At 59.4% G+C, this 114552-nt stretch carries 95 protein-coding genes and 9 tRNA genes (2 of these 104 running past the window's edge); 48 read left to right on the top strand and 56 right to left on the bottom strand.

Annotated elements, in window-relative coordinates:
- The 3 genes from GWQ31_RS02360 to mscM form a co-directional block, all read right to left on the bottom strand.
- Positions 1-1202 carry the 5' portion of a methyl-accepting chemotaxis protein gene (locus GWQ31_RS02360; RefSeq protein ID WP_099994083.1) on the bottom strand. 676 nt of this gene lie to the left of the window's left edge, so only the first 1202 of its 1878 coding nucleotides appear in the window; it begins with the start codon at positions 1200-1202; its stop codon lies beyond the left edge, outside the window.
- Positions 1203-1319: 117 nt separating this feature from the next.
- On the bottom strand, positions 1320-2045 hold the full coding sequence (locus GWQ31_RS02355; protein WP_275908566.1) for a glycerophosphodiester phosphodiesterase: 726 nt from the start codon (positions 2043-2045) through the stop codon (positions 1320-1322).
- Positions 2046-2068: 23 nt separating this feature from the next.
- The gene (gene mscM, locus GWQ31_RS02350) at positions 2069-5350 is read right to left on the bottom strand and encodes a miniconductance mechanosensitive channel MscM (protein WP_275908541.1); all 3282 of its coding nucleotides are present in this window, start codon (positions 5348-5350) and stop codon (positions 2069-2071) included.
- 155 nt (positions 5351-5505) lie between these two features.
- Between mscM and GWQ31_RS02345 the strand changes: the two genes are divergently transcribed.
- Positions 5506-6843 carry an MATE family efflux transporter gene (locus GWQ31_RS02345; protein WP_275908540.1) on the top strand — a complete coding sequence of 446 codons (1338 nt, stop codon included), beginning with the start codon at positions 5506-5508 and terminating at the stop codon, positions 6841-6843.
- A 97-nt stretch (positions 6844-6940) separates the two neighbouring features.
- Here the strand turns inward: GWQ31_RS02345 and GWQ31_RS02340 are convergent, their stop codons facing one another.
- Both GWQ31_RS02340 and GWQ31_RS02335 read right to left on the bottom strand, forming a co-directional pair.
- Positions 6941-7765, bottom strand: coding sequence for a peptidoglycan DD-metalloendopeptidase family protein (locus GWQ31_RS02340; protein ID WP_275908539.1), 825 nt, complete (start codon positions 7763-7765; stop codon positions 6941-6943).
- A 47-nt stretch (positions 7766-7812) separates the two neighbouring features.
- Positions 7813-8667 carry a hypothetical protein gene (locus tag GWQ31_RS02335; protein ID WP_275908538.1) on the bottom strand — a complete coding sequence of 285 codons (855 nt, stop codon included), beginning with the start codon at positions 8665-8667 and terminating at the stop codon, positions 7813-7815.
- A 176-nt stretch (positions 8668-8843) separates the two neighbouring features.
- Here GWQ31_RS02335 and GWQ31_RS02330 point away from each other — a divergent pair, with 176 nt between their 5' ends.
- Positions 8844-9620, top strand: a complete 777-nt coding sequence (locus GWQ31_RS02330; RefSeq protein WP_275908537.1) for a BPSS1780 family membrane protein — start codon at positions 8844-8846, stop codon at positions 9618-9620.
- Positions 9621-9687: 67 nt separating this feature from the next.
- Here the strand turns inward: GWQ31_RS02330 and GWQ31_RS02325 are convergent, their stop codons facing one another.
- Positions 9688-10587 carry a LysR family transcriptional regulator gene (locus tag GWQ31_RS02325; protein WP_059111480.1) on the bottom strand — a complete coding sequence of 300 codons (900 nt, stop codon included), beginning with the start codon at positions 10585-10587 and terminating at the stop codon, positions 9688-9690.
- 128 nt (positions 10588-10715) lie between these two features.
- Between GWQ31_RS02325 and GWQ31_RS02320 the strand changes: the two genes are divergently transcribed.
- The 4 genes from GWQ31_RS02320 to oxyR all read left to right on the top strand — a co-directional run bounded on the left by GWQ31_RS02320 (position 10716) and on the right by oxyR (position 15215).
- A complete protein-coding gene (locus tag GWQ31_RS02320; protein WP_159166972.1) occupies positions 10716-11576 on the top strand; it encodes a Vmh family MBL fold metallo-hydrolase in 861 nt (286 codons plus the stop codon).
- Positions 11577-11658: 82 nt separating this feature from the next.
- Positions 11659-12294: a DsbA family protein gene (locus tag GWQ31_RS02315; protein WP_275907765.1), complete on the top strand. Its 636-nt coding sequence runs from the start codon at positions 11659-11661 to the stop codon at positions 12292-12294.
- A gap of 224 nt (positions 12295-12518) precedes the next feature.
- The gene (locus GWQ31_RS02310; RefSeq protein WP_265433366.1) at positions 12519-14159 is read left to right on the top strand and encodes a methyl-accepting chemotaxis protein; all 1641 of its coding nucleotides are present in this window, start codon (positions 12519-12521) and stop codon (positions 14157-14159) included.
- A gap of 159 nt (positions 14160-14318) precedes the next feature.
- Positions 14319-15215: a DNA-binding transcriptional regulator OxyR gene (gene oxyR / locus GWQ31_RS02305; protein ID WP_234576462.1), complete on the top strand. Its 897-nt coding sequence runs from the start codon at positions 14319-14321 to the stop codon at positions 15213-15215.
- A 61-nt stretch (positions 15216-15276) separates the two neighbouring features.
- Here the strand turns inward: oxyR and GWQ31_RS02300 are convergent, their stop codons facing one another.
- Positions 15277-17763 carry a PBP1A family penicillin-binding protein gene (locus tag GWQ31_RS02300; protein ID WP_275908536.1) on the bottom strand — a complete coding sequence of 829 codons (2487 nt, stop codon included), beginning with the start codon at positions 17761-17763 and terminating at the stop codon, positions 15277-15279.
- A 285-nt stretch (positions 17764-18048) separates the two neighbouring features.
- On the opposite strand from GWQ31_RS02300, the gene tapM reads away from it, so the two are divergent.
- The 18 genes from tapM to GWQ31_RS02210 all read left to right on the top strand — a co-directional run bounded on the left by tapM (position 18049) and on the right by GWQ31_RS02210 (position 36016).
- The gene (tapM, locus tag GWQ31_RS02295) at positions 18049-19122 is read left to right on the top strand and encodes a PilM family type IVa pilus assembly protein TapM (protein WP_265462767.1); all 1074 of its coding nucleotides are present in this window, start codon (positions 18049-18051) and stop codon (positions 19120-19122) included.
- Entirely contained in the window at positions 19110-19688 is a 579-nt protein-coding gene (gene tapN, locus GWQ31_RS02290) for a PilN family type IV pilus biogenesis protein TapN (protein WP_275908535.1), read from the top strand. The genes tapM and tapN overlap by 13 nt, the downstream gene beginning before the upstream one ends.
- Positions 19685-20284, top strand: coding sequence for a PilO family type IV pilus biogenesis protein TapO (gene tapO, locus GWQ31_RS02285; RefSeq protein ID WP_059111487.1), 600 nt, complete (start codon positions 19685-19687; stop codon positions 20282-20284). Before tapN ends, tapO begins: the two co-directional genes overlap by 4 nt.
- The gene (locus GWQ31_RS02280) at positions 20281-20811 is read left to right on the top strand and encodes a pilus assembly protein PilP (protein WP_275908534.1); all 531 of its coding nucleotides are present in this window, start codon (positions 20281-20283) and stop codon (positions 20809-20811) included. Before tapO ends, GWQ31_RS02280 begins: the two co-directional genes overlap by 4 nt.
- Before the next feature lie 16 nt (positions 20812-20827).
- Positions 20828-23020 (top strand): type IV pilus secretin PilQ family protein, encoded by a 2193-nt coding sequence (locus tag GWQ31_RS02275; protein ID WP_275908533.1) that lies wholly within the window; start codon positions 20828-20830, stop codon positions 23018-23020.
- A gap of 191 nt (positions 23021-23211) precedes the next feature.
- Positions 23212-23730, top strand: coding sequence for a shikimate kinase AroK (aroK, locus tag GWQ31_RS02270; protein WP_005317117.1), 519 nt, complete (start codon positions 23212-23214; stop codon positions 23728-23730).
- Between the two features lie 14 nt (positions 23731-23744).
- On the top strand, positions 23745-24824 hold the full coding sequence (gene aroB / locus GWQ31_RS02265) for a 3-dehydroquinate synthase (protein ID WP_096118615.1): 1080 nt from the start codon (positions 23745-23747) through the stop codon (positions 24822-24824).
- On the top strand, positions 24817-26412 hold the full coding sequence (locus GWQ31_RS02260) for an SPOR domain-containing protein (RefSeq protein ID WP_275908532.1): 1596 nt from the start codon (positions 24817-24819) through the stop codon (positions 26410-26412). The genes aroB and GWQ31_RS02260 overlap by 8 nt, the downstream gene beginning before the upstream one ends.
- A gap of 70 nt (positions 26413-26482) precedes the next feature.
- The gene (locus GWQ31_RS02255) at positions 26483-27355 is read left to right on the top strand and encodes a Dam family site-specific DNA-(adenine-N6)-methyltransferase (RefSeq protein ID WP_275908531.1); all 873 of its coding nucleotides are present in this window, start codon (positions 26483-26485) and stop codon (positions 27353-27355) included.
- A 253-nt stretch (positions 27356-27608) separates the two neighbouring features.
- A complete protein-coding gene (rpe, locus tag GWQ31_RS02250) occupies positions 27609-28283 on the top strand; it encodes a ribulose-phosphate 3-epimerase (protein ID WP_005317108.1) in 675 nt (224 codons plus the stop codon).
- Positions 28270-28938 (top strand): phosphoglycolate phosphatase, encoded by a 669-nt coding sequence (locus GWQ31_RS02245; protein ID WP_021140400.1) that lies wholly within the window; start codon positions 28270-28272, stop codon positions 28936-28938. The genes rpe and GWQ31_RS02245 overlap by 14 nt, the downstream gene beginning before the upstream one ends.
- Before the next feature lie 38 nt (positions 28939-28976).
- Positions 28977-29981: a tryptophan--tRNA ligase gene (trpS, locus tag GWQ31_RS02240; protein ID WP_275908530.1), complete on the top strand. Its 1005-nt coding sequence runs from the start codon at positions 28977-28979 to the stop codon at positions 29979-29981.
- Positions 29982-30104: 123 nt separating this feature from the next.
- Positions 30105-30320: a hypothetical protein gene (locus GWQ31_RS02235; RefSeq protein WP_005317103.1), complete on the top strand. Its 216-nt coding sequence runs from the start codon at positions 30105-30107 to the stop codon at positions 30318-30320.
- Between the two features lie 21 nt (positions 30321-30341).
- Positions 30342-30923 (top strand): aminodeoxychorismate synthase component II, encoded by a 582-nt coding sequence (locus tag GWQ31_RS02230; RefSeq protein WP_021140398.1) that lies wholly within the window; start codon positions 30342-30344, stop codon positions 30921-30923.
- A 277-nt stretch (positions 30924-31200) separates the two neighbouring features.
- On the top strand, positions 31201-32418 hold the full coding sequence (locus GWQ31_RS02225; RefSeq protein WP_275908529.1) for an aspartate aminotransferase family protein: 1218 nt from the start codon (positions 31201-31203) through the stop codon (positions 32416-32418).
- Between the two features lie 75 nt (positions 32419-32493).
- A complete protein-coding gene (astA, locus tag GWQ31_RS02220) occupies positions 32494-33513 on the top strand; it encodes an arginine N-succinyltransferase (RefSeq protein WP_005317100.1) in 1020 nt (339 codons plus the stop codon).
- A gap of 84 nt (positions 33514-33597) precedes the next feature.
- On the top strand, positions 33598-35067 hold the full coding sequence (gene astD, locus GWQ31_RS02215; protein WP_275908528.1) for a succinylglutamate-semialdehyde dehydrogenase: 1470 nt from the start codon (positions 33598-33600) through the stop codon (positions 35065-35067).
- A gap of 151 nt (positions 35068-35218) precedes the next feature.
- Positions 35219-36016: a DUF1338 domain-containing protein gene (locus GWQ31_RS02210; protein WP_058393827.1), complete on the top strand. Its 798-nt coding sequence runs from the start codon at positions 35219-35221 to the stop codon at positions 36014-36016.
- A 177-nt stretch (positions 36017-36193) separates the two neighbouring features.
- On the opposite strand, the gene GWQ31_RS02205 is transcribed toward GWQ31_RS02210, so the two are convergent.
- Entirely contained in the window at positions 36194-36790 is a 597-nt protein-coding gene (locus tag GWQ31_RS02205) for a beta-phosphoglucomutase family hydrolase (RefSeq protein ID WP_275908527.1), read from the bottom strand.
- Between the two features lie 186 nt (positions 36791-36976).
- Between GWQ31_RS02205 and GWQ31_RS02200 the strand changes: the two genes are divergently transcribed.
- Positions 36977-38341: an MDR family MFS transporter gene (locus GWQ31_RS02200; protein ID WP_275908526.1), complete on the top strand. Its 1365-nt coding sequence runs from the start codon at positions 36977-36979 to the stop codon at positions 38339-38341.
- An 81-nt stretch (positions 38342-38422) separates the two neighbouring features.
- Here GWQ31_RS02200 and nifJ read toward each other — a convergent pair whose 3' ends face one another.
- The 10 genes from nifJ to pnuC all read right to left on the bottom strand — a co-directional run bounded on the left by nifJ (position 38423) and on the right by pnuC (position 52587).
- Entirely contained in the window at positions 38423-41965 is a 3543-nt protein-coding gene (gene nifJ, locus GWQ31_RS02195; RefSeq protein ID WP_275908525.1) for a pyruvate:ferredoxin (flavodoxin) oxidoreductase, read from the bottom strand.
- A gap of 383 nt (positions 41966-42348) precedes the next feature.
- Entirely contained in the window at positions 42349-43503 is a 1155-nt protein-coding gene (locus tag GWQ31_RS02190; protein ID WP_275908524.1) for an MFS transporter, read from the bottom strand.
- A gap of 10 nt (positions 43504-43513) precedes the next feature.
- Positions 43514-45073: an ABC-F family ATP-binding cassette domain-containing protein gene (locus GWQ31_RS02185; RefSeq protein WP_275908523.1), complete on the bottom strand. Its 1560-nt coding sequence runs from the start codon at positions 45071-45073 to the stop codon at positions 43514-43516.
- Between the two features lie 380 nt (positions 45074-45453).
- The gene (locus tag GWQ31_RS02180; protein WP_275908522.1) at positions 45454-47244 is read right to left on the bottom strand and encodes a hypothetical protein; all 1791 of its coding nucleotides are present in this window, start codon (positions 47242-47244) and stop codon (positions 45454-45456) included.
- 482 nt (positions 47245-47726) lie between these two features.
- Positions 47727-49334, bottom strand: coding sequence for an alpha-glucosidase (locus GWQ31_RS02175; RefSeq protein WP_275908521.1), 1608 nt, complete (start codon positions 49332-49334; stop codon positions 47727-47729).
- Positions 49335-49527: 193 nt separating this feature from the next.
- Positions 49528-49899 (bottom strand): DUF1622 domain-containing protein, encoded by a 372-nt coding sequence (locus GWQ31_RS02170; RefSeq protein WP_275908520.1) that lies wholly within the window; start codon positions 49897-49899, stop codon positions 49528-49530.
- 78 nt (positions 49900-49977) lie between these two features.
- Positions 49978-50301 carry a N(4)-acetylcytidine aminohydrolase gene (yqfB, locus tag GWQ31_RS02165; RefSeq protein ID WP_058393835.1) on the bottom strand — a complete coding sequence of 108 codons (324 nt, stop codon included), beginning with the start codon at positions 50299-50301 and terminating at the stop codon, positions 49978-49980.
- Positions 50302-50323: 22 nt separating this feature from the next.
- Entirely contained in the window at positions 50324-50995 is a 672-nt protein-coding gene (locus GWQ31_RS02160) for a cyclic nucleotide-binding domain-containing protein (RefSeq protein ID WP_275908519.1), read from the bottom strand.
- A gap of 147 nt (positions 50996-51142) precedes the next feature.
- Positions 51143-51868, bottom strand: coding sequence for a nucleoside phosphorylase (locus tag GWQ31_RS02155; protein WP_159166951.1), 726 nt, complete (start codon positions 51866-51868; stop codon positions 51143-51145).
- Positions 51865-52587, bottom strand: a complete 723-nt coding sequence (pnuC, locus tag GWQ31_RS02150) for a nicotinamide riboside transporter PnuC (protein ID WP_265422677.1) — start codon at positions 52585-52587, stop codon at positions 51865-51867. The genes GWQ31_RS02155 and pnuC overlap by 4 nt, the downstream gene beginning before the upstream one ends.
- Before the next feature lie 295 nt (positions 52588-52882).
- Between pnuC and GWQ31_RS02145 the strand changes: the two genes are divergently transcribed.
- On the top strand, positions 52883-54715 hold the full coding sequence (locus GWQ31_RS02145; RefSeq protein ID WP_275908518.1) for an SLC13 family permease: 1833 nt from the start codon (positions 52883-52885) through the stop codon (positions 54713-54715).
- 192 nt (positions 54716-54907) lie between these two features.
- Here the strand turns inward: GWQ31_RS02145 and GWQ31_RS02140 are convergent.
- From GWQ31_RS02140 to lolB, 15 genes are all read right to left on the bottom strand, one after another.
- Positions 54908-54992 (bottom strand) — tRNA-Leu (locus tag GWQ31_RS02140).
- Positions 54993-55000: 8 nt separating this feature from the next.
- Positions 55001-55077, bottom strand: a tRNA-Met gene (locus tag GWQ31_RS02135).
- A gap of 134 nt (positions 55078-55211) precedes the next feature.
- Positions 55212-55286: transfer RNA gene (locus GWQ31_RS02130), tRNA-Gln, on the bottom strand.
- A gap of 13 nt (positions 55287-55299) precedes the next feature.
- A tRNA-Met gene (locus tag GWQ31_RS02125) sits at positions 55300-55376 on the bottom strand.
- A 233-nt stretch (positions 55377-55609) separates the two neighbouring features.
- Positions 55610-55684, bottom strand: a tRNA-Gln gene (locus GWQ31_RS02120).
- 40 nt (positions 55685-55724) lie between these two features.
- Positions 55725-55799: transfer RNA gene (locus GWQ31_RS02115), tRNA-Gln, on the bottom strand.
- A gap of 40 nt (positions 55800-55839) precedes the next feature.
- Positions 55840-55914: transfer RNA gene (locus GWQ31_RS02110), tRNA-Gln, on the bottom strand.
- 13 nt (positions 55915-55927) lie between these two features.
- A tRNA-Met gene (locus GWQ31_RS02105) sits at positions 55928-56004 on the bottom strand.
- Between the two features lie 235 nt (positions 56005-56239).
- Entirely contained in the window at positions 56240-57331 is a 1092-nt protein-coding gene (ychF, locus tag GWQ31_RS02100; RefSeq protein WP_017412588.1) for a redox-regulated ATPase YchF, read from the bottom strand.
- Between the two features lie 171 nt (positions 57332-57502).
- Positions 57503-58099: an aminoacyl-tRNA hydrolase gene (gene pth / locus GWQ31_RS02095; RefSeq protein WP_021140052.1), complete on the bottom strand. Its 597-nt coding sequence runs from the start codon at positions 58097-58099 to the stop codon at positions 57503-57505.
- 195 nt (positions 58100-58294) lie between these two features.
- On the bottom strand, positions 58295-60283 hold the full coding sequence (locus GWQ31_RS02090) for a bifunctional metallophosphatase/5'-nucleotidase (protein WP_275908517.1): 1989 nt from the start codon (positions 60281-60283) through the stop codon (positions 58295-58297).
- A gap of 101 nt (positions 60284-60384) precedes the next feature.
- The gene (locus tag GWQ31_RS02085; RefSeq protein WP_005317019.1) at positions 60385-61332 is read right to left on the bottom strand and encodes a ribose-phosphate pyrophosphokinase; all 948 of its coding nucleotides are present in this window, start codon (positions 61330-61332) and stop codon (positions 60385-60387) included.
- 311 nt (positions 61333-61643) lie between these two features.
- A tRNA-Gln gene (locus GWQ31_RS02080) sits at positions 61644-61718 on the bottom strand.
- Entirely contained in the window at positions 61698-62567 is an 870-nt protein-coding gene (gene ispE, locus GWQ31_RS02075; RefSeq protein ID WP_111587389.1) for a 4-(cytidine 5'-diphospho)-2-C-methyl-D-erythritol kinase, read from the bottom strand. The genes GWQ31_RS02080 and ispE overlap by 21 nt, the downstream gene beginning before the upstream one ends.
- Positions 62568-62593: 26 nt before the next feature.
- Positions 62594-63178 carry a lipoprotein insertase outer membrane protein LolB gene (gene lolB, locus GWQ31_RS02070; protein WP_275908516.1) on the bottom strand — a complete coding sequence of 195 codons (585 nt, stop codon included), beginning with the start codon at positions 63176-63178 and terminating at the stop codon, positions 62594-62596.
- 120 nt (positions 63179-63298) lie between these two features.
- Between lolB and hemA the strand changes: the two genes are divergently transcribed.
- The 6 genes from hemA to kdsA all read left to right on the top strand — a co-directional run bounded on the left by hemA (position 63299) and on the right by kdsA (position 69272).
- Positions 63299-64555, top strand: coding sequence for a glutamyl-tRNA reductase (gene hemA / locus GWQ31_RS02065; protein WP_005317012.1), 1257 nt, complete (start codon positions 63299-63301; stop codon positions 64553-64555).
- Positions 64556-64608: 53 nt separating this feature from the next.
- The gene (prfA, locus tag GWQ31_RS02060; RefSeq protein WP_275908515.1) at positions 64609-65697 is read left to right on the top strand and encodes a peptide chain release factor 1; all 1089 of its coding nucleotides are present in this window, start codon (positions 64609-64611) and stop codon (positions 65695-65697) included.
- Positions 65698-65746: 49 nt separating this feature from the next.
- A complete protein-coding gene (gene prmC, locus GWQ31_RS02055; protein WP_275908565.1) occupies positions 65747-66640 on the top strand; it encodes a peptide chain release factor N(5)-glutamine methyltransferase in 894 nt (297 codons plus the stop codon).
- A 44-nt stretch (positions 66641-66684) separates the two neighbouring features.
- Positions 66685-67068, top strand: a complete 384-nt coding sequence (locus GWQ31_RS02050) for a SirB2 family protein (RefSeq protein ID WP_021140057.1) — start codon at positions 66685-66687, stop codon at positions 67066-67068.
- A gap of 11 nt (positions 67069-67079) precedes the next feature.
- Positions 67080-67880, top strand: coding sequence for a tetratricopeptide repeat protein (locus GWQ31_RS02045; RefSeq protein ID WP_021140058.1), 801 nt, complete (start codon positions 67080-67082; stop codon positions 67878-67880).
- Positions 67881-68417: 537 nt separating this feature from the next.
- Complete coding sequence (gene kdsA, locus GWQ31_RS02040; RefSeq protein WP_021140059.1) at positions 68418-69272, top strand: 3-deoxy-8-phosphooctulonate synthase; 855 nt, start codon at positions 68418-68420, stop codon at positions 69270-69272.
- 139 nt (positions 69273-69411) lie between these two features.
- Here the strand turns inward: kdsA and grcA are convergent, their stop codons facing one another.
- Positions 69412-69792 carry an autonomous glycyl radical cofactor GrcA gene (gene grcA, locus GWQ31_RS02035; RefSeq protein WP_275908514.1) on the bottom strand — a complete coding sequence of 127 codons (381 nt, stop codon included), beginning with the start codon at positions 69790-69792 and terminating at the stop codon, positions 69412-69414.
- Positions 69793-70423: 631 nt separating this feature from the next.
- Between grcA and ung the strand changes: the two genes are divergently transcribed.
- Both ung and GWQ31_RS02025 read left to right on the top strand, forming a co-directional pair.
- Positions 70424-71092, top strand: coding sequence for a uracil-DNA glycosylase (ung, locus tag GWQ31_RS02030; protein ID WP_005316980.1), 669 nt, complete (start codon positions 70424-70426; stop codon positions 71090-71092).
- Between the two features lie 246 nt (positions 71093-71338).
- Positions 71339-71887, top strand: a complete 549-nt coding sequence (locus GWQ31_RS02025; protein ID WP_021140060.1) for a hemerythrin domain-containing protein — start codon at positions 71339-71341, stop codon at positions 71885-71887.
- A 48-nt stretch (positions 71888-71935) separates the two neighbouring features.
- Here the strand turns inward: GWQ31_RS02025 and GWQ31_RS02020 are convergent, their stop codons facing one another.
- Both GWQ31_RS02020 and tal read right to left on the bottom strand, forming a co-directional pair.
- Positions 71936-72118 carry a DUF3545 family protein gene (locus tag GWQ31_RS02020; RefSeq protein ID WP_005316976.1) on the bottom strand — a complete coding sequence of 61 codons (183 nt, stop codon included), beginning with the start codon at positions 72116-72118 and terminating at the stop codon, positions 71936-71938.
- Between the two features lie 159 nt (positions 72119-72277).
- On the bottom strand, positions 72278-73228 hold the full coding sequence (gene tal / locus GWQ31_RS02015; protein WP_159166915.1) for a transaldolase: 951 nt from the start codon (positions 73226-73228) through the stop codon (positions 72278-72280).
- A gap of 742 nt (positions 73229-73970) precedes the next feature.
- On the opposite strand from tal, the gene GWQ31_RS02010 reads away from it, so the two are divergent.
- Positions 73971-75413, top strand: a complete 1443-nt coding sequence (locus GWQ31_RS02010) for a sodium:alanine symporter family protein (RefSeq protein WP_021140062.1) — start codon at positions 73971-73973, stop codon at positions 75411-75413.
- 101 nt (positions 75414-75514) lie between these two features.
- Here the strand turns inward: GWQ31_RS02010 and GWQ31_RS02005 are convergent, their stop codons facing one another.
- Genes GWQ31_RS02005 through GWQ31_RS01995 form a run of 3 tightly spaced genes read right to left on the bottom strand, consistent with a single transcriptional unit; the run spans position 75515 to position 79399 of the window.
- Complete coding sequence (locus tag GWQ31_RS02005) at positions 75515-77488, bottom strand: DUF3488 and transglutaminase-like domain-containing protein (RefSeq protein WP_275908513.1); 1974 nt, start codon at positions 77486-77488, stop codon at positions 75515-75517.
- Positions 77475-78479 carry a DUF58 domain-containing protein gene (locus GWQ31_RS02000; protein ID WP_275908512.1) on the bottom strand — a complete coding sequence of 335 codons (1005 nt, stop codon included), beginning with the start codon at positions 78477-78479 and terminating at the stop codon, positions 77475-77477. Before GWQ31_RS02000 ends, GWQ31_RS02005 begins: the two co-directional genes overlap by 14 nt.
- Positions 78479-79399: an AAA family ATPase gene (locus GWQ31_RS01995; protein ID WP_275908511.1), complete on the bottom strand. Its 921-nt coding sequence runs from the start codon at positions 79397-79399 to the stop codon at positions 78479-78481. Before GWQ31_RS01995 ends, GWQ31_RS02000 begins: the two co-directional genes overlap by 1 nt.
- A gap of 224 nt (positions 79400-79623) precedes the next feature.
- On the opposite strand from GWQ31_RS01995, the gene ampC reads away from it, so the two are divergent.
- Positions 79624-80775 (top strand): FOX/MOX family class C beta-lactamase, encoded by a 1152-nt coding sequence (gene ampC / locus GWQ31_RS01990; protein ID WP_275908510.1) that lies wholly within the window; start codon positions 79624-79626, stop codon positions 80773-80775.
- Positions 80776-81032: 257 nt separating this feature from the next.
- Here ampC and ruvX read toward each other — a convergent pair whose 3' ends face one another.
- Both ruvX and GWQ31_RS01980 read right to left on the bottom strand, forming a co-directional pair.
- On the bottom strand, positions 81033-81455 hold the full coding sequence (gene ruvX / locus GWQ31_RS01985) for a Holliday junction resolvase RuvX (protein ID WP_005316956.1): 423 nt from the start codon (positions 81453-81455) through the stop codon (positions 81033-81035).
- Between the two features lie 46 nt (positions 81456-81501).
- Entirely contained in the window at positions 81502-82056 is a 555-nt protein-coding gene (locus GWQ31_RS01980; protein WP_005316953.1) for a YqgE/AlgH family protein, read from the bottom strand.
- 117 nt (positions 82057-82173) lie between these two features.
- Here GWQ31_RS01980 and GWQ31_RS01975 point away from each other — a divergent pair, with 117 nt between their 5' ends.
- Complete coding sequence (locus GWQ31_RS01975; RefSeq protein WP_275908509.1) at positions 82174-83799, top strand: methyl-accepting chemotaxis protein; 1626 nt, start codon at positions 82174-82176, stop codon at positions 83797-83799.
- Positions 83800-83878: 79 nt separating this feature from the next.
- Here the strand turns inward: GWQ31_RS01975 and gshB are convergent, their stop codons facing one another.
- From gshB to metK, 5 genes are all read right to left on the bottom strand, one after another.
- Positions 83879-84832 carry a glutathione synthase gene (gene gshB / locus GWQ31_RS01970; RefSeq protein WP_021140068.1) on the bottom strand — a complete coding sequence of 318 codons (954 nt, stop codon included), beginning with the start codon at positions 84830-84832 and terminating at the stop codon, positions 83879-83881.
- A 51-nt stretch (positions 84833-84883) separates the two neighbouring features.
- Complete coding sequence (gene rsmE, locus GWQ31_RS01965) at positions 84884-85615, bottom strand: 16S rRNA (uracil(1498)-N(3))-methyltransferase (RefSeq protein WP_271774420.1); 732 nt, start codon at positions 85613-85615, stop codon at positions 84884-84886.
- A 130-nt stretch (positions 85616-85745) separates the two neighbouring features.
- Positions 85746-86435 carry an endonuclease gene (locus tag GWQ31_RS01960; RefSeq protein ID WP_271774421.1) on the bottom strand — a complete coding sequence of 230 codons (690 nt, stop codon included), beginning with the start codon at positions 86433-86435 and terminating at the stop codon, positions 85746-85748.
- A 73-nt stretch (positions 86436-86508) separates the two neighbouring features.
- A complete protein-coding gene (locus tag GWQ31_RS01955) occupies positions 86509-87042 on the bottom strand; it encodes a SprT family zinc-dependent metalloprotease (RefSeq protein WP_265461478.1) in 534 nt (177 codons plus the stop codon).
- Positions 87043-87110: 68 nt separating this feature from the next.
- Complete coding sequence (gene metK / locus GWQ31_RS01950) at positions 87111-88262, bottom strand: methionine adenosyltransferase (protein ID WP_075114976.1); 1152 nt, start codon at positions 88260-88262, stop codon at positions 87111-87113.
- 342 nt (positions 88263-88604) lie between these two features.
- On the opposite strand from metK, the gene tkt reads away from it, so the two are divergent.
- Positions 88605-90596 carry a transketolase gene (gene tkt, locus GWQ31_RS01945; RefSeq protein WP_096118073.1) on the top strand — a complete coding sequence of 664 codons (1992 nt, stop codon included), beginning with the start codon at positions 88605-88607 and terminating at the stop codon, positions 90594-90596.
- A gap of 370 nt (positions 90597-90966) precedes the next feature.
- Complete coding sequence (locus GWQ31_RS01940) at positions 90967-91368, top strand: hypothetical protein (protein WP_275908508.1); 402 nt, start codon at positions 90967-90969, stop codon at positions 91366-91368.
- 94 nt (positions 91369-91462) lie between these two features.
- Here the strand turns inward: GWQ31_RS01940 and GWQ31_RS01935 are convergent, their stop codons facing one another.
- The 3 genes from GWQ31_RS01935 to GWQ31_RS01925 all read right to left on the bottom strand — a co-directional run bounded on the left by GWQ31_RS01935 (position 91463) and on the right by GWQ31_RS01925 (position 96070).
- Positions 91463-92728 carry a RidA family protein gene (locus GWQ31_RS01935; protein WP_275908507.1) on the bottom strand — a complete coding sequence of 422 codons (1266 nt, stop codon included), beginning with the start codon at positions 92726-92728 and terminating at the stop codon, positions 91463-91465.
- Between the two features lie 827 nt (positions 92729-93555).
- Positions 93556-94659, bottom strand: coding sequence for an anhydro-N-acetylmuramic acid kinase (locus tag GWQ31_RS01930; RefSeq protein ID WP_169045628.1), 1104 nt, complete (start codon positions 94657-94659; stop codon positions 93556-93558).
- Between the two features lie 88 nt (positions 94660-94747).
- Complete coding sequence (locus GWQ31_RS01925; protein ID WP_275908506.1) at positions 94748-96070, bottom strand: peptidoglycan DD-metalloendopeptidase family protein; 1323 nt, start codon at positions 96068-96070, stop codon at positions 94748-94750.
- Between the two features lie 110 nt (positions 96071-96180).
- Between GWQ31_RS01925 and tyrS the strand changes: the two genes are divergently transcribed.
- Positions 96181-97380, top strand: a complete 1200-nt coding sequence (gene tyrS, locus GWQ31_RS01920) for a tyrosine--tRNA ligase (RefSeq protein WP_275908505.1) — start codon at positions 96181-96183, stop codon at positions 97378-97380.
- A gap of 361 nt (positions 97381-97741) precedes the next feature.
- On the opposite strand, the gene GWQ31_RS01915 is transcribed toward tyrS, so the two are convergent.
- Genes GWQ31_RS01915 through GWQ31_RS01900 form a run of 4 tightly spaced genes read right to left on the bottom strand, consistent with a single transcriptional unit; the run spans position 97742 to position 100920 of the window.
- Complete coding sequence (locus GWQ31_RS01915) at positions 97742-98917, bottom strand: hypothetical protein (RefSeq protein ID WP_096118077.1); 1176 nt, start codon at positions 98915-98917, stop codon at positions 97742-97744.
- On the bottom strand, positions 98917-99288 hold the full coding sequence (locus GWQ31_RS01910; RefSeq protein ID WP_005316930.1) for a GtrA family protein: 372 nt from the start codon (positions 99286-99288) through the stop codon (positions 98917-98919). Before GWQ31_RS01910 ends, GWQ31_RS01915 begins: the two co-directional genes overlap by 1 nt.
- Positions 99285-100319, bottom strand: a complete 1035-nt coding sequence (locus GWQ31_RS01905) for a glycosyltransferase family 2 protein (RefSeq protein ID WP_275908504.1) — start codon at positions 100317-100319, stop codon at positions 99285-99287. The genes GWQ31_RS01910 and GWQ31_RS01905 overlap by 4 nt, the downstream gene beginning before the upstream one ends.
- Positions 100320-100374: 55 nt before the next feature.
- The gene (locus GWQ31_RS01900) at positions 100375-100920 is read right to left on the bottom strand and encodes a hypothetical protein (protein ID WP_021141071.1); all 546 of its coding nucleotides are present in this window, start codon (positions 100918-100920) and stop codon (positions 100375-100377) included.
- A gap of 326 nt (positions 100921-101246) precedes the next feature.
- Between GWQ31_RS01900 and GWQ31_RS01895 the strand changes: the two genes are divergently transcribed.
- The 4 genes from GWQ31_RS01895 to GWQ31_RS01880 all read left to right on the top strand — a co-directional run bounded on the left by GWQ31_RS01895 (position 101247) and on the right by GWQ31_RS01880 (position 104646).
- Positions 101247-102017 carry a transporter substrate-binding domain-containing protein gene (locus GWQ31_RS01895; RefSeq protein ID WP_275908503.1) on the top strand — a complete coding sequence of 257 codons (771 nt, stop codon included), beginning with the start codon at positions 101247-101249 and terminating at the stop codon, positions 102015-102017.
- A gap of 80 nt (positions 102018-102097) precedes the next feature.
- Positions 102098-103582 (top strand): L,D-transpeptidase family protein, encoded by a 1485-nt coding sequence (locus GWQ31_RS01890; protein WP_159166903.1) that lies wholly within the window; start codon positions 102098-102100, stop codon positions 103580-103582.
- A 149-nt stretch (positions 103583-103731) separates the two neighbouring features.
- A complete protein-coding gene (locus GWQ31_RS01885) occupies positions 103732-104277 on the top strand; it encodes a DUF882 domain-containing protein (protein ID WP_005316921.1) in 546 nt (181 codons plus the stop codon).
- Between the two features lie 117 nt (positions 104278-104394).
- On the top strand, positions 104395-104646 hold the full coding sequence (locus GWQ31_RS01880; RefSeq protein ID WP_270689461.1) for a DUF3862 domain-containing protein: 252 nt from the start codon (positions 104395-104397) through the stop codon (positions 104644-104646).
- Positions 104647-104742: 96 nt separating this feature from the next.
- Here GWQ31_RS01880 and GWQ31_RS01875 read toward each other — a convergent pair whose 3' ends face one another.
- Together GWQ31_RS01875 and cysZ are read right to left on the bottom strand one after the other, a co-directional pair.
- A complete protein-coding gene (locus GWQ31_RS01875; protein ID WP_265422698.1) occupies positions 104743-105357 on the bottom strand; it encodes a trimeric intracellular cation channel family protein in 615 nt (204 codons plus the stop codon).
- Between the two features lie 141 nt (positions 105358-105498).
- A complete protein-coding gene (gene cysZ, locus GWQ31_RS01870) occupies positions 105499-106263 on the bottom strand; it encodes a sulfate transporter CysZ (protein WP_059111529.1) in 765 nt (254 codons plus the stop codon).
- Between the two features lie 108 nt (positions 106264-106371).
- On the opposite strand from cysZ, the gene GWQ31_RS01865 reads away from it, so the two are divergent.
- The 3 genes from GWQ31_RS01865 to ligA all read left to right on the top strand — a co-directional run bounded on the left by GWQ31_RS01865 (position 106372) and on the right by ligA (position 112996).
- Positions 106372-109746, top strand: coding sequence for an AAA family ATPase (locus GWQ31_RS01865; RefSeq protein WP_275908502.1), 3375 nt, complete (start codon positions 106372-106374; stop codon positions 109744-109746).
- Positions 109747-109761: 15 nt separating this feature from the next.
- Positions 109762-110889 carry a cell division protein ZipA gene (gene zipA / locus GWQ31_RS01860; protein WP_275908501.1) on the top strand — a complete coding sequence of 376 codons (1128 nt, stop codon included), beginning with the start codon at positions 109762-109764 and terminating at the stop codon, positions 110887-110889.
- A 100-nt stretch (positions 110890-110989) separates the two neighbouring features.
- Entirely contained in the window at positions 110990-112996 is a 2007-nt protein-coding gene (gene ligA, locus GWQ31_RS01855; protein WP_275908500.1) for an NAD-dependent DNA ligase LigA, read from the top strand.
- Positions 112997-113063: 67 nt separating this feature from the next.
- Here ligA and GWQ31_RS01850 read toward each other — a convergent pair whose 3' ends face one another.
- A complete protein-coding gene (locus tag GWQ31_RS01850; protein ID WP_275908499.1) occupies positions 113064-114035 on the bottom strand; it encodes an ABC transporter substrate binding protein in 972 nt (323 codons plus the stop codon).
- 443 nt (positions 114036-114478) lie between these two features.
- Here GWQ31_RS01850 and nrdD point away from each other — a divergent pair, with 443 nt between their 5' ends.
- On the top strand, positions 114479-114552 hold the beginning of the coding sequence (gene nrdD / locus GWQ31_RS01845) for an anaerobic ribonucleoside-triphosphate reductase (RefSeq protein WP_275908498.1). 2044 nt of this gene lie beyond the right edge of the window; 74 of the gene's 2118 nt are visible here — the first part of the coding sequence; it begins with the start codon at positions 114479-114481; its stop codon lies beyond the right edge, outside the window.

Below are 114552 nucleotides of genomic sequence, written 5' to 3'. Positions count from 1 at the left end.
TTGGCCACTTCCACCGCAGTAGCTGACATTTCGTGCACTGCCGTGGCGATCTGGGAGATCTCGTTTTGCTGACGTGCCAGACCCTGACTCGATTTCTCGGCCATGTTGTGGGAGGACTTGGCCTGGTGGTTAAGCTGACCGGAGGAGTTGGAAATATCCTGCACCATCACGTGGATGCGATCGATGAAGGTGTTGACGTGCTTGGCTACAGCACCCACCTCATCTTCTCGCTCAATCTTGATGCGGCGAGTCAGGTCACCGTTGCCACGGGAGAGGTCGGCAATGGCTTCCCCCAGGGTTTTCAGCGGAGCCAGTGAACCGTTGATGGCCACATAGGAGAAACCGGCCACGATGAGAATGGTCAGCAAGCCTTGCAGCAGGGCGGAGGTGACCATGCGGGAGACGGACTGATAGGCCACGGCTTCGTCCACCATCATGCCGTAATACCAGTTGGTATTCGGGATCGCGTTGAAGTCATAGACCTCTTTCTTGCCGCTGATCACCAGCTCATTGATCATGCCATCGTGAGCCACCTGGTTGATGTAAGCCGCTGTCAACTCAGGTGCCAGACTGGTGGCTGGCTTCAGACTCAAGGAGGCATCGGGATGGGCGATGATGGTGCCATTGCTGTCTACCAGAATGGCGTAGGTGCCTTCTGTGGTGACCGCCAGAATGTCAGAAACCAGCGAGCTGATGGAGAGGTCTCCGGCGATGACCCCCTGGGTATTGCCACGCTGGAAGGGTTCGGCAATGGTCACGATCAACTGGCCAGTGGTGACGTCTGCATAGGGTGAGGTGATGGCCAGTTTGCCCGCAGCCATTGCATCCTTGTACCAGGGGCGTTGGCGGGGATCGTAACCTGCCGGCAAGTCGGTCGGTTTACTCTGGATCATGCGCCCATCAGTGGTGCCGGCATAAACCAGGTCAAAGCCACCCGCGTTCATGGATTGAGCCAGATGGCTGATCGGCTCATCTTCTTTGGCGAAGGCCTCCTTGGTGGAGGTGACCATGTTGATCCTGGCATCGAGCCAGCGGGAGATCCCCTTGACGTTGGCCACCGAGCTTTCGTCAATGATATTCCATACCAGCCGTTGGGTTTCGCTGCGCAGTTGGGAGGTGTTGTACCAGACTTGCAGGCCTGTGATGACCAGGATAATGACCCCGATGGCGAGGACAAGTTTGTTCTTGATGGATAAGTTCATGTGTACATCCTTGTGAGCGTCAGTCTGCGATGTGAGGTGTTATTGTTATGAGCCAACTCTTATCGGCCAAAGTTGAACTTTTTGTATCCCGGTGCGCACTTAAATTTATAGCCTAAATCAGCGCTTAGGGATCTCCTGCCGAAGTAATGAGTCCCCTTGCTTCGGGGGCAGGAAGCGATCCGGCCGGTTGGTAAATATGCCGTCAACCCCCATGGCCGCCAGTGCGGTCAGATCGTCCCCATGATCGACCGTATAGACCAGCACTTTCAATCCGCGGTTGTGGGCATCCTGCACCAGTGCCTCATCGACGAAGTCCACATCACAGTTGAGAGACCAGGCGCCGAGCTCGGCAGCAAAGCGCGCCAGGGTGAGTGGTAGGGTAGCGGTCAGCGCCCCAAGCCGGATCTCGGGTCGCAAGGCAGCGAAACGGGCCAGTTCCGGGTGGTGGAAGGAGGAGACGACCCACTTAGCCGGTGTGAAACCCAGTTCGGCTTCGGCGCGCCGGGTCAGCAAGGCCACCTCGCTGGCAGTGTGCGCCCCTTTCAGCTCTATGTGCAGCTCGGCGCGACCGGCAATGGTTGTCATCACCTGCCACAAGGTTGGGATTGACTCCCCTTGTCCGGCATCCAGACTGGCCAGATAGGCGCAAGATTGGGCTGTCAGCACGCCACTTCCGTCAGTACAGCGCTCGAGCCGCCGGTCGTGGAATATCCACAGCTCGCCATCGGCCTGCTGCACGTCTATCTCGATGGCTTCAGCCCCCAGTTCCAGCGCCAGCCTGATGGCCTTGAGGGTATTTTCCGGCGCCAGGCCACTGGCCCCGCGATGGGCGATGATCTGCATCATATAACTCCTTTATGTCCTGATCAGGCGCGGCTCAGTCGAATATCGATCTGCTGGTGCGGCAGTCCCAGACCTTGTTGCTGCAGTTTCTCCAGCACCAGCGAGTGTACTTCGTGGGTGATGGGCATGCGGTGATCCATGCTGTTTACATAGAGCCGCATTTCGTAGATCAGCGCCGAATCGGTGAATTCGATCAGGAACACCTCGGGGGAGGGGGTCTCCAGCACCAGAGTGGAGGCCTTGATCGAATCTTCCAGAATCGTCTGTATTCGTTTGGGATCCTGAGTCAGGCCGATGCGGATGCGCAGTTTGACCCGGGTGATGGAATCAGAGAGCGACCAGTTGATGAACTGCTCCGTGATGAAGGCCTTGTTGGGAACAATGATCTCCTTGCGATCCCAGTCCACTATGGTGGTGGCGCGGGTTTTGATCTTGGTCACTGTGCCGGTCAGCTCGCGGATGGTGACAGTGTCGCCGAGCCGGATCGGCTTCTCGAACAGTATGATGAGGCCGGAGACGAAGTTGGCGAAGATCTCCTGCAGGCCGAAACCCAGGCCGACCGAGAGGGCTGCCACCATCCACTGCGCCTTGGACCAGTCGATACCAAGAATGGAGAAGCCGCTCAGCGCCCCCACGACCAGCACTATGTACTTGGTGACAGTGGTGATGGCAAACCCTGTGCCCGGCGACAGGCTCAGGTGCTGGAGCAGGGTCAGCTCCATCAGGCCCGGCAGGTTGCGGGCAGTGACCACCGTCAGTATGAAGGTGAATGCCGTCAGCATCAGATCCTGCAGTGTGATGGGTGAGAGCTGCTCTATGCCGCCAATCTTGCTGGTGACCTGCCACACTTCGATGCTGCGCAGGAAACTGAACGCCGAGTTGAGCTCAGACCACTGCACCACCAACAGCATGGTGAATCCCAGCATCAGCAGGGTGCGCACCAGCCCCAGCGACTGGGCACTGATGGTGTCCAGATCCAGCTCGGTATCTTCCACCACGTCCGGTATCTCGGAGCTGAGCTCGTCGTTCCCCTCTTCCCGGCCGCGTTGGGCCAGTATCTCGGCCCGTTTGCTTTTGGCCCGATCGAAGGCAAGACGGCGGCGCTGGATCAGCATCCAGCGGTGGGCCAGATAGTAGATGAGCAGGCAGCCGAGCCCCATCAGCAGGCTGAGCTCCAGCTGACGCAGCAGGATGCGGGAGGTGTAGAAGTAGCCGAGCAGGGAGCCGATCACCGCCAGCAGGGGGGCCAGCATCAGGCTGTTCCAGATGAAGTGGTGCAGCAGATGGGGCTTGCTCATGTCGGCCTGACCCCAGGTCAGCGGCAGTCGCTCCCGGTTGAGGCGGGCAAAGAACAGCAGCAACCAGAGGGCGCCAACGATGAACGCCATCCGGCCGAGGGAGTCATAGAAAGCGTGTTCCTGATAGCTGTTGGCCATGCCCTGCACGAAGAAGCTGGGAATGATCACCAGCAGCAGGGTGCGAAACTGGCTCCACACCTTCTGCACCCACTCTTTCTGCCAGCGAAAATGCAGGATCAGTATCCCTTTTTCCAGCGTCAGGTGGCGCGCCATCAAGAGTGCCAGCAGCAGGAACCAGATTTCACTCAGACCCCGGGCGACCGCCACCGCGAACGGGTATTGCCAGGCGCCGTCGAGCAGGCCATGCACCATCAGCACCATGGCGGGCAGGGGCAGGGAGGCAAGCAGAGAGCGCACCAGCAGGCGGCTGGTGAGGCTGAACTTGTCCTGGGTCACCTTGCCGATGCGCGGCGCTATGTGCTGACTGTAATGCGTCAGGTGGCGGGCGAGCTTGAACCAGCACCAGGCCAGCACCAGTATGCCGATACCGGCCAGGGTGAGGGTGATGGGATTGTTCTCGGCGATGGCTTGCGGCAGTTGCAGCCAGTTGGTCGGGTTGAAGGCAAGGCCGAGGGCCGCCGGAATGCCGAGCAGCACGGTCGGGGTGAGCGGACGCACATCCGGCATCCAGAACAGGTGGCTGGCGCTGAGGTCGCGGATCTCGTCGATCTTGCTGTTCTGGCGGCTGTAGAGCAGCTTGAGACGGGTCTGCTCCTGGATCAGGCTGTCGGACGCGTCATTGAGACGGGTCAGCAGTTGCCGTCTGGCTTTAAGCAGATTGTCGAGCACCGCCTGCTGGGAGCGATCGAGCGCCACCTCGTCGGTGGCCATCAGCCGCTCGCGCATCTGGCGCGGATCCTTGAGGGCATCCTGCTCGGTTTCGTACTGGTATTTGGCCATGCGGGCGTTGACGATGGCGGACTCCAGCTTGTCGAGCGGGAAGTAGGCGGGCAGGTCGGAGAGCTTGCTGCGCAGGTTCTCGCCGTAGGCGTTGCTGATCTGCAGCCATTCCAATTGCTCCCGTACCGAATTGACCAGATCGTTCAGGGCCGACAGGTTCTGGTCGACGGCCCTTTGATCGTCCTGTACCCGCTCTATCTGATCTTCCAGCGCACCCAGCTGGATGGAGAGGGCCTGGTTCTGCTGTTGCTGCTCCAGCAGCAGCGGCATGTCGGAGGTGAGCTGCTTGCGCAGCCGCTCGCTTTCGGCCAGCGCCTGCTCCGTCTTGTCGCGACGCAGCTGATTCTGCTGGTTGAGCAGGCTGGCCTGCCACTCGTCTTCATCCGTGATGGCCAGATTGAGCTCCTGCAACTTCAGTTTGCCGAGATCGTTGCGCTGCTGGGCGGAGAGCTGCTCCAGCTCCAGCATCTGGATCCGGTCGGCGAGGCTCTGCTCCTTGAGGCGGGTGGCCAGCCGCTGGGCTTCCTGCAGGCGATCCGACTCGCTGCTGAAGCTGAGTCGGTCGAGCAGAGTGCGGGTCTGCTGCAACTGCTTGCGCAGCTCGTCGACCCTCAGGTGGTACTCCTGGCCCGTGCTCTCCAACTGGTTGAGGCTGTCCATCACAGCCTGACGCTCCTTGCGCAGGTTGAGTTGACGGTTGCTGCTCAGGCCGATGGCCTGGCGCAGGGCTTCTTCTTTCAGGGAGGAGAGGGACGGGCGGGACTGGGGCTGGTAGTTGTGCAGGCTCTCCTTGAGGCGGGCCGACTCCTTGGGGTAATCAATCAGGATTTGCTGATAGGCCTTGGCCTGCTCACGATAGCGCTGGGCTTCCCGGGCAAACTGCAGCGCCTGTTGATAACTCTCCCGCAATTTCTGGTTTTCCGGCGTGTCCGTCTTGGGGACGCTCTGCAGCAACTCCTCTACCTGGGTGATGGCGTCATCGGCCTGGACGAGCAGGGGAAAGAGAGAGAGGGAGAGCAGCAGCAGAGAGAGCAGGCGTTGCAACATGGCGCACGTTTCCGTTCATGAGAGGTCGCCCTAGCCTAAAGCAGGGGCCGGAGCGGGTAAAGTTTTCCATATTAATGATTTGTAACATAAATAACGGGCGATCCTGGCCTTGTTTGGCTATGATTCTGGCCGTTTCTCCCTCCTTTGAGCATCTTATGTCTGCAGTCGATCTGGGCACGGCCCCACTCTCTCGCCTGTTTTTGCGCTACGTCACGCCGACCGTGGCCGCCATGCTGGTCACCGGCATCTATGTCACCATAGACGGCATCTTCGTCGGCCATATCCTGGGTCAGGACGGACTGGCGGGCATGATGCTGGCTTATCCCATCTGCGCCGTGCTCTATGCGGTGGGGGCGCTGATCGGCATGGGCTCCTCGTCGCTCGCCTCCTTCTACCTCGGCAAGGGGGAGCAGGCAACTGCGCGTCACATCGTCGGCAATGCGCTGGTGATGGTGCTGATGGCCTCGGCCGTGCTCACCTTTATCGGCATTCGCTATGGTGAGGCCATGCTCTCCTGGATGGGAGCCGAGGGGGAGATCTTCAACGCCGGCATGGCCTACCTGCGCTGGTATGCCTTGCTCGGGGTATTTGCCGTGCTCTCCATGGCATTTACCGCCTTGCTGCGCAACGACGGGCGACCGGGTCTCACCACCTGGATCCTGGTCGGCGGTGGCGTGCTCAACGTGCTGCTCGACTATCTGCTGATGGCAGTCATTCCCTGGGGACTGGCGGGGGCGGCCATTGCGACCATGCTCTCTCAAGCCGTGACCGGCGGACTCTGTCTGTGGCACTTTTTCACCCCTCGCAGCCAGTTGCGTATTCGCTGGGATACCCTGACGCCGAACTGGCGGCTGATGGGAGAGACACTGCGCCTCGGGGTATCGAGCTTTCTGATGTATCTCTACCTGTCGGTGGTGCTGGCGCTGCACAACAAGGCGCTGCTGGCGGTGGGCACCTCGCTGCACGTGGCAGCCTATGGCGTCATCAGCTATAGCGAAGCCTTCTTCTATCTCATCTTCGAGGGGATCGCCATGGGCATACAGCCCATCGCCAGCTTCAACGCGGGGGCGGGCAACTGGCAACGGGTGTTGCGGGTGCGCAACCTGGCGCTGGGGGTCACCCTGTTGGTGGCACTGTGTGGCGTGATCCCGCTCTATCTGTGGCCTGAGGGGGTCGTCTACCTGTTTGCCGGCGACAATGCAGCCCTCTTGCCGGTGGCGAGCCTCGGCATCTGGCTCTACTTCTGGGGCCTGCCGATGGAGGGCTTGCTGCTGGTGGGGGCAACCTACTTCCAGGCCATCAACCGGGCGCGCATCGCCTCCCTGCTCACCGGCGGCAAGCTGGTGCTGATCGGCGGCTTCCTGTGGGGCTTCTCCTCCCTGTGGGGGGTATCAGGTGTCTGGCTGGCGTTGCCGACTTGCAGCACTGTGCTGGTGCTGGTGATGTGGCGCGCCATGCGCAAAGAAGCGGGATTGCACATTTCCGCCCATTGAGCGGTATCCCCAAAACAGAAAAAGGCAGCCCTGGCTGCCTTTTCTGTTTTATCCGGTCTGCTCATCATGGCTGATGCGCTGGATTGGCTGTCTCGAGTCAGGGCTTGAAGGCCCCGATAAAGATGGCGGGATCGACCCTGGCATCGTTGAGGCTGACGTTCCAGTGCATATGGGGGCCGGTGGCACGGCCGGTTGCGCCGACTCGACCGACGATGCCGCCGCGGGGCAGGCTCTGGCCCAGCTTCACGTCCACCTTGGACATGTGACAGAACATGCTGATGAGCCCCTGGCCGTGATCGACGAACACCGTATTGCCGTTGAAGAAGTAGTTGCCAATCAGGATCACCTTGCCGGCGGCCGGTGCCTTGATGGGGGTACCGGCACCGACCGCGAAGTCGAGTCCTGAGTGGGGGTTGCGCTCCTCGCCATTGAAGAAGCGGCGCAGACCAAACGGGCTGGAGAGGGGCCCCTTGACCGGTTTGTCGAACAGCAAATTGCTGGGCTGGGTGGGACTGAAGGTCTGATAGGCCCGGGTCTGCTCGGCCAGTTCGCGGTTGATGCGCACCATGTCTTCGGCCAGCGGATTGACCTGGCGGCTGTTCTTGAGCTTGATGTGCTGCTCGCGATAGTGCTTGGGCGTGACAGTGAAGCTGAGGGTGCGGCCATCATTGACCGTCAGCTGCTGGGTTCCCTGCGGGGTTTTGAGGGGAATGCCGACGATGGCAATCCAGCGTTGGCCATCCTCTCGCACGACCAGCACAGGCTTGTCCTGATAGCGGACTGTGGGGGCCTGCAGCCCATTCCCGAGTGGTACCACGGCCACACCCCCGGGTACTGGGTGATTGAGCAGACGGCTGATAAATCCCTCGGCGAGGGCGGACTGGCTGGTCAATAGCAACAACAGACAACAAACGACTCTCATGACAGATCCACGCTATGGGTTGGGTCAAACGAACAAGGTTAAGGGCATCAGGAGCCTGGCTGGAAGTGCTGGTAGATGGCCTCCATCTGGACCGAGACCTCCTGGCGCACCAGATCCAGCTCCAGCATCTCTTGCAGCACTTTCAGCTGGCTCGGGTTCAGGAAGGCTCGGCTGCTCTCCAGCACGCGTTGGGTATAGGCCTTCTGGTTTTCCAGATAGGTACTGGCATCGCCACTCTCCTGCTGGGACAGTTGCTGGTTGGCATCACTGAGCAGACGCGTCAGGGATTGGCGCTGGTCGGGGGCCAGCAGCTCGCCGCGTTCCGCCAGCCGGCCCTGGATCTCCAGCAGCCGATTGATGTCACCCGAGTAGAGATCCTGCTCCAGCCGGGTGCGGGTATCCTCACCCAGCAGGTTGCTGATATTGCTCCAGAGCCGCTGGCTCTCCTGCTCATAGGCATCGGGGTGATCGAAGCCGAGGCGGTAGAGCTCGCGCAACAGCTCCTGCACCTGACCGCGCACATCCTCCACCACGTCCAGCCGGTCGAATACCGTGGTGAGATGGCGGCCCTGCTCTGCATCGTAGAGGCGCTCGATCAGCACAGAGCCATCGCTGGACTGGCTCCACTGGCTGATGGCGGCCTCCAGCTCCGGATTGGGGGGAATGGCTTCCTGAGTGGTAGCTGGCTCCCCTTGCGTTTTTTTGCCGGGCAGCTTGGCCATCAGGTTCTGGCCCGTGCTCTGGCTGGCGTTCGGGTTTGCAGCCCCATCGCACTGCGCCGTCCGGGGGCCGGTATCGGGCTCGGGTTGGGAATGGTCTGCGGTGGCAGGCTGGGCCTGCCATTGCCAGAGATTGAGCAGCAGTGAGGCCAGCAGGATCAGTGCCAGATGAAGTTTACGCATCTTGGATTCTCTTGAATAAGTGAATGCCCCTGGTGCGGGGGTCTCTCATGATAACCGTAACGCCTGATACAAGCAGCCATGACATGCGAAGTGCTCACCTATGGTCACCGCCATTGAGTCAGCCGGCCCATGGCTCTAGAATCGGCAGCCAGCCCGTTATCATCTGAGGAAACGTTATGAATGGATTGTCCCCCCTGCGAGCCGAACCCGTCCGTCACCCCATCGGGCGTGGCTGGGTCTGGGTACGATCCGGCTTCGATATTTTCAACAAGGGCATGGGTGTCAGCGTCGCCATGGTCCTGATCTGGTTTGCGGTCGGTCTGCTGCTGGATAGCCTGCCGGCGGGCGGCCTCATCTCCCAGTTGCTTTATATGGTGTGGGGTGCTGGCTGGGTGGTAGTGGCCCAGCGAGGTTACGAGGGTAATCAGCTCAAGTTTGCCGACTTCTTCGCCGGGTTTCGCAACAAGCTGACCCCGCTGATACTGGGGGGCCTGCTGGTGCTGGCCCTGTTCACCTTGATAGGTCTCATTTGCCTGGGACTGCTCTCCATGTGGGGGCTGACCTCCCTGCTGACCCAGGATCCCGAATCCATGGTGGTGAGCGTGGCTCAGGCGCAAGGGCTCTTGCTCTGTCTGTTGCTGGGACTGGCACTGCTGATCCCTGTATTGATGGCCATCACCTTCGCACCCGCCCTCATCTATTTCCACGATATGGGCATATTGCAGGCAGCCAGACTGAGTTTCAGGGGTTGTCTCACCAACATGTGGCCTTTCCTCTGGTGGGGCCTGATCACGGCTGGTCTGATGCTGTTTGGTGCCGCTCTGATGTTGATTGGCCTGCTGGTGGTGATACCGGCCCTCAACTACTCCATCTATGTGGCGTATCGGGAGATCTATCTGGATGTGGCTCAGGAGGCTCAGTCCGAGGCGCCATTGACTGGTTTTGAAGCCTGATCCGGCTACAACTGACCGGGATATACAGTGAAAAGGGGCCTGCGGGCCCCTTTTGCATGGCGTCGCTTTACTCCTGCCACATGGGGTCGGCCCCCATTCTGACCACCAGAAAATCGAGGAAGCTGCGCAGCAGGGGAGACATCTGTTTGCGGGTACCATACACACCGTAGACGCCGAGCCGCTTGGGTTGCCACTGGCTCAGCAGGGGCACCAGAGCACCGCTTTCCAGATAAGGTTGCGCCGAGTAGCGGGGCTGCATGCTGATGCCTGCCCCGCCCAGTGTGGCCTCCAGCAGCAGGTTGGAGATGTTGGCGCTGAGATTGCCGCTGACTGGCACAGATTCCGGTCCGGCCGGCCCCTGAAACTCCCACAGGCTCTTGCCAAAATAGGTGTAGGTGAGGCAGTTGTGCAGGGCGAGATCCTGCACTTTCTGTGGAGTCGGGTGTCTTGCCAGATAAGCCGGGCTGGCACAGACCACTGAGTGGCAGGTGCCGAGCCGGCGGGCCACCAGGTTGGGATCCAGATCATTGGTGATGCGAATGGCCAAGTCGATCCGCTCCTCCACCAGATTGACGGTGCGGTCCAGCAGCAGTATATCGATGGCGGTACCCGCATACTGGGCCAGGTAGTCATTGGCAGCCCCCACCAGCAGGGCTTCCGATAGGGAGTAGCTGCTGGTGATACGCAGTTGTCCCTTGGGAGCCTCATCGCCCCGGATGGCGATCTGCTCCATCTCTTCCCCCAGCGCCAGCATGGCTCTGGCCCGGTTCAGTGCTTCTTCCCCCGGGCCGGTCAGGCTCAGTCTGCGTGTGGTGCGATGCAGCAGACGAGCCCCCATCCACTGTTCCAGTTCCGCCAGATAGCGCGTCACCATGGCGCGCGACATCTCCAGCTTCTCCCCGGCGCCACTCAGGCTGCCCTGTTCGACTACGCTGACAAAGACCCGTAATGCGGTCAGTCGATCCATGTGCAGGTCCTCTATATGTTCGATTAATGCAATAGTGATGCGCTTATTATGCTGTATTTGTACCGTTAATGATCCAATAAACTGTGTCCATCTGATGAACCACCCGATGACTTGATAAGGAATACCCGATGAACAATACCCTGATCCGCAATCTGACCCTGGCTACCACCCTGTTGAGTGGCGCTGCCCTGGCGGGCCCCCTGACCGTGACTGTCTACAACCCGGGCGAGAAAGCGATCTTCCCGGTCTCTTCCTCCCTGGTGGCTGGCGACAAAGAGGCCATTCTGATCGACGCCCAGTTTGATGTGAAAAACGGTCAGGCCCTGGTCGACATGATCAAGAAAAGCGGCAAGCAGTTGACCACCGTTTATATCAGCGCGGGCGACCCCGATTTCTACTTTGGTCTGGAGCCCATCCTAGCTGCATTCCCTGGCGTCAAAGTGCTGGCAGACCAGCATGTGATCGACCACATCAACAAGACCAAAGATGACAAGCTGACCTATTGGGGACCTATTTTGGGCGACGGCTCACCCAAGAGCCTGACAGTACCTCAGGTACTGACGGCCAACCACCTGACCCTGGAAGGGGAAAAGATTGAAATCAAAGAGATGAACACCCCGACCGCTTACCTCTGGGCGCCGTCCATCAAGACCGCATTCGGTGGTGTACCGGTTTATCACGGTGTTCACGTGTGGATGGCGGACAGCCAGACCAAGGAAGCCCGTGCTCACTGGGTGAAGACCCTCAACGAATTGCAGGCGATGAAGCCCGAGCGCGTCGTACCGGGCCACTTCCTGGGCACTGAGCCCAAGGGAACCGAAGCCGTGACCTTTACCCGTGACTACGTACAGCGTTTCGAGCAGGAGCTGGCCACATCCAAGAATTCTGGCGAGTTGATTGAAAGCATGAAGAAAGCCTTCCCGTCCCTGCCGGTCGATGACGGCCTGGCCATCGGCGCCAAGGTCAACACCGGCGAAATGAAGTGGTAAGCCACTGAGCCTGCTTTCCCTGTGTTTTTTGCCGGGCCCTGGGGCCCGGTTTTTTTTAGCCAGACAATCGAGAGTGAATCACATGAAAGAGACAAGCCTGCATTACGTATATGACCCCCTCTGCGGCTGGTGCTATGGCGCAGCCCCCTTGCTGCAAGCGGCTGCCGGGATAGCGGGCCTTCGCATTGAACTCCATGCCGGCGGCCTCTGGCTTGGCGAGCGTCGCCAGCCCATGGGCCTGGCACTGCGCGATTACGTTCGCCCTCATGACGAGCGGATCCAGGCCCTTACCGGCCAGCCCTTCGGCGAGCGCTACTTCAACGACTTGCTGCTCAGTGATGGCCTCTTGCTCGATTCAGAACCGCCCATCCGTGCCATCCTGGCGATCACGGCGTTGGGTGGCAATGGCCTGGCCCTGCTTCATCGCATCCAGCAGTCCCATTATCGCGATGGCATCTGGGTCGGTTCCCTCGCGCACCTGAGCAGTCTGGCGGCAGAGCAGGGCATTGACTCAGCTGCATTTGCTGATGCCTATCAGAACGTGGATCTGACCACTCATCTGGCGGACAGCCAGGGCTGGATGCGCCGCCTCGGCGGTCAGGGCTATCCCACTCTGGGTCTGGTGCAGGGTGCCAAAGTGACACCTGTGTCGGCTTCGTCCTTCCTGGGGGAACCGGATGCATTTGCTCGCAAGCTCCGGGAGCTGATGGGACGTTGAATTCCTTACCCTGCTGTTGAGGCGCAGGATGAGCAGGGGGCTTGGTGGCGAGATGTCGCTTTTCATCTACCCGCCCTGCGCCGAGGCCTTGGCTGATATGACGATATATCGATTGACGGATAGTTTGAAAATCATCCGCTTGCACTCATCACGCTATGCTTTATGGGAAGTTGCTCGGGAGTGTGGCTCCACGGGTTTGCGTCCAGCTGCCAAGGATATCAATCATGTTCAAAAATATGTCTATCGGTCAGAAGTTGAGTACAGGGTTTGCGGTGCTGGCGCTGCTTGTGTTTGTGCTGGCTGGCTTCGGGATCTCCCGGCTCTCCTACCTGAACAACAATACCCAGCTCATTACCGATAATCTGGTACCTTCCATTCGGTATGCAAGTCAGATGCAGGTAGCCTTGCTGGATGCACGCAGAGCCCAGTTGGCCATGGTGATCGCCCGTGCCAACAATGACAGCGCCGACATCACAAGACGCAACGACAGCGTCACTGAAGCAAAAGGGCGCTTTGCCAAGGCTGTGGCTGACTATGGGCGCCTGACATTCAATGCGACCGATGAAGAGCAGACATATGCAGCCTTGCAGCCAGCAGGGGAGGCCTATTTCAGTGCCCATGATCAGCTCTATCAGGCTGTGATGCAGAACGACAGTGCCCGCATAGGGGATTATCGGGACGGCTTGACGCGCACAACCCTGGAGCAGGCGACCAAGCTCACCACGACTTTGCATGAGATTAATGATCGGATTGGGCGGACGATGGAGCGAAACGGCGATCAGACATACGAGTCCGCCAAGCAGCTCAGTATGGCCATCGGGCTGGTGACGCTGATCTTTGTGGTGCTGGTGGCCTGGTATCTGACCCAGCAGATCAAGCAACCGGTCAACAAATTGCTGGAGCTGGTGGGCAAGGTCGCAGCGGGGGACCTGGCTGCTCACCTCGACTTGAAGTGGTTCAATAACGACGAGTTGGGCAAGCTGGCCAAGGGGTTTGGCGAGATGCAGGGAAATTTGCGCAATCTGGTCAGCGAGGTGTCTGGCTCTGTGGTGCAACTCAGCTCAGCGGCGGAAGAGATAAGCGCCGTCGCCCGTCAATCCGCCAGCAATATGAACAATCAGCAGCATGAGCTGAACCAGCTGGCCACCGCCATGAACGAGATGCAGGCCACAGTGCAGGAGGTCTCCCGCAATACCAGTGACGCCGCCAGTGCAGCGACTCAGGTAAGCAGCTCCGCCGAGCTGGGAGCCAATACCGTCAACGACTCCATCAAGCGCATTGAGCAGGTGGCCGGTGCTATCGAGAGCACGGCAGTGGTGATCCGCCAGCTCGGCGATGACAGCCGCAATATCGGCATGGTACTGGAGGTCATTCGTGGCATAGCCGAGCAGACCAACCTGCTGGCGTTGAACGCCGCCATCGAAGCGGCACGGGCCGGTGAGCAGGGCCGTGGGTTTGCCGTGGTGGCCGATGAAGTGCGCACCCTGGCCAAACGCACTCAGGACTCCACTTCCCAGATCAACACCATCATCGCCGAGCTGCAGCAGCGGGCCGAGCAGGCTGGCACTACCATGCAGCAGAGCCAGGAGATGATGAACTCCACCGTGAGCACAGCCCGGGAGGCGGGACTGTCCATTTCGGAGATCAGCAATTCGGTAGAGAGCATCTCCCACATGAACATCCAGATTGCCACCGCAACCGAAGAGCAGGGGGCGGTGAGCGAAGAGCTCAACCGCAACGTGGTCAACATCAGCCACGCCTCGGAAGAGGTGGCGGCCGGTGCGACCCAGATGGCGCAAGCCTGTAACGACCTCAATCACCTGGCGAACCAGCTGCAGGAGATGGTGCGCCGCTTCCGGGTGTGATCATCGGGAGGCATCAATCCATAGAGCGGGTCCGGATCCCATATTCGGGCCCGCTCTGTTTTTAGTCAGGCCTGATTTCCTGCTCTGCCACCATCCCTTGTCCCTCTCGCCGTTCTTGGGCATGCTAATGGCCCATTTGGTTGGCAGGATTCTGGATGTATGAACCTTCGCGATCTCGAGTATTTGGTGGCACTTGAAGAGGAGAAACACTTTCGCAAGGCGGCGGAGCGCTGCTTTGTCAGCCAGCCTACCCTGAGCGGTCAGCTGCGCAAGCTGGAGGATGAGCTGGGGGTGATCCTGATTGAGCGTACCTCCCGCAAGGTGCTGTTTACCCCTGCCGGTGATGCCATGGCCCATCAGGCGCGCAAGGTGCTAAAAGAGGTGCGTGAACTCAAGAACATAGGCCAGCACTTTGCCGAGCCCATGTCTGGCGAGATCCATATCGGCTTCATTCCCACCGTTGGTCCCTATCTGTTGCCCCACATCATTCAGGATCTGCGCGAGCATTTTCCCAAGCTGGAGTTCTACCTCTATGAGGAGCAAACCCAGTTGCTGCTCAAACGGCTGGAGGAGGGAGAGCTGGATTGCCTCATCCTCGCCGAGCTGGACGGCATGGAAGGGTTTGGCTCCATCCCCCTCTATCAGGAGCCCATGTGGCTGGCGGTGCCGCAGCACCACCCGGAAGCCAAGGCCAGGGCTGTGCCGCTCAGCAATCTCAAGGGCAAGAAGTTGCTGATGCTGGCCGATGGTCACTGCTTGCGGGATCAGGCGATGGGATTCTGTTTTGCCGCCGGCATTGGTGAGGATCACCGCTTCAAGGGCACCAGTCTGGAGACGCTGCGCAACATGGTCGCTGCCGGCAGTGGCATGACCCTGGTGCCCAGGCTTGCCGTGCCTGCCAATGCCGAGGAAGGTGGCGTCAGCTATCGGCCTGTGGTCGACCCAGTGCCGGGACGTACCATCTCACTGCTCTATCGTCACTACTCGGTACGCAGGCCCTGCTTCAACGAGCTGGCCTCCCGCATTTCCAGCCTGATGAAGAGCCTGCTCGGCTGACATTGCAGGCGTAGAAAAAGAAAACCGGCGCCTTGGCGCCGGTTTTGTCATCTGGTGTTGCTTAGAAGATATCGTCGGTGGAGACGGGTCCGTCAGTGGGCGAGCCATCGCCGCCATACACCTGATTGCCGTCCGAGCTCTGGGTCGCAAAGCGGGTCGGTTCCGTGCCTTCCTTGAAGAACTCCTCGGTGCTGCCGTCTGCGCGGTTGGTCAGCAGACCGGTTTCACGGTCGATCCGCACCGTGATGATCCCCTCCGGTACCGGCATCTTGCGCTCGGGTACCTGTTTGAGCGCCGTCTTCATGAAGTCGATCCAGATGGGCTGCGCAGCTCCGCCGCCAAACTCGGCCCGGCCCAAACCACGCTGGTGGTTGTCAAAACCGATCCAGGAAGTGGCGACCAGATTCGGGGTATAGCCGGAGAACCAGGCATCACGAGATTCGTTGGTGGTACCCGTCTTGCCGGAGATATCGTGACGCTTGAGATCCCGCGCCGCGCGCCAGCCGGTACCGCGCCAGCCATTGCCACCCCAGATGGCGGTGGTCAGGGTATCTGTGACCAGGAAAGCGCTCTGGGCACTGATGGTCTGCGGCGCCATGTTGTTGGGCACGACAGGATCGATAGGGCACTGGGCCTTCCAGTCAGGAGCTGTATTGGCATAGGCATCGGCACTGTCGAGGCCTGCCGCCGCCAGTACGCCGCAATCACGGCAGGCTGCAGCCGGATTGGCCTGATAAACGGGGACGCCAAAGCTGTCGACTACTTCCGTGATGAAGTAGGGGGTCACCTGGAAGCCGCCATTGGCGAGGACTGAATAGCCACGCACCACTTCCAGTGGGGTGAATTCGGCGGCTCCCAGAGCCAGCGATTCGTTGGCGGAGATGGTATCGCGCGCGAATCCGAAGCGGGTCAGACCGTCGATATAGGTGTCCAGACCGATGGCGCGCATCAGCCGCACCGACATTACGTTCTTGGACTTGGCAAGGCCGAGACGCAGTGAGGTGGGACCTTCGTAGATGGCCGGGGAGTTCTTGGGCTGCCACATGGGGCCCTTGGAGGGATCCCACTGGTTGATGGGGGCATCGTTGATGAGGGAGGCCAGGGTATAGCCCTGCTCAAGCGCTGTGGCATAGAGGAAAGGCTTGATGTTGGAACCTATCTGGCGGCGTGCCTGATCGACCCGGTTGAATTTGGACAGCTCGAAGCTGAAACCGCCGACCAGTCCCTCTATGGCACCATCCTGCGGATTCATGGCCACCAGAGCAGCGTTGACCTCGGGGATCTGGGAGAGCAGCAAGGCTTCGCCCTTCTCTCGGACCCAGATCTGGGCGCCAACTTTCAGCACATCACGGGCGGAACGGGGGGCGTAGCCCTGGCGATCGTCCGTGATGAAGGCGCGAGCCCACTTGATGCCGTTCCAGCCAAGCTCAGCCTGCTTGCCATTTTTCAGCACCAGGGTCGCCCCCTTGTCATCCAGCTTGGTGACCACGGCCGCTATCAGGGGTTCATAAGTAGGTTGCTTGGCCAGATGGGCCATTATCTGCTCGTAATCCCAATCGGCTTCGCCTGATTTCCACAGCTGGGCTGTCACGCCACGGTAGCCGTGACGAGTGTCATAGTCGAACACCCCATCCAGCAAGGCCTGACGGGCGGCGCGCTGGCGCTTGGCACTGACAGTGGTATAGACGTGCAGGCCCATGGTGTAGGTATCTTCACCGAATTGCTGCACCATCTTCTGGCGCACCATCTCCCCGAGATAGGGAGCATTGAGGGTGATCTCGGCACCGTGATAACGGGCCTTGATGGGCATCTTGGACGCCTCGTCATACTGGGCCTGGGTGATCTTGCCGGTTTCCAGCATACGACCCAGCACCACGTTGCGGCGGGCAAAGGCACGTTCCGGTGAACGGATCGGGTTCAGCATGGACGGTGCCTTGGGCAAGCCGGCTATGATGGCGATCTCGTCCAGGGTCAAATCCTTGACCTCTTTGCCGAAGTAGACCTGAGCGGCTGCGCCGACCCCGAAGGCACGGTAACCGAGGGGGATCTTGTTCAGATAGAGCTGCAGAATTTCGTCTTTGGAGAGATTCTGCTCGATGCGCCAGGCCAGAAACACCTCCTTGACCTTGCGCACTATGGTTTTTTCGTTGCTCAGGAAGAAGTTGCGGGCGACCTGCTGGGTGATGGTACTGGCACCCTGGCGAGCCTGGCCGGAAACAGCCCAGACAGTGGCCGCCCGAACGATACCGATCGGGTCGATACCCGGATGCTCATAGAAGCGGGCATCCTCGGTCGCGAGCACGGCATCGATCATGGATTGGGGAATTTCGTTCAGATGCAGAGGGATGCGACGAATTTCGCCAAATTGGGAGATCAATTCCCCATCCCGGCTGTACACCTTCATCGGGGTGGCCAGCTTGACGTCGCGCAGAGCGGTCACATCCGGCAATTGGGGCTTGATGTAGAAGTAGATACCGATGAGGCTGGCAACACCCAGCACTGCACCCAGTATCATGACAATAAACAGGCGTACGAGCCATTTCAGCATGGAAGAACTACCAATCGTCTTAAAATTAGCCAACGGGCGCAGAGTATAGCCCTTTTGCCTCCGTAAATTCGAGGTTTTCCTGTTCGTAGTCAGGGTCCTCGACAAGAGGCGGGAGGTTAGCATTCTGTGGCTCAATAACCAAGGGGAGGTGGGGGCAGCCAGAAAGCGAGATGCATCACTTTTCGGTACAAACTTTATGACATTGATAGATAGAGCATTTAGGATGAGTTAAGCCATCACCTTGCCGTGAGCTGTCCTACAATCAATCCTAAAACCCAATAACGCATGGATGTGTATATGTTTGGGCTATTCAATAAAGGTTCCTTGCTTCCCTTGGCAGGCATTGATTTTGGGAGCCAGACCATCAAGGCCGTGACCATTACTGGTCGCCCCGGCAAACTGCATCTCGAATCGGTGGCGGAAGTCGTCACCCCCAAGGGCACCCTGGTCGATTACCAGTTGCAGGATATCGAACGGGTCAGCCAGTCTCTCAAGACACTCAAGCGCCTTATCAATGGCAACAGCCAGTATGCGGCCACTGCCGTTACTGGCTCCAATGTCATTACCAAGGTGATCCAGGTCGATGCTCGCCTCAGCGAAAATGAACTGGAAAATCAGGTGCAGCTGGAAGCCGAGCAGATCATCCCTTTCCCCCTCGATGAAGTGAGCCTGGATTTTGAGATCCTGAGCCTGGCCAGTGATCAGGACCGGCAGGAAGTGTTGTTGAGTGCGGCCCGTACCGAAAGCGTGAACGGGCGGGTCAGCGCCCTGGCAGAGGCGGGCATGACCACCAAGGTGGTGGATGTGGGAGCTCATGCCCTTGGGCGCGCCGTCCTCGCCTGCCAGCCCGAGCTGCTTGCCTGGGACAAACCGGTTGGAGTGATCGATATCGGGGCCAGTGCCATGACGTTTGCGGCCTTGGTCAAAGGCCAGACGATTTATTCCAGACTGCAGAATTTTGGCGGGGATCAATACAGTCAGGCACTCTCCTCTTTTTACAGCATGAGCCTGGAGGAAGCCGAGCAGGCCAAGATCAAAGGCACTCTGCCCGCTGACCATGAGCTGGATGTGCTGTTACCCCATATCAATGCCCTGTTGCAGCAAGTCAGGCGCAACGTTCAGCTGTTTTGCAGCTCCTCTGGCTATCGGGAGTTGTCAAAGCTTGTCCTGACCGGAGGCGGGAGCCTGCTGCCCGGGCTTGTCAGTCAACTGCAAGATGAACTCAATTGTGAGGTGTTGCATCCGGATCCTTTCAGCTTGTTCGGCAAGCCTAAAGGGGAGGGCGGTGTGGTCCATGGTGCCAGGTACATGACGGCGCTGGGACTGGCATTGAGGAGCTTCACACCATGTCAAATATAAACCTCCTTCCCTGGCGTGAAGCCCGCGCCCTGCGCCAGAAGAAACAGTTCGGGGTCATGCTCGGGATTTTCCTGGCGATCACCGCCTCTCTCGGCTTTGCCGCCGACTGGCTGGTGAAGCAGCAGATCAGCCATCAGCAGCAGCGCAATCAGCGTTTGCTGCAAGAGATGACCATACTCGATGCGCAACTTGGCGAGATCCGCTTGCTCAAGGAGCGACGCAAGGAGCTGATCGATCGCATGCAGTTGATTGAACAGCTGCAGATGCGTCGCAATCTGCCGGTTCGCCTGTTCAATCAGCTGCCTTCGCTGGTGCCCAATGGGATTTATCTGAACACGCTTGCTTTGCAAAGCAACCGGATCGACGTCAACGGCAAGACCGAAGCCTATGGCAGGGTCGCCAGCATGATGCGGCGCATCGATGGCTCCGGCTGGCTGAGCCAGTCACAGATCAGCACGATTTTTGCGGCAGATGTCGCACCTGTGTCGCTGAGTCAGTTCTCCATGATGTTTCTGGTCGCGACGACAGCCGGCGTCAACGTCGATGTGACTAAGGGACAACAATGAACCTGCAACAACTCAATGAACTGGATCTCAGCAGCATTGCCAGCTGGCCCAAGCTGGCCAAAGGGATTTTCATTCTGTTTTTCTGTGCGCTGCTGGGGGGGGCCATCTATTACTACGTGATAGCAAATTCGTTGACCTTGCTGACTCAGGAGACAAATAAAGAGGCGGAGCTGAAGGGGCAGTTTGAGAGCAAGGCGATGCTTGCGGCCAATCTGGGCGCATACAAGGCGCAAATGGTGCAGCTTGAACAACTGGTGGATGCCCAACTCAAGCAGTTACCCAACACCCATGAGGTGGCGGGTTTGCTGGACGATATCAGTTTCATCGCGACCGACAATGGCCTCAAATTGAATCGCATCAACTGGGAGCCGGAGATCAAGCACGAGTTTTCCACCGAACTGCCCATGCGTATCGAAGTGGTGGGCACCTACAATCAGATTGGCAAGTTCACGGCGGACATGGCGGCTTTGCCGCGCATCGTTATCCTTGAGTCGTTCAACCTTGGCCAGAGCAAGGGAGAAGATGAGCTGATCGCCATGTCGATGCTGGCCAAGACCTACAAGTACAACGGCAAGTCAGTGGGGCAGCAAAAATGAGAATGATCTGCGTGCTGTTGTCGGTGTGTTTGCTGACCGCCTGCAGTGGCCAGGATGACATGGATAACTATGTGGCTCAGACCAAGGCCAGGAAGCCGGTCCCCATTGAGCCATTGCCTGAAATCAAACCCTTTTCTCCCATGGCTTATCGCCTCAGTGAGCAGCGTAGCCCCTTTATTACTCCCCAGCCGGAGACCAGCAGTGCCAAGGTTGATGCCAAGGTAAAGCCTGATTGTGCCCAGATAGTGGCCAACCGGGAGAAGGAGGTACTGGAGAGGTACTCTCTGGCCAACCTCATCATGCAGGGCTCCCTTGGCCAGCAAGGGCAGCTGTGGGCTCTGGTCCGGACGCCGGATGGCCAATCCATACGGGTTGGTCTCAATCAGCACATGGGATTGGATCAGGGGCGGGTGATCAGGATCACTGACACTAGCGTGGATTTGATTGAGATTGTACCGGATGGCAAAGGATGTTGGGTCACCAGAGAAACCCAGTTGAGCATGGCCAATCTTGAAGCAAAACGATAATCAGGGATGAACTGCGATGAGAGCAACAATAGGTAGTGTCACCAGAGTAGTCCTGCTGTTTTGCGCCGGAGTATGTGGCCAGGCCTGGGCCGTGGCCACATTGCAAGAGGTCAGGGTCAATCCGCTGATGGCCGATCAGCTGCTGCTGGAGCTGAGCTTCAGTGAACCCGTCAGCGGATTTACCGACCGCCTCTCCTATCAGCCTAACCAGCTGCTGTTGCATGTGCCTGGGGCCGTGGGGGCGCTCAATGTCAATCCGCTGCCGATCAAGCAACAGGGGGTCGACAACCTCAAGGTAGAGGGTAAAGGGACGGGTCTCGACATCAAGATTGCCCTCGACCAATTGACCCCTTATCAGGTGCATCAGCAGGGCAACAAGCTGCTGGTGGCGCTGGGAGACAAGGCAAGCATGCCGTCCCCAGCCTCGTCCCTGTCATCCGGCATGGTATCGCCAGCGCCGTCTGCGCCTGTCAATACACAAGCCGTGACCCAGTCAGCCTTGATTAATACCCAGATAGTTGCCCAGTCAGCCCAGGCTGCAGCCCCTGTTGCCCGCAAACCGGTTTTGCCCGTATCCCGCACCGAGGCGAGCGGCGCCTATTTCAATTCCGTCAAGGGTGTGGACTTCAGACGGGGCAAGGATGGGCAGGGGGAGTTTCTGGTGATGCTGGACAACAGCTCTGCAGCGGTGGATGTCAGCAGCCGAGGGCAGACAGTGTTGGCCAAATTTCATGGCACCCGGATACCGGATGAGCTGCTCAACCTGATCAATGTGCAGGACTTCGCCACCCCCGTCTCCCAGGTGGAGGTGTTCCGTCAGGGCAATGACACCCTGTTCGAGCTCTCCGTCAACGGCCAGTTTGATTATCGTTACGATCAGGCTGACAAAATGTTCATCGTAGAGGTGAAGAAACGCATAGCGGCAACGGCTGGAAAACAGTATCAGGGCAAGCCTATCTCGCTTAACTTCCAGGATATCCCGGTGCGAACCGTGTTGCAGCTCATCGCTGATTTCAACAACCTCAATCTGGTCACCACGGACTCAGTGGCAGGCAACATTACCTTGCGACTCGATGGCGTGCCCTGGGAGCAGGCGCTGGACATCATCCTCAAGGTGAGGGGGCTGGATAAACGGCTTGATAACAATATCTTGCTGGTCGCGCCTGCCGAAGAGATTGCGCTGCGTGAGAAGCAGCAACTGGAGAGTCGCAACCAGGTGGCCGAGTTGGCCCCTCTCTACACCGAATACCTGCAGATCAACTATGCCAAGGCGACCGAGGTAGCCTCCCTGCTCTCCTCCGAGAACACCAAGCTGCTCTCTGCCAGAGGGGCGGTCAGCGTGGATGAGCGGACCAACGTGCTGGTGGTCAAGGACACTGCCGATGTGATCAGCAACATCAAGCGGATGCTGGATATCCTCGACATTCCGGTCAAGCAGGTGGTGATCGAAGCGCGCATGGTCACCATAGATGATGGTTTTGACGAGGCACTCGGGGTGCGCTGGGGGGTGACCAAGAACGACGGGCACGGTAACAGTACCTCAGGCAGCATCGAGGGCAACGATGGATCAGGCAACAACAACGGCGGTTCTGCCATCACTCGACCCGGGGTAGAAGACAGGATGAACGTCAACCTGCCGGTCACCAACGCCGCTGGCACCCTAGCATTCCAGGTTGCTCGTCTGGCGGATGGCACTCTACTGGATCTTGAACTGTCGGCGCTGGAAAAGGAGAGCAAGGCAGAGATTATCGCGAGTCCAAGAGTCACTACGGCCAACCAGAAACCCGCATTGATCGAGCAGGGGACCGAGATCCCCTATGTGGAGTCCTCCTCCAGTGGTGCTACCTCGGTTACCTTCAAGAAGGCTGTCCTCAGCCTCAAGGTTACCCCCCAGATCACACCGGACAACCGGGTTATTCTGGACTTGACCGTGACCCAGGATACCAAGGGTGAAACGGTGCCGACCGGTACCGGTGATGCGGTTTCCATCAACGCCCAGTCCATCACGACCCAGGTGCTGGTCAACAATGGCGAGACCCTGGTGCTCGGCGGCATCTATCAGCAAACCATCAAGAGCGACGTCAGCAAGGTGCCTCTGCTTGGTGATATCCCGGGCCTTGGCGTGTTGTTTCGCAAGACAACCAGCGAGAATAAAAAGCGGGAATTGCTGATTTTCGTGACACCCAAGATAGTTACCGACGCCTTCTGAATGCTTTACATGTGAGGGTAAAACACATATAACCTTACGCCCCAATGATGCTGGGGCGTAAGGGCTGCGGTTGCCAGTCCTGATTTCTATTGAGATAATCCCCCTCCTGATCCATCGCAAGATAAGGTTCATAGGTACCCCGATCGAGTGTTTGTCGGGGTCGTACAGTTTGTAATTACTAACGAAAAGACATGGCTGAGAAACGCAATATTTTCCTGATAGGTCCCATGGGTGCGGGCAAGAGCACCATAGGTAGACATCTGGCAGAACAACTGCATATGGAGTTTTTCGACTCAGATCATGAGATTGAGCGCCGCAGTGGTGCCGATATCGGCTGGGTGTTCGATGTTGAAGGCGAAGAGGGTTTCCGGATCCGCGAAGAGAAGGTCATAGGCGACCTTTCAGAACAGCAGGGTATCGTGCTGGCGACGGGTGGCGGTGCCATCAAGAGCCGAGAAACACGGAACAAGCTCTCTGCTCGCGGTATCGTGGTATACCTCGAAACAACGATTGAGAAGCAGCTGGCGCGCACACAAAGAGACAAGCGTCGCCCACTGCTGCAAACCGAAGAGCCGCCGCGCGAAGTGCTCGAGCGTCTGGCACAAGAGCGCAATGCGCTGTATGAAGAAGTGGCTGACTTTGTCATCCAGACTGATGATCAGAGCGCGAAAATCGTTGCCAATCAAATTGTTAAGTTGATCGGCATGTAATCTAGAGGACGTCCATGGAAAGGTTGAAGGTCGAACTGGGTGAACGCAGTTATCCCATCGAGATAGCGGCGGGTCTGTTGCAGCATGCAGAAGTGCTGACACAAACCATCAAGGGAAAACGGGTCATGATAGTGACCAATACCGTTGTCGCTCCCTTGTATCTTGAGCGGATTATCCAGTTGCTGTCCGGTTTTCAGGTTGAACACCTGATACTGCCGGACGGTGAGGCTTACAAGACCCTGGCAACCTTCGAGCGGATCATGTCTGCTCTGCTGGAAACCAATCATGGTCGGGACACAACACTGATCGCCCTGGGGGGCGGTGTGATAGGAGATGTTGTCGGCTTTGCTGCGGCAAGCTATCAACGTGGCATTCCTTTTATTCAAGTGCCTACCACACTGCTCTCCCAGGTTGATTCCTCCGTCGGCGGCAAGACCGCCGTCAACCATCCCCTTGGCAAGAACATGATTGGAGCCTTCTATCAGCCCAAGCATGTGGTCATTGATACCGAGTGCCTCAAGACCCTGCCTGCCCGCGAATTTGCTGCCGGCATGGCCGAGGTTATCAAGTACGGCATCATCTGGGACGCCGAATTTTTCTCCTGGCTCGAAACCAACATGTCCCGTCTGCAGGCGCTGGAACCGGCTGCCCTGGCGTATGCCATCCGCCGTTGCTGCGAAATCAAGGCCGATGTGGTGACGCAGGATGAGACGGAGCACGGGGTTCGCGCTCTGCTCAATCTCGGTCACACCTTTGGTCACGCCATCGAGGCTGAAAAAGGGTATGGCAACTGGCTGCACGGTGAAGCGGTCGCCGCAGGCATGATGATGGCTGCCTCCACGGCCGAAGCCCGGGGCGATCTGGATGCAAGGCAGCTTGCCCGCATTCGCGATCTGCTGCTGGCTGCCAATCTGCCCATTCAGGCACCTGCCGATATGGATTTCGCTGCCTTCATTCGCCATATGCGCCGAGACAAGAAGGTATTGGAAGGCAAGTTGCGACTGGTGCTGCCGGTCGGTATCGGTCACGCGCAGGTCGTAGCCGATGTCTCCGATGATGAATTGCTGGCGGTGATTGAGTCTGGTCGTGAGTAACAATAAGCTGCTTAAATTTCCTTCCCAGCGGCAGCTGGTTGATCGGCTGCTGCATCTGATTGAATTCAATCACCCTTTTATTTTTCTCTCCGGCAAACCCGGCAGTGGCCGCGGCACCCTGTGTGAATCCCTGCTCGGCAACTTGCCCGAAAAAGTGCGGGTAGTGAGCCTGATTGGCAGTGCAGCCATGAAGATGGCGGACGTGCGCCAGCTGCTGCTGCCCCAGGTGGTGGCAAGGCCGCTGTTCAATCCGCAGGATGCGCTGGCAGAGAGTTTCTTTCGCATGCTGGAGGGCAAGCCCTCCACCCTGTTACTGCTGATCGAGCGTGCTGACGAGCTGCCTGTCGAGCTGGTCGGCGAGCTGTGGAGTCTCTGTCGTCACAACGATACCCTGCCCATGCCACACCAGCTGGCGATCGTGCTCTCCGGGAGTGACGTCTGGTGTCGCACTCAGAAGAGCCTGCTAAAAGGGCGGGCCATGCCAGCTCTGGAGCTGGAGGTCGCGCCACTGAGCGCACCGGAGCAACGTATCTTCTTGTATGAGAAAGCCAAAGAGCTCAAGATCCCGACAGCCCTCTTGCCCAAGCTGAAAGTGGAAGAGATCCTGAACGTGGCGAATGGACATCCGTCCACCATCATGCAGTTACTGGAGGATATCATGACCGACAGAAGGCCCAAGAAACGTCAGGCCGAGTTGCCCGTTAAAAAGATTGCCATAGTGCTGGCGCTGGTTGCCGGCGGTCTGCTGGCCCTGAGCTATCTGTTGCCAGCCCTGTTCAGCGACGAAAGCAAGAGCACCGGGCTCGCCCCCTCACAAACCACTGCCTTGCCCATTCCCGTCTCAGGCGGAGATCCACTGACCGCAGGCGGTAGCAGCAATGACGGTCAGAATGGCGGTCAAAGCAGCCCGAATGCCAGCGGTGATAACCCGGGCGGTGTGGTGCGTGATTGGCAGCCTGATGCCAAGGTATTGCCCAAAGCCGTCGAGAGCGAAACGCTGACTACTGAATCGACCAACTATGAGGGGCGCCGTGTGGTGATCTCCGACGAGGTGGTCCAGAAGTTGATGAAACAACCCAATGTCAGCGGTGCCTTGCCCACTGGTGTGGTGGATGAGCTGACCGGTGTCAGTTCCCGGGCTGCTTCGACCGAGAACCCATCGACCCAGGGACTGACAGCGCAAGCTCCCCAATCGGCCACTGAGCCCAAGGCCCTGAACACGGCACTCGTTACCAAACCGGTCGCCAAGCCAGCCGTTGTCGAACCGGCGGCTGCACCTGCGCCCAAGGTCGCCCTGACGCCGACGGCGACCCTGAACAAGAAGCCCAGAAATCACTACAGCGTCCAGCTGATGGGGGCGAGCAACACAGCAGCGGTTGACAAGTTTGTGGCCGAACATGGTCTGACTGGCAATGTCTGGGTCTACAAAACCCAGTTCCGTGGCAGCCCCTGGTATGTGGTGCTGCAAGGGGATTACGCCAACACCACTCAGGCCAAGGCCGCCATTCGCAAGCTCTCGCCCGCCCTGCTCAAGGGGCAGCCCTGGCCCAAGTCGTTTGCTCAGGTACAAAAAGAGTTGAAGCAATAGCCATTCGGCCTGAGAAGGGGGTAGAATCGTCCCCCTTTTTGGGTCTATGCCTTCTTAACACCGGATTTCCATGAAAAAAACACGCGCTTTTTTAAAATGGGCCGGGGGAAAATACTCCCTGGTTGAAGAGATTGCCGAGCGTTTGCCTGCCGGGCGTGTGTTGTTGGAGCCCTTCGTCGGGGCCGGGTCTGTCTTTCTCAACACCGACTACGATGCCTATGTGCTCAACGATATCAATCCGGATCTGATCTGTCTGTACAACCATCTCAAGGTGATGCCGGATAATTTCATCACCGAAGCACGCAAGCTGTTCGTAGCGGAGCACAATCACAAGGCGGCCTACTACCGGCTGCGCACCCAGTTCAACCAGACTGAAGCCACCTTCGAGCGGGCGATGCTGTTCCTGTTTCTCAACCGCCACGGTTTCAATGGCTTGTGCCGTTACAACAAGAAGGGCGGCTTCAACGTGCCGTTCGGTTCCTACAAGAAGCCCTACTTCCCTGAAAAAGAGCTGTGGGCCTTTGCCGAGAAGGCGCAGAAGGCGACCTTCATCTGTGAAAGCTACGCCGATGCCATCAAGCGTGCCGAGGAAGACTGGGTGATCTACTGCGATCCCCCCTATGCGCCACTCTCCAACACGGCGAGCTTCACCACTTATTCAGCCGGCGGCTTTACCCTGGACGATCAGGCCATACTGGCGCGGCTGGCACGTCATACCGCTGCCCGCAAGGGGGTGCCGGTGCTAATCAGCAACCACGACATAGCGCTGACCCGTGAGCTCTATCGTGGCGCCCGACTGGACGAGATCCTGGTCAAGCGCACCATCAGTCGCAACGGTGGCAGCCGCAACAAGGTAGCCGAGCTGCTGGCGCTTTATCCGCCCGGTATAGAGCCGGAACAGGGCTACTACCCAAGCGACGCCGAACTTGTTTCGTTCGGCTGATCCTCTGGCGGCACTTTCGGGTGCCGCTGCTGTTTCTGCCTGCCGCCATCCTGGTGTTCGCCTCGTATTTGCTGGATATGGGCGATAAATCGGGTGACCCGCTTTTTCCTGCCTGTGTTCGGGTCGTTTTCGCCGGATATGGGCGGTAAATCGGGTGGCCCGCTTTTTCCTGCCTGTGTTCGGGTCGTTTTCATCTGATATTTGCGGTAAAATTGCGCCGCTTTTTCTGCCACGCTGCCAATGGATGACGCTGATGAAAGACTTTCTGATTGCCCCCTCAATCCTCTCCGCCGATTTCGCTCGTCTGGGTGACGATGTTGCCAGGGTGCTGACCGCCGGTGCCGACGTGGTGCATTTCGATGTGATGGACAACCACTATGTTCCCAACCTGACCATAGGCCCCATGGTCTGTCAGGCCCTGCGCGACTATGGCATCAAGGCGCTCATCGATGTGCACCTGATGGTCAAGCCGGTGGATCGCATCGTTCCGGACTTCGCCAAGGCGGGGGCCAACCTGATCACCTTCCACCCGGAAGCGTCCGATCACGTGGATCGTACCCTGGGTCTCATCAAAGAGCAGGGCTGTCAGGCCGGTCTGGTGCTGAATCCTGCGACCTCGCTCTCCTGCCTGGAGTACGTGATGGACAAGCTGGACGTGATCCTGCTGATGTCGGTCAACCCTGGCTTCGGTGGCCAGAGCTTCATCCCCGGTACACTCGACAAGCTGCGTCAGGTGCGTCGCCTGATTGACGAGAGCGGCCGTGACATTCGCCTCGAGATCGATGGCGGCGTCAAGGTAGACAATATCCGTGCCATCGCCGAAGCCGGTGCCGACATGTTCGTGGCGGGCTCTGCCATCTTCAGCCAGCCGGACTACAAGGCGGTGATCGACCAGATGCGTGCGGAGCTGAGCCATGTCCAGCGCTGAGCGTGATTTTGATCTGGTGCTGTTCGATCTGGATGGCACCCTGATCGACAGTGCCCCCCAGCTGGCGTTGGCGGTCAACCGTACCCTCACTGAACTGGGTCTGGCCGAGGCTGATGAAGCTGTGGTGCGTACCTGGGTCGGCAATGGCGCCGACAAGCTGATCCAGCGCGCCCTGGATTATCGTGAGGCTCCTGAACTGTTTGCCAGGGCCCGCCCCCTGTTCGATCAGCACTATCAGGCCTGCCTGCTGGAAGGACTTGAAATGTATGACGGTGTGGAACAGAGCCTGCGCCGCCTACAAAAGCTGGGTTACAAACAGGCCGTGGTGACCAACAAGCCGAGTCACTTCGTGCAGCCAATCCTGGATGCTCTGGGCATCAGCGACTGTTTCGCGCTCTGGCTGGGTGGCAACTGTGTGCCGGTCAAGAAGCCGAGCCCCGAGCCCCTGCTGCATGCCTGCCATGAGCTGGGCGTCAGTCCGTCCCGCACCCTGATGGTGGGCGACTCCGAAAATGACGTGCTGGCCGCCCAGGCTGCCGGCATGAAAGTAGCGGGGCTCACCTACGGCTACAACTATGGCCGTCCCATTGCAGATTCCCGCCCGGACTGGGTATATGAGCAGTTTGCCCAGCTCGATGCCCTGTTAGCCGAGTAAGGTGTCGGGTTGGCCGAATAACAAGGATTAACACTCTCATGACTAAACCAATCGTACTGAGCGGGGCCCAGCCGTCGGGTCAGCTGACCATAGGCAACTATATGGGAGCCCTGCGTCAGTGGGTCAACATGCAGGATAACTTCGACTGCCTCTACTGCATCGTCGATCTGCATGCCATCACCACCCGTCAGGAGCCAGCTGCACTGCGCAAGGCGTGTCTCGATGCTGCCGCCCTCTATCTGGCGGTGGGGATCGATCCGGCCAAGAGCACTGTTTTCATCCAGTCCCACGTGCCGCAGCACGCCGAGCTGGGCTGGATCCTGAACTGCTACACCCAGATGGGCGAGCTGTCGCGCATGACCCAGTTCAAGGACAAGTCCGCCCGTTTCGAGAACAACGTCAACGTCGGCCTGTTCGGTTATCCGGTGCTGATGGCGGCAGATATCCTGCTCTATCAGGCCAACCAGGTACCGGTCGGCAACGATCAGAAACAGCATCTGGAGCTGACTCGCGACATCTGCACCCGTTTCAACAACCTGTACGGCGAAGTGTTCACCCTGCCGGAACCCTTCATTCCGACCGAAGGTGCGCGGGTGATGAGTCTGCAGGATCCGACCAAGAAGATGTCCAAATCTGACGACAACGAGGCCAACTTCATCGGCCTGCTGGAAGATCCCAAGCAGATCGTCAAGAAGATCAAGCGTGCCGTGACCGACTCCGACGAGCCGGCAGTGGTGCGTTTTGATCCGGAGAACAAGCCGGGTGTCTCCAACCTGCTGACCCTGATGTCCGGGGTGACAGGCCGTTCCATCCCCGAATTGGAGCAGCACTTCGAAGGCAAGATGTATGGTCACCTCAAGACCGAGACTGCCGAGGCGGTCGTTGCCTTGCTGGAGCCCATTCAGGCGCGCTTCCGCGAGTTGCGTCAGGATGAGGCTCATCTGCAAACAATTTTGGCGGCAGGCGCACAAAAGGCGCGTGAAAGGGCTGAAAAAACACTGACCAGCGTATATGATGTAGTCGGCTTCGTTCCTCGAGCCTGACATACTGGGAAGGTGTAGTAGAAGAGAGCTGGGTCTTTGCCTGGCTTTCTTTGTTTTACCCGACCTGCTATTCGTTAATTCATCTTCCAATTTCAAACGCGGGCTTCTGCCCCAAGAGTGAGCATGTCTGTCGAATTAAACACCACGATTGAAGAGTTGGGTGACAAGGGTCACTGGCTGCGTAAATTCCGCAAGGCCAAGAACCTCAATACCCTGCAACTGATGGTCTCCAACGCCATCGACAAATATCACAACACCCCCGCCATTGCCGCCGCCATCTATCTGGCAGAATGCCAGCGCGAGCGCGAAATGGAGCAGGGCCGCTATCTGGATCGTTGATTCTCTGCCTCTGGTTGCCCCATGCTGTTGTTGATCGATAACTACGACTCCTTTACCTGGAACCTGGTGCAGTATTTTGGCGCTCTGGGGCAAGAGGTGGTGGTAAAGCGCAATGACGAGCTGACGCTGGATACCATAGCGCAGCTAGCTCCCCGTTATCTGGTGATCTCTCCCGGCCCCTGCACGCCCAATGAGGCGGGTATCTCCCTGTCGGCCATCAGCCGTTTTGCGGGCCAGCTCCCCATCCTTGGCGTCTGTCTCGGTCACCAATCCCTGGCTCAGGCTTTCGGTGCCAGAGTGGTGCGCGCGCGTCAGGTAATGCACGGCAAGACTTCCCTTATTCGCCATCAGGGCGGGGGAGTATTCAAGGCGCTCAACAACCCGCTGCGGGTCACCCGCTACCATTCGCTCATCGTGGAACGGGAAACCCTGCCCGACTGCTTCGAGGTTACCGCTTGGAGTGAACACGCCGATGGCTCTTTTGACGAGATCATGGGTCTGCGCCATAAGCAGTTGAATATAGAGGGAGTTCAGTTCCATCCGGAGAGCATTCTGAGCGAGCAGGGTCACCAATTGCTGGCCAATTTTCTGACAAGTTCCTGAATGGTTGTGATTGGCCTCACAGAATCGAGATGAGGCCAAAAATATTTTCCCTGACACTTTATTCACCCCCCTCCCTGTCCAAATTATCTCTTGCCAACACCCCCTGAGCCGTTATGCAATGCGGTTGCCTAAAATCTCACAGGCAATCGAACATTGTTCCCTGTAACTTGCTTTGTTGCAGACTTTTAGCTTTTTTTCTGTGACAATGCCGATGTGTTTACATGGATTTAACTTTTGGGCGGTGGATTATTCTGTCGCCAGATCGAAGGAGAGCAATATGTCAGAGTTGTTGGCAGTGACACGTGAAGTGTTTGATGAAGTGATGGTTCCCAACTATGCGCCCGCCAAGATAATCCCGGTGCGTGGTGAAGGGTCACGTGTCTGGGATCAGGAAGGCCGTGAGTATGTCGACTTTGCCGGCGGGATCGCCGTCAATGGCCTGGGTCATTGCCATCCCAAGCTGGTCGAAGCCCTGAAAACCCAGGGCGAGAAGCTGTGGCACCTCTCCAACGTGATGACCAACGAGCCGGCTCTGCGTCTGGCCAAGAAGCTGGTTGCCGCCACCTTCGCCGACAAGGTCTATTTCTGCAACTCGGGCGCCGAAGCCAACGAAGCGGCCCTCAAGCTGGCCCGTCGTTATGCCATCGAGAAATTCGGTGAGCACAAGACCCAGATCATCGCTTTCCATCAGGGTTTCCACGGTCGTACCTTCTTTACTGTCAGCGTGGGTGGCCAGGCTGCCTACTCGGATGGTTTCGGTCCCAAGCCGGCTGATATCACCCATGTGACTTACAACAATCTGGCGGAGCTGGCTGCCGTCATCTCCGACAATACCTGCGCCGTGGTGATGGAGCCGCTGCAAGGGGAGGGTGGCATCATTCGTCCGACCGACGAGTTTGCCAAAGGGGTGCGTGCACTCTGTACTAAGCACAATGCCCTGCTGGTCTATGACGAAGTGCAATCCGGGGTTGGCCGTACCGGCGATCTGTTTGCCTACATGGGTCTTGGCGTCACGCCTGACATCCTCACCAGTGCCAAGGCGCTCGGCGGCGGCTTCCCCATCGGCGCCATGCTGACCACCAATGAAATCGCGGCTCACCTGAAAGTGGGCACTCACGGTTCCACCTACGGCGGCAACCCGCTGGCGTGCGCGGTGGCCGAGGCGGTGATCGACGTGGTCAACACCCCGGAAGTGCTGAGCGGTATCAAGCAGCGTGAACAGCTGTTCCGTGCAGGGCTCGACGCCATCAATGCCAAGTACCACTGCTTCAGTGAAGTGCGTGGCAAGGGCCTGTTGCTCGGCGCCGTGCTGAACGATGACTACAAGGGCCGCTCCCGTGATTTCTTGCTGGCCTCCATCGATCAGGGGCTGATGGCACTGGTAGCAGGCACTAACGTGGTGCGCTTCGCACCGTCACTGGTTATTCCGGAAGCGGATATCAAGGAAGGGTTGGCACGGTTCGAGAAAGCGGTTGCCCAGGTGGTTAACGCCTGATCCTAATTGAGGTGGGGAGCCCTCCCGGCAGGAGCCGGGACCCCACCTGTCGTCAATGAAAGGGAGTTGTCATTTATGTTGGTTATCCGTCCTATCGAGCAAAAAGATTTTGCCGGTCTCAAGACCTGTGCCATTGAATCCGGCACCGGCATGACATCATTGCCTGTCAACGATGAACTGCTGCAGCGCAAGATAGATGCCTCGACCCAGACCTTCTCGGACAAACCGGCAGGTAAGGGTGATTGCCTCTACTTCTTCGTGGCTGAGGATCTGGAGACCGGCGAAATGGTCGGTACCTGCGCCATCGATGCGGCCGTGGGCCTGTCCCAGCCGTTCTACAACTATCACATCGGCAAGGTGGTGCACTCTTCCCCCAAGCTCGGCATCTACAACGTGGTCGAGACGCTCACTTTGTCGAATGACTACACCGGCAATTCCGAGCTGTGCACCCTGTTTTTGCGCGAATGCGCCCGCGAGGGGCTCAATGGCCGCCTGCTCTCCAAGCACCGTTTCCTGTTCATGGCCGAGCACCCCGAGCTGTTTGACAAGACCGTCTTTGCCGAGATGCGTGGCGTCTCCGATGAAAAAGGTCACAGCCCCTTCTATGAGTGGTTGCAAAAGCATTTCTTCTCGATGGATTTTCCTACCGTCGATTATCTCACCGGCATCGGCAAGAAGCGCTTCATCGCCGAGTTGATGCCCAAGTACCCCATCTACGTCAACCTGCTGAGCAACGAGGCGCGCGCCGTCATCGGCCAGACCCACGAGAAGACCCGCCCGGCCATCAAGATGCTGCAGGATGAGGGGTTCGTGAACCGTGGCTACGTTGACATCTTCGATGCCGGCCCCACCGTCGAGTGCGACGTAAAGAACATTCGCAGCGTGCGCCGCAGCCAGAAGCTGCGAGTGCTGATCGGCGAGCCCATAGGTGGCAAGACCCATCTGATCTGCAACACCCGCTACGAACAGTATCGCGCCTGCCACGGCAATATCCGGGTCGATCTGGACAAGCACGAAGCCATCATTCCGCCCAAGATGGCGGCGGCACTCAAGGTGCAGGATGGCGACATGGTGCGTGTCGTCGATCTCGACTGAGCCGCCTTGTCTGGTGTTGAAGGCAGCAGAACCGCATATGAAACAGGCAGCCAAGGCTGCTTGTGAAACACAGGGAGTGAATTGATGAGCCATTTAGTACAACTTATCGACGGCCAGTGGCTGGCCGGTGAAGGCAAGCCGTTCGAGTCAATGGATCCGGCCAAGAACGAGGTTATCTGGCAAGGGGGCGCCGCCAGTGCCAGTCAGGTGGATGCAGCCGTCAAGGCGGCCCGCGCTGCCTTCTACCATTGGTCCGATCTGGCCCTCGAGGATCGTCTGGCCATAGTGTGCCGCTACGCCGATCTGCTCGGCGAGCACAAGGAGGCGCTGGCGCTCACCATTGCCCGGGAAACTGGCAAGCCCCTGTGGGAAACCCGCACCGAAGTGGCCGCCATGCAGGGCAAGATTGCCATCTCCATTCGCGCTCATGACGAGCGCACCGGCACTGTCGAGAACCCCATGCCGGGTGCCAAGGCATTCGTGCGCCACAAGCCCCACGGCGTGGTCGCCGTGTTCGGCCCCTACAATTTCCCTGGTCATCTGCCCAACGGTCACATAGTACCGGCACTGATCGCGGGCAATACAGTGGTGTTCAAGCCCTCCGAGCTGACCCCCATGGTGGCTGAAGCCATGCTGAAGATCTGGCAGGAGGCGGGTCTGCCTAAGGGTGTCCTCAACCTGGTACAGGGTGAGGTAGAGACCGGCAAGGCGCTGGCAGGCAATCCGGATATCGACGGCCTCTTCTTTACCGGCTCGTCCCGTACCGGCCATTTCCTCCATCAGCAGTTTGCTGGCCAGCCTGGCAAGATCCTGGCGCTGGAGATGGGCGGCAACAACCCGCTGATCGTCAAGGATGTGAGCGATGTGGATGGCGCCGTCCATGCCATAGTCCAGTCAGCCTTCATCACTTCCGGCCAGCGCTGCACCTGCTCGCGCCGTCTGTTTGTCGAGCGCGGTGCCCGGGGCGATGCCCTGGTCAAGCGATTGGTGGAGGTGGTCGGCCAGATCAAGGTCGGTCTCTATGATGCCGCCGATCAGCCTTTCATGGGGGCCATGATCAGCGAGAAAGCGGCTCTCGGCATGGTAGCGGCGCAAGCCAACCTGCAACAACTGGGTGGCGAGAGTCTGCTCACCCTCAAGCACCTGGAAGCGGGCACCGGCTTCGTTTCGCCCGGCATCATAGACGTGACCGCAATCGGTGCTCTGCCGGACGAAGAGTATTTCGGCCCGCTGCTGCAGCTCATTCGTTACGACGACTTCGACGCCGCCATCGACCAGGGCAATGCCACCAGCTTCGGCCTCTCGGCGGGCCTGCTTGGTGACAACGAGGCGGACTGGCAGCATTTCTTCAAGCGGATCCGCGCCGGTATCGTCAACTGGAACAAGCCCATCACGGGCGCCTCCAGCGCCGCGCCGTTCGGCGGCATAGGTGCCTCCGGCAACCACAGGGCGAGCGCCTACTACGCCGCCGACTACTGTGCTTATCCCGTTGCCTCCGTCGAGGACAGCAAGGCTTCCATGCCGGATCAGCTGTCTCCGGGTTTGACCTTTTAACAAGGAAGAGGCTGGCAGCAAGGCCGCCACGGCCGACACTGTCCTCCTCTGCGCTGAGCGCTGATAACAAAAAGCCGAGCGCTGATAACAAAAAATAAAAGGGGCACTGAACAGGTGCCCTTGTCTGTACCCGCAATCAAAGGAAAGAGAGATGCAAAAGGATATCGACACCCTGTTCGGTCACTTGTGGGATAACTACATTCAAGTCACCCCGAGTGCCCTCAAGGTCCACACCCTGCTGGGTGGCGGCGAGCCCATCGTCAACGATCATGTGGCGTTTCGCACCTACAACCTGCCCAAGCTGGGGCTGGAGAAGCTGGCAGCCCACTTCCTGGCGCTCGGTTACGAGCAGAAGGGCGAATATGTGTTCAAGGCCAAGAAGCTCTATGCCAAGCACTTCGAGCATAAAGATCCGGATGCCCCCAAGGTGTTTATCAGCGAGCTGAAGGTGGAGGAGCTCTCCGAGGCGGCCCAGGCCATCATCCACAAGCTGGCTGAGCAGGTGCCTGATCACCTGACCGACACCCAGGCATTCCTCTACACGGGGGCGCCCTGGCAGGTATCCTGGGCCGATTACCAGACCCTGCTGGCAGAGAGCGAGTACGCAGCCTGGATGGCGGCCTGGGGCTATCGCGCCAACCACTTCACGGTCAATATCAATCGCCTCAAGCAGTTCGATACCATCCAGCAGGTCAACGCCGCCCTTAAGGCGGCCGGCTTCGTGCTCAACGGCGTGGGTGGCGAGGTGAAAGGGGACCCGCAGGTGATGCTGGAGCAATCCTCCACCATGGCCGACAAGGCGGATGTGCCCTTCAGCGACGGGGTGCGCACCATTCCGAGCTGCTTCTATGAGTTTGCCCTGCGCTACCCGCAGGCCGACGGCGTGCTCTACCCGGGCTTCGTCGAAGCCTCGGCCGACAAGATCTTCGAATCCACCAACGCCATGTAACGGCGATGGTTGGCAAAAACGCCCCGAAAGGGGCGTTTTTTATGGCGTTTTGTGCCGGGCCCGTAGACCCCCGTTTGTCGCTGATATGCTCTCATCCAGGCCGCTGCGCGATATCTCAGCCGAGTCGGAGTTGAACGACTGAGCCCACCCGCAAGGGTGGGCCAGGATACTCGTCTGTCACACCCGCTGCAGCGCACCTTCGGTGGCCAGCAGGGTGGCCATGCCGCCGGCCTTGCCTGCCTGAATGCCGATCTGGGTATCTTCAAACACCAAGCAGTTGGCGGGATTGGCACCGAGCAGCTCGGCCACCTTCAGGAAGGTATCCGGGTGGGGTTTGTGGTTGTGGATGTCGTCGGCACTGACCAGCACGGAGATATAAGCATCCAGGCCGGTGTTTTTCAAAATGCGCTCGGCATGATCCCGCGATGACCCAGTGCCTATGCCCATCGGCACCTTGCCGTGGCAGCGCCTGACCAGATCCCACATGGAGGGGAAGACACTGACCTTGTCGATATGCGCCAGATAGAGGGCCACCTTGCGGCGAGTGAAGGCATCCACATCGATATCCAGTCCGTGCTGTTCGGCCAGCATGCTCACTATCTTGCGGGTGGGAATGCCGCCATATTCATTGAGTTGCTCACGATTGAACGGCAGACCGAACTCTGCGCTGGTTGCCTCCCAGGCATCCAGATGCAGGGGCATGGAGTCCACCAGGGTGCCATCCATATCGAAAATCAGGGCGTCGTATTGATCAAACCGGAACTGCTCGGACATGGGTCTGCTTCCTCTTGGGCCAAAAGACCACACTACCAGATCCGGCGTTCGGATGCCGCGACGGCCGTCATGGTCAAGGGACTGGCGGCTGGATGGCAGTGGTTTTAGCCATCGGATAATGATTTATGAGACAATAATAAGTTCTTTGCCGCAGATTTTGGCATTTCACATTAGCGAGCCGGTTATATGTCCCCAAAAACCATCTTCTCAAGCGTGGCCCTGGTGATCGCCCTGGGTTCACTGGAAAAGAGCATAGTCACCACCCCCTTGCCCATCATTGGCGCCGAGCTGAACGCAGGAGCAGCCCTCACCTGGGTGGTGACCGCCTATCTGTTGGCAGCCACCGCCGCCCTGCCCGTGTATGGCAAGTTGAGCGATCTGTTCGGTCGGGTACGCATGCTCAATATCGGTATTGGTCTTTTCCTAGTGGGATCCGTGGCCTGCGCTCTGGCGCAGGATCTGCCGACCCTGCTGGCGGCTCGTGTGCTGCAAGGGCTGGGGGGCGGCGGCCTCATTGCACTTGCCTTTACCGTGATTGCCGACTGCATACCGCCACGGGAGGTGGGCAAGTATCAGGGTTACATCTCGGCCGTGTATGCGGTCTCCAGCATCGCCGGGCCTCTGCTCGGCGGCTACTTTACCGAGCAGTTGAGCTGGCGCTGGATCTTCTGGATCAACCTGCCTCTCGGGGGGCTCGCCATCTGGCTGGTGAACCGCAACCTCAAGCACCTCAATGTGCGTCGTCACAGCCGTTTCGACTGGAAGGGGGCGGCACTGCTCATCACAGTGACCACGCTGACCCTGTTGCTGTTATCACCCGAGACTGCGTTGCCCCCCATCTGGCTGGCGGCGGGTTTGGCGGTTGCCTTGCTGCTGCTGATCCTGGTGGAGCGACGTGCCCATGATCCTATCCTGCCTGTCCATCTGGTGCGGTTGCCCGGCTATCTGGTGAGCGTGCTGCTGGCACTGGTTTCGCAACTGCTGATGTTCGCCGTGCTGGTCTATTTGCCGTTGCAGATGCAGTGGCAGAAGGGGATGGGGGCCAGCGAGAGCGGCCTCTACATGGTGATCTTTATGGTCTGCATCACGGCGGGTGCCTTCGTTGGCGGCAAGCTGATCGGTCGCACCGGTTACTACAAGCGGTTCGTGGTGGTGGGCTTTGCACTGTCTGCGCTGGCTTTGTGGCAAATTCATTTCGATGTCTGGGCCAGTCTGGGGTTGGGCTTTGCCGGTCTGGGTCTGGGGCTGGTGCTGCCGGCCCTCGCGGTTGTGGTGCAAAATGCATTGCCGGCAGCGGATCGCGGCATCGGCATGTCCCTGTTCAACTTCGGCCGTGAGCTGGGGGGCGCGGTCGGGGTCGCCATCTGCTCCGTGCTGTTTCATGCCGCCCTGCCAGCGGGTACCAGCCACAATCTGGCCAGCCTGAGTCCGGTCGAGCTGGCTCCGGGATTCAGCGCTACCTATATCGGCATGGCGCTGATCGCCAGTGCCGCCTTGCTCATCACACTCTTGGCATTGAAGCGGCACGAGCTGGCTACCATGCCTGCCTGATGACGATCAGACTGGATGTGAAGAGGGCTCCCAACGGGAGCCCTCTTTGTTATCCGGTTTCACTGGTCGCCGGCAGGCCGATCACTCCTGCGTGGGAGCTTCCTTGCCAGCCAGCTGGCTGAGCCAGGCGAAGCGGCGGTTTGCATCCAGCTCCGCCTCCCGGTAGAGCTGGGTGGCGACCTCCGGCAGCTGACGTTCGAGGCGCTGGAAGCGGTGCTCCTGGCTCAGGGTCTCGGCCAGCGAGGCGTTCGGTGCCCGGGAGTCGAGCGCCAGCGGCAGCTTGCCCTCGTCGCTGCGGCGCGGATCGAAGCGGTAGAGTGGCCAGAAGCCGGTGGCGGTCAGCTGCTTCATCTGCTCATGGCTCTCGGCCATGTCGTAGCCATGTTCCTCGCAGGGGCTGTAGGCGATGATGAGCGAGGGGCCCGGGTAGGCTTCCGCCTCCTGAATCGCCTTCACCGTCTGGTTCATCTGGGCGCCGAGGGAGATCTGCGCCACATAGACGTGGCCATACATCATGATGCTGGCGCCGAGATCCTTGCGTGTCTTGCGTTTGCCCTGCTCGCCAAACTTGGTAATGGCACCGAGTGGCGTCGCCTTCGACTGCTGGCCGCCGGTGTTGGAGTAGCACTGGGTGTCGAGCACCAGCACATTGATGTTCTCCCCCAGACTCAACACATGGTCGAGTCCGCCAAAGCCGATGTCGTAGGCCCAGCCATCGCCGCCGATGAGCCAGACCGATTTTTCCACCAGATAGTCCGCATCGCGAGCCAGCTCAAGGGCCTCCGGGGCCTTGCTCTCTTGCAGCAGATTTCGCAACTGCTGGATATGGGCCCGCTGCTCGGAAACCGGCAGGGTGGCATCGCCGAGCGCCTCGCGCAGCGCTGCCGGGATGGTGTCACCGAGGCTCGCCAGCAGACGGCGCACCCGCTCCCTGTGCTGATCGATGGTAAGACGGAAGCCCAGTCCGAACTCGGCATTGTCTTCAAACAGCGAGTTGGCCCAGGCCGGCCCGCGCCCCTCGGCGTTGGTGGTGTAGGGGGTAGTTGGCAGGTTGCCGCCATAAATGGACGAGCAGCCGGTGGCGTTGGCAATCAGCAGCCGATCGCCATAGAGCTGGGTCAGCAGCTTGATGTAGGGAGTCTCGCCACAGCCGGAGCAGGCGCCGGAGTATTCAAACAGCGGTGAGATGAGCTGGGAGGTGCGGATGTCGATACGCTCCAGCTGCTCGGCGCTGCGCTCTGGCAGGTCGAGGAAGAAGTCGTAGTTGGCTTTCTGCTCGTCGAGGTGATCCAGCCGGGAGGCCATGTTGATCGCCTTGCGGCTCGGATCTGTGCAGTCCTTGGCCGGGCAGACTTCGACGCAGAGGTTGCAGCCGGTGCAATCCTCAGGCGCTACCTGCAGCACATATTGCTGGCCGCGCATGTCGCGGGCCTTCACATCGAGCGCATCCAGGGTCGCGGGGGCACCCTCCAGTGCATCTTTGTCCACCACCTTGGCGCGGATGGCAGAGTGCGGGCAGGCGGCCACGCAGTAGTTGCACTGGGTGCAGAGGTCCGCCTGCCAGATGGGCACATCCTTGGCGATGTTGCGCTTCTCCCAGCGGGTGGTGCCCACCGGCCAGGTGCCGTCAGGCGAGAAGGCGGAAACCGGCAGGCTGTCACCCAGCCCCGCCAGCATGGCGGCGGTGACCGTCTGGACGAAGTCGGGGGCCTTGGCCGATACCACGGGGGGGCGCTGATGGCTGCTGTGATCGAGTACTTGCAACGGCACCGGGATCAGCGCCTCGCAGGTGGCGGCCAGGGCCTGCCAGTTGCGCTCGACCAGCTCGGCGCTCTTGTTGCCGTAGCTCTTGGCGATGGCCTGCTTGAGCAACTCGGTGGCCTCTGCTGGCGGTATGATGGCGGTCAGCTGGAAGAAGGCCATCTGCATCACGGTATTGATGCGGTTGCCGAGCTGGCACTCCCGGGCGATCTTGGCGGCGTTGATGATGTAGAAACGCGCCTCTTTTGCACGCAAGGCCTGTTGCACCTCCTGCGGCAAGCGCTGCCAGATCTCTGTCGGGCCATAGGGGCTGTTGAGCAGGAAGATACCGCCGAACTTCAGCCGCTCCGCCATCTGGTACAGGTCGATGAACTGCCACTGGTGGCAGCCGATGAAGTCCGCCTTGTCCACCAGGTATGCCGATTGCAGCGGCCGCTCGCCGACCCTCAGGTGGGAGACGGTGAGGCCCCCCGCCTTCTTGGAGTCGTAGACGAAGTAGCCCTGCGGATAGAGTTGTGTGTGATTGCCGAGGATCTTGATGCTGTTCTTGGCCGCCGAGACGGTACCGTCGCTGCCAAGGCCGTAGAAGAGCGCCTCCAGCTTGCTCTGGCTCGGCTTGTGTTGCGAAGAGTCGAGTACCGGCAGCGGCAGGGAGAGGCCGGTGACGTCGTCGAAGATACCGACGGTGAAGCGCGGCCTTGGGTTGTCCAGCGTCAGCTCATCGAAGATGGCCTGCACGCAGGCCGGATTGAATTCCTTGGAGGAGAGACCGTAGCGGCCGCCGATGACCCGCGGCAGGCTGGCACGCTCGCCCCGGCTGACCGCCTCGGCCAGTGCCGTCATCACGTCCAGATAGAGGGGCTCGGCCTGGGCCCCCGGCTCCTTGGTGCGATCCAGCACGGCGATGGTGCGGGCGCTCTCGGGAATCGCGGCCAGCAGGTGCTCGGCCGAGAAGGGACGGAACAACCGCACCTTCACCAGCCCCACCTTCTCGCCTCTGGCCAGCAGCCGTTCGATCACCTCTTCGCAGGTGCCGATGGCCGAGCCCATCAGCACTACAATCCGCTCGGCCTGCGGGTGACCCACATATTCAAACGGCTGGTAGTGACGGCCGGTTAGCGAGCCGAAGGCCGCCATCGCCTCGCTCACGTGGCGATAGCCCTCGTCATACCAGGGGTTGCTCGCTTCACGGCACTGGAAGTAGGTGTCCGGGTTGGCTGCTGTGCCGCGAATGACAGGCTTGTCGGGGGTGAGCGCCCGATCGCGATGGGCGCGGATCGCCGCCTCGGGCAGCAGGGCACGCAGTGTGTCATCCGCCAGCGGCACTATCTTGGCTATCTCGTGGGAGGTGCGAAAACCGTCGAAGAAGTGGATGAAGGGCAGCCGGCTGTTGAGGCTGGCCACCTGGGAAATCAGGGCGAAATCCTGCGCCTCCTGCACATTGCTGGCACAGAGCATGGCGCAGCCGGTCTGGCGCACCGCCATCACGTCCGAGTGATCGCCAAAAATCGAGAGGGCGTGGGTCGCCACTGTGCGCGCCGCCACATGCAGCACGAAGGGGATGAGCTGACCCGCCAGCTTGTAGAGGTTGGGGATCATCAGCAAGAGCCCCTGGGACGAGGTAAACGAGGTTGCCAGCGCGCCTGTCTGCAGGGCGCCGTGGACGGTGGCGATGGCGCCTCCCTCCGATTGCATCTCCACCACGCGAGGTACATCCCCCCACAGATTTTTGCCCCGATCGCTCGACCAGGCCGACGCCAGCTCCGCCATGGTGGAGCTGGGGGTGATGGGGTAGATGGCGATGACTTCGCTGGTGCGGTACGCCACTGAGGCGACTGCGTTATTACCGTCTGTGGTGATCATGAGTTGTCCACTTGCTATGCCAGTTTGAAGGCCGGTTGCGGGCAACCGGCCATGGATAGGTCGCAGGCATAGTAAGAGGGTTGGAGAGATCGCATCAAACGGGATAAATAATCAATTAATACATCAACTATTCGTCATTTATACCCTTGAAAATAATCGGGTCTATTTGTCGGGATATATCTATCGATCCAGCGTGAATAATGGTGGCAGGGATGAGTCGGTACCGAAATCGTTGAATTAAATAAATCATGAAATTAAATAATTAGATGGAAGAGTCATGTTTGCTTGCACAGGCAGCCTGAGTTGGAAACAGGTCGCCGCTCATGGTGGATGGGCGACCTGTTGGGGTGCGTGCTTGGTTCACGCCCGTTTTCTGTCGGGGATCAGGCCGTGGCGTTGACCGGCCGCAAGACCACTATGGCACTGCCAAACAGCAGTATGGCCAGGGCTGCCAAGGCCACAGGCCCTGCGCTGTAGGCAAATCCGGCGACACCGGACCAGAGCGCCACGCCAAGGTGCATCATGGTCATCGCCAGTGACATCAGCATGCCTCTGTGAGCCGCAGAGAGCTGCGCAATATAGCCCTGCAGCGCGGGCGATCCTATGCCGCCTGCCAGTGCCCACAGCAGCAGCGGCACTATCGGCAGCATGGGCAGCAGCATGGGGTGCCCGGCCGGATAGAGGTAAAACCAGACGCTGACCAGCAGGCAGACCACCAAGGCCATACGCATCAGGGTGCGCCCGCTCTCGACCCGGCCAGACAGGCGGGGCATCAGCAGGTTGCCGATGACGCTGATGATGCCAAGCAGAGCGTACAAGCCCCCCACGGACCCGATGGACCACTCCTGGGTATCGCGCAAATGCTGACCGACGAGATTGAACAGGCCTATGCCGCCCCCCAGACCCAGGCACATGGCGAGCAGGGCACCTATAGCACCCGGGATGGCCAGTATGCGGGTAGCCTTGCCATTCTGATGTTCCCTTGATGTCTCTGCCGGCTCCTGGTCAGCGGGCAGCAACGCCAGCGCCGCCGCCACACACCAGGCGCACACGCCAAGCAGGATGAAGGCAGCCCGCCAGGAGAGCAATTGAGTCAGCAGTGCCCCGACAGCCGGGCTCGCTATCATGCCCAGGGTCAGGCCTGCCTGGACCCAGGCAATGCGCTTCATGGCATCTGTTCCCGCGCTGTCTGCGGCCATGGCAAAGGCGATGGGCAACATGCCGGCACTGGCAAGACCGGTGAGCACCCGGCTTGCCAGCCCCCATTCAAAGTTCTCCACCAGGCCTGTTGCGACTGAGGCCGCCCCGAACAACAGGGCGGCGGGCAGCATCACCTTTATCCTGCCAAGGCGATCCGAGAGGCTACCCAGCAAGGGGGCTATCATCGCCAGCGCCAGGCTGTAGGCGGTGATGAAGAGGGTCACGCGCTCGGGTTGAACTCCCAGATCCTTGCCGATGGGAGCCAGTATGGGGCCCAGCATCAGCTCATCGGCGCCCACCAGAAACGCAATCAAGAACAGCAATATTTTCAAAAACATATCTTTGACCTCAAACGCAATGCGTATGTTCAGCGGCAGTGAAGGCGTGAATATCCACCACCCGATCCGGCCAGTGGGCGACGAACTCCCGTTCGTGGCAGACCGCAACCACTGTGCCAGGGTAGTCATGCAAGGCTCGCTGCAAGGCGGCTTTGACGGTGGCATCCAGGTGTGTGGTCGGTTCGTCCAGTACCAGCAGATTGGTGGGTTGCAGGGTCAGCCTGCACAGTTTCACCCTGGTCTGCTCACCACCACTGAGGGAGGCAATCGGCCGCAATGCCAGTTTTCCTGTTATGCCGAAGCGTGCCAGATGTTGCCGAGCCACCTTGTCATCCACGCCCGGGCACACCGCTTTGACCAGATCCACCGGTGTGGCATCCGGGTCGGCCCAGCGCAGCGCCTGCTCGAAGTAACCCAGTTTGAGGGCCGGTGACAGGGCGAGCTGGCCAGATACCGGGGGCAGCTCGCCCACCAGGGTTTTCAGCAGGGTGGATTTGCCGATGCCGTTGAACCCGGCGATCACCAGCTTGTCGCCACGGCTCAGGGACAGCGAGATGGGCGCCAACAAGGGACTTTGATGGCCAATGACCAGCTCAGTGGCGGCAAGCAGCTGCTGCCCATTGTGCGGGGCGTTACGAAACGAGAAGGCGACGGCCTTTTCCTGCTCCGGTGTTGCCAGCCTGTCTATGCGGGCCAGCTGTTTCTTGCGGCCATTGGCGATGCTGGCATTGACCCCGGCCCCATTTTTGGCAATGAAGTGTTCAAGCTTGTCGATATGTCGCTGCTGCGCCAGATACTGCCTCCCATGGGCGGCATCTTCAGTGGCTTTCTGGGCCATGGCCTTGTCGACGTTACCCTTGAATTTGCGGATCTGCTGCCGGTCTATGTCGCAAATGCCGGTGGCAATCCGGTTTAGAAACGCCTTGTCGTGAGAGACCACCATAAAGGCTCCCTTGAAGCCGCTCAAGTAGTTCGCCAGCCAGTCAAGGTGAAGGGTATCCAGATAATTGGTCGGCTCGTCCAGCAGCAGGACATCCGGCGCGAGTAACAGCAGGCGGGCCAGCATGACCTTGTGCCTTTGTCCGCCGCTCAATTCCCCCAACCGGGTATGCATACCCAACTGAGTGATCCCCAGGCCATCCGCCACCGCATCTATCCGGCTGTCGATCTGATAAAACGACCGGCTTTCCAGGCTGGCCTGAAGGGTGGCGGCACGTGCCAGATGGCGGGCTTGGACACTTTTCGCCGGGCAGGCGTAGATGGCCATCATCTCGGCCTCCTGTCGGTAGAGATTTGCAAAAGCGGTTTGCAGGTATTCGCGCACTCTTGTTTGTGCGTCCATCTCGGCATGCTGGTCCAGATAACCGAGGCTCACAGCGGGCTGCCAGAGGATGTCGCCCCCGTCGGACAACAGCTCCGCCTGCAGCAGTTTCAGCAGGGTGCTTTTCCCCACGCCGTTTTTGCCCGTGACGCCGATATGCTCACCGGCGAAGAGGGTGAAGTTGGCCTGCTGGTAGAGGGTCTTGTCACCCATGTGACAAGTCAGGTTTTGAATGGTGAGTAAACTCATGGTGCTACATCCATAAAAAACGGGGGGCGGTACTTGGCGTACCGGCCCCCCGTTTCAAGCAATATTGAAACTTTGTCCTGAATATCAGAAACAAAAAGGCCGGCGATGAAGCATCTCGCCGGCCTGAGTCCCCTGTTTTCATCAGATGCGGGGCAGCCTCCCTGTGAGAGGGCATGCACGCAGCTGATGAAGATTCAGAAGAGGAATGGCTCCGGGCAACACTTCATCGTGTTAGTGCACGGAGCACAGCCTCCTGACAGAGCATTTGAACAGGATGTACAACATGGAAAAGCGGTCCAACAAAAATTCTGGTCGCAAAGTACACAGAACCCGCCTGCGAGTCAAATGACCGTCGGTTGAACATTTGGCTCAAGCGCTCATTACTCGTGGTGCAAGGTGATGCAATCCAGGCCACCGCTGCCCCAGAGCAGAGCCTCCGCCTGGTTAAATCCCGCCCGCGTGCTGCTCGCTGTCTGACCCACGAAGTAGGTGGTCAGCTCGGGCACCTCGCGTTTCAACCAGGCGCCGAAGGCCTGATTCAGGGGGGCTATGCTGGCGGCGTTGGTGATGTAGAAGGGTTGCTGCGCCGTGCCCATGATGCCGTTCATCCAGTTCACCGCCCGCTTGTTCACGCTGAAGGCGCCCGGGGTGGCGATGGGGGTCAGACCGGCGTCGGTCAGCTGCTGCCGGATGAGGGCATGGATCTTGTGCCAGCGCTCGGCCTGTTGTTTCAGGCTGGTGAGCGTCTCGGTGAGGCCCTGGCGTTCGCTGTCGCTCAGGCTGCCATTATTGGTCAGTACCTGCTGGATCAGCGCCCCGCTGGCTGCAGGGTCGTTGAACAGGATGCGGCCATCGGCCAGCGGGCGCATGGCCATGTCGAGGTGAAAACCGGGTTGTGCCAGGATCACCAGGTCGCGCTCGGCCACCTTGAGCTCCTGCGCCATCAGGCGCTGGCTGATGGCCATCATGGCGAGGAAACGGCGGGTCTGCTCATCCAGCTCAGCGCCTGCCAACTCCTTGCGTTGGTAGCCGCCGGCTTGCAGCATGCGTCCCAGCCGGGTCAGGGTGACAGCATCGGCCTGAAGCGTTTGCAGCTCGTTCTCTATCTGGTCATCAGCAAAACCAGAGTGGAGATCGGCGGTCACCACCAGGCTGGCGTAGTCCTGTTTCAGCTGAGCCAGCAGATTGAAGGAGGCCGGCAGCGCCTGGCCATGGAGCGCGCGATAGCGCTCGGCGATGAGGGCGCCCTGCTGCGGGCTCAGAAACATCCGCTGCTCCGCCGCCTCCCGGGTTGACCCATCCACTTCGTACTTGGCGAGCTCGGCCTTGGCACGCGCGGTTTTGGCAAAGGCGTGGCGCTGCGGCTCATCCAGCCCCTGCGGCAACAGGTTGGCCGCCTCCAGCAGGATGAGGTCCACCTCGGTGTCATGACCCTTCTGGAAGGTATAGGGGCTGCCCAGCCACTCCTCTTCGTTCAGGTGCAGCCGAAACTCGCCGTCGCGCTCCATCTTCTCCTGCAGGGCGGCGATGCGCTCACTGTCCAGCCGGCTGTGGTGCAGGGTGGTCTGCAGCAGGGCATCGCGGCCGATCAGGGCATAGGGGATGCCGTCGGCTCGCTGGCCGGTCAGCATGTTGCCGCCATCTATTATGGAAAAGGTGGGGATGAGCTCGCTCCCCTGCGCCTCGGCGAAGGTGTTGGCCTGGGAGAGCATGCTGTCGTTGAGCCCCTGGGAGGCCTGGCTGCCGAGGCTGTGGTGGCCCTCCTGTTCGGCCTGCGGGCTCTGCTCGGTCAGGGCGGTGACGAAGACGTGGTAGCTATCCTTGTCGGCCAGCGGCGCCCGGGGGCGGAAGATGAGGGCACCATCGCGCGACAGCCACATGTTGTCCTCGGTCCAGGTGTACATGTCAGCGTGGCTGCTGACCGAAAACCCCTGCTCCCTGCCGATCTGCTCCAGCTCCGCCACCAGTTCCGGTTCGGTCTGGAGGGGCAGGTGGAGCTGGTGGATCCGGTTGCCCAGATCGTCCTGCGCCAGCTGGAAGGTGCGAGCGAGGGCGGGCGTCTCTGGTCCATGGCTGGCCAGCGGGTCGTCCGGGAATATGATGGGGGTTGCCGTGGCTGAATTGAGCCAGAAGAGGGTCGAGATGGCGAGCGCCACTCCGGTTTTACGCATGGTGATTACCTTTTGTTATGGCGGGATAATTATCCCGCGAGCCTGAACTGCATGTTGGCGCAGAGCGAGGATCTCCTCGCGCCGGATGGAAACCATAAGGTTCAGGCTCGGAATAACAAGGCCGCAGATTTGAATTGACTTTTAACCCTGACTAAACAGCACAAAATACATCCTGTAAATAACCATCCAATAGACTTCCATTCATTATTACTTCATTGTAAACAACGTGTTGTGGTGTATCTGTTATCTATAAAGAGATCGGTTTTTATATTTCAGACTGGTCGCCACCCGTCTGGAAATACGAAGTTTTTAAGTGATTAAAGATAAATGGTGCGGGTCAATAGGGAGGAGAACAATACAGGGAAATAACGGGGTCAGGATCTGGTCATGTATTGGCGGCGATAAACGAGACGGATATTGGGAGCCAACACAAGCGGGGAGGCCATGTGCCGGCCCCGAAGCGCCGCCTGTCACTCACCCGCTTATGCCTGCATCAGCCAGACGGTGGCCTGATAGGGAGCAAAGTGAGTCGTGGGCGCGTCCGGATAGTTGCCCATCAGCAGGGTGGCCCCCCTCTCCACCAGGTCAAGATGGGGCATGGGCAAGGTGCCAGCGGTGAGATTGGCGAGCAGCAACAGGGTGTGGGTCTCGCCGGTGGCAGGATCCCGCCACCGACGGCGGTAGCTGATGCGCTGTGGATCATCCCCATCCAGCAGCTCGAAGTCGCCATGACGAATGACAGGGTGGGCCTTGCGCAATGCAATCAGCTGGCGATAGTGGTGAAACAGGGAGTCGGTGCGGGCCAGTTGCCCGGCGGCATTGATCTCTACGTGGTTCTCGTTGACCGCGATCCAGGGGGTGGCCGTGCTGAAGCCCGCATGTCGGCTCGCATCCCACTGCATCGGGGTGCGGGCGTTGTCGCGGCCAATCGCATCGATACGGCGGCTCAGCTCGGCGGGATCCAGCTCCGCCTGGCTGGCACAGTAGTGGATGGCCTCCACATCGCGCAACTCATCGGTTTGCCAGTGGCGATTGGTCATGCCGAGCTCCTCCCCCTGATAGATGAAGGGAGTGCCCTGCATCATGTGCAGCACCATGGCCCACAGCTTGCCACTCAGCTCGCGCCACTCGGGCCTGTCGTCGCCAAAGCGGGAGACGGCGCGGGGCAGGTCGTGATTGCCGAGAAACAGGCTGTTCCAGCCCCGGCCGTGCAGCCCCTGCTGGTGGCGAGCCATGGCCCGCTTGAAGGTGAGGGGGGCAAAATGCGACGACCACTTGTCCTGCCCCAGCCCCAGGTGTTCGAAGTTGAACACCATGCTGAATTCGCTGCCATTCGGGTTCGAATAGTGCTGCATATGAGCGAGATCCGCCCCCCAGGTTTCCCCGACCGTGATGATCCCCTTGTTGCCGAAGCTGGCGCCGTTGAGCTCGCGGATATGGTCGTGCAGGCGGGGGCCGTTGCTCATGGCAAGGGGCGACCATTCCTTGCTCACCATGTCGATCACATCGAAGCGGAACCCCTTTATGCCCTTGGCCAGCCAGAAGTTGATCACTTCAACCATCTCGGCGCGCACCGCCGGGTTGTCCCAGTCGAGATCGGCCTGGCTCACATCGAAGTTGTGCAGATAGTAGCTGTCGAGCGCTGGCACGTATTGCCAGCCGCTGCCGCCGAAGATGGACTCCACCGGATGGGCATCGACGAAGGCTTTATCCCGAAAAACGTAATAGGCCTGATAGCGGGCGTCCCCGGCCAGTGCCCGTACAAACCACTCATGTTCGGTGGAAGTATGGTTGGCGACTATGTCCATCATGATGCCCATGCCGTGTTCGGCAGCCTTCGCAATCAGCTGCTCCATGTCGGCCAGGGTGCCGAACGCCGGGTCTATGTGGCGATAATCAGCCACGTCATAGCCGTTGTCCCGTTTGGGGGAGCAATAGACAGGGGTAAGCCAGAGCATGTCGACCCCAAGCTCGGCCAGATAGTCGAGGCGCTGGCAAATGCCATTGATATCCCCCATGCCATCGCCGTTACTGTCCTGAAAGCTCATGGGGTAGATCTGGTAAATCACACAGTTATCGAGAGGGGTCATGGGTCAGGCCGGGCACAGAGAGATGACCCCATTCTAGGTGTTTTCAGATGCGTAGGGCAGGGCGTGGGAACGTCTGAAAAGGGTTCCATAATTGACTGATTGTCAAAAATGAGGGGAGGGTCATAGCGCGGCCCTCCCTTGCCACATGCGTGGCAGGAATGGCGGCGCCTTCAATACCGATGATGGGAAAGGATTATCGGTTGGCCGTGACCTGTTCAGCCTGCTGGCGCTCAGCCTGTGCCTCCAGCTCCTTGCCGAGGAAGTAGTTCAGGAAGGTGCGGATCACCGCAATGATGGTGAGACGGATCAGCTCCTCCTTGCTCGGCGCGACAGTGGTGGCCAGGATGTCGGCGGCGAGCTGGAACTCCAGCGCCAGAATAAGCCAGCTGCCAAAACAGAGCCGGATCCGCGGAAAGCCGGGCTGGTGATCCCGAACCCGCGCTGCCAGCCAGAGGGTCTTGCCAAGGCCAATGACCACGCAGGCGATGGAGATGATCTCCAGCAGCAGCTGGAACAGCTCGACCCCGTGCATCATCGCCTCTTTCAGGCTCGCTATCTCAAACACGTTTGGCTCCTCCAGGATGCAAAGTGGACACTATTAGCATATTGCTCGGCCAAGGCCAAATCGGACTCGGGTCATCAATCAGGCAAGCAGTTTGAATTCAATTACATAGAGTGGCGGGAGTTCAGGGTAGATATCCCGGATCACCTGTTTTAGCTCCGCCAGGGTCATGTTCTCCTGGCGGGCGTGTTCGTCGTTGAGGGCATCAAAGGCGACCGACGTGACCGACAGTACCTCAATGGTGCCGAACGGCTGGTGCTCGGGGTTGGTAAAGAGTGCCAGTCGCTGGCCCGGTTGCCACCGGGCTTCGCTCTCGTCGCGAATGGTGATGGTCTTGCGGCCAGCCTGAATATCGGTCACGAAGCGGCTGAAGAAGGTGAACTCTGGGTAGGATTGGGAATGCATGGGGATGTCTCTTTGATAGCAGTTAAAGGTTGAGGTAGGCGCGCAGTTTGGCCAGATCGGCGATGGCGGGCCCCTCGGCCCCTTCGCAGACAATCCCCTGCTCGATCAGCTCCTTGAGGGCGCGGCGATAGACCCGCTCCGTGGTGCCAAAGCGCGCCGCTTCATGAGCCCGCTTGCGCGAACCCAGCATGGGAGTGCGCTGGCGCTCGCGCCATAGCTCATAAGCAATGTTGTAGGCGATGGGATGCAGCAAGCGGCTGGTGGTGATGTCCAGGGTATCGAGATAATCACTGGCCAGGGCCGCGGCGAAGAAGAGTGCCAGGCCGGGTTCTGCCAGCAGCCGCTGGGCCAGCTTGTGCGCACAGATGACGCTGGCATCCAGCTCGGTCTCGGCCACCACGCTCCACTGCACCGGGGTGGCACTGAAGAACTCCATCTCGCCGAAGATCTGGTTGTGGCAGGCTATTTCGCCGAGTTGAAAGGTGCGCCCCGAGTGCACAGTACTGTTGAGGGAGACCCGGCCCGTCTCCACCAGATAGAGGCACTCGCTCTGCTCCCCCTGCCGCATGATGGGTTCGCCCGGCAGGTAGCGGCGCAGGAACAGGCTGCACTCCTCGAGCGCCCTGGCAAATTCGGGTTCTTGCTGGCTGAGTTCGGCGTGAAAGCGGCCGAGAGGATAGGGTTGTTGCTGCATGAGAAGCCCGCGGGGGAAACGAGGGCCATGAGGCTAGCAAGAGCGCGGGCCGGATACCAGCGCCCGTGCCATTGAATGTGCCGGGCTTAACGTTTTGTCAGGGGCTGCTGCGGTACCAGCCCCTGAAGGGGTCAGGATGAGCCTGGCTTACTGCACCAGGGCATGGAGCGCGGCGGCGATGGCCAGTCGCTCGCCTGTCATCATGGCCTGCTCGGCGCAGGCGTAGTCACCCACGCCCTGCTGCACGTCCTGCTCGAATGCCACCACGTTGCAGAGCACGGCGGCGACCCGCACCTTGCGCAGGCGACCCACTGTGAGCAGGGAGGCTGTCTCCATGTCGGCCCCCAGCAGGCCGCGCTCGTGCCAGTAGCGGCACACCGCCAGCTCGTCATCCCGGTAGAAGCTGTCGTGGGATCGCACCAGACCGTGCCAATGGGGCAGGCCGCTGGCGGCGATGTGGTCGAGCAGGGCTGCCTGCAGGCGAATGTCGGCGCAGGCGGGGTACTCGGGGGGCAGATAGGCTTGTGAGGCGCCATCGTGGCGCACGGCCCCTTCCACCACGATGAGATCTCCCAGTGCTATCTCATGTTGCAAGGCTCCCGCCGAGCCGACCCTGACCAATGCTCGGGCGCCGGCTTGCACCAGCTCCTCCAGCGCTATGATGGCCGACGCGCCGCCTATGCCTGTGCTGCAGACTGTGATGGGCAGTCCCTGATAACGGCCGTTGATCAGGCGAAACTCCCGGTGCTGGCCCAGTACGTCACACGACGCCAGCTGGTTTGCGATGCGATCGACCCGGGCCGGGTCGCCGCACAAAACCACCCGCTCGGCAATCTGATCCGGGCGGCATTGCAGGTGGGGCAGCAGGCTCATGCGATCACTTCCTGCCGTTGGCGTTTAGCCGCAAGCATCCAGAGGCGGGTACCGTTGGCGGCAATAAACAGCAGGATCAGGTACTCCAGCGACATGGCATAGACGCCCTGGGCGGCATAGACGCCGATGCTGATGATGTTGATGACAACCCAGAGGATCCAGTTCTCCACGTATTTGCGGGTCATCAGGATCTGGGCGACCACGGAGAGCACCGTCATGCTGGCATCCCAGAACGGGAAGGCATCGGGGGAGGGCTCAGGGGTTGCGAGATTAGTGCCCAGCAGGTTGAGCAGGGAGACAGAAGTGCGCGCCAGCGCGGCGAACACAGGGTCGATATAGCGGGTCAGCAGGGCAATGGCCAGCACGCTCAGGGCAGCGGTCACCATCAGCTTGGACTTGCTCAGCCAGCGGACTTGCAGTGTGTCCCCCTGATCGTTGGCGGGCCGAGTCCAGGCGTACCAGCCGTAGAGGTTGGCACAGAAGAAAAAGAGCTGCAGCATCAGCAGGCCGTAGAGCTGGATCTGGAAGAAGATGATGGCAAACAGACTGACGTTGATAAGGCCGAACAGGTAGTTGATGGTTTTCTCCTGACTGGCAAACCAGATGCAGGCCAGGCCAAACAGGGTGCCGATGGCTTCAATCCACGACATGGCGTAACCGCCGCCCAGCGGTATGGTCACCAGGGTGTGATTGATGCTGAACCACTCGAATATGCTCATTTTCGTTTCCTTTGAAAATTTGAAAAAAGGGAGGTGATCGGAACGGGCCTATTCTAGGGGCTGCGCGGTGTCGGCCGCAGGACTTTTGTCCGCCCCGGCCTGAGCCACATCAAAGAATGGGTCAAAGAAGTGTGACGACGGCGCACCCTTTTACGAACCGCGTGGGGGGCGGGATATGCGATGATGCTCCTCCCCTTTATTGATATGTAACAAATCGGGGCAGAATAAGCTGTGGTCTGATGGAGTCCGTGGTTGCCCCCTGGTGCAATGGCGGAGATGAACGAAAGGAGCGAGTGTGAATGCCGAACTGATCTGGGTCCTCTGCATGCTGGTGGGAGCCATCTATCTGTTTATGACCAACAAGGTACGCATGGACGTGGTTGCCCTGTTGATCATCATACTGTTTGTGCTGAGCGGCACCCTAACACTGCCGGAGGCGCTGGCGGGATTCAGCGATCCCAACGTCATTCTGATCGCCGCCCTGTTCGTGGTGGGGGAGGGGCTGGTCCGTACCGGCATCGCCTATCAGGTGGGGGATATGCTGGTGAAGGTGGCGGGCAGCAGCGAGATCCGCATGCTGGTGCTGTTGATGGTGGCTGTCTCCCTGCTGGGGGCCGTGATGAGCAGCACAGGGGTGGTGGCCATCTTCATTCCTGTGGTGCTGAGCGTGGCGAACCGCATGGGGATACCGGCGGGCAGGCTGATGATGCCACTCGCCTTTGCCGGCCTCATCAGTGGCATGATGACGCTGGTGGCGACCCCGCCCAACATGGTGGTCAACAGTGAGCTGATGCGCCACGACATACCCGGCTTCGGCTTCTTCGACTTCTCCCCCATGGGGGTCATAGTGCTGGCGATGGGGATCCTCTACATGCTGCTGATGCGGGGCTCCCTGGTGTGTGAAGGGGAGGAGGGCAAAGGCAAGCCGGCAGGACGCAGTACCATGCGGGAGCTCATCCGTGATTACCGCCTGACCGGGCGGGCTCGCCGCCTGGCATTGCGCCCGGATTCCCCCCTGATTGGCCATACGTTGGACGAGTTGCAACTGCGCGCCCGTTATGGTGCCAACGTCATAGGGGTGGAGCGCTGGCGCAAGTTCCGGCGGGTAATGGTCACCGTCTCCGGCGTTACCGAGTTCCAGGCCAGGGATGTGCTGCTGATCGATATGTCCGATCCCGAGGTGGATATTCGCGAGTTTTGCAGCGAGGCTCGGCTCGAACCCATGATACTGCGCGGTGAGTATTTCTCCGATCAGGCGCGGGAGGTCGGCATGGCCGAGGTGTCGCTCATTCCCGGCTCTCGCCTGCTGGGCAAAAGCATTCGTGAGGTGGCGTTTCGCTCCCACTATGGCCTGAGCGTGGTCGGGATCCGCCGCAACGGCGAGGCGCTGACCGGCAAGCTGGTGGACGATCCCCTGCTGATGGGGGACAGCCTGCTGGTGGTGGGGAACTGGAGCCTGATCCGCTTGCTGCACACCCATAACCGTGACTTCCTGCTGCTTGGGCTGCCCGCCGAGGTGGACGAGATGGCGCCAGCCCGCAGTCAGGCCATCCACGCCCTGATCTGTCTCGGGGTCATGGTGGTGCTGATGGTAACGGATCCCGTGCCCAACGTCGTAGCGGCCTTGATTGCCTGCCTGCTGATGGGACAATTTCGCTGCATCGATATGGAGAGCGCCTACAAGTCCATCCACTGGCCAACCCTGATCCTCATCGTTGGCATGCTGCCCTTTGCCCTGGCGCTGCAGAAGACCGGCGGGGTGGACCTGATTGTCGGTGGTCTGATTGCAGCCGTAGGTGAGATGGGCCCACGGGTGATGCTGGCCAGCCTGTTTGCCCTGTGCGCCCTGATTGGGCTGTTTATTTCCAACACTGCCACGGCAGTACTGATGGCGCCCATAGCGCTCGGCACGGCCCAGCAGATGGGCGTGTCACCCTATCCATTTGCCATGACCATTGCCATCGCGGCCTCGGCGGCCTTCATGACGCCAGTCTCGTCGCCGGTCAATACCCTGGTGCTCGGGCCTGGCAATTACAAGTTCATGGATTTCGTGCGCATTGGCGTGCCCTTCACCCTGCTGGTGATGGTGGTGAGCGTCATCGCCATCCCCTGGTTCTTCCCGTTCTGACCTGTGGTTATCAGGGCAAAGAGACAAGCGGCTTGCGAGCCGCTTTTTATTGGGCTGTCGCGAATACAGGGAGGGGCAACCGCGGTTGAGCAGGGCTGTGGTGTGAGCTGAGCAAGGGATGACAAGGGCTGCCTGGTGAAAAACAGGTACAAAAAAACCAGCATGAGCTGGTTTGTTTGGTACTGGTATTAATGGTGCGGAAGGAGAGACTCGAACTCTCACACCTTGCGGCGCCAGAACCTAAATCTGGTGCGTCTACCAATTTCGCCACTTCCGCAGTATTAATGGTGGCTATGACGGGATTCGAACCTGTGACCCTCGCATTATGAGTGCGATGCTCTAACCAACTGAGCTACATAGCCGTCTTGTGCTCGACGTGAGTCAAATACAAGTAAGAATAGCTGGGTACTAGGGTTTGGACCTAGGCACGTTGACGAGATCAAAGTCTCTCACGCTTACCACAGCAAATCATCGACAGGTCGATGACGGGTAAAAATGGCTGGGGTACTAGGATTCGAACCTAGGAATGGCGAGATCAAAACCCGCTGCCTTACCGCTTGGCGATACCCCAACAGAAAAATTAATGGTGGCTATGACGGGATTCGAACCTGTGACCCTCGCATTATGAGTGCGATGCTCTAACCAACTGAGCTACATAGCCGTCTTGTGCTCGACGCGAGTCAAATACAAGTAAAAATGGCTGGGTACTAGGGGTTGGACCTAGGCACGTTGACGAGATAAAAATCCCTCACGTTTACCACAGCAAATCATCGACAAGTCGATGACGTATAAAAATGGCTGCGATACTAGGGTTTGGACCTAGGCACGTTGACGAGATCAAAATCTCTCACGCTTACCACAACAAATCATCGATAGGTCGATGACGGGTGAAAATGGCTGGGGTACTAGGATTCGAACCTAGGAATGGCGAGATCAAAACCCGCTGCCTTACCGCTTGGCGATACCCCAACAGTGATGTCTGACAAAAACTATCAAACACCTTTAAAAATGGCTGGGGTACTAGGATTCGAACCTAGGAATGGCGAGATCAAAACCCGCTGCCTTACCGCTTGGCGATACCCCAACAGTGATGCCTGACAAAGACTATCAAACACCTTTAAAAATGGCTGGGGTACTAGGATTCGAACCTAGGAATGGCGAGATCAAAACCCGCTGCCTTACCGCTTGGCGATACCCCAACTTCAGAAATAGTGGTGGCTATGACGGGATTCGAACCTGTGACCCTCGCATTATGAGTGCGATGCTCTAACCAACTGAGCTACATAGCCAACCGTGCTTCCAGTGAGTCGTTGCCTCGTCACTGTGCGGGCCGAATTATGCGTATCTGGCTCTGGGGCGTCAACCCTTTTTTTGTCAGAAAAACCGAATTTGGGTGCGTTTGGCGAGTTATTGGTCGCTGTCGTGCAAAAGCCCAACAATCTGGTTTTTTTTACGACATTTGCCGGAAGATGCCCGACAAGTACAGATAGAAAAGAGGCCAGCAAATGCTGGCCTCTCATGGGATTAGACGTTGAACAGGAAGTTCAGTACGTCGCCATCTTTGACGATGTAGTCTTTCCCTTCTGCGCGCATCTTGCCCGCTTCCTTGGCGCCTTGTTCACCCTTGTAGGTGATAAAGTCTTCGAAGGCGATGGTTTGAGCGCGAATAAAGCCTTTTTCAAAGTCGGTGTGGATCTTGCCAGCGGCTTGCGGTGCAGTGGCGCCAACCGGTATGGTCCAGGCACGCACTTCTTTCACCCCGGCGGTGAAGTAGGTCTGCAGCTTGAGCAGCTCGTAACCGGAGCGGATCACCCGGTTCAGGCCCGGCTCTTCGATGCCAAGATCTGCCATGAATTCGGCGCGGTCTTCGTCATCGAGCTCGGCGATGTCCGATTCGATGGCGCAGCAGACCACTACGACAACCGCGTTCTCGGCGGCGGCGATTTCACGCACCTTGTCGAGGTAGGGGTTGTTGTCAAAACCGTCTTCTGCCACGTTGGCGATATACATGGTGGGCTTGAGGGTCAGGAAATTGAGGTGGCTCACGGCCTCCAGTTCATCCTTGTCCAGCTTCATGCCACGGATCATCTGACCGTTTTCCAGTGCGACCCGGATCTTCTCCAGGGTTTCCACTTCCAGCTTGGCATCCTTGTCACCGCCCTTGGCGCGCTTGGACTGGCGATGAATGGCACGCTCGCAGGCGTCCAGATCCGACAGGGCCAACTCGGTGTTGATCACTTCGATATCGTCGGCCGGGGAAACCTTGCCGGCAACGTGAACTATGTTGTCGTCATCGAAGCAGCGCACCACGTGGCCGATGGCTTCGGTTTCACGGATATTGGCCAGGAACTGGTTACCCAGACCTTCGCCCTTGGAGGCACCGGCAACCAGACCTGCGATGTCCACGAATTCCATGGTGGTCGGCACGACGCGCTGGGGATTGATGATGGCCGCCAGCTGGTCGAGACGGGGATCCGGCATGGGAACCACACCCGTGTTCGGCTCAATGGTGCAGAACGGGAAGTTGGCGGCTTCGATGCCGGCCTTGGTCAGCGCATTGAACAGGGTGGATTTACCTACATTGGGCAGGCCCACGATACCGCATTTAAAACCCATGGATTGTTACCTTACTTGATAGATGCTGTGAGGGACGCAGGCGCATCCAGTTTATATACTTGCCGGCCTTGACGCTGTGCAAGCGGTTCATGGCCTTGGTCATAGCGTGTTTGAACAGTCTGTCGATGGCGCAGGTAGACTTCACCCCTGACGTCACCCATCAAACCCTGTTCAGACTTTCTCGGCCTTGAAGCTGTGCAAGCGGTTCATGGCCTTGGTCATGTCTTGTTTGAACAGTATGTCGGTGGCGCGCAAGGATTCATCCAGTGCGGCGTCGATCAGGTTCTGTTCGCTGCTCGGGGCCTTGGTCAGCACGAACCCGGCCACCAGCTCCTTGGCGCCAGGGTGGCCAATCCCGAGACGCAGCCGGAAGAAATTATTGTTATTGCCCATCCTGGCAATGATGTCTTTCAGACCGTTGTGACCGCCATGGCCGCCGCCCTGCTTGAACTTGGCGATGCCGGGGGGCAGGTCCAGTTCATCGTGGGCCACCAGCATGGCTTCCGGCTCTATCTGGTAGAAACGGGCCAGTGCGGCCACTGCCTTGCCGGAGAGATTCATGTAGGTGTTCGGGATGAGCAGACGCACATCCTGCCCTTCCACCTGAATGCGAGCCGTGTGGCCGAAGAACTTGGGTTCTTCGCGCAGGCTGACATTGTGCCAGCGAGCCAGTTGCTCCACATACCAAGCGCCCGCGTTGTGGCGGGTCTTGGCGTACTCAGGGCCGGGATTGCCCAGACCCACGATCAGTTTGATTTGGTTTGTCACGCTTGATGTCTTCACTCGCTACTTGCAATGGGCAGACCGCCCAAGGCAATGGGACGCGATATTCTAGCCGCCGACTGGCGATCACTCAACCAAAGCTCGGCAACCGTGAGGGAATAACCCTGGTTCGGGTCGCGAATGGCCGCAAAACGGGCCTCTTCTCGAGGCCCGTTCTGGTCAGTATTACCCGGGGGAGCCTTATTCGGCCCGCAGTAGCGTGACGGTCGGTTCACTCAGTGCCGTCAGAGTCGGTCGCTGCTCTCGCACGTATTGCACGAAGGAAGCCGCATCCGTACCGCAATTGACGGCCCTGGCCTGGCAATCGAGCGTTTGACCATGGGCATAACGGGCGTTCAACTGATCGCCGCTTTGCTCCACTTTCTCGACGGGGAAACCGGTCAGCTTGCCATCCACCCAGGCGAGATCCAGCCGATCGGCCCGCAGGGCCTGGGCGCGGGCCAGCGCCTGCCAGCCGTCGTTGCCGTTGGCGCTGTAGGCGTTCATCACCACTCGATAGCGCTGGTTGTCGGCCAAGTCCTGCCACTGTCCTTCGGTCGTCTGCCATTGCAGCTGGGTCAGGTCGCCACGCTTGCCCGCTTCGGTTTCGGTGAAGGTGTAGCGAAGGTGACCGCCGTAGGGGAACTTGCCGGCATGGGCGCTGGCAGGCAGGGTGGCCGTGATGGTCTCGGTCAGCAGGGCACGCACGTCCGCGCCGCTCAGGGTCAACACGGATAACTGGTTTTTGAATGGCAGCAGGGTGAGCGCCGCATCCCCTTCGCGCAGTTCTCCTGCGGGCAAGTCGGCGCGCACGCCGCCCACTGCCAGCAACGCAAAGTGAACCGGGCCACCGGTCAGGGCCTGCACCGCCTGGGTGTTGGCCCAGTAGTATTGGCCTTCGGCCACCAGGGGGGCGACGTCTGAGCCGTGGCTGTCGCTGCCATTGTCACCGGGGCGGCGGGCATTTTGCAGCGGTGCCGGCACAGTGGCGATAACGGGGCCAAAGGCCTGCTCCAGTGCCGGCTTGTAGTGACTGTCGATGATGCCGCGCAGGCGCGGGTCTTCATCCACCGTCACCAGGTTGGGTTGGGCATCGACAAACTTGCTTGCCTGTTTGCCACTCGCCTTGTCCAGCGCCTGCTGGCGGGCAGGGTCGGCGAAGAAGTCGCGGCTGGCCAGCAGCTTGTTTTGACCCTTGCAACCAATGACCCGGCCCTGGGCGTCGAAGCTGACCCGGGCCAGGCCGATGGCCTGGGCGTAGGAGCCAGCCTGCACCACGCAGGTCAGGCCAACGCCGTCCGGATTGGTCACCAGCTGGGCGTATTCGCCGGTCTTGCCCCAACCTATGTTGGTAAAATCGCCGAGCAGGCTGTGGGAGTGGCCGCCGACGATAGCATCAATGCCATTCACTCTGGACGCCAGCGCCAGATCCCGCTCATTGCCGATGTGGGTCAGGGCGATGACGTGATGGATCCCCTTCTTGCGCAGCATGTCCACTGTGCTCTGGGCCGATTCAACCTCCTTGCCAAAACGCAGTTTGCCGACGTTGGGGGAGATATTGGCCATGTCCTCCAGCACCAGTCCCATCACGGCCACCAGTTGCTTGCCCTGGGGCAGCTTGTTGAGATCGGTAACCGGACTCTTCTGGTTGCCATCGAAGGCATAGACCACGAACGGCTTGAGGTTGGTCGCGTGGCGCAGCGCCGGATCGTCACGGGTGTCCAGGTTGGCGGCCAGCAGAGGGAAGTTGACCCCCTCGATGAAGCGGGCCAGCTTCTGGTTGTCGAGATCGAACTCGTGGTTGCCCAGCGCCATGGCATCGAGACCGAACTGGCTCAGCAGCTCGGCGTTGGCCATCCCCTCGTTGAGTTTGAAGTAACCGCTGCCCTGCCAGGCATCGCCGCCGTGCAGCAGCAACAGTGGCTGATTCTTGGCGAGCGCCTCGGCCTGATAGGATTTCACCATGGTGAGCAGGCGCGGATAGCCGCCAAAACGGGTGTAGAGGGTGTCGGTTTCCCCCTGCTTGCCAAAGATGGGTCCCTTCAGCTCGGCGTTGACCGGGTCAAACTGGGAGTGAGTGTCGTTCATGTGCGCCAGGGTCAGTGCGAAAGGCTGGTTTTCTTTGCCGGGCTGACAGGCGAACAGGAAGCTGCAGCAGGCAAGGAGCAGCAGCGGGCGCAAGCGATTCATGGATCAATCCTTAACCTGCGGTGGGGCAGGGCAATACCGGGTGTGACAGGGCTAGAAAGACAAAAACCGCCAGTTGGCGGTTTTTGTCACAACAGTGTCTATCAATGCTCAAACATGGCAGAGATGGACTCTTCGTTGCTGATACGACGAATGGCTTCGGCCAGCACGGTTGACAGAGTCAGCTGCTTGACCTTGTCCACCGCCTTCATCTCGGCTGTGAGCGGGATGGAGTCGGTGATGATCAGCTCGTCGATCACGGAGTTCTTGATGTTTTCCACGGCAGAACCGGAGAAGACCGGGTGAGTGGCGTAGGCGAATACACGCTTGGCGCCGCGCTCTTTCAGGGCTTCTGCCGCTTTGCACAGAGTGCCGCCGGTGTCGATCATGTCATCGACGATAATGCAGTCGCGGCCGGCGACGTCACCGATCAGGTGCATGACCTGGGAGACGTTCGGGCGGGGACGACGTTTGTCGATGATGGCGATGTCGGTATCGTCCAGCAGCTTGGCGATGGCACGAGCGCGCACCACACCACCGATGTCCGGCGATACGACGACAGGGGATTCGAGGTTTTTGGACTTCATGTCTTCCAGCAGCACAGGGCTGCCGAACACGTTGTCGACCGGGACGTCGAAGAAGCCCTGGATCTGTTCGGCATGCAGGTCAACGGTCAGCACACGGTCCACACCCACGCTGGAGAGGAAGTCGGCGACAACCTTGGCGGTGATGGGAACACGGGCGGAGCGGACGCGGCGGTCCTGACGGGCATAACCAAAGTAGGGGATAACGGCAGTGATACGGCCAGCTGAAGCACGACGCAGAGCATCCACCATGACGATCAATTCCATCAAATTGTCGTTGGTCGGGGCACAGGTGGATTGAATGATGAAGATATCGCCACCACGTACATTCTCATTGATCTGTACGCTGATCTCGCCGTCGCTAAAGCGACCTACGGCAGCATTGCCGAGTTTGATAAACAGGCGATCTGCGATCTTCTGGGCTAGTTCCGGCGTTGCGTTACCAGCAAACAGCTTCATGTCAGGCACGGTTTGAAACCTCGGGGTTGCATCCAGTATGTGGGGAGTCTGATTCAGACCCGTATCGTTTTGGGGCAAACGATTTATCAAGTTGACGGGTCAGGCCACTATAGGCCGCTTTCAGGCTAGGTGCATATCGTTACATGTTTCAAATCGGATGGCTGTCGCGTTTGGACAGCCCGTCATCAACGAGGCCGATGACCTCTTCGCGATTAACCCGGGGCACCCTGTTGGCGGCAGACCAGCTTGACGAGATTGCGCTCTTTCAAGTTTCGCTGCGGCCAGTCAATCGATGCACCCGTATCAATCACCAAAGAGAATGGCTGGGGTACTAGGATTCGAACCTAGGAATGGCGAGATCAAAACCCGCTGCCTTACCGCTTGGCGATACCCCAATCACTGATTTGTTGCAATGTCACGAATAGTGGTGATATGTTCTCGCCCTTGGCGACAAACCCATCCCATCTTTCCGGCACCTTTGCCAACACTTCCCGAGCAGCCTTTTCGTCTTCAAATTGAGCAAAGACGCAGGCTCCTGTGCCCGTCATTCTTGACGGCGCGTATTCTAGCAACCAGCCGAGCGCATTGGCAACCTCGGGGTGGCGCTTTTTCACCAGCAATTCGCAATCGTTTTTCCACTCCCCCTCCAGCAAGTTATGAAATGCCATTTTCGGGGTCGCTCTGGGCAGGTCCGGATCCTGGAACACGGCGGCCGTTGCCACGTGGCAATCGGGCTTGAGCACCAGATACCAGGCGCCTGGCAATTCGACCGGTTGCAGTCGCTCGCCCACCCCTTCTGCAAAGGCGGCTCGTCCGCGCACAAACACCGGCACATCGGCCCCCAGCTGAACGCCAAGTTCCGCCAGTTCATCTTCGCCCAAGCCTGCCTGCCAGAGGTGATTGAGCGCCACGAGCGTGGTGGCTGCATCCGAAGACCCACCGCCGATACCACCGCCCATGGGCAGCAGCTTCTCCAGCCGGATATGGGCCCCCTGCGGGCTGGGCAACCGCGCCTGCAGCAGGCGGGCGGCGCGGATGATGAGGTTCTGCTCATCGGGCACGCCGGGAATGGCCGGGCTCAAGGTGAGCTGGTTCGTGTCCGGCAGCGGCTCGAATTCGAGCCAGTCGCCGTGGTCCAGAAAGATGAACAGGGTCTGCAGCTCGTGATAGCCGTCCGGACGACGGCCATTGACATGCAGGAAGAGGTTGAGTTTGGCCGGTGCCGGCCAGCGAATGGTGGCCATTCTTGGCTCCTTGTCAGTCGCAGCCATCAGCGTGCAAGCGTCCATTGGTTGATCTGCAACTTGAGGCGACTGCCCTGGCCCGTCATGGTCAGCAGGTGGGGCAGGCGATAGCCGTCCTGATCCCGATAGTCGCCATAGACAATCTGCCACTGGCCGTCACGCACACTGGCCAGGCTGCTGTCGGGATTGAGCTCGAATTCGGCCTTGCCCGGCAGTCCCTTGATCCACTCCGGCAGCCCCTGCACCGGAATGTTCCAGCCAGTGAGCTGATAGATGAGTGCCTCGGCATCCTGGCTTTGGTGCGGGTTGCCCTCGTTGTCGATCAGGGTGATCTCGCCCTTGCTGCGGGAGAGCTCCAGAATGTGGGTACCGATCAGGCTGGTTAGGTTGAGGCGATAGTCGTCGCCATTTTGCTGCCAGTTGACCCGGGCGCTGCCCTTCTGCTGGGCTGTGATGATGGCCATCTTGCCAGACAGCTGCCAATGGCTGAGCTGCTCGAGACGAGTCCGCTCTTTCTGCCAGTTGACCTGATCCCGCTGGGGCTGGGTGGTGGTACAGCCGGCCAGCAACAGCAGGCAGCCAAAGGTGAAAAGACGCAAGAACAAGGTCATGCTCCAGATGAGGGGATTTGCCACAGTATACGGGGCGGCCGTATTGCTTTTAAAGACTTACCCTTTCTCGTACAATTGGCAGCCTTTGCACCCAGTGTATGAAATGATCGTCGCCCACTCATGAGTTTGCTTGCCCTCGGAATCAACCACAACACCGCCAGTGTCGCCTTGCGGGAGCGGGTCGCGTTCGGCCCGGACTGCATCGATCGCGCCTTGCGTGAGCTGGTCACCCAACCCGGCGTAAGCGAGGCGGTGATCGTCTCGACCTGCAACCGCACCGAGCTTTACTGCAGCCTGGAAAAGGGGCAGGGAGAGCAGGTGCTGCACTGGCTGCAACGTTTCCATGGCCTGGATGCGGCCGAAGTGGTATCCGCCATTTACCAGCATCAGGACGAAGAGGCGGTGCGTCATCTGATGCGGGTAGCCTGCGGCCTTGACTCTCTGGTGCTGGGTGAGCCGCAGATCCTGGGGCAGATCAAGCAATCCTATGCCCATGCCCAGCAGTCCGAAGCGGTGAAAGGCTCGCTGGAGCGCCTGTTCCAGAAGTCCTTCTCCGTGGCCAAGCGCGTGCGCACCGATACCGAGATTGGCGCCAGCGCCGTCTCGGTGGCCTTTGCTGCCGTCAGTCTGGGGCGACGCATCTTCTCCGATCTCTCCCAGACCAAAGTGCTGCTGGTCGGTGCCGGCGAGACCATAGAGCTGGTGGCCCGCCATCTGCGCGAGCAGAACGTCACCCGCATGATGGTGGCGAACCGCACCCTGCAGCGTGCTCAATTGCTGGCCGAAGAGTTCGGTGCCCAGGTGATGACGCTCGAAGAGATCCCGGATTACCTGCACGAGGCTGACATTGTCATCAGCTCCACCGCCAGCCCCTTGCCCATCATCGGCAAGGGCATGGTGGAGCGCGCCCTCAAGGCCCGCCGTTTCAAGCCCATGTTTCTGGTGGATATCGCCGTACCGCGGGATATCGAGGCCGAGGTGGACGAGCTCTCAGATGCCTATCTCTACACGGTTGATGACCTGCAGGGCATCATAGAGCAGAACCTGGAGACCCGTAAAAGGGCCGCTGCCGAGGCGGAGATTATCGTGCTGGAAGAGCGCGATGAGTTCATGGGCTGGTATCGCAGCCAGCATTCGGTGGATCTCATCCGCGATTATCGTCATCAGGCCCAGCAGGTGGCCGATGAGGAGTTGCAGCGTGCCTTGCTGTCCCTGCAACAGGGCGAGAATGCCGAACAGGCCCTCAAGGCCATGGCACACCGCCTCACCAACAAGTTGATCCACGCACCGACCCAGGCCTTGCGCCAGGCGGCGGCCCAGGGGGATCACCATCAGTTGTCCCGCCTGCGTCAGGTGCTGGGATTACCACAAGAGTAATTGTTCGGGGTGGCCAGCTGGCGGCCCCTTCCTCCATCGAGAAAACAAGATTTATGAATCCGTCACTGATCAGAAAGCTGGAAGGCCTCATCGAGCGCCACGAAGAAGTACAGGCCATGCTCGGCGAGCCCGGGGTGGCCTCGGATCAGGATCGCTACCGCGCCCTGACCCGGGAATATGCCCAGCTGGAAGATATCGTTCATGCCTTCCAGCGCTTCCGCCAGGCCGAAGAGAACCTGGAAGCCACCAAGCTGATGCTGGAAGAGGAGGATGCCGACCTGCGCGAGATGGCGCAGGAGGAGTTGCCGCTGGCCAAGAGCACGCTGGAGGAGCAGGAGCAGGCGCTGCAGGTGATGCTGCTGCCCCGGGATCCCAAGGATGACAACAACTGTTACCTGGAGATCCGTGCCGGTGCCGGTGGTGACGAGGCGGCCATTTTTGCCGGTGACCTGTTTCGCATGTATTCCCGTTACGCCGAGCGTCAGGGCTGGCGTATCTCCATCGTCAGCTGCAACGACGGCGAGCACGGTGGCTACAAGGAGGTGATCGCCAAGGTGGATGGCGAGCACGTCTATGGTCGCCTCAAGTTTGAATCCGGTGGCCACAGGGTGCAGCGAGTGCCCGAGACCGAATCCCAGGGCCGGGTGCACACCTCCGCCTGTACCGTCGCCGTGCTGCCGGAAGTGCCGGAAGCCGAGCAGATCGAGATCAATGCGAACGACCTGAAGATAGATACCTTCCGCGCCTCCGGGGCCGGTGGTCAGCACGTCAACAAGACGGATTCCGCCATCCGCATCACCCACCTGCCGACCGGCCTGGTGGTGGAGTGTCAGGATGAGCGTTCCCAGCACAAGAACCGCGCCAAGGCGATGTCCGTGCTGTCTGCCCGTCTGCAGGCGGCAGAGGATGAGCGCCACCGCGCGGCCGAGCAGAGCACCCGTCGCAACCTGGTGGGTTCCGGTGATCGCTCCGAGCGTATCCGCACCTACAACTATCCGCAGGGTCGCCTGTCGGAGCACCGCATCAACCTCACCCTCTATCGCCTTGGCGAGATCATGGAGGGGGATCTGGACTGCATCATCAGCCCCATGATCCAGGAATATCAGGCCGATCAGCTCGCCTCCCTGGCGGAAAACAGCTGATGCAGCCCGTTTGTGCAGATATCGCCGTCACGGCGATGGCGCGCCGTTGATGCAGATCCAGCAGGCCCGCGCCCACATAATGGCGACCCTGGCCGGGGGGGAGTCCCCCCGCGCCGACGCCGACGTGCTGCTCTGCCATCTGCTCGATTGCCGGCGCAGTTATCTGATGACCTGGCCGGAGCGCGAGCTGGATGCGGCCCAGCAAGACAGGCTGCAAGGGTGGCTCACTCGTCGGCTGGCAGGCGAACCCATCGCCCATCTGGTGGGGGAACGGGAGTTCTGGTCGCTGCCGCTCAAGGTGAGCCCGGCTACCCTGATCCCGCGCCCTGATACCGAGGTGCTGGTGGAACAGGCGCTGGCACGGCTGCCCCCCAGACCAGCCTCGCCGGATCAGGCGCCCTGCGCCCTGCTGGATCAGGCGCCCTGCGCCCTGCTGGATCTGGGCACTGGCACGGGGGCCATCGCATTGGCGCTCAAGTCAGAGCGACCCGATGCCGATGTATGGGCGGTGGATCGGATGCCGGAGGCGGCCGCACTGGCGCGCGACAACAGCGCCGCGCTGGGGTTGCCCATCACGGTGCGCGATGGCAGCTGGTTTGAGCCGCTTTGCGATCCGCTCCTGAGTCAGGCCCCACGCTTTGCGATGATTGTTTCCAATCCGCCCTACATAGACGGTGCCGACCCTCATCTGAATGAAGGGGATGTGAGGTTCGAACCTCGTTCAGCCCTGGTCGCCGACGAGCAGGGGCTGGCGGATATCCGCCTCATCGTCGCCGGTGCGCCTGCTCATCTGTGTCCTGGTGGCTGGCTCTTGCTGGAGCATGGCTGGCAGCAGGGCGAGGCGGTGCGTCAACTCCTGCTGCAACAGGGGTTCAGCCGGGTGGAAACCGTGCGCGATTACGGGGATAACGAGCGGGTAACGCTGGGATGCCTGGCTCATTGATGGTGAATGGCGGGCCTGAGCCTGCCTTTGTTCAAGGACACGTTATGTATTTTGCTCTCAAACATCTGCATCTGGTACTGATCGCCTCGGCCGTGCTGATGTTTATGCTGCGTTTTTACTGGGTGCAGACCGGTTCCGGCCGTGCCTACAGCGGCCAGATCATGAAGGTGAGCGGCTGGCTTAACGGGCTGGTGGTGCTCTCCGGCGTGCTGCTGTGCATGGTGCTGGATCTCAATCCACTCAACAACGGCACCCCCTGGCTCAGTGAGAAGCTGACCGCCATCCTGGTGGTGGCGTTTTTGGCCATGATGGCGCTGCGACTGGCTCGCAATAACGGTATCCGCTGGTTTGCCTTCCTCGGCGCCATCGGTTGGGTCTTCTTTATCGCCAAACTGGCCGTATACAAGCAGGCCAGTCTGTTCGGTTAAGGATGATGACGATGATACGTGTAGACGAATGGACCGATTTCGAGGCCCACGACATCGCCGAGCTGGCGCTGTCGGTAAGTGACGAGATCCATGGCATCAGTGGCCGCGGTGAGGCCGAGCTGGCCCGTCTCGATGCCTGGCTGGACGAAGCGATTGCCGAGGGCAGTTGTGACGAGGTACGCCGCCAGCTGTTGCAGGGATTCTACCAGACCCTGGGTTTTCACGGCGACTGGCAGGATTATTTTTCTGCCGCCAACTCCGATCTCGCCCAGGTCCTTGCCACCAAGCGGGGCATACCGGTTAGCCTCGGCATTCTCATCATACAGCTGGGCCGCAAGCTCGGGCTGGATGTGGAGGGGATCTGCTTCCCCGGTCACTTCCTGGTGAGCTTTGCCGGCAGCGAAGGCGAGGTTTATGTGGACCCCTTCACCGGTGACGAGTTGAGCCTGCACCACATGGAGTTGTTGCTGCGTGGTGCCCTTGGCAATCTGGCCACCCTGACCCCTGAACACCTGCAACCCTCGGGCCAGTGGGAGATCATCGAACGGCTGCTCAACGTCAGCAAAGGTGCTCTGCTGCGGGAAGATCGTATGACCGAAGCCCTGCGTTGCAGTGAGCTGCTGCTGCGTATGAAGCCGGGCGATCCCCTTGAGACGCGGGATCGGGGGTTCATCTATGAACAGCTCGACTGCCCGCGTTTCGCCGCCGACGATTTTGAATACTTTATTGAACAATGCCCGGACGATCCGGTGGCCGATGTGCTCAAGGTACAACTGGCCGCGCTTGATCTTAGCCCCAAGCCCCTTCATTAAGGATGCCCGGGAACTGAAATATTATGCCCCCCAGCCTCTTCACTTTAAGGATGCCTGGGAACTGAAACAGAAGAATATCAAGGCCGCTGTGCCCAGGGCGCAACGGACCGACTTGGATGCAAGCCCCCAGCCTCTTCACTTTAAGGATGCCTGGGAACTGAAACAGAAGAATATCAAGGCCGGTGTGCCCAGAGCGCAACGGACCGACTTGGATGCAAGCCCCCAGCCTCTTCACATTAAGGATGCCTGGGAACTGAAACAGAAGAATATCAAGGCCGGTGTGCCCAGGGCGCAACGGACCAACTTGGATGCAAGCCCCCAGCCTCTTCACTTTAAGGATGCCTGGGAACTGAAACAGCAGAATATCAAGGCCGGTGTGCCCAGGCGCAACGGACCAACCTGGATGCAGCCCCCAGCCTCTTCACTTTGAGTGATGCCTGGGAACTGAAACAGAAGAATATCAAGGCCGGTGTGCCCAGAGCGCAACGGACCGACTTGGATGCAAGCCCCAGCCTCTTCACTTTAAGGATGCCTGAGATGGAACAGAAGAATATCAAGATCAATGACATCGATGTAGCCAACGACAAACCGTTCGTGCTGTTCGGTGGCATGAACGTGCTGGAATCCCGCGACATGGCGATGGCGGTGTGTGAGAAGTACGTGGAAGTGACCAGCAAGCTTGGCATCCCCTTTGTGTTCAAGGCGAGCTGGGACAAGGCCAATCGCTCCTCCATTCACTCCTACCGGGGGCCTGGCCTGGAAGAGGGGATGAAGATCTTCCAGGAGCTCAAGGCGACCTTCGGCATGCCGGTCATCTCGGATCTGCATGAAGTGCATCAGGCCAAGCCGGTTGCCGAAGTGGTTGACGTCATTCAGCTGCCCGCCTTCCTGGCGCGCCAGACCGATCTGGTGGAGGCCATGGCCCGCACCGGCAACGTCATCAACATCAAGAAGCCGCAGTTCCTGAGCCCGAGCCAGATGAAGAACATCACCGACAAGTTCGAGGAGTGCGGCAACGACCGCCTGATCCTGTGCGAGCGTGGCGCCAACTTTGGCTATGACAACCTGGTGGTGGACATGCTGGGTCTGGGCGTGATGAAGAAGAGCACGGGCGGCTATCCGGTGATCTTCGACGTGACCCACTCATTGCAGTGCCGTGATCCGCTGGGGGCCGCTTCGGGTGGTCGTCGGGATCAGGTGACCGAGCTGGCCCGTGCCGGCATGGCGGTTGGTCTGGCCGGTCTGTTTATCGAATCCCATCCGGACCCGAAAGTGGCCCGTTGTGATGGCCCGAGTGCCCTGCCGCTGGACAAGCTGGAAGGCTTCCTCAAGCAGATGAAGGCGATCGACGATCTCATCAAGGGCTTCGAGCCACTCGATACCTCCGCCTGATAGCGGCACCCGCCAGTCAGAAAATATGGAAAAGGCCTCGCGATGCGAGGCCTTTTTGTTACTGGCAACAGGTGATGGCGTACCAACAAGAACGGCCCGAGTGGGCCGTTTGTCAGTGTGCAGATTCACGCAGAGGGAATTACAGGCTCTGGGTAAAGGTGCGGGTCACAACGTCACGCTGCTGTTCCGGGGTCAGTGCATTGAAGCGCACGGCATAGCCGGAAACACGGATGGTCAGCTGCGGATATTTTTCCGGATTGGCGATGGCGTCTTCCAGGGTTTCACGGCGCAGTACGTTGACGTTCAGGTGCTGACCACCTTCTACGGCAGGTTCAGCTTGAACCGGCAGTTCACGGTATTCGAACTGACCCAGATCAGAGAGTTTGAATTCCTGATCGGCGGCGAAGGTGTCGCCCTTGGCGCAGATGCAACGCGCTTGTTGCTTCTCTTCGTCCAGCAGCCAGAAAGAGTTCAGCAAAGCTGTGTTGGCGGACTGGGTGATTTGGATGCCCTTGATCATGGTATGACTCCTCATAGGAAAGCGGATTCAACTGTAAGGAAATTACCCTGATGTATTTAAACCACCTGGATGACTTAAAGGGCCCTTGCCTTACACCTTTACTTCGTTGGGTCATATATACCACGATGGTAATATTACGAAAATTGATCTGAATCAAGAAATGTGTGTTTTGCGCAGGGGTTAAGGGATTAATTCATTGAGATTAATCAAAAATAGATCATTTTTCTGATTATGTAAGATATCCAAATTATGCATCTTTTATTAATTTAATCTAGTAATTTAACTACATCTTATTGGGTGTTCCCCTGTGATTAAGGCGCTCGGCTCTCTCTTGAAGGGATAGATTTTTGGTTCATCGGCAGTATGGGTCAGGGAGCCATGACGCTGGAAATGGGGCCTGTAGCCATTGATCTTCTCTTCTATATAGAAGGGCTGTACAGCCCGCTGGGAGGAAGCGTGACCGAGTGTGGCCGCTGGCCTGCGATACCGGGGCCGGGAGATGCCCCCTGCTGCGTGTTATCACTCAAGGATGCTGCCTTGCTTGGTGGGCTCAGACGATGGCGCTACGGTTGCGTCTTGCTGTCTGGCCCCCTATCCTGAGCCCCTTGCCGTATTAATTGAGGATATTGGGGTGCGGACCTGGACAGATGTGATTGGATCAGAAAAAGAGCAGGACTATTTCAAGGCGACCCTGGCGACGGTCAGGAGCGAGCGGGAAGCGGGCAAGGTGATCTATCCCCCCGCGACCGAGGTGTTCAACGCCTTCAAGCTGACCGAGCTGGATCAGGTCAAGGTGGTGATCCTGGGTCAAGACCCGTATCACGGCCCAAATCAGGCCCATGGCCTCTGCTTCTCCGTGCTGCCCGGTGTGCGTACGCCTCCCTCTCTGGTCAATATCTACAAAGAGATGCAGCGGGATCTGCCGGACTTTGTCACACCCAACCACGGTTTTCTTGAATCCTGGGCCCAGCAAGGGGTTTTGCTGCTCAATACAGTGCTGACGGTACAGGCGGGCATGGCCCACTCCCACGCCCATCTGGGTTGGGAGACCTTCACGGACAGGGTTATCGAGCAGATCAATGCCAGCTGTCAGGGAGTGGTCTTTTTGCTGTGGGGGGCCCATGCCCAGAAGAAGGGACGCTTCATTGACCGGAGCCGACACCATGTGCTGAGTGCGCCTCACCCCAGTCCGCTCTCGGCTCATCGTGGTTTTATCGGTTGCGGCCACTTCTCCGAGACCAATCGTCTGCTGTCCCAACAGGGGATGAGCCCCATCAACTGGCATTCGGTCTGCGGGTAACGGCCATAAGTGTCGCGGGCAAGCCTGCTCTGGTCATGTCATGAACGGATATTGGTGAGGGCGGCTTGCTGTCTGCATATGGGCTGAGGAGCCGAATTGGCGGGTCTTGACGAGCGTAAATGGGAGGTCTGAGGCCTTGCTTGCTTGTTGCCTTCTCTGCTGTTGACTTGATTGAGTGCAAAGTTAGCGCGATAAATGACCGTATACTTCAATAAGTATCTTTCTATCTCAGCGCAAGGAGTGCTTATGTTATCCAGTCTGCACAAGGACCATCTCAATATCGCCAGGTTGCTGGAGCTGCTTAAACACAAGCTCGCCGCCATTCGCAATGAACAGCCAGTCAGCTACTTCCTGATCCGGGACGCGGTGGACTACTTGCGGGAGGTATCTGACAAGTACCACCATCCGAAAGAGGACATGATCTACGACTACTACCTGAAATACCGGGTGGTGGAAGGGGAGGTGGCCAACAGGCTGCAGGAGGAGCACGCCAGATTGTTGGGTGCCGGTGCCGAGCTCAAGGAGATGGTGGAGATGATACTGATGGATTCGGTCATTCCGCTGGATCAGTTCACCGCCAGGCTGGAGCAGTTTGTGGCGCTGCAAGAGGCGCACATGAACTATGAAGAGGCGGTCATCTTCCCTCATCTGCGTGATTCACTGACCGAGGATGACTGGCGTCACCTGGAGCAGCTCTGGCAGAATCGCGCTATCGGGGATCCCCTGTTTGGTGCCGAGATCAGCCAGCACTTTCAGGAGTTGGCCCAACGGCTCTCGCTGCCTCCCTCGTCCTGAGGGCAAGGTACTCAAAAACAAGGCCCCGGTTCAACCGGGGCCTTGTTTTTACAGTTCGATCTCGTCTGAGAGACCTTCATAAGCGATGTCGATGGATTGCAGCTCCTTCTGCAGGCGATGTTTATCTTTCAACGCCTCAATCTCACGCCATTTACGTTTTTTTCCCGTTGTCCCGCGGCTACGCGAACCGAGCTCAACTACATCGTCATAATCGAAGTTGAACATTTCCATGGCTCCCTCCTTGGTTATTCTCGTTTTCATCACCCGTATAACATAACGCCATTGAAAATAAAACGTTTTCGTGACGAACTCATGACAAGGGATCAAGCGCTCATAAAAAAACCGGGCTCCCTCGCGGGAGCCCGGTTTCTGTCTGGTCCTGACGCCTTATCAGAGGCGGCTGGCCAGCATGGTTTCCAGCTTGCCCTGATCGATGGCAAACATGCGGATGCCTTCACCCAGCTTCTCGTGAGCCATGGCGTCCTGGTTCAGCTCCCAGCGGAATTCGGCCTCGGACATCGGAGTCGGTTTTGCCTTGCGCTCGCCGGTGTAGTTCAGCTTGCGCACCACGGCGCCTTCGGTTTTGCTCAGCTCTTCCAGCAGGGCAGGGCCTATGGTCAGACGGTCACAACCGGCCAGCTCCAGGATTTCGCCTGTGTTGCGGAAGCTCGCGCCCATGACCACTGTCGGGTAGTCGTGCTGCTTGTAGTAGTCATAGATGGCGGTGACGGAGACCACACCCGGATCTTCGCTAGCGGTGTAGTCACGGTTGTGCTTGGCCTTGTACCAGTCGAGGATGCGACCCACGAACGGGGAGATCAGGAAAGCACCGGCTTCGGCGCAGGCGCGGGCCTGAGCGAAGGAGAACAGCAGGGTCAGGTTGCACTGGATCCCCTCTTTCTCCAGTACCTCGGCGGCACGAATGCCTTCCCAGGTGGAGGCCAGCTTGATCAGGATGCGATCGTTGGCGATGCCCGCTTCGTTATAGAGACGGATCAGCTTGCGGGCCTTGGCGATGCTGGCTTCGGTGTCGAAGGAGAGACGGGCATCCACCTCGGTGGAGATGCGACCCGGAACGATTTTCAGCACTTCCAGACCTATGTTGACCGCCAGCTTGTCGCCCGCGTCGATGATTTGCTGTGCCTTGTCCTGGCTCTGGGATTTGGCCCAGCTGATGGCGTCTTCGATCAGTGCCGCATATTCGGGGATCTCGGATGCCTTCAACACCAGGGACGGGTTGGTGGTGGCATCGATGGGCTGGTAGCGCTTGATGGCTTCGATATCACCGGTATCGGCGACAACTGTGGTCAGGGCTTTCAGCTGGGTTAATTTATCGGCCATGGCAAATATCATCTCTTTATGAGGGCGCATTCTCTTGGTGAGGGCGCAGGCTCTGGGGTGGCGGGCGTGAGACGACAGTTCTGAAATAAAATTACAAAATCACGGCGACTCAGGCTCAGAAAAGCACGATGGGGGAGGCCCATCGCCACTGCCTGCCTAATTAATACGGATGTGGCTCATCCTGCAATAGGGTGGCTTGTATGCTTATCATCCAATGGTCGCCGGCGGTGGGAAGTTGTGGGTGAAAGTAGTTGATTAAAAACGACTTTTATCCATTTTTCGTGAGCGGTTTTATCCTCTGATAAAAACAACTTTTTTGGTTGATTATCGGTTTTGTGTAGTCGATCACATAAATTGTGTGGTTAGCTACTTGAAATTTTATTACGTGTAAAACGTTTGGCGAAGTCGCCCCATTTTGAAAGCCATTTCAGGTAAACGCTTGCGCAATAGTTTGCCTCCTGGCGAGCGCGGCTACCTCTATGTGGATAATTGCCAAAATATGCTCTTTTGGGTCTAATTTGTCGCCTGATAAATTTGACTCTCAGTTTTGTTGAAACTTTGCGTGTTAAATGAAGCTTTATTGCGTTGAAACGCTCGTTTTTTGTTTCTGTAGTGATCGGGATCACTATTCTGAACTCCCTCGCTATGCTAGATTCCGCCCCTTTAGTGAAACGCTAATTCAGAAATAGACAGAAAGGGGTCAGCGCAGACTGGCCATGGATGTGATAACAACGAGAGAAATATGGACACCTTGATCGCAATGCTAAACGACCTGATGTGGGGAGCTGTGCTCATCTACCTGCTGATAGGGGTCGGCATCTTCTTTACCTTCCGCCTGGGTTTTATTCAGGTTCGCCACTTCGGCCACATGTTCTCCGTCTTGCGCAATAGCCGCAAATCAGACAAGGCCGGCATCTCCTCCTTCCAGGCACTCTGTACCAGCCTTGCCGCTCGTGTGGGCACCGGCAACCTGGCCGGTGTGGCCGTTGCCATCTATCTGGGTGGCCCGGGCGCCATTTTCTGGATGTGGCTGATCGCCTTCATTGGCATGGCGACGGCGTTCGTAGAGAGCACCCTGGCCCAGCTGTACAAGGTGAAGGATGAAGATGGCAACTATCGTGGTGGCCCTGCTTACTACATGGAGCGCGGTCTCGGCATGCGCTGGATGGGGGTGCTGTTTTCCCTCTGTCTGATCCTGGCGTTCGGTCTGGTGTTCAATGCGGTGCAGGCCAACTCCATCAGTCTGGCGATGAAGGTAGCGTTCGGCATTCCTGACTGGGTCAGCGGTTTGACGCTGGTGGTGCTCTCCGGCCTCATCATTTTTGGCGGCATTCGAGGCATAGCCCGCTTCGCCGAACTGGTGGTGCCCTTCATGGCACTGGCCTACATACTGCTGGCATTGTTCATAGTGGCAATGAATATCAGCGAATTGCCCGGTGTGTTCTCCCTGATCATCAAGTCTGCTCTGGGTATCGAGCAGGTGGGTTCCGGTGCCATGGGTTATGCCATCTCCCAGGCGATGATCAACGGCATCAAGCGTGGTCTCTTCTCCAACGAAGCCGGTATGGGCTCAGCCCCGAACGCCGCCGCGACTGCGACGCCCTATCCGCCGCACCCGGCCTCGCAAGGGTATGTACAGATGCTGGGGGTCTTCATGGACACCATCGTCATCTGTACCTGTACTGCCGCCATCATACTGATGTCAGGTCAGTTCGAACCCGGCTCGGGTATAACCGGTGTCGAGCTGACCCAGCGTGCGCTCTCCTCCCAGATTGGCAGTAGCGGCAACATCTTTATCGCGGCAGCCATCTTCTTCTTCGCCTTTACCTCCATAGTGGCGAACTACTCCTACGCCGAGACCAATCTGGTGTTCCTGGAGCACAACCACAAGGGCGGCCTGATGCTGTTCCGGATGTTCGTGCTGGGGATGGTGATGTTCGGTTCAGTGGGTGAACTGCCGACCGTATGGGCCATGGCGGATGTTTCCATGGGATTGATGGCCATCGTCAACCTGGTGGCTATCCTGCTGCTCTCCGGCGTGGCCATCAAGCTGGCCAAGGATTACAACGATCAGCTCAAGCTGGGCAAACTGCCCACCTTCGATGCCAACAAGTACCCCGAGATCCGCAGCCAGCTGGAAGAAGGGATCTGGGACAACCCGGCCCAGCACGGCAAGCAGCTTTAAACCCTGCGTTGGTCAACATGGGATGATGAAGAAGGGGAGCCATTGGCTCCCCTTCTGTTTTGATGGATCCTTGTCGATATTCCATGCTGACTGGATTGTCACTACCGGCGCTTGTCCCATCGCTGGCAGGTTTGGCGCAGCCGTCGTTGCAGTTGTCGCAAGGTTTGTTGCTGCCGCTGTTCGGAAAGAGGGGCATAGCGCCAGCGCCGATAGAGCCAGGCGCAGCGCTGCAGTGGCCGCGCCAGCTCGGGGTCAAGGGTGATGAGCCGCTCGCACCAGCTGGCCAGACTCTCCCCTGCGTGGGGTTGCCACCCCTGGCGGGCAGCCCGTCTGAGCAGGGGTTGCCATACCCTCAGGTGTGGTAGAGCCCGTCTCGGCCACAGCAGCAGGGTGCCTATCAGGGTGGCGACTCCCAGCAAGCAGGTCAGGATCAACCAGGGGGTATGACTGGCAAGGGCCGGCCAGCGCAACCCCACCTGTTGCCACAGCCGGGCCGCATCGTAGTTGAGCACCCGCCGCGTCCATTGATAGTCGAGGTCGGCTCCCCACCAGCGCAGCTGGTTGAGCAGGGCCCACTGGCGATAGCGCTGCAGGGAGAGGGGATCGGCGGCGGTGAACTCTTCGCTCAAGGCTGCCGTCATGCCGCCCTCGACCCGCTGCGGTGCCACCGCCGCCGTGGGGTCCAGTCGCTGCCAGTTGCCACTGTCATCCAAGTACTCCACCCAGGCATGGGCATCGAACTGATGCACCTCCAGATACTGGCCCTGGGGATTCCATTCCCCGCCGAGATAACCGGTCACTAGCCGCGCCGGGATCCCGGCTGCTCGCAGCACGAAGGCAGTTGCCATGGCGTAGTGACCACAAAAACCACGCCGGCTGTTGAACAGGAAGTCATCCACCCCGTCAGGCCCCAGCAGGGGGGGCTGCAGTGTGTAGTAGAAGGGCTCGCGCCGAAAGCCGTCGAGCAGGGCAGCGACGAGCTCTGCTCGCACGGGATGGCGGGCATTCAACGCCCGGGCATGGGCGCGGGCCCTGGGGTTGCCGGCGGCGGGCAGTTGCAGGTTGCGCCGCAGGGTGGCGGTGTCGGCGGGCAGCACCGTCGGTGCTGTGGTGACCCGGTAGCTGATCCTTTGATCCCCCCGATCGCGGCGATACAGGGTAGCCAGCGGGCTGACCAGCACAGGGCCGAGCAAGACGTTGGGCTGGGAGAGCGCCAGCGTCCAGCGGTGGCGCTGGGGTTCGGCGATCACCTCGTAACTGGCGGGGGGCAGGGGACCTGCGCCGGTTTGCACTTGTATTGTTTGCATGGGTTGGGATTGCTGCCATTGCCGAGTCTCGGCACTCAGCAGCCAGCGGCGGCCATCGAACTGTTCCTGGCGCATTACCGGAAAATAGCGCTCGCTGGCGGGGGGCGGGCCATCGGCAAAGGTGACGCGAAAGGCCAGCTCGGAGGAGTTGACCAGCTCGCTGATGCCGCCGGGGGCCACCTCTTCAGAGAGCCCCGACAGGGCGCGGCTGGTGGTCGGCATCTGCCAGAGCGGCGGCAGCCTTGGGAGCACCAGAAACAGGGTCAGCAGCAGGGGAAGGGCCAGCAGCAGCGAGCCCCCCGCGCTGAGCCACGGCTGTTTCTGTTCGGGAGCCACGGCGGTCACCAGCGCCGTCACCGCCAGCCAGAGGGCGCCCGCCATCGCCAGGGTCCAGCCCATGCTCTGGCGCTGCACCAGCGCTAGTGCGATGAGAAAGAAGGCGAGCAGCAGTACCTGCTCTATATCCCGCTCCCGCCGCACCTCTATGATCTTCAGGCTGTAGCCGAGCCAGAGCAGGTTGATGAGGGCCGGCAAGGTGCCCAGTGCCCGCCACTGCCAGGTCAGCAGCAGGGCCCCGGCGATGGCCAGCAGCGCCAGTGCGCGAGCGGGCGGCGTGCGCCAGCCCCGCCACAGCATCATGGCCCGCATGCTCAGGGTGAGGGCGCCGATGGCGACGATCCAGAGCTGCAGCTGGGGCCAGAGTGCCAGCACCAGCAGCAGTTGCTGCAAGGCGATGAGGGGTAGCAGGCGCCGGTTATCGAGCAGCATACGGACTGGCCTCGTCTGCCTGTGCCAGCGGGTGGTCTACTCTGGCCATTGCCAGCAGGCAGCGCTGGAGAAAGGTGGGACCAGAGTCAGGACCGAGCGTCTGCCCCGCCAAGGTCAGGGTGAAGGGAATGCCCCGCCTGCCGTAATCGGTACACCACCAGGCTAGCACCGCCAGCCGCTGCTCCAGGTCCGTGCCCGTTACCCGCGCCAGGCTGAGGTGAGTATCATCCTGCCTAGGCTCGTGGAACTGCTTGACCAGTAGGCCGCGCCCCTGGGCGAGCTGCTTCCAGGCGATCCGGCCGAAAGGCTCCCCGCTCTGGTATGCCCGCAGCATGTCAAAGTCGCCGAGGGGGGCCGGGCCTTGCTGGCCCTGCGCGCCGTGCTGAGCTGACATATCCTCGCTTCGCAGCAGCCCATGCAGGGGCTTGGGGGAGAGCCAGGCCTCCAGCTGCAGATCCAGCAGCGACCAGCAGCGAAACAGACCGAGTGGGTAGCGGCTCTCTACCCGAAGACGGCCCAGTGGCATACGGCCCCGTCGCAGGCCCGGCACTGCCAGGGTCAGGCACTGGGGAGCCGAGCCGGCCTGCGCCAGCCAGAGCGACCCCTCGTTGAGACTGAAGTGCAGCGCCTGCACCGGGCGCGGGCTCTGTACCGTCACCCGCATGGGCAGCTGGCTGCCCGCCTCCCCCAGCACGGTCGAACCTCCCAGCAGTTCCAGCCCCAGCAGGTTGCGATGGGTAAGCCACATGGCGGCCATGAAGAGGCTGCCGAGGCAATAAGATACCAGCAGCACCAGGTTGTTCTGGTAGTTGGTACCGAGCAGATAGATGGCGATCATCACCAGCAGATAGAGCAGCCCCATGCGAGTAGGCAGGATAAACAGGCTGCGCGGCCCCAGGATCATCTGGCGGGCCGGGGGGATGCGGTGGGTCAGCCAGCGCTGCTGCCACTGCTCCCTGAACCGGCGCCAGCCCAGCAGGGGGCGCCTCATCAAGGATTGTCCGGATCGACCCTGGCCAGCAGGCGCTGACTCAGGGGGCAGGCCTCGCCGCGCTGCACGCCGAAGCTGCCCCTGAGCCTGTGCTCTGCCACATAGGGGAAGACGGCCTGCACATCTTCCACAGTGACGAAACGGCGCCCCGCCACCAGCGCCCAGGCCCGGCTCACCGCCAGCAGGGTCTGGGCCGCTCTGGGGGAGAGGGGCTGGGGCAGCTCGGCATCGAAACGGCTCTGCTGCACCAGTGCCAGCAGGTAGTCGAGGGCGGCATCGGAGACATGGATGGCATCCCCTTCGGCCTGCAGGGTGGCCAGCCCGGCAGCATCCAGTTGCCGGGTCAGGGGGCTGGTCTGGTTACCGCTTCGCAGCAGCTGGCGTTCGGCCTCCCGTGGTGGAAAGCCGAGCGACAGGCGCACGGCGAAGCGGTCTAGCTGGGACTCGGGCAAGGGATAGGTGCCCGCCTGATCCGCCGGATTCTGGGTAGCGATGACGAAGAAGGGGGAGGGGAGCGGGTGAGTGTGGCCCTCTATGCTCACCTTGCCCTCGGCCATGGCCTCCAACAGGGCGCTCTGCACCTTGGGGCTGGCGCGGTTGATCTCGTCCGCCAGCAGCACCTGGGTAAAAACGGGGCCGGGGTGAAAGCGAAATTGCTGCTGGTGGGGGTCAAAGATCTGCAACCCCAGCAGGTCGGCCGGCAGCAGATCGGCGGTAAACTGCACTCGCCTGCAGTCGAGCCCCAGCACCTGCGCCAGCCCGTGGGCCAGGGTGGTCTTGCCCATGCCGGGCAGATCCTCGATCAGCAGGTGACCACGGGCCAGCAGGGTTACCAGGGCTATCTTGAGTTGCAGCGGCTTGCCCAAAATCACCTGCTCCAGTGCCGCCAGCAGTCGTGCTATGTGCTCTTGTCCCTTCACCCGTGCCTCCCTTGTCTCCTTTCGCCCCTACAGCTTATACGTCAGCGGCGGGAGAAGGCGGGCAACGCAGGGATAAACCCTTGAGACGGGCCATGTTTTGGGGCGACTTCACACAGACTTCACCCAGGCGCACAGTGGACACATGCTGGCCGGTTATGCTGACCTCACACCTTGACCGCGCCTGCCACCATGCCGGCGCCCTTATCCATCACGAGACTCATCCAATGAAACAAAACACTGCCGTGTCACTGCTTGCACTGAGTACCCTGCTGCTCTCTCCCTTATCCCATGCAAAAGAAGCCGAGCTCCTGACGGCCGTGGTGGATGGCGCCATCCAGCCTTTGCTCAAGGAGCACAGGGTTCCGGGCATGGCGGTCGCCGTGCTCAAAGAAGGCAAGGCGCACTACTTCAACTACGGGGTGGCGGATCGGGAGAGCGGAGCTCGCGTCAGCGAGCAGACCCTGTTCGAGATTGGTTCGGTCAGCAAGACTCTTACGGCAATGATTGGCGCCTATGCCGCGGTCAAGGGTGGTTTTCAGCTGGAGGACAAGGCGAGCCAGCATGCGCCCTGGCTGAAAGGCTCCGCCTTCGACGGTATCACCATGGCCGAACTCGCCACCTACAGTGCGGGCGGTCTGCCGTTGCAATTCCCCGACGAGGTGGATTCCACCGACAAGATGCGTGCCTACTATCGCCAGTGGATGCCAGCCTACCCGGCGGGTACCCATCGCCAGTATTCCAACCCCAGCATAGGTCTGTTTGGTCACCTGGCCACGAATAGTCTGGGCCAGCCATTTGAGCAATTGATGAGCCAGACTCTGCTGCCCAAGCTGGGCTTGCATCACACCTATATCCAGGTGCCGGAGTCGGCCATGGCGAATTATGCCTACGGTTACTCGAAGGAAGACAAGCCCGTCAGGGTCAATCCGGGCGTGCTGGCGGCCGAGGCCTATGGCATCAAGACCGGCTCTGCGGATCTGCTGAAGTTTGTCGAGGCGAACATGGGGTATCAGGGTGATGCCGCGGTAAAAAGCGCGATCGCGCTGACCCACACAGGTTTCTACTCTGTGGGGGAAATGACCCAGGGACTGGGCTGGGAGAGTTACGCCTATCCGGTGACCGAGCAGACATTGCTGGCGGGCAACTCACCGGCGGTGAGCTTCCAGGCCAATCCGGTCACGCGCTTTGCGGTGCCCAAAGCGATGGGCGAGCAGCGGCTCTATAACAAGACGGGCTCGACCGGCGGCTTTGGCGCCTACGTGGCGTTCGTGCCCGCCAGGGGAATAGGCATCGTCATGCTGGCCAACCGAAACTATCCCATCGAGGCCAGGGTCAAGGCGGCTCACGCCATTCTGGAGGCGCTGGCGGCAGAATGATACCGGGCTGCTCGTTCGTCAATCTGGCGGGTTAGAGCAGTTCGCCGAGCATCAGAATGGAAAACAGGCTTCCGGCAAGAATGAGCCAGCCTTCAAACTTCTCTCTGTTCATGATGACCCCCATGGGTGGAATCCGAGCAAGCGTGTCACCACGCTAACGGGCCTACATGACGAAGAGATGACGGCAGTATGACAAGGACGAGAGGGTCAGAGAGAGGCCCTCTCGTGAGGGGGATAACAGGGGGCAGGGATTTGCTTTAGCCGTACTGCTCTTCCATCCAGGCTTCCAGAATGAGCTGTGCTGAGACACCGTCCACGCTGCCTTTATCGAGCGCCTTGTAGCCACCCCGTTCAAACAGGCGGGCGCGGGCATCCGTGGTGGTGAGCCGCTCGTCCTTGAACTCCACCTGCTTGCCGAAGCGGCCGTGCAGGCGATTGCCGAATTTGCGAGCCCGCACAGTGATCTCCTGCTCTGTGCCATCCATGTTCAGCGGCAATCCCACCACCAGCAGGTCTGGCTGCCACTCCTTTAGCAGTTTTTCGATGTCGTCCCAGTTGGGCACACCGTCGTTGGCCTTGATGGCGCGCAGGGGCTGGGCCGTGCCGGTGAGCTCCTGGCCGATGGCGACCCCTATGCTCTTGGTGCCGTAGTCGAAACCCATAATACTGCGTGATGACATTGAATGCTTTCCTCAAAACGCATCGCAAAATGCGTGGCAAACGGCATCAGCTATGGCCGATGTCGCTGGATAGATGAATGGGATTGACCCCTATGCTGGCTGCCGCTTGCTGCCAGCGTTGATGAATGGGGGTCTTGAAGACCAGATCCGGGTTGGGCGGTATCACCAGCCAGGCCCCGTCCACCAGTTCCTGTTCCAGTTGACCCGCACTCCAGCCGGCGTAGCCGAGCGCCACCAACCAGTGATCCGGTGCCTGTTCGGTGCCCAGGGTTTCCAGTATGTCCTTGGAGGTGGTGACCATGAGTTCGTCCCCCACCTGCAGGGTGGAGTTGAACCCGGGACGGAAGCTGTGCAGCACGAAGCCGCGATCGGCATGCACAGGCCCCCCTTGCAGCACCGGCTGTTTGAGTTCCGGGCTGGGCGGTGGTGCGAGTTTGAGCTGGGTCAGCATGGCATCCAGTGACATGTCCACCGGGATATTGACCACCAACCCCATGGCACCCTCTTCATTGTGCTCGCACAGATAGACCAGCGAACGTTCGAAATAGGGATCGGAGAGGCTCGGCATGGCGAGCAGAAAATGATTTTGCAGTGTTTGCATATGGGCCAAATATTGCAAAGGTATTTGAAGCAATTATGGCAGCTCGCCTCGTTGGGCAAAACCGCTTTTTACCAGCAGGGTCTAGGCTATCAGTATATTTCGAGTGGAGAGAAAGCCATGGAAGGTATTTCGATCAGACAGAAGTTGATCCTGGGTTGCGTTGTGCCCCTGTTGGCACTGTTGGCCTTGCTGGTCGGTGCAACCCAGGCTATGTCCCAGTTGATGGCGGGAATGAACGCCATGTATCAGGGAGAGGTGGTACAGCTCAAGGAGCTCAAGCAGATTGCCGATCTCTACGCGGTCAAGGTGATCGATGCGGCCAACAAGGCCAATGTGGGGGGCATAGCACCGTCCAAAGCCAGGGCTGACATGCAGCAGGCGCAGCGGGAGATAGCGCAGATCTGGCAGCAATACCGGAGTCGGGAGATGAGCTCGGCCGAACAGCAGGAGGCCGCCAGTGTGCAGGCCTTGTTTGGTGCCGCCGATCAGCAGATTGCTGCCGTGGTGGCTGTGCTGGATCAGATGCAGGGGGAGGCGCGGGATTTGCTGGCTGCCCGCATCATGCCCCTCTACGGGGTGATAGATCCGGTGAGCGACGGTGTGAGCGCGCTGGTGGAGTTCCAGCTCAAGGAGGCTGAGCAAAATATTGGCGAGCTCAATGATCTCCGGCAGCAACTATTCCAGCTCTTTATCCTGATGTTTGTGGTGGGGGGGGCCTGCATTCTGTTCTTCGGTGTGTGGGCAGGGCGTAGCGTCAGTCAACCTTTGGTCGCCATGGGCGGGATCTTGCGCGGCATGCAGACCGATCTCGACTTGAGCAAGCTGGTACCCGTGCTGCGCAAAGATGAGATGGGCGGGCTGGCTCATTCACTCAACGAGGTGATCTGCCATTTTCGTGAGCTCATCACCCAGATCAACGGCATGGCGGAGCAGCTTGCCACAGCGTCGGCCCATCTGGCCCACATCGGCATGCAGAGCCGGGGGCGCTTCGCAGAGCAACAGGCAGAAACGGATCAGACCGCGACTGCCATGAACCAGATGAGTGCAACAGTGGCTGAGGTGGCGAACAGTTCCAACAGCGCTGCCGATGCGGCGCACCATGCCCACGAGAGTGCCCGTCACGGCCACCATATCGTCGAAGATGCCATCTTGCGCATGTCCGGCCTCTCCGCCCAGATCCAGAACACGGCCGCCATGATCACCCAGCTGGCGGATGACAGCCGCAACATCAGCAGCGTGATGGATGCCATTCGTGGCATTGCCGAGCAGACCAACCTGCTGGCGCTCAATGCGGCCATCGAAGCGGCGCGGGCCGGCGATCAGGGTCGCGGCTTTGCCGTGGTGGCCGATGAGGTGCGCACCCTGGCCCAGCGCACCCAGCGCTCTACCGAAGAGATCGGCAAGACCATCGTCAAGTTGCAGCAGGGGGCCAGCGAGGCGGCCTCCAGCATGGAACTGGGGCTGAGTCAGGTTGAGGAGTCCAATCGGACCGTGCTGGCCTGTGGTCAGGCCCTCGGCGAGATAGTGAGTTCGGTCAATGTGATCAACGAGATGAACACCCATATCGCCACGGCGGCTGAGGAGCAGAGCAAGGTAGCCGAGGAGATCACCCGCAACGTGGTCAACATAGCCCACATAGCGACAGAGTCGACCAAGGCCGCTTCCGAGTTGAACCAGAGTTGTCACGATCTGGAGCAGCTGTCGAGCGATCTCAAGGTGAAGGTAGGGCAGTTCCGCTGTTAAAAGGTGCCGGGATAAATGAGGTAACAGGATGAAAAAGAAGAGGCGGCCCCGGGGCCGCCTCTTCTGTTATTGCCGCGATTCAGGCTTTCGCCAGCCGACGCTCGATGGCATCCATCAGCATGCCGGTGATGGAGACGTCAAAGGCGGCCTCGATCTCGCGGATGCAGGTCGGGCTGGTGACGTTAATCTCGGTCAGCCTATCGCCAATGATGTCGAGGCCGACGAAGATGAGGCCCTTCTCTTTGAGGGTCGGGCCGACGGCGCGGGCGATGGCCCAGTCCGCTTCGCTCAAGGGGCGCGCCTCGCCACGGCCACCGGCCGCCAGGTTGCCACGGGTCTCCCCCTGCGCCGGAATGCGGGCCAGGCAGTAGGGTACGGGTTCACCGTCCACCACCAGCACCCGCTTGTCGCCATCCTTGATGGCGGGCAGATAGGTCTGCGCCATGCAGTACTGGCTGCCATGTTCAGTCAGGGTTTCGATGATGACACCGACGTTGGCGTCATCTTCCTTCATACGGAAGATGGAGGCGCCGCCCATGCCGTCCAAGGGCTTCAAGATCACGTCTTTGTGTTTGGCGTGGAAGGCACGCAGCTTGTCGGCGCGGCGGGTCACCAGCGTGGTCGGGGTGTGTTCGGCAAACCAGGCGGTGTAGAGCTTCTCGTTGGCGTCGCGCAGGCTCTGGGGCTTGTTGACGATGAGGCAGCCCTCATCCTCGGCCCGCTCCAGCATGTAGGTGGCGTAGATAAATTCGGTGTCGAAGGGGGGATCCTTGCGCATCAGGATCACATCCAGGGTGGAGAGGGGCTGATCGATCACCTCGCCCAGGTTGAACCAGTCGGCATAGTCATATTTGACGGTCAGCGGGCGCATGGTGCCAAAGGCGCGACCGGCTTCCATGTAGAGATCCGACATCTCCAGATAGAAGAGCTCATAGCCGCGCTTTTGCGCCTCTTCGAGCATGGCAAAGCTGGAATCTTTCTTGATATTGATGGCCGAAATCGGGTCCATCACTATGCCGAGTTTAATGGTCATCCGAGTTTCCTTCTTGTGGCTCGATTGCGAGTGAGATTCTTAAAACCTGTTTCAGGCCAGATCGCCAAAGCGGCACTGCAGCGCGGTAATGGCGGTCAGGGCGGCGGTTTCGGTGCGCAGCACCCGCGGCCCCAGCAGCATCTCTTTGAAATCTTCCTGCACGGTACGGGCGATCTCGTCGCTCGACAAGCCCCCTTCCGGACCGATCAGCAGGCGCACCCCGTGTTCCGGCACCGGCAGTGTGTTGATGCTGTAGGGGGCGCGCGGGTGCAGGTTGAGCTTGAGCTCTTGGGTCTCTTCCGCCAGCCAGGCATCGAGCTCCATCGGCATGCGAACTTCGGGCACCACATTGCGGCCGCACTGCTCGCAGGCGCTGATCACCACCTTCTGCCACTGCTCGCGTTTCTTCTCCAGCCTGTCGGCGGGCAGCTTGACGCCGCAGCGCTCGGAGAAGAGCGGCGTGATGCAGGTGACACCCAGCTCGACGGATTTCTGGATGGTGAAGTCCATCTTGTCACCCCGGCTGATCACCTGGCCCAGATGGATGGCGAAGGGGGATTCCACCGAGCGCTGCTCGCAGCTGTCGATGGTCACTTCAACCGATTTCTTGCCGACCAGGGTGATGGTGGCGGCATATTGACTGCCGTCGCCATTGAACAGCTCGAGCTGCTGGCCCGGCTGCATGCGCAGTACCCGGCCGATGTGGTTGGCACCGTCTTCCGACAGGGCGAGGGTCTGGCCAACTTGCAGGGTGGCCGCTTCATAGATACGTGGAATGCGCATGGCTGATTGTCAGTCTCTTGCTTGGAAACCCTTCAATATCCTACTGCGAGGCGTTGAGCAAGGCTCACGCGACAGAGGTTGAAGGGGTTCATGATGAGAGGGGGTGCTCCCCCTCCTTAGTCAAATGGGGTTATTGGCACTGCTTTTCAATGAAGGGATTGGTATTGCCCTGCAGCTTGCCGATGCGGCGGTTGCGCTCGCACTCCCAGCTATCTGCCGGGTACTGCCTGTCCCAGGCTTCGAACAGTTTACGTTGTTGTGCGGCGAGGCGCAGCCCGTGTTGCTGGCTCATATAGAGGTAGGCGCGGGCGATCTGGCCTCGTACCAGCCCCTTGGGTGGTTGCACCCGGCGCTCCTTGAAGTCCACCAGCATCTGGCACTGGCCGTACTGATCCGGGGTGCCGTTCCAGTCGGAGAAACGGTAGTTGGCGCGATCGCCATTTACCTCGCCGATGGCGGGGAAGAGGTTGTGCATGTCTCCCTCCATCTTGTTGAACTCCTCGCTCTTGCTGCAGTTTTTGCGTCCACCCTGCTGCCAGCACTGCAGTTGATGGCCAAATTCCCAGGCGGGTACCACGTGTTCCCACTCGATACGGGCGGCTCGTTTGGGCTGCTTGCGCGGTTCATAACCGCAGCTGGCCAGATCCGGGCTCATTTTTTTGCCCTGATGGCGAATGTCGCAGCCGCAGTAGAAGGTGGTGACTGTGGGCTGGGTTTGATAGAGCTTGACCAGATCCTGCTTGGCGGTGCGAAAAGTCTGGGCATGAAGGGGCAGGCTGACCAACAGAGTCAGGGCGACAGAGAGCAGGGGACGAAACATGAAGATCCTTGGCAATGAAACGGTTGGATGAAAAGAGAAGGCACCCTAACACAGGGTTGCGACACGGGCTGGCTTACTGTGCAGGCACAGGCACCTGCCGTTCCCGCTCCAGGGGCTGCTTGCAGCGGCGACAGTGGTAGCGGGCCTCGCCGCGCACCACCTTGTTGTGGCGGCGCACCGACAGCTGATGCTGCTGGCAATGACAGCGATAAGGTACTGTGCGCTGGGCCAGCACCGTCAGATCGAAGCTGTGGGTGGTTCTGGGCTCAAGGCCGAACAGCTCCCGCATCAGCGACTGCCACTGCTGGCCGTGGGGCAATACCCTATGCTTGCCTCGACCCTCACCCCAGAGGGCATAGACCAGCAGATGGGCCACTTCATGGGGCACCACCTCGTCCAGAAACGCCTGCTGGTTGGCCTGATAGAGGGCAGGGTTGAAGCGCAGCTCCCAGGTCTGCAGCCGCGCCGAACCCGCCGCCCGGCCCCGCATATTGCAGTGGATGCGCGGACGGGCAAAGGTGCGACCGAGGCGCGCCTCGGCCTGCACGAAACAGGCGTCGACCCGCTGATGCAGCAGTTGTTCGAGATGAGCTGGGGTGGCAGACATGGGATTTCCGTCGGTCGGCAGACAAGCAAAAGGGGAGCCAGGCTCCCCTTTTATCACAACTGAGTGCCTTACAGGCCAGCGGCAGAACGCAGCAGTTCGGCCTTGTCGGTCTGCTCCCACGGGAACTCGTCGCGACCGAAGTGACCGTAGGCCGCGGTAGCCTGGTAGATCGGGCGCTTCAGATCCAGCATCTCGATCAGGCCATACGGACGCAGCTCGAAGTGCTCGCGCACCAGCTTGACCAGCAGATCTTCGGCGACTTTAGCGGTACCGAAGGTCTCGACGCTGATGGAGGTCGGCTCGGCCACGCCGATGGCGTAGGAGATCTGGATCTCGCAGCGATCTGCCAGACCGGCGGCAACGATGTTTTTGGCAACGTAACGGGCGGCGTAGGCAGCAGAGCGGTCAACCTTGGATGGATCCTTGCCTGAGAAAGCGCCACCACCGTGACGGGCCATGCCGCCGTAGGTGTCGACGATGATCTTGCGACCGGTCAGACCGCAGTCACCCATGGGGCCGCCGATAACGAAACGGCCGGTCGGGTTGATGAAGTATTTGGTGTCCTTGTTGACCCACTCGGCCGGCAGCACCGGCTTGATGATCTCTTCGCGTACCGCTTCAACCAGATCTTTGTGGCTGATGGATTCGGCGTGCTGGGTAGACAGAACCACGGCATCGACACCGATGATCTTGCCTGCGTCGTCGTAGGCAAAGGTCAGCTGGCTCTTGGCATCCGGACGCAGCCACGGCAGGGTGCCGTTCTTGCGCACTTCGGCCTGACGCTTCACCAGCAGGTGAGAGTAGGTGATGGGGGCGGGCATCAGCACGTCGGTTTCGTTGGTGGCGTAGCCGAACATCAGGCCCTGGTCACCGGCGCCCTGCTCCAGCGGATCGCTGCGGTCAACGCCCTGGTTGATGTCAGGGGACTGCTTGCCGATGGCGTTCAGCACGGCGCAGGAGTCAGCGTCGAAGCCCATGTCGGAGTGGGTGTAGCCGATGTCACGTACGGTATCGCGCACTATCTCTTCGATATCGACCCAGGCAGAGGTGGTTACTTCACCCGCTACCATGACCATACCGGTCTTGACCAGGGTCTCACAGGCGACACGAGCCTTGGTATCTTGCTTGAGGATGGCGTCCAGTACCGCATCGGAGATCTGGTCCGCAATCTTGTCGGGATGGCCTTCGGAGACCGACTCGGAAGTAAACAGCTTTGCCATGATGGGATTCTCAGCTTGTCTGGGGTTATCGCCACAGCAATAACCGGGTGATGATAGGATGATTGTAGAGGTATCTACATCTGGACGTCCATTTTAGTTAGCGCCCTTCTCGATTGCCAGCACTATTTTGGTTTTGCCCCGTGCTGGCCGAACAAGATACGTGCTTTACCCCATTTGGGGTGCAAGCCGATGACAACTCAATCGTTTGCCCTGGCAAGAAAAGCGATTGAGCTCCCAAAGCCACTTTATTCGCCCAGATAATATTTGCACCGCACGCCCCCTGCTGGGACAATAACGCGCCTTAATCTTGGCCATCAAATGAAGCAATCGCAGGAGATACAGATGCCTTCTCGTAAAGAGCTTGCCAATGCCATTCGCGCATTGAGTATGGATGCCGTTCAAAAAGCCAACTCCGGTCACCCGGGCGCCCCCATGGGAATGGCGGATATCGCCGAAGTGTTGTGGCGCAGCCACCTCAAGCATAACCCGAACAACCCCAAGTGGGCCGACCGCGACCGTTTCATTCTGTCTAACGGCCACGGCTCCATGCTGCTGTACTCTCTGCTGCATCTCTCCGGTTATGATCTCTCCATCGACGATCTGAAAAACTTCCGCCAGCTGCACTCTCGCACCCCCGGCCACCCCGAGTACGGTTATGCGCCAGGCATCGAAACTACCACAGGCCCGCTGGGTCAGGGCATCACCAATGCCGTGGGCATGGCGATCGCCGAAAAAGCCATGGCCGAGCAGTTCAACCAGCCGGGTCACGACATCGTTGACCACTACACCTACGCCTTCATGGGCGATGGCTGCCTGATGGAAGGCATCTCCCACGAGGCTTGCTCTCTGGCAGGTACCCTGCAACTGGGCAAACTGATCGCATTCTGGGATGACAACGGTATCTCCATCGACGGTCATGTTGAAGGCTGGTTCACCGACGACACTCCCAAGCGTTTCGAAGCCTACGGCTGGCACGTCATCCCGGCCGTTGACGGTCACAGCCCGGAAGCCATCAATGCCGCCATCGAAGCCGCCAAGGCCGAGACCGGCAAGCCGACCCTGATCTGCTGCCGCACCATCATCGGCTACGGTTCACCGAACAAGTCCGGTTCTCACGATTGCCACGGCTCACCGCTGGGCAACGACGAGATCGCTGCCGCTCGTGCCTTCCTGAAGTGGGACCACGCGCCGTTCGTCATTCCGTCCGACATCGCCGCCGAGTGGAACGGTCAGGAGAAGGGCACCAAGCTGGAAGCCGACTGGGCTGCCAAGTTTGCCGCCTATGAAGCCGCGCACCCGGCGCTGGCTGCCGAATTCAAGCGTCGCACCGCAGGCGAGCTGCCGGCCAACTGGGCCGCTGAATCTGCCAAGATCATCGAAACCCTGCAAGCCAACCCGGCCAAGATTGCGACCCGCAAAGCGTCCCAGAACTCTCTGGAAGCGTTCGGCAAGTTGCTGCCTGAGTTCATGGGTGGTTCCGCTGACCTGGCCCCGTCCAACCTGACCATGTGGTCCGGTTCCAAGTCTCTCACCCCCGAGAGCGCGGCAGGCAACTACATCCACTACGGTGTGCGCGAGTTCGCCATGTCCGCCATCATGAACGGCATCGCCCTGCACGGTGGTTTCATCCCCTACGGCGCCACCTTCCTGATGTTCATGGAGTACGCCCGCAACGCCCTGCGTATGGCCGCCCTGATGAAGCAGCGCGCCATCTTCGTTTACACCCACGACTCCATCGGTCTGGGTGAAGATGGCCCGACTCACCAGCCGGTCGAGCAGATCGCCTCCCTGCGTCTGACCCCGAACATGAGCACCTGGCGCCCATGTGACCAGGTTGAATCCGCCATCGCCTGGAAGCACGCCATCGAGCGTACCGACGGTCCGACTTCCCTGATCTTCTCCCGCCAGAACCTGCCCCAGATGGACCGTACCGCCCAGCAATTGGCCGATACCGCCAAGGGTGGTTATGTGCTGAAAGACTGCGCCGGCACCCCGGAGCTTATCCTGATCGCCACAGGTTCCGAAGTGGAGCTGGCCGTGGCCGCCTATGAGCAGCTGACTGCCAAGGGCCGCGCCGTGCGCGTGGTTTCCCTGCCGGCCACCGACGTATTCGACGCCCAGTCTGCCGAGTACAAAGAGTCCGTCCTGCCGTCTTCCGTCACCAAGCGCGTGGCCATCGAAGCGGGCATCGCCGACTACTGGTACAAGTACGTGGGCTTTGGCGGCAAGATCATCGGTATGACCACCTTCGGTGAGTCTGCTCCGGCCGAGCTGCTGTTCAAGGAATTCGGCTTTACCGTGGAAAACGTGGTTGCGACCGCTGAATCCCTGTAATAGCTAAATATTGGGCTGGTTTGGCCCAATAGCTGGAATAACAAAGCGCCCTCCATCGAAAGATGGGGGGTGTTTTTTATAAGAAAATTTTATTCTATGGGAGACATGGTCAACCCTGAGTGAATAATTCAGTTTTACAACCTAGTATGTTGGCGACCTCCAATTTATCGGTATGGCTGCATTTATTTGGTGCCATACGATTCCGTTCATAATATGCTGTGCATCTGAATGGTGATTAATCCGCATTCGTTGCAGTATCGTTTCCAGTGATATAGGGCAGGCGAGTTATTTGTCGTTCGATCATGGTAGTGAGTGATTTTTAAGTAAATCAGGTGATTTACAGCATTTTAAAAAGGATGGGGTATTTACAATGGCTTGTTCTGTATTGATTGATAAGTCAGAGGGAACGCTGAAGATAAATTCTGATTCGTATGATTTGAACAGGATCTCTGATGTACAAGTAAAAGTGCTTACATGGAAGGACAAACTAATAAACATGTTATTGTTCGGGTTAATTACATCCAGTATCCTCTTCTACTTTATACCGACTGAAGCGCAGGGGAAGGGAATGACGTTGTTTCTCCCCGCAGTCGCTTTTCTGGCAGGGATGGTGATGGCTATGGTCACCAGTGCAAAATACGTATTCAGACTCGAATTCAAACACGCCGATGAAACCGGCGTGCAATGGATCACTGCTGCCAAGAGCAGAAATGCGCGGGAGTATGAGATCTTTAAATTGAAAGAAGTGGAGCTTAAACAAACTCTCGGATAACGAAGGAAAATTTTAAGCATAAGGTCGTCAATGTTGACACCCGATAAAAAGACACCGGCTTATGCCGGTGTCTTTTTATCATTTAAAGCAAATCTTACACCTGCGGCGGGGTACTTTCCGCATTGGACATCACCGCATCCATCTGCACCAGGGCACCGGCGGGCAGCTCGCTGACGCCGATAACGGTACGGGCCGGCAGATAGATCGGGAAGTATTTGGTGTAGATAGCGTTGACCGCATCCAGATCCGCGATGTTCTTCACCTGAATATTGACCTTGACGATATCGTCCATCACATGGTCGATGCTCTCGACGATGGCCTTGATATTGCTCAGGCACTGGGCGGTCTGCTCTTTGACACAACCAGTCAGGATCTTGCCGGTGGTGATATCCAGCGGCAGCTGAGCGGCCAGATGGTTGTAGTGGGAGAAGGCGACAGTCTGCCAATGGAGCGTGCTGCGTGGCGCCTTGTCGGTATTGCGGGAGCGGATCACCAGGTTGTGTCTGTCTTCCACCAGCTGCGGCGGTGTGCCGTCACCGTGGGAGATGACCGCATCCATCTGCACCCGGGCACCCAGCGGCAGGGCAGTTGCGCTGATCACGGAGCGGGCGGGCAGATAGGCGACGGCGCGGGCAATGGCGGAGTCCGGGAAGAAGGTGGTGTAGACCTCGTTGACGGCCTCCAGATCCGCGAGGCTGGTCAGGTAGATGTTCACCTTGACGATGTCGTCAAACGGCACGTCGATGCTTTCCAGCACGGTCTTGATGTTGCGCAGACACTGACCTGCCTGCTCCTTGATGCCACCGGCGACCAGCTTGCCCGAGACCGCATCGACCGGCAGTTGCGCGCCTATGTTGTTGTAGTGAGAGAAGGCGACGGTATGGGTCGAGAGCGGGTTGTGCGGTGCCTTGTCGCTGTTGCGGGCCAGTTTCACCAGGGCGCAGGGCGCCTGCGGGAAGGTGCCTTCGCCATTGGAGATGATGGCGTCGATCTGCACCTGGGCATCCAGCGGCAGGGCGGCCACGGCGAGTGTGGTGCGGGTCGGCAGATAGCCCGGGAAGAATTCGCGATAGACGGCGTCGACCGCTTCCAGATCCGAAATGTCTTTCAGGAAGATGGTGGCTTTGACCATATCGTCCATCACGTGGCCGATGCTCTCTACGATCGCCTTGAGGTTATTCAGGCACTGTCTGGCCTGTACCTTGACGTCGCCACTCACCATCTTGCCGGTCCTGGGATCGACCGGCAGCTGGGCAGAAATATTGTTGTAATGAGAGAACGCCACCGTCTGGGTGTAGGGGCCCAGATCCTGGGGGGCATTGGTGGTATTTCTTGCAGCCTTGATGATGGTGCCACTCATAGATATTCCTCTTTTTAGTATTCGTTGTTAACTCAGGTACAGGTTCGTCCCATCCGAGTGCGCCAGCGGGTGCATCTCCGGTTATTATGTTTAATCCACTCAATAGCTGAATGGGATAAGAGAGGAAGGGACAGGGTTGATTATTTCAGACGAGGCGATTCTATGAGTGGCCATCAGGGGATGCAAACCGGTGATTGCGTTTCTATGAGATGGCTCAACGCTTGGAAATATAGCTATTTTGCTATTCAATTCAGGGTGAATACGATTCCTGGGTGGATCAAACAGGTCCGGTATCGAGGGCGAGCCTGTGTGGACTGGGTTCTTCCCCTGGCGGGGGAGGGGGTTGCGCTGTGAACGAGGCGTTAAAAATATGCGTCATCTTGCGGTTAATCGATTTTATTGTGCATAGATATGTATTTTTAAGAGTTTGGAGTATCTATCCTGCTCGCTAAAAATATGCTAGCCCAAGGTCATGTAAAGACTAATAAAGATGTGGCTGGAATATAATTCAATATATTGCATAGGCGATATCTTAATATTGCGTTCGAATAGCCGCTTGTTCGCTTATTCTGATGATATTTATCGCGCCAAATAGAGAGATAAATATGCCATAAGGGTGCAGTCGTCCTGTTAGCAGATCGTGATGATGGAGCGCAAGGGTGGGACCAGCGGGTGGCTGGCCCGCCTGGGTGACGCCGGTCGGGCAGTCAGTGTCACTTATCCGGCGGGGTATAGGGTTGTGCGATTGGCGACCGTGTAGATGGGAGGGCAGGCTGCCCTCCTTGCCCATAGATACTTGATACGAAGGTCCTGATCCTGGTTATCGATCAGGCAGGATAGAGGGCACCCAGGACGGCAAGACGGCTGGCACCGGTAACGGCGGGCAGGTTGCCGGGTTTGCGGTGGATAAAGCGCTGTGCCAGCCAGGCAAATGCCGCACCCTCCATCCAGTCGGGGGCAATCCCCAGCGCGGTCGTGCTGGCGATGCGCCAGCAGGGCAGCAGGCTGGCCAGTTCGCTCAGCAGGGGGGTGTTATGGGCGCCCCCGCCGCAGACAAACAGCTCGGGCCGGCTTTGCGCCTCGTCCAGTGCAGGCAACTGGCGGGCGATACTGTGGCAGGTGAGCGCCTGCAGGGTGCGCTGCACATCCACGGGGGCGTATGCACTGCCCGCCAGCTCATCATCGAGCCAAGCGAGGGTGAACATCTCCCGTCCTGTACTCTTGGGGGCGGGGGCGGCGAAGTAGGGGTGAGTCAGCAGCTTTTCCAGCAGTGCCGGGATCAGCCGGCCGCTGGCGGCCCATTGGCCACCGGCATCGTAGTTGCCGCCGTCTGGCTGATGACGGCGATACCAGCCATCGAGCAGGGTATTGGCCGGGCCGGTATCGAAGCCATACACCCCGTCCGCGTTGCCCGGCAGTACCGAGATATTGGCGATGCCGCCGAGGTTCAGCACCACTCGCAGGGCGCCGGGTTTGGCAAACAGCGCTTGATGGAAGGCGGGCACCAGGGGCGCCCCCTGACCGCCGAGGGCCATGTCCATGGTACGAAAGTCGGCGATGACGTCGATGCCGGTCAGGGCCGCCAGCAGGGCGGCGTTGCCGATCTGCAGGGTAAAGCCGAGCTGGGGGCGGTGGCGGATGGTCTGACCGTGGCTGCCGATGGCGCGAATATCCTTGGGGGTCAGCCCTGCCTTGGCCAGCAGCGCGTGAGTGGCGGTGGCAAACTCGCGGGCCACCAGATTATCGGCCACCCCCATGCGATCGATTTCGTTGTCGCTCGGGGTGCAGAGCTCGTGCAGCTCGCGGGCGGTGGGCCAGGGGTGGCTGATGGCCGCTTCGACCCGCAGTTCATCCCCGTCCATCATCACCAGCACGGCGTCGATCCCGTCCATGCTGGTGCCGGACATCAGCCCAATGTAGCGCTCAATCATGAGATGTCCTTATTTATCGAGATAAAGATGTGGAACAAGGGTTCAGCGTTCGCCTTTTTCTGCGGCGTGGTCAGAGGCTGATGACGCATTAACTGCCGTTGCTATCTCGTTTGTTCTGGGCCAGCTGCAGCTCGGGCTTGTCGAGTTGGTCGAGTTTGGCCAGTTGCGGCGTTGCCAGCAGTTTGAAGTTGGCCAGCTCCCGCCCTGTGAGGGTCTCGGCCTGCGGCAGATTGAGGGTGCGCGGGTTCTTGTGAATGCCGCCCACTACAAATTCATAGTGCAGGTGCGGGCCTGTTACCCGGCCTGTGCCCCCCAGGGTGCCAATGGTCTGCCCCTGTTTCACCCGCTGCCCTTTATTGACGGTGCGTTTGGAGAGGTGCAGGTACTTGGTCACATAGTTGCCGGCGTGCTTGATGAAGACATAGTTGCCGTTGAACTGGTTGTAACCTGCCGCCACCACGCTGCCGCCGCCCGCCGCCATGATGGGGGTGCCCACCGGTGCCACATAGTCTATGCCATTGTGGGGACGCACCTTGCCGGTGACCGGGTGCAGGCGGCGCGGATTGAAGTTGGAGCTGATGTATTTGAAGTTGACTGGCGCGCGCAGGAAGCTCTTGCGCATCGCCTTGCCTTCCGGTGTGTAGTAGTTGCCATCGTCGTTCAGCACGGCGCGATAGATGGCGCCCTGGTTGATGAACTCGGCGGCCAGAATGTCGCCGGAGGCCACTCGCTCGTCATCCTGGAATTTTTCCTGATAGACAACCCGAAAGCTGTCCCCGGGTTGCAGGTCCTGGGCGAAGTCGATATCCCAGCCGAAGATGGCGGCGAGATCCATGATCTGATCTTCGGTCATCCCCGCCTCGACGGCGGCCCCCCAGAAGCTGGATCGTATCTCGCCTCGGGTAACCTGCTCGCGGGTATCGAGTTCCAGCTTGACCGGTTTGGCAACGAAGCTCTCGGCCTTGCGGCTTACTTTCAACGCCTGTTCCAGGCTGTGGGGGTAATAGAGGCTGTGCAGATCGCCATTTTTGGTGAGCTTGAAGGTGAGTTCTTGCCCGGGGCGCAACATGCGCAGGGGGTCGCTGCCATCGAGCTGATCAATCAGGTGCAGATCCGTGGTGCTGAGCCCCAGCCGCTGGAAGATGACGCCCATGTTGTCGCCACTGCGCACTTTCACCTGTTTGGTGAAATAGCTCGGTTTGGGCGGAATGGCCGCTTGCCCGGCTTGTGCCAACAGATCGTCGTCGTCCGGTTGCGGCTCGGCGGCTAGCTCGTTGCTGTTTTCATCGACCCGGGTGGCGACTGCCCGTTCGCTTGGCCAGGCCGCCAGCATCATCACCATGATGCTCAAAATCAGCACCATCTTGCGGTGCCAGGTGGGAAGAGAGTTGAAGGCGTTCCAAATGACCATGAGAAGCTGACGAAGTCGGGCAGAATGAGCGGATTTTACAGCCTTTCCAATTAGCTCGCCATTCCAGTAATATGTTTGGCCCTGTGGAATCGTGATTGGAGTGTCAAAAAATGTCCCAGCTCGAGGTGGCGCTAGCCGAGATCAAGCGCGGAGCGGAAGAAATTCTGGTTGAAGAAGAACTGGTTGCCAAGTTGAAGGAAGGGCGCCCGCTGCGCATCAAGCTGGGGATGGACCCGACGGCTCCCGACATTCACCTGGGTCATACCGTGATCCTCAACAAGCTGAAGACCTTCCAGGATCTGGGCCACGAGATCATTTTGCTGATCGGCGATTTCACCGCCATGGTGGGTGATCCCTCCGGCAAGAACAGCACTCGTCCGCCGCTCTCCGAAGAGGCCATCAAGCACAACGCCCTCACTTATGCGGAGCAGGCGTTCAAGATCCTCGATCCCGCCAAGACCCGCATCGAGTACAACTCCAGATGGCTGGGCGAGCTGGGCGCGACCGGCATGATCAAGCTGGCGGCCAAGCAGACCGTGGCCCGCATGATGGAGCGCGACGACTTCAAGAAGCGCTACACCGGCGGCCAGTCCATCGCGATTCACGAATTCCTCTATCCGCTGCTGCAAGGCTATGATTCGGTTGCGCTCAAAGCGGACGTCGAGCTCGGCGGTACCGATCAGAAGTTCAACCTGCTGATGGGCCGCGAGCTGCAAAAAGATGCCGGCATGGCCGCCCAGTGCGTGCTCATGATGCCGCTGCTGGTCGGTCTGGACGGCGTCAAGAAGATGTCCAAGTCCGCAGGCAACTACATCGGCGTTCACGACGCTCCGGGCGAGATGTTCGGCAAGATCATGTCCATCACCGACGATCTGATGTGGAACTACTACGAGCTGCTCTCCTTCCGTCCGCTGGCCGAAATCGAAGAGTTCAAGGCAGGCATCGCTGCCGGTACTCTCAACCCGCGCGACGTGAAGATCTGGCTGGCCAAAGAGATCATCGCCCGTTATCACGACGAAGCGGCGGCTGAAGCGGCCCACGAAGATTTCACCCAGCGCTTCTCCAAGAACGCCATCCCGGACGAGATGCCGGAAATCGAGCTGGCTCTGGAAGGCGAAGGTCTGGCCATCGCCAACCTGCTGAAAGAGGCCGATCTGGTGGCCACCACCTCCGAAGCGCTGCGGATGATCAAGCAGGGCGCGGTCAAGGTGGATGGCGAGAAGCTGGAAGATGGCAAGGCACTCATCGGTGCCGGTACCGCCGTCTATCAGGTCGGCAAGCGCAAGTTTGCCCGGGTGACTGTCAAGTAAGCCAGCCTCTCTACGAGATTGGCTTTGTGGCTGTCTCCCGAGCACTGCCTGTGTTCGGGAGACAGCTCTTGCAAGCCGTCCCATCGCGACGGTTTGCAAGATAACTCCTCCCTTCTTGCTGGCTGTTTATCCCTCTCTCGCCTCTTCCTGTCTGACTTGCCTTGTCCGTTTGTTCTTATGCCCTCTTGTGCGTTGACCGAGCATCGCCGAAAGCTGCACTGTTTCACGATAGGAACAGGGTGGGTGATGTCTTGTTTACCCGCCTTCAGCCAAGGCTCACCTCTCCCGTGGATTTACGAAGAACATAAAAAATGCCGGTCAAGGGACCGGCATTTTTGGACATGGCGTTGGGGGCGTCACATCAGACGGTAAAGAACTTGGCGTTGACGAAGGCCACTGCGATGAAGGAGGCCACCATGCCGCTGATGCAGAGCACGGCAGGTCGCATGGCTGGCCAGCGATGGGTCAGCAGGATAATGGCCAGCAGGGTCGGGTAGAGGCCGAACATGTAGCGTGGCATGGCGTTGAGGCCCGTCATCAGCGGTATGGTGCAGCAGATGAACATCAGGGTGGCTTCGGCCCAGCGCTTCTGGCTGAACAGATAGAGGTTCAGACACCAGCCGAAGATCACCATGATGGAGAGGTAAGCCTTGCGCCCCCCCAGCTCGAAGCCGCTCAGCCACCAGTCGAGCGGGCTGTCCATGTAACGGCCCCAGGCCACCTGGATATGCTTGAAGGCCAGCGCATCACCTGTGAGGTGATAGAGATAGACCATGTAGGCAAACAGGCCGAAGGGGATGAGCCAGAGGGTGAATACCACCTTGAAGGCGCGTTCGGTGAAGCGGAAAAACTCCCGCCAGCCGTAGGCCTGCAGCGCCAGGATCAGCACAGGGAAGACCATCATCACACCCAGATTGCGGGTGCCGGAGATGCAGACGCCGAGCACTGCGACCATCAGCCACTGTTCCCGATAGGCAAACAGGAACATCCCCAGCATCAAGGCCATGAACATCGACTCTGTATAGCCGGAGGCGAAATAAGCGGAGAAGGGGGAGAAGGCGAGCAGCCAGACGCCGAAGCGGGCTGTCTCGTCACCCAGCTTGAGCTGACGCAGCACCAGCAGCATCAGCGGCAGGCTGGCAAAGAAGGCAAGGTTGGCAACCAGCATCAGGCCGATCAGACTCTCGACATTGAGCAGGTTTGACAGCGTACCTGACAACATAGGATAGAGCGGCATGAAGGCCCAGTTGGCCGCATTGCCCTTGCTGAGCCAGCGGGGGTAGAGATCGTAGCCGTTTTCGATGATGCGCTGGAACCAGACGCAGTCGAACTGGCAATAGGCTTGCAGCGGGCCTATGTCGGTGGTGCCGTAAAGCTGGACGCCGAAATAACCCATGCCATAGAGGGCAACCCGGCTCAGCAGAAAGGCGGCGATGATCATCAGCCAGTCACGGCTGCTGATGGCCAGTGACGGGCGATAGGGAGCCTGACAGCCGGGAGTCGAACTGTCGGGAGTCAACGTTGTAATGTCATTCATCAGGCAAATACCCAGACGCGAGAGAGGATATAGGTGAGCACTGTGACTGTCAGGGTGGCGATCACCACAGGCAGCAGACCAGAAAGACCCGCAAACAGCAGACCGCTCAATATCAGGTTTCTCACCGCCAGCGAGAAGAGGGCAACCAGCAAGAACTTGCCGATGGCACCCTGTTTCTGGAAGGTGATGTAACGATGGCCAAAGAATGAGAACCAGAAGGCAATCATGAAGGCGATGGTGGTGACCCAGTGTTCAGAGATGGCGGGCCAGGTATGAAACAGCGCGATAGAGGTACCAAGGTCGACGAGGGTTGCCCCCCCGCCGACCAGACCGAACCGGAACAGGCGCCAGAATTCCTCGCGGGAGATCATTGAGGCGCTTGCTCCTTCTTGTCTTGTTGCTGTTCTGTCTCTTGCTGTGTGTCAGCGTCCTGCTGCTTGTTTGCCGCCGGCTTGGCATACTGGCCGTAGACCCCTTCGATGAGATAGACGGGGCGCTGTTTCACTTCCACAAACATGCGGCCTATGTACTCGCCAATGATGCCAAGGGACAGCAGCTGGATGCCACCAAGGAACAGCACCACTGACATCAGGGAAGCATAACCGGGTACATCGATCCCGAAGAAGACCACCTGGGTGACGATCTTGAGGATGTAGAGGAAGGCAACGAAGGAGACACCGACCCCCACATAGCTCCACACCCGCAGCGGCCAGCTGGAGAAACTCATCAGGCCATCGAGGGCGAAGTTCCACAGCTTCCAGTAGTTGAACTTGGTTTCACCGGCGTGACGGGCCGGACGCTCGTAAGGAACGCCCACGGCACGAAAGCCAGCCCAGGCAAACAGACCCTTCATGAAGCGGTTGCGTTCTGGCAGTTGCTTGATAGCTTCCACCACCCGGCGGTCGATCAGACGGAAGTCACCTGCGTTTTCCGGCAGCTTGGTGCTGGTGGAGAGGGCGTTGAAGAAACGGTAGAAGCCACCGGCGGTGACCCGCTTCATCGGGGTATCGGCACTGCGATCCACCCGTATGCCGTAGACGGTGTCATAGTCACCGGTCTGCCACAGCTTGACGAACTCGAGGATCAGGGCAGGGGGATCTTGCAGATCCACGTCCATCGGCACTATGGCATCGCCTTTGGCATGATGCAGACCGGCGGTCATGGCCGCTTCCTTGCCGAAGTTGCGCGCCAGGTTGACCAGGGTCACCCTGGGATCGCGGGTGATGGCTTGCTCGATCACTGCGCGGGTGCTGTCACGGCTGCCGTCGTTGACGAACACTATCTCCAGATGATCCTTGATGGGCGCCAGTTCGTTATCTATCGCGTTGATGAAGGCATCTATGCTCTCTTCCTCGTTGTATACGGGCACGATCAGAGAGAGTCGAAAATCGGCATGCGACATGGAAATTTCCTTATTTGGAAAATTATTTATTAAACCGCGTATCGGGTAATACGTCTTACTGGGCGACGGTCAGTCGTACCGACTGAACATTGAGGGGAGTCGGTGCGGACAGCGCCAGGAAGTTGGGGCGCTTGGGGTCCGATGTCAGCGAATCGCCCGGCAGATTGAGCCGGATTTCGTTGATGCCAGCCTTGGCCAGGCGGACTGTCGTGGTGAAGTCATGACCCAGCGCCACCTTGAGCAGGGTGCCGGCTTGCGGGCTGTTGACCCTGGCTTGTATGGTCAGCTGTTCAGGCTGAGCTTGCTGTTTGGGCAGCACGAAATAGAGGCCGCCCTGGCCGCTGAGTTCGGTACCCTTGGTGCTTGGCTTGGTAGCCCAGCCTGCGCTGGAGAGGAAGCGGCTCGGCCTGGTCAGGTTGAGCTCGTTGCCCGGCTGATAAGTCATGCTGGAGTTGTGCTCCCAGAAGCGGGTCTTGCCTTCCAGGTAATAGAGTTTGTAGGCCAGGCTCACATTGGGGTGGGCAGCCAGATAGAGGGTGTAAAGGTAGAAACCACTCAGTGCCATGATGGCAGTCAGAAAACCGAACTTTTTGTACGTCATATCACTCTCTACGCCTCACGATTGGTAGGCTGATTTCGCGCATATGCTAATCCAATTGCAAAAAAAGCATAGTGGATCACAAAAATATATTTGGTCACATATTAACCCCTTTCGAGTCAGTGCTCCAAATGCCCCCATTTTGACCCGGTTGTGACCTGACCAAGCCTTGTGCCGCGCGGGGTATGGGCTCATTTCATGGCCGAGTCCCTATGGGAGGAAATACCCCCCTCTATGCAGTGTCGATGCAGGTGATCGCTGTGGCAGGATCTGTCGCCATTTGGCCAAGGCCGATTTATGATGAGGCATCGCGTTGTCAAGGATGACCCATGAAGCTGATACTCTTCTGCTGTGCGCTCTGGTTGCTCTCTCCGGCTGCATCCGCCAACAGCTTTTGCCCCTCTCCGCTGCGGGTCGGTTTTGACCATTGGCCGCCCTATCATTATTACGACAGCGCGACGACGGATGACAAGGTGCTGAAAGGTTTTGCCGTGGAAACACTCAATGCCATGCTCACGCGACTGGGTTGTCAGGTCACCTATGTGGAGCGGCCTTGGAAGCGGATACTGCACGATCTGGCGCGGGGCTCGCTCGATATCGCCATGGAGGCATACTCCAACGAGGAGCGTGGCCGCTATGCCTGGTTTTCCGATGGCTATAATCCGGGGCGCAGTGTGCTCTGGGTCCGCAAGTCCTCTTCCTATCCTGAAACCGATTTGGCGAGCTGGCTGGCCAGTGGTCATATTCTCGGTGTGACCAAGGATTACTACTATGGGGCCGAGACAGCCGACTTGTTGCGCCGCTATGCGGCCCAGGTAAGCGTGGTCAATGATCATCAAAATTACGGCAAGCTGGTGCTCGGCCGGATCGACGGTTTTCTCGGGGATATTCTGGCCACGCCCTGGGGTCTGAAAGAAGAGGGGTTAAACGATCTGATCGTGCCTCACGGCATGGCCGTATATGAATCACCCACTTTTTTCATGTTCAGCAAACAGCGGCTTTCACCGGCGTTTGTCAGGGCGTTCAATCGGGAGCTGGCTGAATTTAAAGCAACCAATGAGTATGACGTTATCTGGCGGCGCTACGCCCCCGCCAGCTAGTAAAGTCACTGGCATTCACGCATCATGAGCGCCTTGACCGCCGGGTCTGGCAGTTGAAGTGAACCGATCTTGAGGTAAGCATGGGGAAGAAGTATTGGCTGGCGTTGGCAAACCTGATCTGGCTGGGCTGCTTGCCAGCGGCAATGGCGCAGGCAAGCGAAGGACAGGTGTTGGTAACCAATGCTGCAGTGCAGCATGACTGGTATCAGAACAGTACCGCAGAGCAGGCTCGCCTTGAGTTGGAGCACCAGTTGCAGGAGGCCGTACTGGCCCAGTTGCACCCTGACTTCTTCAGTCTCTGGAAGAAGCTGCAGGCCAAACCGGCCGATCAGCGTGGGGCCATTTATGATGAAGTCTTTGGCAAGCTGGCCCGCTTTCAGCAGGCTTGGCGTGCCATGGATCTGGTCGCTCGCGAGCAGATGCGAACCCTCAAGCTCAATTTGAACCAGCCGTTGGCCCACGAGCCTGTTGGCGACAATCTGCTGGATCAGGTCAAGCAGCTCAGACCCCAGGTCGCCGAGTATGAGGCGGTGCGCGAGGAAGTGCGCAAACTGCTCGCCATGCCCATGGCAAAGCAGTGGCCGACCCTGACCATGCCGACCCTGCGGGCGGGTGAGGCATCCCCTGAACTGGGGCAGATCCGTACCATCCTCAACGAGCTGGGGGATGGCGCCCCCCGTCATGACGACGCCACCTATGACGTCGACACCCAGCAGGCCATCAAGCAGTTCCAGCGCCGCCACGGTCTGACCGCCGATGGCATCATTGGCCGCCAGACTCGCACCTGGCTCAACACCGGGCCGCAAGTGCGTGCCAGCCTGCTGTTGCGCAACCTGTGGCGCCGGGATCTGGTTGATCATCTCTCCGGTGCCCGTTACGTGCTGGTCAATATTCCTGACTACCGTCTGAGCGTGGTGGAGTCCGGCAACGAGGTGTTTACCAGTCGGGTCATCGTTGGCAAGGAGCAGCGGGCAACCCCCATACTCGCCAGCGAGATCCGCTCCATAGTGCTCAACCCGCCCTGGCATGTGCCGCGTTCCATCCTGAGCAAGGATATTCTGCCCAAGCTGGGTCGGGATCCTGCCTATTTGAATCGCGAGCAATTCGAGGTGATCGACGGCGAAGGCAACCCTGTGCAGTTCACCGAAGAGGGCTGGTATCAGGCGTTGGCCGCCGGTTTCCCTTATCGCCTGCGGCAAAAGCCCGGTGATCACAATGCCCTGGGGCGCTACAAGTTCTACCTGCCCAACAACGACGCCATTTACCTGCACTCCACTCCGCGCAAGGCGCTGTTCGAGCAAGGGGCTCGGGCCTTCAGCTCCGGTTGCATCCGGGTGGAGCACGCCGACGATCTGGCCGAGTTGCTGCTGGCGGACTCCCGCTACCAGCCGGACAAGGTGGCCAGCATACTGAAAAATACCCAGACAAAGTGGTTGCCGCTGACCACTCCCATACCGGTCTTTACCGTCTACTGGAGCAGCTGGATCGACGAAGAGGGTCGCCAGCAACTGCGCAATGACATCTATGGATTTGATCGAGTCAGCTTCCAAAGTCGCCTGCTGTGATCCTTGCCACAGAGTGAAAAGCCCGGCCCTTGCCGGGCTTTTTCATTGGTGCGGGCGGTTTGACATGGGAGGGTTCGAAAGGTAGTTTCAAGCACCTGTATCAAATTCACTCAACAGTGTCGCTTACATCTGCGATGGACGAACTCCTTATGCTGGAACAAGAGATAAGTCGACGTCGCCTGCTGCTGGGGGCTGGGTGCCTGCTGGGGGGAGCCATGCTCTCATTCCCTGCCATGGCGAGCCGCAGTACCTCAGGACGTGAACTCAGTTTTTTCAATCTCAATACCGGCGAGCGAGTGCAGGCCAGTTATTGGGAGAATGGTCGCTACCTGCAAGACGGGCTGGCCGAGCTCAATCATATTTTCCGCGACTATCGTCGCAACGAAGTGTTCAACATCGACAAGAAGCTGTTCGATCAGCTCTATCTGTTGCAGCACAAGCTGGGCCGCAACGGCGAGATCCAGCTTATTTCCGGCTACCGTTCACCGGCGACCAATCGCCAGAAGCGCAGCAAGAGCCGCGGCGTGGCCAAGCACAGCTATCACACCCTGGGTCAGGCGGTGGATGTGCGGATCCCGGGTGTCCAACTGGCCCATCTGCGCAAGGCTGCGCTCAATCTCAAGGTGGGTGGAGTGGGCTACTACCCGAGCGACAACTTCGTTCATCTGGACACCGGCCCCGTCCGCAGCTGGTAGTCGTTGGCGGCATCCGGCGAGCGACACCTCGCCTCTATGGCGGGCGGCAGCGCCTGGTCACTGGCAAAGAGGGGGGCCGAGCTGTTAGGCTCCGGACACTATCCAGAGGAGAACCAGATGAAACATATTTTTCTCGGGGGCATGATTGCCCTGCTGCTGACCGGTTGTGGCAAGCTCAATCGCGAGAATTACGACAAGTTGAAGATGGGGATCAGCTACGCGGAAGCGAGCACCATACTCGGCAAGGCAGAGCGCTGCGACGATGCCTTGGGCACCACCAGCTGCATCTGGGGAGAGGAGGGCAAGAACATCAAGATCCGCTTCATCGCCGACAAGGCAACCTTCTTCAGCTCGGAAGGGATTAACTGAGTCGTGTACGCGCTCAGTGTCCCCATACAAAAAAGCGCCTGTCAGGCGCTTTTTTGTTGTCTGCAATCCGAACGGCTTCGCCAGAAGCTGGCGCGCTCAGTGGGTTGCGTACTGATAGTGGAAGGTGGGCAATCCCCACTTGAATCGTACCGCCAGCAAGCGCAACACGAAGCCGATCCCGATGGCACCAAAGGCGGCCCAGTCGTTGGGCAGACCCTGATCCAGCGCCAGGCAGTAGATGGCGGCGGTGATCAGCGAGATGGCAGCATAGAGCTCCCGGCGAAACACCAGGGGAATGCGCTGGCAGAGCAGGTCTCGCAGTACACCGCCAAAGGCGCCGGTGACCACCGCCATGATGCAGGCAATGCCGATGCCATGGCCCATCTCCAGGGCCCTGGCGGCGCCGAAGATGGAGAAGACCACCAGTCCCAGCGCATCGAGCGCCAGGAACAGCTTGCCGAGGTAGCGCATCAGCGGTGCCGATATGACGGCGGCCATGGCCGCGCCTGCCACCAGCAGCACATATTCCGGATGTTCAATCCAGAGCAGGGGATAGTGCCCAAGCAACACATCCCGGATGGTACCGCCACCGATGGCCGTTGCCGAGGCGATGATCACCACGCCAAACAGATCCATCCGTCGCCGACCCGCAGCCAGTGCGCCAGTCATTCCTTCGGCCACCAGGCCCAGCAAGAAGAGTGTATGTAACATGAGATATCCCAGGGTGCGAGAAAGGCCCGCATCCTATCAATTCAAGCTATATGGGACAAGAAATGAAGGATATTCATTATTTTTTATAATGCAAAAAAGTAAAAGGCACCGATGAGATGCCTTTTTTCATTGGGGAAGGGATCAGCGTTTGAGCTGTTCGGCGCGGTAGTGATCCACCCACATGGCGGTGGCACCACAGATGGCGACCGGCATCACAAAGAGGTTCACCACCGGAATGGCGGAGAAGAGGGTGACCAGGGCACCGAAGCTCAGGCACTTGCCGCGGCGCTGCTTCAAGGCATCGCGCATTGTGATGAAGCTTATCTTGTGGTTGTCGAATGGATAGTCGATGTACTGAATTGCCATCATCCAGGCGCTGAACAGGAACCAGAGCACGGGGGCCAGGGTCTGCCCGACCACGGGGATGAGGAACAGGATCAGGCAGCCGATGGCCTTGGGCAGGTAGTACTTCAACTTGGTCCATTCACGGCCGAAGGTGCGGGGCACATCCCGGACTATGTCCAGCATGCCGGTGTCGCTGACCACCTCGCCGGTGAGGGTCTGTTCCACCTTCTCCGCCAGCAGGCCATTGAAGGGGGCCGCTATCCAGTTCGCGACCGAGCTGAACAGGAAGGAGAAGACCACCAGTATGGTGACCAGAGCGATGGGCCAGAGCAGATAGTCCAACCAGCTGAGCCAGCTGGGGATCTGCTGGTGCAGCCAGCCGAACAGACCATCGAGCTGCAACAAGAGGGCGTAGAAGGCCCCGGCAAACAGCACGAAGTTGACCAGCAACGGGATCAGCACAAAGGTACGGATGCCCGGTTGGCGAATGAGGGAGAAACCGCGCAGGAAGTAGTCTGCGCCGCTGATTGAGTCTTTGACCATAGGGGGTGATTGGCTCATCTGAGCTCCATCTGTTCATGGGAAAGTGCCAGCATATTACAAACAAGGTTTGGATTTGGTAAAGTCGCCTGCCCGCCTTCTCTTTATTTCGTTACCCAATAGGCCCCCATGCGTCTGAAATTGATCAAACTCGCCGGTTTCAAGTCGTTTGTCGAGCCAACCCGTATCGAGTTTTCGGCCGACATGACCGCCGTGGTGGGGCCCAATGGCTGCGGCAAGTCCAACGTGATTGACGCCGTGCGCTGGGTGCTTGGGGAGAGTTCGGCCCGCCATCTGCGCGGCGAGAACATGACGGACGTCATCTTCAACGGCTCCATCAACCGCAGCCCTCACGGTCGCGCCTCGGTGGAGCTGGTGTTCGACAACCCCCACAACCGGGTACCCGGTGAATTTGGCCGCTTTACCGAAATCTCGGTGCGCCGCGAGGTGCTGCGCGACGGCTCCAACCATTACCAGATCAACGGCCAGAAGTGCCGCCGCAAAGATGTCACCGACCTCTTCCTCGGTACCGGCCTCGGGCCGCGCAGCTACGCCATCATAGAGCAGGGCACCGTCAGTCGGCTGGTGGAGTCGCGCCCCGCCGATCTCAAGCTGTTCATGGAGGAAGCGGCGGGTGTCTCCCGTTACAAGGAGCGGCGCCGGGAAACCGAGCAGCGAATCCGCCATACCCAGGAGAATCTGGAGCGGCTCGGCGACATTCGCGGTGAGCTGGGCTCCCGCCTCGAACATCTCAAGGCCCAGGCCGAGACGGCCGAACGTTACAAGCAGCTCAAGAGCCGTTCGCGCGCCGCACGGGCCGAGCTTATCGGTTCCGAGCTGTGGGCGCTGGAGACTCGCCTGGGTGAGGCCAAGGCCGAGCTGGCCCAGGCCGAACAGGCGCTGGCGGCGCTGGATGCCAAGCGTACCCAGGATGAGGGGCGTCACGTCACCCTGTCGGTGGCCCGCCAGGAGGCTCAGGCCGAGCAAGCGAGCCGCCAGCAACAAATTTTTCTCGGTGGCCAGGCCATCGCCCGCCTCGAACAGCAGCAACTTCATCAGACCGAGCTTGGTCGCGACTGGCAGGCCAGGCGTCAGGCGCTTGGCGAGCGGATAGAGGGCATCAGGGCACAACTGGCGAGCCAGCAGGAACAGCTGACCGAAGGCACCCTCAAAGGGGAGCAGGAGTCGGCGCGACTAGAACAGTGTGAGCAGTTGCTCACCAATCAGCAGGGGTTGCGTCTTGCCGCCGGCGAGCAGCTGGAGCAGGCGCGTCAACGCCAGCAGCAGTGGCAACAACAACTCGGCCAGTTGCAGGGGCAGCTCAACCAGACTCGCGCGCAAGTGAACGGTCTGCAGGAGCTGCAAGCCAAGACACGGTTGGCACGGCTCAAGCTGGAGGATGAACGCGCAGGTCCACTCGGCGGGGAAGGGGAGTCGTTGCAGCCTGGGCTCGACGCCCTGGCGTCCGAGCTGGAATGCTCCCGGGCTCGCCACGCCGAGCTGGAGCAGCAGTGGCAGGCCAGCGTGGCCCGCCATGAAGAGTGCAAGTCGCAGCAAAGCCAGCAGAGCAGCCTGCTGCGGGAGCTTGAGGCCCGTCTCACCACTCTTAATCAGATGCTGGGGGAGCAGATGGTGGGGGCTACCCTGGCGGACAGTCTGCAGGTGGCGCCCGAGTGGGCGCAGGCGCTTGACAAGGTGCTCGGCCGCTGGCTCACCGCCCAGCCCAGCGACGAGTGCAATCTGGCGCAGAACGGGCTCTGGATTGGTCCATCCCGACCTGCGGTGGCGGGTACCCTGGCGGCCCGGCTTGAGGGGGCGCATATTCCCGCCTTCCTCAACGCCATCTGGCTGGTTGAAGATAGAGACGCAGCGCTGGCCCGCCAGCCTGGCCTCCTGGCCGGTGAGTCGGTACTGACCCCGACCGGAGACTGGTTTGGTCCCAACTGGGCCGATCTCGGCCAGGGCGGGGCACTCGGCACTCTGGCCCTGCTCGGTGAACGTGAGCGGTTACACACAGAACTGGCGGCAGGCCAGCAGGCCCTTGGCCGGTTGAATGAACAACTGGGCACTGCCGATGCCGCGCGCGCCCAGCTGCACAGTGCCTTCGAACTGAGCCAGCGCACAGTGCGCGAGCAGGAACAGCAGTGGCAGCAACTGCGTGAAGCCTGGAGCCTGCGGGAAGGCCAGCGTCAGGAGCGATTGCAACGGCTTGGTCAGCTTGGCGAAGAGCTGATCCGGCTGGACAAGGAGCAAGCTGACGAGGCGCAGCGGCTGGCAGCGGCTTTGCAGCAGCTTGAGCTCGATGAGGAGCGGCTTGGCGAATTGCAGGAACAGGGTGAGCCCTTGACCGAGTCGCTGCAGCTTGCTCAGGAGCGAGTCACCCATGCCGAGCGGGCGGTGGAAGAGGCGCGTCTGCGCCGTGAACAGCAACAAGCCAGCTGCCAGCGCTGGCAGTTGGAGCAGCAGAATCAGAGCCAGCTCATCAGCCTGCGGGAGCAGGAACTGGCCCGACTCGGGCTGGAATTGGCCGAACTCAAGGAGCCCGGAGCCACGCCGGGTCAGGATCTGTCGCCCCTGCTGGTCGAGCAACGCAACCTCGAAGCACTGCAACTTGCCTGCCATCAAAGGCTGGCAGAGTTGGAGCGACAACTGACCGAACTGGAACAGGCACGCAGCGTTGATCACAAGCAGCTGGTGACCTTGCAGGAGAAGCTGGCGACCCTGAGGCTGGAGCGCGAGCGCAACCTGACCCGCCGTCAGGGGTTGCATGAGCAGTTCGAGGAGTTGGGGATACGGCTGGTGGATCTCGATCAGGCTGTCTTGATCGCCGCCGATCGCGGCAAGTTGCGTCAGGAGATCCAGACGCTGGAGGCACAGGTGGAGGCACTTGGCGCCATCAACCTGGCTGCGCTGGAGGAGTACGAAGAGGCGAAAACCCGCTCAACCTACCTGGAAAACCAGTGTCAGGATCTCGAGCAAGCGCTGGAAACCTTGAGCCAAGCCATTAAAAGAATTGATAAAGAAACACAAATACGCTTCCGTGACACTTTCGATAAGGTCAACGAAGATTTAAAATCCCTCTTTCCAAAAGTGTTTGGGGGAGGCAGTGCCTGGCTTGAGCTGACCTCGGATGATCTTTTGGAGGCCGGAGTGAGCATCATGGCAAGACCTCCGGGTAAGAAGAATGCTACCATTGCCCTGCTTTCCGGGGGGGAGAAGGCGTTAACCGCACTTGCGCTGGTTTTTGCCATCTTCAGACTCAACCCAGCTCCATTTTGTCTGCTGGATGAGGTGGATGCACCGCTCGATGAAGTGAACGTCGGTCGCTTCTGTTCTCTTGTCAAAGAGATGTCGAGCACAGTACAGTTCGTTTACATCAGTCATAATAAGGTCTCCATGGAGATGGCTGAGCAGCTGGTTGGCGTTACGATGCAAGAGCCCGGGGTTTCTCGCATTGTGTCGGTCGATATCGGTGAAGCCGTCGCTTTGGCTGAGCAAAACTAGAAAGAGAAGCAGCTAATGCAGGAATTGCGTTACATCTTGGTTGCCCTGGGCGGTATTGCTATTGCGGCATTGCTCATTCACGGGTTGTGGAGCAACAGAAAGAATCGTCAGGCACCGATCAAAGAGAAACCTCTGGGCCGGATGGAATCCAAATCACGGACTCGTGACAATGACGCCTTCGACAACGATGGTGTCGGTCAGGTGCGTGTGGTCAGCGGTAGCCGTCGTGCCGAGCCCAAGCTCCACAGCGAGGAGGCTCGCCAGCCGGATGTCAGCCGCCGTGCGCCCGTCACCGCTTTCGATGACGAGGATGACGAGGTCGAGCTGCCAACCCCTGTGGTGCGCAAGCCTGTCGCTCGCCCGGTTGCCCCGCCCCCCGTCTACGAAGAGGACGAGGAGGAGTTCGAGGAGCCCATCGCCGAGACAGTAGAGGAAGTGCCTGCCGCCCCGGTGCGCAAGCCCGCCCAGGTGATCCGTCGTACCCCGGTACACCGTTCTCGTTCCCAGCGCGAGCCGCTGCTGCAACAGCTGGATGATGAACCTCTGGTCGAGCCGGCCTACGCGACCGCACCGACCTTCGGTGCCCGCGAACCTGCTCATGTGCCAGCGCCTGAGTACAAGCCGCAGCCCCGTTATGTGGCCCCCGAGCCTGCCTACGAGGAGCCTGTGTATGAGGAGCCCGTTGGTGAGCCGCTGATGGATACCCAGCCGGTCGAGAAGATTTGGCAGGATGTCTATGTCATCAACCTGATGGCGCGCCCCGGTCACGATCTGGAAGGGGCAACTCTGCTGGCTTCCCTGATGGCGCTGGGCTTCAAGTTTGGTGAAATGGATATTTTCCATCGCCACGAGGATCTCAACGGCAAGGGTGAAGTGCTCTTCTCCATGATCAACATGGTCAAGCCGGGCACTTTCAATCCGTACCGGATGGAGCAGTTCAATACCCCGGGTGTCTCCCTGTTCATGCAGCTGCCGCTGCGCAGCAATGCAGCCTTTGCCTTCGAGCACATGCTGCAGGCTGCCGACCAGCTGGCCAGCGATCTCGATGCCATGTTGACTGACATGGATCGCAGCCCGCTGAGCGACGAGACCATAGCCCGTTACCGGCACGAACTGGCCGCCTATGAGGCTAATCGAGACTAAGACTCCACGGGGTCGAGTACATCAAAAGTGCGGTACCCAGGTGCCGCATTTTTGTTTGTGCGGTTAACTTATTATTCCAACCACAGTCCGAGACTTTTCCATGAGCGAAACCCTCTCCCGCCACCGTCAACTGTGTGATCTGCTGACCGAATACGGTCATCAGTACTATGTGCTGGATAACCCCACCGTCCCTGACGCCGAATACGATCGCCTGATGCGGGAACTGATCGCGATCGAGACCGAGAATCCAGAACTGAAAACCCCTTCCTCCCCGAGTGTTCGGGTTGGTGGTCAACCGCTGACCGCCTTCAAACAGGTACGTCACGAGATCCCCATGCTGAGCCTGGACAACGTCTTCAGCAGCGAAGAGTTGCAGGCGTTCGAGCAGCGCATGAAGGATCGCCTGAAGCGGGAGATAAGCTTCACCTTCTGCTGTGAGCCCAAGCTGGATGGTCTGGCGGTGAGCCTGCTCTATGTGGATGGCCAGCTGGTGCAGGCCGCTACCCGGGGCGATGGTGCGACCGGTGAGGAGATCACCGAGAACGTGCGCACCATCAAGGCGATCCCGCTCTCCCTGCGCGGCAGCGACTGGCCCGCCCGGCTGGAAGTACGTGGCGAGGTGTTTATGCCCAAGGCCGGTTTCGAGGCGATGAATGCCAAAGCACTGGCCGCTGGCGAGAAGGTGTTCGTCAACCCGCGCAATGCCGCGGCTGGCAGCCTGCGTCAGCTCGATTCCCGCATTACCGCCAGTCGCCCGCTGAACTTCTACGCCTATGGCGTCGGGGTGGGCGGCGATCAGCTGGGGGATTCCCATTTCGGCCGCTTGTGTCAGCTCAAAGCCTGGGGCCTGCCCATGAGCCCGGAGGTGAAACTCAAGGAAGGCGCGGCCGGATGCCAGGCCTTCCACGACGATATTCTGGCCCGCCGCGGCGAGCTGGCTTACGAGATAGACGGCGTGGTTTACAAGGTCGACGCCATCCCCGTACAAGAAGAGCTGGGCTTTGTGGCCCGCGCTCCCCGTTGGGCCACTGCCCACAAGTTTCCGGCCCAGGAGGAGATGACACTGCTCGAGAATGTCGAGTTTCAGGTGGGTCGTACCGGCGCCGTGACCCCGGTTGCCAAGCTTAAACCCGTGTTTGTCGGTGGCGTCACCGTCTCCAACGCGACTCTCCACAATGCCGACGAGATTGAACGCCTTGGTGTCATGATCGGCGATACCGTGATCGTGCGCCGGGCAGGGGATGTGATCCCGCAAATCGTTGCCGTGGTGGAGGCCCAGCGCCCCGCGGATGCCCACGAGATCCTCTTTCCTACCCAATGTCCGGTTTGTGGCTCGGCGCTGGAACGGCTGGAAGGGGAAGTGGTCACCCGCTGCTCAGGCGGTCTGTTCTGCGAGGCGCAGCGCAAGGAGGCGATCAAGCACTTCGCGGCGCGGCGTGCCATGGATGTGGATGGCCTCGGCGACAAAATTGTCGAGCAACTGGTAGACAAGGGGCTGGTGAAGACACCGGCAGACCTGTTCAGCCTCAACGCCATCCAGCTCGCCGGCCTTGAGCGGATGGGGCAGAAATCCGCGCTCAATCTGGTGGCGGCCATCGATGCGGCGCGCAGCACTACCCTGCCGCGTTTCCTGTTTGCCCTGGGTATTCGCGAGGTGGGGGAGGCGACAGCGCTGAACCTGGCCAACCATTTCCTCACTCTGGATGCCCTGCGTGCCGCCACAGTGGAGCAGTTGCTGGCGGTGGCGGATGTGGGGGAGGTGGTGGCCAAGCACGTCTATTACTTCCTGCGTCAACCCCATAACGTCGAGGTACTGGAAGCCTTGCTGGCCGCCGGTATCCACTGGCCTGTCATCGAGAAGAAGGAAGCAAGCGAGCAGCCCTTTGCCGGCAAGACCTTTGTGCTGACTGGCACCCTCAATTTGCTCTCTCGCAACGATGCCAAGGCGGCGCTGCAGGCGCTGGGGGCCAAGGTCGCCGGGTCTGTGTCGGCCAAGACAGATGTGCTGGTGGCGGGGGAGGCGGCCGGCTCCAAGCTGGCCAAGGCCCAGGAGCTCGGCATCACCATCTGGACCGAAGAGCAGTTACAGGCCGCCCTTCAGTCATGATCTGGCGATGACGATACGCTGAAAACAACAAACCCGGCTATCCAGCCGGGTTTGTTGTTTCAGGGCGTTAGTCGCGCCACTGGGTTTTGCCTTGCCACTTCTCTGGCACCGTCAGCTGCCAGCGGGCCAGCTCCTGCTTGCTGAACACATACTCGCCCCGCACGGCGGCACGGGGTGCCAGCATTCTGGGCTGGGCGCCCGCCAGTATGGCGTTGACGAGCTCTGCTGCTTTGGCTCCCTGATCGCGGCCATCCAGCACCAGGCCGCCGATGGCCTTGCCTGTACCCACCGAAAATTCCCAGAAGCAGAACAGGGGCACAGGGCTGTACACACTGGCCCAGGCCAGGACTGTCTGTTCGCTCACATGTTTGCCTGTATCGTCCACCAGCGTGTGGTAGAGACCGATGAAGATGGCGTCGTAGCCATTTTTTTTGGCGTTGAGCACAGCCTCCTGCCAGAGGCTGTAATCGCCGATGAGCTGGCTGTTGACCCGGGTATGGCCGACCCGCAGATCGGTCTGGGTCTTGAATTCATCTTCAATGGCGGTGAGCGCCACGTTGCTGGAATCAAACAGCACCAGCGCCTTCTTGATGCCCCCCATCAGCTGACTCATTTCGCTGATGTTGCGTTTGAGCAGGGGGCGCTCCAGCACGCCCGTGATCTTGGGATGGCCGACCAGTCCCTTGTGGCGCGGGTTTTCATTCATGCCGAGAAACACCACGGGCGTACCGAGAGAGGCAATCTCGGTGGCCAGGTAATTGATGGCGTTGTCGTCGCCGAGCACCACCAGATCGGGCTTGACCTGCTGGTAGAAGGCCAGCGCCTGTTCGGCAATCTTGTCGAAGTCGCCATTGGGGTGGCGCTTGGTGTCCATGTAGAAGTGGCTGATGTGATTCTTGCCGCCCAGATGGGCTTGCAGGCTGGCGTTGTAGCTCTGATCCCACAGGTATTCGGGGTGATAGCTACTGATCACCAGGATCTCGGCCGCCCACAACCGGCAGGGCAGGAGGCACAGCAGCAGTAGCAGGGTCTTGGCCATGTGGGGTCCCGTCGATAGCAATGATATTCCACTCATTATGCCTGTTCTGCGCCAGACGTGCCCTCGTCAGCCACTGTCGCAGGAGGGGATTTTTTTCTGTCACGGCCCCGTCGAACGCCAGCCCGCAGCAGGCTTGGAGATCGCCTTGAACGGGGCTGTTTTTCACTGGTCGGGAACTGCGCCACTCGCCTCAAACCCTGTTCTGGATCAAGAAATTAGGCCGCGCTTTGGTGCCTAATAGACACCACATATAGGGACGAATTCATATAAAACACCTATATGTTGTGTTATTAAGCTGTGTACAAGCTGTTCTCTTCTCATCGTCAGCCCTGGCTTGTCAAGCCTCGGCTGAATTTATTTGCGCCCAGGACGAGGCGTGGAGAAGGGCGCCAAACAAGGGTAAGCCGAAGGCGATAGCCTGGCCTTTTAAACGGGGAAAACGCATGAAACCGGTTGTGATCAAACGTGATGGATGTCGCGCACCATTCAATGCCCAGCTGATTGCCGAGGCAGTGGG

Source organism: Aeromonas sp. 2MA4 (assembly GCF_029237305.1).
Lineage (GTDB): Bacteria > Pseudomonadota > Gammaproteobacteria > Enterobacterales > Aeromonadaceae > Aeromonas > Aeromonas salmonicida.
The sequence above is the reverse complement of the archived record's forward strand: the minus strand, read 5'-3'. Positions and strand labels throughout refer to the sequence as shown.

What these genes read in the sequence shown, in the direction of transcription:
- GWQ31_RS01850 (WP_275908499.1), bottom strand. Translation starts at nt 114,035, where the DNA reads ATGGCCAAGACCCTGCTACTGCTGCTGTGCCTCCTGCCCTGCCGGTTG.
- ligA (WP_275908500.1), top strand. Translation starts at nt 110,990, where the DNA reads ATGAGCGAAACCCTCTCCCGCCACCGTCAACTGTGTGATCTGCTGACC.
- lolB (WP_275908516.1), bottom strand. Translation starts at nt 63,178, where the DNA reads ATGACCTTGTTCTTGCGTCTTTTCACCTTTGGCTGCCTGCTGTTGCTG.
- GWQ31_RS02000 (WP_275908512.1), bottom strand. Translation starts at nt 78,479, where the DNA reads ATGAGGCGCCCCCTGCTGGGCTGGCGCCGGTTCAGGGAGCAGTGGCAG.
- ychF (WP_017412588.1), bottom strand. Translation starts at nt 57,331, where the DNA reads ATGGGTTTTAAATGCGGTATCGTGGGCCTGCCCAATGTAGGTAAATCC.
- GWQ31_RS02190 (WP_275908524.1), bottom strand. Translation starts at nt 43,503, where the DNA reads ATGTTTTTGAAAATATTGCTGTTCTTGATTGCGTTTCTGGTGGGCGCC.
- GWQ31_RS02275 (WP_275908533.1), top strand. Translation starts at nt 20,828, where the DNA reads ATGAGAGCAACAATAGGTAGTGTCACCAGAGTAGTCCTGCTGTTTTGC.
- hemA (WP_005317012.1), top strand. Translation starts at nt 63,299, where the DNA reads ATGAGTTTGCTTGCCCTCGGAATCAACCACAACACCGCCAGTGTCGCC.
- GWQ31_RS01875 (WP_265422698.1), bottom strand. Translation starts at nt 105,357, where the DNA reads ATGTTACATACACTCTTCTTGCTGGGCCTGGTGGCCGAAGGAATGACT.
- GWQ31_RS01925 (WP_275908506.1), bottom strand. Translation starts at nt 96,070, where the DNA reads ATGGTCATTTGGAACGCCTTCAACTCTCTTCCCACCTGGCACCGCAAG.
- GWQ31_RS02315 (WP_275907765.1), top strand. Translation starts at nt 11,659, where the DNA reads ATGAAAGAGACAAGCCTGCATTACGTATATGACCCCCTCTGCGGCTGG.
- zipA (WP_275908501.1), top strand. Translation starts at nt 109,762, where the DNA reads ATGCAGGAATTGCGTTACATCTTGGTTGCCCTGGGCGGTATTGCTATT.
- tyrS (WP_275908505.1), top strand. Translation starts at nt 96,181, where the DNA reads ATGTCCCAGCTCGAGGTGGCGCTAGCCGAGATCAAGCGCGGAGCGGAA.
- GWQ31_RS02045 (WP_021140058.1), top strand. Translation starts at nt 67,080, where the DNA reads ATGATACGTGTAGACGAATGGACCGATTTCGAGGCCCACGACATCGCC.
- GWQ31_RS02010 (WP_021140062.1), top strand. Translation starts at nt 73,971, where the DNA reads ATGGACACCTTGATCGCAATGCTAAACGACCTGATGTGGGGAGCTGTG.
- GWQ31_RS01910 (WP_005316930.1), bottom strand. Translation starts at nt 99,288, where the DNA reads ATGATCTCCCGCGAGGAATTCTGGCGCCTGTTCCGGTTCGGTCTGGTC.
- GWQ31_RS02230 (WP_021140398.1), top strand. Translation starts at nt 30,342, where the DNA reads ATGCTGTTGTTGATCGATAACTACGACTCCTTTACCTGGAACCTGGTG.
- tapM (WP_265462767.1), top strand. Translation starts at nt 18,049, where the DNA reads ATGGATGTGTATATGTTTGGGCTATTCAATAAAGGTTCCTTGCTTCCC.
- GWQ31_RS02185 (WP_275908523.1), bottom strand. Translation starts at nt 45,073, where the DNA reads ATGAGTTTACTCACCATTCAAAACCTGACTTGTCACATGGGTGACAAG.
- GWQ31_RS01895 (WP_275908503.1), top strand. Translation starts at nt 101,247, where the DNA reads ATGAAGCTGATACTCTTCTGCTGTGCGCTCTGGTTGCTCTCTCCGGCT.
- trpS (WP_275908530.1), top strand. Translation starts at nt 28,977, where the DNA reads ATGACTAAACCAATCGTACTGAGCGGGGCCCAGCCGTCGGGTCAGCTG.
- GWQ31_RS02225 (WP_275908529.1), top strand. Translation starts at nt 31,201, where the DNA reads ATGTCAGAGTTGTTGGCAGTGACACGTGAAGTGTTTGATGAAGTGATG.
- GWQ31_RS01915 (WP_096118077.1), bottom strand. Translation starts at nt 98,917, where the DNA reads ATGAATGACATTACAACGTTGACTCCCGACAGTTCGACTCCCGGCTGT.
- GWQ31_RS02330 (WP_275908537.1), top strand. Translation starts at nt 8,844, where the DNA reads ATGAATGGATTGTCCCCCCTGCGAGCCGAACCCGTCCGTCACCCCATC.
- GWQ31_RS02155 (WP_159166951.1), bottom strand. Translation starts at nt 51,868, where the DNA reads ATGAGCCTGCTGCCCCACCTGCAATGCCGCCCGGATCAGATTGCCGAG.
- GWQ31_RS02320 (WP_159166972.1), top strand. Translation starts at nt 10,716, where the DNA reads ATGAACAATACCCTGATCCGCAATCTGACCCTGGCTACCACCCTGTTG.
- metK (WP_075114976.1), bottom strand. Translation starts at nt 88,262, where the DNA reads ATGGCAAAGCTGTTTACTTCCGAGTCGGTCTCCGAAGGCCATCCCGAC.
- GWQ31_RS02180 (WP_275908522.1), bottom strand. Translation starts at nt 47,244, where the DNA reads ATGCGTAAAACCGGAGTGGCGCTCGCCATCTCGACCCTCTTCTGGCTC.
- GWQ31_RS02355 (WP_275908566.1), bottom strand. Translation starts at nt 2,045, where the DNA reads ATGCAGATCATCGCCCATCGCGGGGCCAGTGGCCTGGCGCCGGAAAAT.
- rpe (WP_005317108.1), top strand. Translation starts at nt 27,609, where the DNA reads ATGAAAGACTTTCTGATTGCCCCCTCAATCCTCTCCGCCGATTTCGCT.
- GWQ31_RS02335 (WP_275908538.1), bottom strand. Translation starts at nt 8,667, where the DNA reads ATGCGTAAACTTCATCTGGCACTGATCCTGCTGGCCTCACTGCTGCTC.
- GWQ31_RS02325 (WP_059111480.1), bottom strand. Translation starts at nt 10,587, where the DNA reads ATGGATCGACTGACCGCATTACGGGTCTTTGTCAGCGTAGTCGAACAG.
- ampC (WP_275908510.1), top strand. Translation starts at nt 79,624, where the DNA reads ATGAAACAAAACACTGCCGTGTCACTGCTTGCACTGAGTACCCTGCTG.
- rsmE (WP_271774420.1), bottom strand. Translation starts at nt 85,615, where the DNA reads ATGCGCATTCCACGTATCTATGAAGCGGCCACCCTGCAAGTTGGCCAG.
- GWQ31_RS02345 (WP_275908540.1), top strand. Translation starts at nt 5,506, where the DNA reads ATGTCTGCAGTCGATCTGGGCACGGCCCCACTCTCTCGCCTGTTTTTG.
- GWQ31_RS02340 (WP_275908539.1), bottom strand. Translation starts at nt 7,765, where the DNA reads ATGAGAGTCGTTTGTTGTCTGTTGTTGCTATTGACCAGCCAGTCCGCC.
- tapO (WP_059111487.1), top strand. Translation starts at nt 19,685, where the DNA reads ATGAACCTGCAACAACTCAATGAACTGGATCTCAGCAGCATTGCCAGC.
- prfA (WP_275908515.1), top strand. Translation starts at nt 64,609, where the DNA reads ATGAATCCGTCACTGATCAGAAAGCTGGAAGGCCTCATCGAGCGCCAC.
- prmC (WP_275908565.1), top strand. Translation starts at nt 65,747, where the DNA reads ATGCAGATCCAGCAGGCCCGCGCCCACATAATGGCGACCCTGGCCGGG.
- GWQ31_RS02205 (WP_275908527.1), bottom strand. Translation starts at nt 36,790, where the DNA reads ATGTCCGAGCAGTTCCGGTTTGATCAATACGACGCCCTGATTTTCGAT.
- GWQ31_RS02050 (WP_021140057.1), top strand. Translation starts at nt 66,685, where the DNA reads ATGTATTTTGCTCTCAAACATCTGCATCTGGTACTGATCGCCTCGGCC.
- GWQ31_RS01980 (WP_005316953.1), bottom strand. Translation starts at nt 82,056, where the DNA reads ATGCAAACACTGCAAAATCATTTTCTGCTCGCCATGCCGAGCCTCTCC.
- cysZ (WP_059111529.1), bottom strand. Translation starts at nt 106,263, where the DNA reads ATGAGCCAATCACCCCCTATGGTCAAAGACTCAATCAGCGGCGCAGAC.
- GWQ31_RS01880 (WP_270689461.1), top strand. Translation starts at nt 104,395, where the DNA reads ATGAAACATATTTTTCTCGGGGGCATGATTGCCCTGCTGCTGACCGGT.
- GWQ31_RS02210 (WP_058393827.1), top strand. Translation starts at nt 35,219, where the DNA reads ATGCAAAAGGATATCGACACCCTGTTCGGTCACTTGTGGGATAACTAC.
- GWQ31_RS01885 (WP_005316921.1), top strand. Translation starts at nt 103,732, where the DNA reads ATGCTGGAACAAGAGATAAGTCGACGTCGCCTGCTGCTGGGGGCTGGG.
- ispE (WP_111587389.1), bottom strand. Translation starts at nt 62,567, where the DNA reads ATGGCCACCATTCGCTGGCCGGCACCGGCCAAACTCAACCTCTTCCTG.
- GWQ31_RS01955 (WP_265461478.1), bottom strand. Translation starts at nt 87,042, where the DNA reads ATGTCTGCCACCCCAGCTCATCTCGAACAACTGCTGCATCAGCGGGTC.
- tkt (WP_096118073.1), top strand. Translation starts at nt 88,605, where the DNA reads ATGCCTTCTCGTAAAGAGCTTGCCAATGCCATTCGCGCATTGAGTATG.
- GWQ31_RS02160 (WP_275908519.1), bottom strand. Translation starts at nt 50,995, where the DNA reads ATGCAGCAACAACCCTATCCTCTCGGCCGCTTTCACGCCGAACTCAGC.
- GWQ31_RS01975 (WP_275908509.1), top strand. Translation starts at nt 82,174, where the DNA reads ATGGAAGGTATTTCGATCAGACAGAAGTTGATCCTGGGTTGCGTTGTG.
- GWQ31_RS02310 (WP_265433366.1), top strand. Translation starts at nt 12,519, where the DNA reads ATGTTCAAAAATATGTCTATCGGTCAGAAGTTGAGTACAGGGTTTGCG.
- GWQ31_RS02005 (WP_275908513.1), bottom strand. Translation starts at nt 77,488, where the DNA reads ATGCTGCTCGATAACCGGCGCCTGCTACCCCTCATCGCCTTGCAGCAA.
- astA (WP_005317100.1), top strand. Translation starts at nt 32,494, where the DNA reads ATGTTGGTTATCCGTCCTATCGAGCAAAAAGATTTTGCCGGTCTCAAG.
- GWQ31_RS02090 (WP_275908517.1), bottom strand. Translation starts at nt 60,283, where the DNA reads ATGAATCGCTTGCGCCCGCTGCTGCTCCTTGCCTGCTGCAGCTTCCTG.
- pnuC (WP_265422677.1), bottom strand. Translation starts at nt 52,587, where the DNA reads ATGAGCATATTCGAGTGGTTCAGCATCAATCACACCCTGGTGACCATA.
- GWQ31_RS02235 (WP_005317103.1), top strand. Translation starts at nt 30,105, where the DNA reads ATGTCTGTCGAATTAAACACCACGATTGAAGAGTTGGGTGACAAGGGT.
- GWQ31_RS01890 (WP_159166903.1), top strand. Translation starts at nt 102,098, where the DNA reads ATGGGGAAGAAGTATTGGCTGGCGTTGGCAAACCTGATCTGGCTGGGC.
- kdsA (WP_021140059.1), top strand. Translation starts at nt 68,418, where the DNA reads ATGGAACAGAAGAATATCAAGATCAATGACATCGATGTAGCCAACGAC.
- GWQ31_RS02175 (WP_275908521.1), bottom strand. Translation starts at nt 49,334, where the DNA reads ATGACCCCTCTCGATAACTGTGTGATTTACCAGATCTACCCCATGAGC.
- GWQ31_RS01940 (WP_275908508.1), top strand. Translation starts at nt 90,967, where the DNA reads ATGGCTTGTTCTGTATTGATTGATAAGTCAGAGGGAACGCTGAAGATA.
- nifJ (WP_275908525.1), bottom strand. Translation starts at nt 41,965, where the DNA reads ATGATCACCACAGACGGTAATAACGCAGTCGCCTCAGTGGCGTACCGC.
- GWQ31_RS02245 (WP_021140400.1), top strand. Translation starts at nt 28,270, where the DNA reads ATGTCCAGCGCTGAGCGTGATTTTGATCTGGTGCTGTTCGATCTGGAT.
- GWQ31_RS01930 (WP_169045628.1), bottom strand. Translation starts at nt 94,659, where the DNA reads ATGATTGAGCGCTACATTGGGCTGATGTCCGGCACCAGCATGGACGGG.
- tal (WP_159166915.1), bottom strand. Translation starts at nt 73,228, where the DNA reads ATGGCCGATAAATTAACCCAGCTGAAAGCCCTGACCACAGTTGTCGCC.
- mscM (WP_275908541.1), bottom strand. Translation starts at nt 5,350, where the DNA reads ATGTTGCAACGCCTGCTCTCTCTGCTGCTGCTCTCCCTCTCTCTCTTT.
- GWQ31_RS02300 (WP_275908536.1), bottom strand. Translation starts at nt 17,763, where the DNA reads ATGCTGAAATGGCTCGTACGCCTGTTTATTGTCATGATACTGGGTGCA.
- aroK (WP_005317117.1), top strand. Translation starts at nt 23,212, where the DNA reads ATGGCTGAGAAACGCAATATTTTCCTGATAGGTCCCATGGGTGCGGGC.
- astD (WP_275908528.1), top strand. Translation starts at nt 33,598, where the DNA reads ATGAGCCATTTAGTACAACTTATCGACGGCCAGTGGCTGGCCGGTGAA.
- tapN (WP_275908535.1), top strand. Translation starts at nt 19,110, where the DNA reads ATGTCAAATATAAACCTCCTTCCCTGGCGTGAAGCCCGCGCCCTGCGC.
- GWQ31_RS02200 (WP_275908526.1), top strand. Translation starts at nt 36,977, where the DNA reads ATGTCCCCAAAAACCATCTTCTCAAGCGTGGCCCTGGTGATCGCCCTG.
- GWQ31_RS01905 (WP_275908504.1), bottom strand. Translation starts at nt 100,319, where the DNA reads ATGTCGCATGCCGATTTTCGACTCTCTCTGATCGTGCCCGTATACAAC.
- GWQ31_RS01935 (WP_275908507.1), bottom strand. Translation starts at nt 92,728, where the DNA reads ATGAGTGGCACCATCATCAAGGCTGCAAGAAATACCACCAATGCCCCC.
- oxyR (WP_234576462.1), top strand. Translation starts at nt 14,319, where the DNA reads ATGAACCTTCGCGATCTCGAGTATTTGGTGGCACTTGAAGAGGAGAAA.
- grcA (WP_275908514.1), bottom strand. Translation starts at nt 69,792, where the DNA reads ATGATCAAGGGCATCCAAATCACCCAGTCCGCCAACACAGCTTTGCTG.
- GWQ31_RS02280 (WP_275908534.1), top strand. Translation starts at nt 20,281, where the DNA reads ATGAGAATGATCTGCGTGCTGTTGTCGGTGTGTTTGCTGACCGCCTGC.
- gshB (WP_021140068.1), bottom strand. Translation starts at nt 84,832, where the DNA reads ATGACCATTAAACTCGGCATAGTGATGGACCCGATTTCGGCCATCAAT.
- GWQ31_RS02255 (WP_275908531.1), top strand. Translation starts at nt 26,483, where the DNA reads ATGAAAAAAACACGCGCTTTTTTAAAATGGGCCGGGGGAAAATACTCC.
- GWQ31_RS01900 (WP_021141071.1), bottom strand. Translation starts at nt 100,920, where the DNA reads ATGACGTACAAAAAGTTCGGTTTTCTGACTGCCATCATGGCACTGAGT.
- aroB (WP_096118615.1), top strand. Translation starts at nt 23,745, where the DNA reads ATGGAAAGGTTGAAGGTCGAACTGGGTGAACGCAGTTATCCCATCGAG.
- yqfB (WP_058393835.1), bottom strand. Translation starts at nt 50,301, where the DNA reads ATGCATTCCCAATCCTACCCAGAGTTCACCTTCTTCAGCCGCTTCGTG.
- GWQ31_RS02025 (WP_021140060.1), top strand. Translation starts at nt 71,339, where the DNA reads ATGTTATCCAGTCTGCACAAGGACCATCTCAATATCGCCAGGTTGCTG.
- GWQ31_RS01865 (WP_275908502.1), top strand. Translation starts at nt 106,372, where the DNA reads ATGCGTCTGAAATTGATCAAACTCGCCGGTTTCAAGTCGTTTGTCGAG.
- GWQ31_RS01960 (WP_271774421.1), bottom strand. Translation starts at nt 86,435, where the DNA reads ATGTTTCGTCCCCTGCTCTCTGTCGCCCTGACTCTGTTGGTCAGCCTG.
- ruvX (WP_005316956.1), bottom strand. Translation starts at nt 81,455, where the DNA reads ATGTCATCACGCAGTATTATGGGTTTCGACTACGGCACCAAGAGCATA.
- GWQ31_RS02020 (WP_005316976.1), bottom strand. Translation starts at nt 72,118, where the DNA reads ATGGAAATGTTCAACTTCGATTATGACGATGTAGTTGAGCTCGGTTCG.